This window comes from Sphingomonas sp. (assembly GCF_025362505.1).
In the GTDB taxonomy this organism is placed as follows: domain Bacteria; phylum Pseudomonadota; class Alphaproteobacteria; order Sphingomonadales; family Sphingomonadaceae; genus Sphingomicrobium.
Genome location: NZ_JANYGG010000138.1, coordinates 1 through 81,199 on the forward strand (window position 1 = coordinate 1; position 81,199 = coordinate 81,199).

An 81,199-nucleotide genomic window follows, 5' to 3' on the forward strand; every position below is an offset into this window, starting at 1 on the left:
GGCACGACCGGCAGCCGGGTGCTCAACGGCACTTACGCTGGCCACCGCGCGTGCGAGGACGCGTTGAAAGACTTCTACGCGATGGACCATGCGATGGTCTTCTCGACCGGCTACCAGGCCAATCTCGGGATCATCTCGACCGTCGCCGGCAAGGATGATTATGTCGTCCTCGACATCGACAGCCACGCCTCGATCTATGACGGCTGCGCGCTCGGCAATGCCCAGATCGTGACCTTCCGCCACAATGACGTCGAGGCGTTGGAGAAGCGCCTCAAGCGGATCCCCGAGGGCGCCGGCGTGCTGGTCGTGCTCGAGGGCGTCTATTCGATGCTCGGCGATGTTGCGCCGCTCAAGGAAATGGTCGCTGTGGCAAAGGCGGCCGGCGCGATGGTGCTGGTCGACGAGGCGCATTCGATGGGCTTCATCGGCGAGAACGGACGCGGCGTCGCCGAGGCCGAGGGCGTTATCGGCGACGTCGACTTCATCGTTGGCACCTTCTCCAAATCGGTCGGCACAGTCGGCGGCTTCTGCGTCTCGAACCATCCCAAGTTCGAGATTCTCCGCCTCGTCTGCCGTCCTTATGTTTTCACCGCCTCGCTCCCGCCGAGCGTCGTCGCGTGCGCCGCAACGTCAATCCGCAAGCTGATGCACGGCGGCAACAAGCGCGCGCACCTGCTCGAAAATTCGAAGAAGCTCCACGCCGGGCTCAAGAACCTCGGCTTTCAGCTTGGCACCGACGAGCCACAGTCGGCGATCATCGCAGTGATCATGCCCGATCTCCAAAAGGGCGCGATGATGTGGGAGGCGCTGCTCAACGAGGGGCTTTACGTCAACCTCGCCCGCCCGCCCGCGACCCCGGGCAACATGACCCTGCTGCGCTGCTCGCTGTGCGCTGAGCATAGCGTCGAGCAGGTCGACCAGATCCTCGGCATGTTTGAAACAGCCGGCCGTGCGACGGGCTGCATCGCGGCGTCGGCGAGCTGACTCTTTAACTCCCGCCTGCAACAGGGTAGGTTCACGGCATGACATTGGGGGAAGAACGAACGTTCGACTGGGGACGTGGCTGGGCCGCCGCCGGCGCGTTCCTCGCGACGCTGATCCTGCTCGGCATGGTCGTCCTCGTCGCGATGTCGAACAAGGCACGCGACGCTGCGCTCGAGAGCGAACGCCACGCCTATGACGTGAACCTGCTCACTCGCAACGTCGATGCCACGCTGCAACGGTCGCAAAATGCACTCGGCACCTTCGTACTCGACGAAAAAGCGGCGACGAGCGGGAACATCTATTACAGCCAGTGGCGCCTCGCCGGCGAGCAGATCATCCAGCTCGACAAGCTCGTCGCCAACGATCGTCAGCAGAGCCGCCGTGTCGACCAGCTCGAATATCTTTACCGCCAGCGCGGAACCGAGTTCGCCACCGCCGCCCGCTCCGTCTCGGGCAAGAACGGCACCATCGCGATCAATTTCTACTATGCCGCGACCCAGTCGCCGGTCGGCCCGACGCTCGCCGCCAAGCTGACCGAAATCGCCGACAGCGAACGGGCGGCGCTTGAAACGCACATGGCGCAGACCCAGTTTTTCTCCGCCCGCGCCGACCGCCTGACCGATTACTTGAGCTGGCTCGGAATGCTCGCCGGGGTCGGCGGGATTATTCTCGGCTCGGTCGCGATCCAGGCGCTACGCCAGAATGCCGCCGCACGGAGCGAGGCTGACAGCGAATATGAGCGCTCGCTCGCGCTCGAGCAGGCGGTCGCCGAGCGCACCCGCGAACTCAGCGTCGCCAATGAATCGCTCAAGGCCGAGGCGATCGAGCGACAGGCCGCCGAGGCGCAACTCCGTCAGGTCCAGAAGATGGAAGCGGTCGGACAGCTCACCGGCGGCATCGCGCACGACTTCAACAACATGCTCGCGGTCGTCGTCGGCGGCATCGACCTCGCCCGCCGCCGCCTCAACGGTCCGCGTCGCGAAGTGATGGTCCACCTCAATAACGCGATGGAAGGCGCCACTCGCGCCGCTGCGCTGACCCGCCGTTTGCTATCGTTTGCCCGCTCCGAACCGCTCCTTCCCGAGCGGGTCGAAAGCTCGACCCTCGTCGCCGGCATGTCAGACCTGCTCGACCGCACGCTCGGCGAGCGGATCACCATCCGCAACCGCCTCGCCGCCGACGCCTGGCCGACCTTCGTTGACCCGCACCAGCTCGAAAACGCGATCGTCAACCTCGCGGTCAACGCGCGCGACGCGATGGACGGCTTCGGGACGCTGGTCATCGAAACCGCCAACGTCACGCTCGGCGCCAATGCGGTCGGCGACATCCAGCCCGGCGATTACATCCGCTTCGCCGTCAGCGACACTGGCTGTGGGATGACCCAGGAGACGCTCGACCGCGCCTTCGAACCCTTCTTCACGACCAAGCCGGTGGGCAAGGGCACCGGGCTCGGCCTCAGCCAGATCTTCGGTTTCGCCCACCAGTCAGGCGGCGAAGTCGGCATCGAAAGCGTGCTCGGCGAGGGCACCACCGTCTCGATCTTCCTCCCCCGCACCGACGCCCCGGCTTCGACCGTCCGCCTCCACCCGTCGATGCAGCAGCGCGGCGAGGTCGAGGCGACCGTCCCCGGCGCGCGCATTCTGCTGGTCGAGGACGACCCCCGCGTCCGCGCCGCGACGATGGGCGCGCTCGAGGACCTCGATTACGAACCGATCGCCTGTTCGAGCGGCGAGGAAGCAATCACGCTGTTCGACAGCCAGACGTTTGACCTCGTCATTTCCGACGTCATCATGCCCGAGATGACCGGCCCCGAACTGATCCGCATCCTCAAGGCCCGCCGCGATGACGTCGCGATCCTGTTCGTCACCGGCTATGTCGGCGAGGGCGAGACCGACGACCTCGCCGGTTATGAGTTGCTCAGGAAGCCCTTCACCGTCGGTGCGCTGGCGAGCGCAGTTGCATCGGCCCTGATGCGCACAGTCAGCGAATCGCGCCCGAGCGGAGGAGCCGCGGCAGCAGGCTGACCGCGGCGAGCAATGGATATTTGCGCTGCCACGGCTTGACCGCGATGTCGGTCCCGGCGTGGCGGTTGATCTTCCAAACGATGTAATCGACTCCGCCGGCGAAGGTCGCGCTGGCCTTGGCAAGCCGCACCAACGACAGCGTCTTCCCCTCGATCCGCCGCCGCGTCCAGCCGCTCGTCCCGGGTATCGCAGCCGCGAGCGCCGGGGCTGTGAACCGCCGATAGCGCTCGGGGTCGGCGTCGACCACCGACCCGCTGCGCCCCTTGCGCTCGGCGCGAAGCTCGGCGGAGTAAGTAAGCGCGAATGCCTGCCGCCACAGGTCGAGATCGTCGCGTAGCGGACCCGCGTTGGGGATCGCCGCACCGAGCAGGGTCGGTGCCGCCCGCGCGACCGCCGCGATCGCCCGCTCCCGCGCCGCGTCGTCCTTGGCCCACACCAGCCGTGACGGCTGCGCGAACCGCGCCCACACCGACACGTTGCGCGTCTCCGGCCCGTTCAACCGGTAAAAATCCGCCTCGCTCAGCACGGCATACTTGGCCACCAGCCCGCCATGCTCGAACGGGAAAACGTTGGGCGGGATCAGGCGGTTGGCGGCGCGCAGCCACCGCTGCTTATAGGCGGCGCTATAGTCCGACACGATCAGGTAGAAATCGAGCATCAGCCCGTCGAGCTGCGCCTCGCGCAGGCATGATCCGTAAAACAGCACCGCCCTGCTCGCGTCGCCGTACTCGGCGGCGATTGCTCCTGCCATTGCACTGACACGCAAATCGACCGGCACCGCCAGTTCGGCGCGGACCAGCTCTTCGAGTATCATGCGCTCAGGCTGCGAGGCGCACGAACGACAGCGGCGTGGCGGTGGTCAGGCGGATCGGCTGACCGATTTCGGCGCGGAACGTCTCGCCATCGAGGATCACGTCCGACGCCTCGCCCTCGATCGAGATCTCATCGGCTCCCTCGAGGTGGACCCCCGCCATCTTGGTCCGTCCAAGCTTGCCGAACAGGCTGGCGGTGAAGGCGCGCAACAACAGGAATGGCCGCTGCTCGACCGCGAGCAATTTCAGCCGCCCCTTCGTCGGCCCGCCATAGTCCGAGGTGAGCAGCAATTTCTCGAGCGTCGTCACGAGCAGCAGCGCGAACCGCCCGGTCAGCTCACCGTCGCGCCGTACCGACACGCTCAAATGGCTCGGCGCGGGCGGCAGGAAACTCATCTTGAGCCCCGACAAGTGGCGCACCATCAACGCGATCGCGGCGAGCACGTGGCTGACCCCGTTGGGCAGGCCGAGAGGGTAGATCTTGTGGCGGCAATAAAGCATCGTGTCCGCCAGCCCCGCGCCGCCGAGGAACATGCCGATCACCGGCTTGCCTCCCGCCGCGCCCCAGCGCAGCGCGATCAGTTCGCGCGCCACCAGGTGCTGCGACAGATCACCCTGCGCGAGCCGCACCAAATGCTCGAGCGATTCGATCACGTCGCCATGCGCCCCCAGATCAAGCGCAATGAGGTTGGTCTTGCCGTTGGGCAGCACCGCCACCGGCGGCGGCGTCGTGCCGAAATGACCGCCATTATAGAGCTCGGTCAGCGCCGCTTGGACGGTGCCGTCGCCGCCGTTGATGACGAGCATCGCCGGCTTGACCCGGGCAATCGTCTTGAGCGCCTCGCCGATCTGCTCGACGCGCTCGACCTCGTAATGGAAGATATCGGGATGCTCAGCACAATAAGCGCGGATGCGCGGCAGCTGCGCGACATTGCCGGTCGACTTGGGGTTCGACAGCAAGGCAATGCGCGCGCGCACCATCAGCTCCTCACCGGCCCGATCGAGAGGCCGCGGACATATTGCAACGTGATCGCGGTGCGCGTCGGTCCGTCACCGACCCGGAAACCGGTCCTGTTGAAGCCCGGCTTCAGGTTGAAGATGCTGAGCTTCGGATTGCGCGAATAGCCACCCCCGTCGGCGCGGTCCTTTTCGTCATTGCCGTTGAGGTCGTGATGCAGCGCGATCGCGTACAGCCCCGGCGCCGGCACCCCGATGCAGATCTCGATCGGGGCGGTCGAATGAACCGGCACAATTACGTTGTGCAGCTTGCCGCGTTTGACGAGGTAGCGCTTGGGATCGCCGTCGTAGAGCGTCACCTTGATCGTGCCCGCTGGCTGCTTGAAGCCGCTGACGACAACCTCGACCGACGGCTTGCCGGCCACGCAGGCGGCCGCATCGGACCCGACCACGCTGGCGGGGGCGGCGCTGCCCGGCGCCACGACGGTGGCCAGGGCGAAAAAGGAAGCAACAAATTTCCGCATGATTTTCCGAACCGCTTCGCTATGAACATAAGGAGGCAGCACCCACAACGGGGACAGACTGCCCCGTTACGCTCTATCGGCCAAGTTTGCGGCCAAATCATGGTGTTGGGACGACAATATCTTGCCGGCAATGATCGACCGATACCTGGCGCGCTCGATCGCCGTCCCGCTGATCGGTACGCTGGTCCTCGCGTCGATGCTGTTCGTGCTCGACAAGATGTTGCGACTGTTCAGCTTCGTCATCGACGCGGGCGGACCCGTCAGCGTCGTGTGGCAGATGCTCGCGAACCTCCTGCCCGAATATTTCGCGCTCGGTATCCCGATCGGCCTGCTGCTCGGGATACTTCTCGCTTTCCGCAAGCTGGCGACCACTTCCGAACTCGACGCGATGCGCGGCATCGGCATCGGCTTTGGGCGGCTGCTCCGTGTGCCTTATATTTATGCCATCGCGCTGACCCTGCTCAACCTGGGGATCGTTGGCTACATCGAACCGTGGGCGCGTTATCGTTACGAACGGCTCCGCTTCGACCTCCAGTCGGGGGCGCTCGGCGCGGCCATCAAGGTCGGCGAATTCAACCGGCTCGGCAAGCGAATGATCCTGCGCATCGAAGGCAGCGAAAAGGACGGTACCAAGCTCCGCGGCATCTTCCTCCAGGTCGACGAGAAGCCCGGATCGACCGTCGCCGCGACTGCCGAGGAGGGCCGCTTCCTTGCCACCGACGACCCCAACACGATCCTGTTTCGCCTGAAAAAAGGCCGCCTCGTCCAGCAGATGGACAAGTTCGCCGCGCCGCGCAGCCTCGCCTTCGACAGCTATGACCTACCGATCAACCTCCCCGCGATCGACAAATTCCGCGGCCGTGGCAAGAATGAGGACGAGCTCACCCTGATCGAGGTATTTCGGCGCGGCTACAGCCACCGCCTCGCCGCCGACGACCGCAACCGGGCGCAGGCCAATACCAACTACCGGCTGGTCGAAGCGCTGATGATGCTGATGCTGCCCCTACTGGCGATCGCGCTGGCCGTGCCGCCCAAACGAAGCACCTCGTCGCTCGGCATCTTCGTCGCGATCGTGATGGTCGTGACTTACCACAAGATCAACCAGTACGGCGAACAGATGGGCGCGCAGGGGCGGATTGATCCGTTGATCGCGCTGTGGGGCCCGTTCCTCGCGCTCTTGGCGCTGATCGCGTGGATGTATCACGTCGTCGCCCACCGCCCGGGCGGCCAGCCGATCGGCGCGCTTGAGCGCTTCTTCGCCAAGGCCGGCAAGCTGCTGAAGCACTTCGCCAAGCGCCGTCCGCCGACCCCCGCGCCATGATCAACTTCAACTTCATGCCGTCGGGCCCGATCGCGCGCTACACCGTGCGGCTGTTCGTGACGCGGACGCTCGCGGTGCTGGTCAGCCTGGTGATGATCCTGATGACGCTCGACCTGCTCGGCGAAAGTGGCAAGATTCTCGCCGCGCCGGGCAATGGGCAGGCGCAACTGCTTCACTATGTCGTGCTGCGCGTGCCGATGCTCGTCGCCCGCTTCCTACCCTTTTCGGCGCTGCTCGGCACGCTGATTGCCTTCGCCGGGCTCAACCAGCATAGCGAGGTCATCGCGATGAAGGCTGCGGGCATTTCCGCGCACCAGATCCTGGCGCCGCTGATTCTCGCCAGCATCGCCATGGCAGGCGTCAATTTTGTCTTCAACGAGACCATCGTGGTCAACTCGACGCGCGCGGTGAATGCCTGGAGCGACGCCGATTACCGCACCGTGCCGCCTGATTCTGGCCTCCTCAGCAACGTCTGGATCCTCGACGGCGACGACCTCGTCCGCGCACGCCATGTCGGCGGCGCGGGTTCACGGCTGCACCTCGAGCGGGTGACGATTTACGAGCGCGACAAGGGCGTGCTCCAGCGCGTCATCGACGTCGCCCGCGCCGACCAGCTCCCCGGCGGCGGGGAGCAGGGCTGGGCGCTCAGCAACCTCACCACTTATGATTCGGCGATGGGGGTGGTCAGCCGCAGCGACCGCGCGATCGGACTGCGCGGGATCAGCCCGCTGCGCTTCACCCTCGCCAAGGTCGCGCCGACCGAACAGGATTTCTGGCAGTTGCGCCACTCGATCGCCGAGCTCGAGGCGGCCGGCCGCCAGACCGACGAGGCCCGCTCCGGGCTGTGGCACAAGCTCGCCGCGCCGGTCTCGACCATCCTCATGCCGCTGCTCGCCGCGATCGCCGCCTTCGGCCTCGCCCGCTCGGGCCAGGTCCTCCTCCGCGCCACCGTCGGCATGGCACTCGGCTTCACTTACTTCGTGGTCGACAATTTCAGCCTGTCGATGGGCAATGTCGGTATTTACCCGCCATTCCTCGCCGCGTGGGCGCCGGTGCTGCTCTTCTTCTTGATCGGCGAAACGGTCCTGATCCGCAGCGAAGAGTAGCTCAGGCGAGTTGAAACCAAATCGGCGCGGAGCCTAACGCGGCTTCTGACCACGCCACGTACTGGCCGCGAGCCGCGCGACCAGTGGCACCAGTCCGCTATGGCTAGACGCGTGATAGACGCTGTCCTCGCCTAGCTCGGCGCACAGCCGGCGGTGCGCCTCGCCCAGCGCGTGATAGGGCACGCTCGGCAGCAGGTGGTGCAACCCGTGATAGCGCAGCCCGACCGGAGCCCACAGCGCCGGCAGCGCCCCCGGCGGCGGGACATTGACGCTGTCGAGATATTGCGCGGTGACGGTCATCGCCTCACCCTCATTCTCCCACAGGTGCGCGACCAGCGTCCGCACTTGGTTGAGCAACATCACCCCCGCCGCGACGGCGAGGAAGATCGCGAACGCGCGCAGCGGCACGACCCCGGTGATGACCAGCGCGAGCAGCGTGATCGCCCACAGGCTCGCTGCCCCCTCCTGCCAGCGCCAGTATCGCGCGAGGTCGCGCTCGGCCGGGCGGCGGCGGAAGGCGGGGTTGATCTGCAGTCCCGAATAACGTTCGGTCACGATCGTCCGCAGGCGCTTCGACAGCAATGACAGCGGCGTCAGTACGGCAAAGCGGAACATCAGCGCGACCGGCGCCAGCACCGACGCGACGACGAACAGCGGTAGCGTCCACGGCTTCATCCGCGCGAGCGGGAGATATTCGGGATCCTCGATCGTGCCGTAACGCGTCTTGGCGTGGTGGAGCGTGTGAACCCCCTCGTAGAGAAAGCTTGGCAACAGCAGCGGAATGCCGACCAAAGCATTCCACGCAAAGCGGAACCCGGGCAGCGCGTTGGGGCGAATGTGTGTCAGCTCGTGGATGAAGCTCCCGGCGCGATAGAGCGCGAGTATCGCGATCGCGCTGGCCAACAGCGCCAACCCGGTCGGATGAAGCAGCATCGCTCCCGCGAGCGCGGCATAGCCGACCAGCGCAGAGGCGAGCATGTCGGCCCAGTAAATCCGTGGGTTGGCCTTGGCGAGGTCCCGCGCAGCCTCGGCGGCGGCGCGCAGCAGCGCCTTGTCGTCAACGGCCCGACGCGACGCAGCGGGTCCCGCCACCGGTCCGGCTTGCGCCTCGTGGCGCTCGAGGATTGCTGTCTTGGTCATAAGCTGCTGTCCCTGCTCGCAATTGCAGCAAATAATGGCGCGAAGATGGCGTGACAAGTGCAGGTCCGTAACGACAGCCACTTCAAAGCCGGTCGAGAAAGTGCAGCACAAGGCCAACGAGCCCGCCGACCAGCGTCCCGTTGATCCGGATATATTGCAGGTCGCGCCCGACCGCGCTCTCGAGCCGGTCGGTTACCGTCCGCGCATCCCACCCGCGCACCGTCTCGCTGACCAGCTTGACGATCGAACTCCCATAACTCGCCGCCATCCCGGCCACCGCCCGCCGCGCGAACTGGTTGATCGCACCGCGCATCTTGGGGTCATGCTCGAGGCTCTGGCCCATCGACTTCAGCACCTCGCCGAGCTTGCCCGCCATCGCCGTATCCGGGTTGCGCGCCGCCGCAATGATCGCCGCGCGGCCCTTCTGCCACAGCGTGTCGAGCCACAGCCCGACCGACTTGTTGGCGACCAATTCGTCCTTCATCGCCTCGACCCGCTCGCGGGTTTCGGGCCGCGTCTGCAGATCGTTGGCTAGCTGCGCCAGCGCCCCCTCGATCTTGACCCGGACCGGGTGCGCCGGATCGGTCCCCATTTCGACCGTCAGCTTCTTCAGCCCGTCGATCACCGCGTCGGCGATGCGGCTGTCGATCCCGGCGAGCTTGAGCACCCAGTTGGCCCGCTTGTGGACCATCTCGCGGATCAATTCCTCGTTGGCGTCGAGTGCCCGCGCCATCCAGCGGATCGTGCCCTCGAGCATGGGCACATGGCGATCCTCGTTGATCGCACTCGCCAGCGCATGGCCGAGCAACGGCGCTACCTCCATCGCCTTCAGCCGCGCCGAGATCGCTCCCTTGACCAGCCCGCCCAGCCGCTCGTCGTCAAGGCTCTCGGCGAGGTCGGCAATCAGCCGCGACGCGCCCTTGCGAATCCGCGTCTCCTGCCCCGCCGGCGCCTGCAGGAACCGCCCCGCCGCGCCGGCCAGGTCGATATGGCGCATCCGCCGCGCCACCACCGGCGCGATCAGGAAATTCTCCTTGAGGAAGTGAGCCAGCGCCGCGCCGATGCGATCCTTGTTGCGCGGGATGATCGCGGTGTGCGGGATCGGCAGGCCAAGCGGGTGGCGGAACAACGCTGTCACCGCAAACCAGTCGGCCATCCCACCGACCACCCCGGCCTCGGCGAACGCCTTGACCCAGCTCGCCGCGGGATAAGTCGGCTCGACCGCGCGTGCGACAATGAACACGATCGCCATCACCACCAGCAAACCGGTGGCGGCAGCCTTCATCCCCGCCGCGCCGGGCTGCGCGGGGTTGAAGCGGGAAAGCGGACGTCGGGTCATCGCTCCCTTTTAGGAGAGGCTTCGCCCGCTTGTCACTCCGCCGGAAGCGGCGTGCTACGCGGCCCGTCGCCCGTCGGCGCCCCCATCGTATGCGGCTCACCATTGTCGATCAGCCGTCCGAACTTGCGCGCCACCCACGCTTCCATATCGATTGCGATCGAGAAGAAGGCCGGCACCAGCAGCAGCGTCAGCATCGTCGAGAAGATCAGCCCGCCCATCACGGTGATACCCATCGGCGCGCGCCAGCTGCCATCACCGCTCAGCGACAGCGACACCGGCACCATCCCCGCGACCATCGCCACCGACGTCATCACGATCGGCTGGGCGCGCTTGTGACCGGCCTCCGCGATTGCCTCGTCCTTGGGCATACCATGCCCGATCATCTCGACCGCAAAATCGATCAGCAGGATCGAATTCTTCGCGACGATCCCGAACAGCATGAGGATGCCGATGAACACCGGCAGCGACAGCGGCTGCCCCGCGATATGAAGCGCGATCCCCGCCCCGAGCGGCGCCAGCAACAGCGCGCCCATATTGACGAACGGCGACAGGAAACGGCGGTACAGCAGCACGAGCACAGCGAACACGAGCAGCACGCCGGACGCCAGCGCGATGATGAAGTAGTAAACGAGCTCCGCCTGCCACTTCTGCGAGCCCAGATTGAGCCGGGTGACGCCGTGCGGCAGGTTCTTGACCGTCGGCAGCTTGTCGATCTGCTTCCATGCGTCGCCCGACACAGCTCCCGCGACAAGGTCGGCGCCGATCGCGATGCGGCGCACCTGATCGGTCCGCTGGACGTTCGCGGGCCCCGCCCCGAAGCCAATCGCGGCGACCGACTTCAGCGGAACGGAGCCGCCGCTGGTGGTCGGCACGGGCAAATTCTCCAGCGTCGTAAGATCGCGCCGGTCGTTGGGGGACAACGAGACGGTGATCGGCACCTGGCGGTCCGACAGCGAGAATTTGGCGCTGTTCTGCGCAATGTCCCCGATCGTAGCGATACGGATCGTCTGCGACAGCGCGCTGGTCGTGACCCCGAGGTCGGCGGCGAGGTCGAAGTGCGGCTTGATCGTGATTTCGGGCCGCACCAGGTCACCCGCCACGCGCGGCGCGCGGATCAGCGGAACACGCTGCATTTCCTCCTGGATCTTGTTCGCCGCCTGTTTGAGCAGCGCCGGATCCTCGCTGCCGAGGAACAGCATAATGTCACGCGACGCCCCACCGGGACCGCCGCCGTCCATCGACAACACCGTCACCTGCGCATCGGGGATGGCTGCCAGCTTCGGCGCCAGGCGCCGCTCGATCTCGTAACTCGGCACCTTGCGATCATGCTTCAGCACGATGTTGAGATAGGCAGACCCGACATAAATGCGCTCGAACACGCGATCGACGTCGGGATCGCGCTGGACAACCGCCGCGGTGCGGTCTGCCACGTCTTCAGTCTCGGCGAGCGTCGCGCCCGGCGCCAACCTGATCTGGACGTTCGAGAAATTGACATTGGTCTTGGGCTGAAACGTCATCGGCAAGGTGAACAGCAACGCCAGCGTCACCACCAGCGCGACCTGGCCGGCGCCGACCATCCACACTCGGTGGTCTAAGAACCACGCCATCGCCCGCCCGCGGGGACCGGGATGCCCGGCGCGAAAACGGTCGGCCCGGCGCGTGTCCAGCGTCCATCGCAGCAGGCCGAGGTAGCGCTCCATCGCCTTGCCCGACGCATGCGCCTGATGGCCGTGCGACTTGAGGAAATAGGCCGCGATCAACGGCGTTATCATCCGCGCGACGAACAGGCTCAATGTCACCGAGATTACGACGGTGTAGCCGAAGCTCTTGAAGAACTGCCCCGAAATGCCCGGCATCAGCGCCACCGGCAGGAACACCGCAACGATCGCCATGGTTGTCGCCAGCACCGCGAGGCCGATTTCGTCGGCCGCGTCCATCGACGCCTCGTAGGCGCTCTTGCCCATCCGCATGTGCCGTACGATATTCTCGATCTCGACTATCGCGTCATCGACCAGGACACCCGCGACGAGGCTCATCGCGAGCAGCGACAGGCTGTTGAGGTTGATGCCGAGCAGGCTCATCACCCAGAAGCTCGGAATTGCCGACAGCGGGATCGCCAGGGCCGAAATCGCCGTCGCGCGGCCGTCGCGCAGGAACAGGTACACGACCAGCACCGCGAGTGCCGCGCCCTCGAGCAGCGCCTCGATCGACGATCGATACTGCGACCTGGTGTAGTCGACGGAATTCGAGATTTCGCTGAAATGAATCCGCGGATCCGCTTTCTCGATCTTGTGCATTTCCTTCCAGGCGTCGTCATAGACGCTGAGATCGGAGCTTCCCTTCGACCGCTGGACGTTGAAGCTGATCACCTGCCGGCCCTTGAGCTTGGCGAGCGTCCGCTGCTCCGAATAGCTGTCTTCGACCCGCGCGATGTCGGACAGCCGGACCGTCCTTCCGCCACTGACTGCGATCTGGGTCTGCGACAGCGCGAAGGCGGTCTTGGCATTGCCAATGACCCGGACTGATTGCTCGGAACCGGCGATCTCGGCGCGGCCGCCGGTGGCGTTGAGGTTGACCTGGCGCAGCTGGGTATTAACCGCGGCCGCGGTAATTCCCTGCGCCTGAAGCGCCCCCGGGTCGAGCACCACCCTGATCTGCCGGTCGACCCCGCCCTCGCGTGAGACCGCCGCGACACCGCTAATGCCGCGCAGTTGGCGGGCGACGTCATTGTCAATCGCCCACGACAATTGCTCAAGCGTCATGTCGCTGGTTTCGGCGGCGACATAGACGATCGGGTCGCCCGCGATGTCGATCCGCTGGACCTGCGGTTCGAGAATGCCCTCGGGCAAATCGCCGCGCACCTGCGACACCGCATCGCGCAGGTCATTGATTGCGCGATCGGTTGGCGTCCCGATCTTGAACTGGACGAAGGTCTGGCTGTTGCCTTCACGGATCGAGCTGTCGATCTCCTCGACACCCGTGACGCCGCGCGCCGCCGCCTCGATCTTCTGGGTGATCTGGTTTTCCATCTCGGCCGGAGCCGCGCCGGGCTGCGAGATGACGATCACGGCACCCGGAAAATCAATGTCCGGGTTGTTGGTCACGGTCATGCCCATGAAGGCGATGATGCCCGCCAGCATCAGGCCGATGAACAACACGATCGGCGGCACCGGATTCTTGATGCACCATGACGAGATATTGCGGAAACTCATGACATTCGCTTCCCGGTGAGGGCTCGGCCTAAAGGCTTGGCGCGGCGGCGCGGACGGGCAGAACTTTCTGCCCCGAATTAAGGAACGGCCCGGCCGACTGGACGACCGCTTCCTGCCCGCTCAACCCGGCCATGATCGTCACTCCGGCTTCGTTGATCGACCCGATCTTCACCGCCCGCCTTTCGATTTGCTTGCGGGCATTGACGATGAACACGTAATTGCCCTTGTCGTCGCTCAGCACCGCGCTTTGCGGAAGCATCGGCGCGGTGGTCGATCCGGCGGTGATCTTTGCCTCGGCGAAGCCACCCGGGCGGATCGCCGCCGAATAGGGAATCGCGATGCGCACCTCGCCCTGGCGCGACTGCGGGTCGATCACCGGGGCAACCTGCCACACCGATCCGGCGACGTTGCGGTCGAGCCCGAGTGGGGTGACCGTCGCAGGCATCCCAACACGGACCATCGCGAGATCCTGCTGCGACATCACCGCGCGCATCTCCATCTCCCCGCCGAGCGCCAGCCGGAACAGCGCGCCCGACGCCGGGCTGACGATCTGTCCAACCTCGATGCTGCGCGACAGGATCAGGCCAGAGGTCGGCGCGCGAATATCGAGCTGGCCGATCTGCGCACTTGCCGCGCCGAGCTGGGCCTGCGCGACCCGCACCTGCGCGGCCGCCGCGTCCCGCGCGGCGCGCTTGGCGTCGAGGTCAGCCTTCGACACGAATCCTCCAGCGATGAGCGCTTGCGCCCGCGCGAGGTTAGACTGGGCGAGCGCCGCATTGGCCTGCGCCGCCTGAACCTGAGCCGCCAGTTGCGCCGCCTGTTGCGCCTGGACCGAGCGGTCGACCGTCGCCAGCACCTGCCCCGCCTTGACCCAGCTGCCTGCATCGACCAGCACCCGCGTCACCCGGCCGCCTTGGCCAGCGACGCCGACCGGCTGGTCGCGCCGCGCCGCCAGCGCGCCCGAGGCGGTGATCACCCGCCCGACCGAGCTCTGGCCGGGAACGATCACGCTCACCGTGGGAACCTGGCCGGTCGTGCCGCCGGCGCCCATCGCGGTCGCCATACCCGGCGCATCAGCACTTTTTCCGCGTTTCATTATCATCGCCAGCGCCAGCGCGACCGCGATCGCACCGATCACCACTGCGGCGATCAGCATCGTCCGCCGCCTGCTGGAGCGATCGATGACAATCAACCTGTCGGATGTTTCAAAACTGGTTTCCCGGTTCATGTCCGCCATTCTCTCAAGAACCCGTGACAAGGTTCACCACCTCGGCAACCATCGCCCACTGTATTATCCGAATAAGTCACTCGCGGCAACTGCCCATGGCTTTAGCTTTTCAAAAGCATTTTTCGATCAACGGCGGCACCTGTGATACGAACCAACGTTGACGCAATGCAACCGGGCCCGCGATGGGCGCCTGCAAGAGGAAGAAACTATGCTTGGTGCTCATGGAATCCTTGGCTGGATCATTATCGGCGGGCTGGCCGGCGCCATCGCCAAGGCGCTCATGCCGGGCCGCGACCCTGGCGGGTGCATCATCACGATCATCCTCGGCATCGCCGGAGCGGTCTTCGCGGGCTACCTCGGCCAAATGCTCAATTTCTACGGCCCGAACGACGCGGTCGGGTTCATCGGAGCGATCGTTGGCGCGTTCATTATCCTGTTCATCTACCGGCTGATCGCTCGCCGCCGCTGAATGTAAACGCACACGATACGCCGACGTAACGTTCAGGCGCGAGCCATCGCGCCGCGCCCAGTGTGGCGGGATGTCGGCATTCAAGGAGACCAATAAATGAGACTGATCGTCAGCGCATTGCTTGCCGGAGCGATGTTCGTCCCGGCCGCGACGGCCTCCGCGCAGGTGACCACCACGCTCGCCACCCCGATCAGCGGCACGCGACTCGACATCAGCGCAACGGGCGAGGCGACCCGCGGCCCCGACATCGCGATCATCTCGGCCGGCGTGACCACGCAAGCCGCGACCGCGACCGACGCGCTCGGCCAGAACGCGACCCGCATGGAGCGCGTCCGTACCGCCTTGAAGCGCGCCGGCGTCGCCGACCGCGACATCCAGACCGCCTCGATCAGCCTCCAGCCGCAGTATAAATATGTCGAGAACCAGGCGCCGATCCTGACTGGCTACCAGGCGTCGAACCAGCTCAGCGTCAAGTTCCGGGATATCCGCGCCTCGGGCAAGATCCTTGACGCGTTAGTCGGCGAGGGCGCCAACCAGATCAATGGGCCCAATCTGACGATCGACCACCCCGAAGCCGCGCTCGACGAGGCCCGCGGCAAGGCGATCGCCACCGGCCGCGCGCGCGCCGATCTCTATGCCCGCGCTCTGGGCATGCGCGTTATCCGCGTGATCTCGGTGAGTGAGAGCGGCGGCTACTCCTCGCCGCCGCCGCAGCCGATGATGGCCCGCGCGCAAGTGGCCGAGGCCAAGACTTCGATCGACCCGGGCGAACAGCAACTCCAGATCAGCGTTGCGATGGCCTTCGAGCTTCAGTAGAGCCTGATCATATGTTCACTGCGAACGAAAAAGGGGCCGCCCGGTCATCCCGCGCGGCCCCTTTCTGTCTTGGTGATACGCTGGTCTAACGGACCGAACCGCGGCGAACCAGGTTGACGATCGCGAGCAGGATCACGGCGCCGAGCAGCGACCACAGGAACGCAGTGACGCTGAGCGGAGCACCGTTGAGGCCCTCACGATTGAAGATGAAATTGGCAATCACGGACCCGACAATGCCGACGATGACATTGAGGATGATTCCCTGCTGACCGTCGGTGCGCATGATCAGGCTTGCGAGCCAGCCGCAGATACCGCCAATTACCAGCCAGATGATGAGTCCCATGGTGAGTTCCCTCCTGTTCATGACCGCCGCTGGGGCGACCTTCCGGCATCAAGACGCGTGATGCCCGCATCTTGTTCCGCATGGGGAACGCTCTGTCTAGTGTCGGTTACGAAACGACCGGCAAATGGTCCGCACCAAGCTTCGATTCTGCCCTGATCGAAGATCAATAACGCTGCTGTCGCTCGTACTGGTCGCGATAATGCTTGATGCGCGTGACGCGCAGGCCCGGCATGCCGCTGCGATCGACTGCGCGCTGCCAGCTGGTGAACTCTTCGAGGCTCAGCGTGTAGCGCTGGCACGCCTCGTCGACGGTCAGCAATCCCCCGGAAACGGCCGCTACGACTTCGGCCTTGCGGCGTACGACCCAGCGCGTGGTACCGGCGGGCGGCAGCGAGTCGAGCGTCAGCGGTTCGCCGAGCGGCCCGATTACCTGCGCAGGTCGAAATTTCTGATTCTCGAGCATTGGCGTCCTTAAACCTGATTTACTCTGTGTCTGGGACCCTGATTAACCCGTCGGCTTCAACAAATATGTAATGCCGCTGGTAAATGGTTCCGTCATGCTTCCTTAGTTTCGCTTAACTCTGTTCTCCGGCCCTTGCGCCGCTGCGTTTCCCCCTCGTGACTCGCCGGCAAAGGCGCCGCCGAGCAACAGTCCGGCATCGCGCCATCCCTCGCTCGCCGACAGGTAGCAGGCGATCGCCGCCTGCCGCCGTTCCTCGGGAACCACGGCATCGCCAATCATCCGCAGCAGCTCCGAAAGCTCTAGCGCACCGTCGCCGGCCGCTTGAAACCCACCCTCGAACTGCGACAAATGCCTGTCCCCGCAACGTTACCGATTGGTCATGAGCTAGACCAACAGGGTGAACATCGGGTAAAGGCGCCGCCTAATGTCCCCTGACACCATGATCGACTTCGGCCTCGCCCGACCGGCCAGCGCGGCGCGCATCGTCGTTGCCATGTCGGGCGGGGTTGATTCATCGGTCGTCGCCGTGCTCGCCGCGCAGACCGGCGCCGAGGTGATCGGCGTGACGTTACAGCTCTACGATCATGGCGAAGCGGTGAAGCGCTCGGGCTCATGCTGCGCGGGACAGGACATCTACGACGCCAAGACCGTCTGCGACCGGCTCGGCATCGCTCATTATGTGCTCGACTACGAAAGTCGCTTCCGCACCGGCGTGATCGATCGCTTCGCCGACGAATATGCCGCCGGGCGCACCCCGGTCCCCTGTTCGCTGTGCAACCAGGGGGTCAAATTCACCGACCTGATCGGTTTCGCCCGCGAGCTTGGCGCCGACTGCCTCGCCACCGGCCATTATGTCCGCCGCGTGATCGGCGCCGATGGCCGTGCCCAGTTATGGAAGGGGCGCGACCCCGCGCGAGACCAGAGCTATTTCCTCTATGGCACGACCGCTGAGCAACTCGATTTCCTCCGCTTCCCGCTCGGCGACCTGCCCAAGAGCGAGGTCCGCCGGCTGGCCGAGGAGGCTGGCCTGACCGTCGCCGCCAAGCCCGACAGCCAAGATATCTGTTTCGTCCCCGACGGCGACTATGCCGGCCTCGTCAAGCGTCTCCGCCCCGAGACGGCCGCGCCCGGAGACATCGTCGACCTTGCCGGCCGCACGCTCGGCCGCCACGACGGCGTCGTCCACTTCACCATCGGCCAGCGCCGCGGGATCGAGATCGGCGGCCAGCCCGTGCCGCTCTACGTCGTCCGGATCGAGCCCGAGTCGCGCCGTCTCGTCGTCGGTCCGCGGGCGGCGTTGGCCGTCTCGGCGGCACGCGTCGAAGGCGTCAACTGGCTTGGTGAAGGCCAGCGCAATGTTAAAGCCAAAGTTCGCTCGCTTGCCCGCACGGTCGAGGCCGAATGGGACGGCGAGTGGCTAAGCTTTCTGGTAAACGAATTTGGCGTGGCACCCGGCCAGTCGGCGGTCCTTTACGATGAGGAGAGATTGATCGGCGGCGGGACGATCGGTGAAACTCGCGGAACCTTTGCCCGGGCGGCCTGACCGCAAGTCTTTCTTAACCCTGCTGGCGGCAATTTCCGGTGGCCGAGTGGAGGGCCTAGAAATGTACCAGCTTGCCCGACTGCTGCGCGACCAAAAGGGTGCCAACGCAATCGAATATGCGCTGATCGCTGGCCTGATCGCCACCGCCGCGGTATTCGCCATGTCGAACCTCGGCTCCGGTGTGAACAACCTGTATGGCAACGTTTCGAGCAAACTCGGCTGATCCGGCGGCGAAAGCCTATTCCCTTGTCGACGTCTTCGGCACCGAGCCGTTCTCGGGCAATCCCCTCCCGGTTATTGCCGACGCCGATGACCTTGCGACCGAGGACATGCAGCGCATCACCCGCTGGTTCGGTTATTCCGAAACCGCTTTCCTGCTGACACCGACCGATCCCGCCGCCGACTATCGCGTTCGCATCTTCACCCTCGACCGCGAACTGCCCTTCGCCGGCCACCCGACGCTCGGTTCATGTCACGCCTGGCTGGCGAGCGGCGGCTTGCCCCGCGACAGCGCCACCGTCGTCCAGCAATGCGGCGCCGGCCTCGTCTCGCTGCGCCGGTCTGGTGGCACCCTCGCCTTCGCCGCTCCGCCGCTGCTTCGCTCGGGCGCGGTCGCCGAGGAGGACATCACCGAGATTGTCGATTTCCTGCGCATCGCCCGCAGCGACATCGTCGACGCGCAATGGGTCGACAACGGTCCCGGCTGGGTCGCGGTCCTGCTCTCCTCGGCCGATGCCGTGCTCGCCCTCGAACCGCCACCGACCTCGTCGCGCCGCATCGAGCTCGGCGTCGTCGGCCCTCATGCGCCGGGCGGACCGGCGGCGTACGAGGTTCGCTCCTTCTTCAGCGGCCAGCACGGAGCGATCATCGAGGACCCGATCACCGGCAGCCTCAACGCTTCGCTCGCCCAGTGGCTCACCCGAAGTGGTCGCTTCACCCCGCCCTACACTGCGCGGCAAGGCACCGCGATCGGACGCAACGGCCGGGTCAGCATCGATCAGGACGCCGACGGCACCATTTGGGTCGGCGGCCGCACACTCACGATCGCCTCGGGAAAAATGGCCTAGCGCGTCTCGGTGAGATGCGACGACAGCATCGTCTCGCGGTCGGTATGCCCCTCGGGGTCGAGGTGCATCAGTATCTCGGTGTTGGGAAAGCGCCGCTGGAGCTGCTCCTCGGCCGCATCGATCCGGTCATGTGCCTCGCGCACCGTCCACTCACCCGGCACCCACACGTGGAACTGGACGAAGCGGTGCGTTCCGCTGCTCCGCGTACGCAGATCGTGCAGACCCGCCAGTTCCGGAAACTCGGCGGCGGCGGCAAGGAATTCGGCGCGTTCGGCCTCGGGCCACTCCTGGTCCATCAGTTGCGACAAGGCATGCCTCGAGCTCGACCACGCCCCCCACGCCAGCCACGCCGCCAGCAGCAGTCCGAACAGCGCATCGGTCCCGCTGAGGTGCAGATACTGGTCGAGCACCAGCGCGATGATCACCGTGCCGTTGAGCAGCATGTCCGACTGGTAATGGAGATGGTCGGTAGCAATCGCGACCGATCCAGTCCGCCGCACGACATGCTTCTGGTACATCGTCAGCGCAAGGGTAACGAGGATCGCGACCAACGACACGCCGATGCCGAGTTCGGCATGCGACGTCTCGGTGCGATGCAGCAGCCGTTCGACCGATTGCAAGGCGATCGCCACCGCCGACCCGGTAATGATCATGACCTGCGCCAGCGCGACCAGCGCCTCGGCCTTGCCATGCCCGAAGCGATGGTCGTGATCGGCCGGCTGCGCCGCGATCCGCACCCCGAACAGCGTCACCATGCTGGCGAGCAGGTCGAGCCCGGTGTCGGCCAGGCTGCCGAGCATCGCCATCGACCCCGTCTCGACCGCCGCCCAGCCCTTCAGTCCGAGCAGCAGCAGCGCCGTCGCCACGCTCGCGAGCGCGGCGCGGGTCGATAGCGACGACCGCTCGTCATGCGCCAGGTGATGATGGCGATGGCCGGGGCCATTTCCGTGACCGCCGCTCACGGGTAAAGCATTCCTTCGCTCCAGCCCTCGCCGGAACGCGTGAACAGTCGCCGTTCGTGCAGTCGATGTGCGCGGTCGTTCCAAAATTCGATCCGCTCTGGCGTCACCCGGAATCCCGACCAACGCGGCGGGCGAGGCACGTCCTGGCCCTCGAACCGCTGCTCGACCTCAGCGAACCGCGCTTCGAACGTCGCCCGATCGGCCAGCGGGCGCGACTGATCGCTCGCCCAGGCGCCAAGCTTCGACGCGCGGCCACGGCTCGCGAAATAGGCGTCCGCCTCCTCCTCGCCGACCGCGCCGATCGCGCCCTCGATCCGCACCTGCCGGCGCTGCGACTTCCAGTGGAACAGCAACGCCACATGTGGGTTCGCCGCCAGCTCCCCGCCCTTGCGGCTGTCGAGATTGGTGTAGAACACGAATCCGTCCGGCCCATGCCCCTTGAGCAGCACCATCCGTACCGACGGTCGCCCCTCGGCATCCGCCGTCGCCAGCGCCATCGCGTCCGGATCATTGGGCTCGCTCGCCCGTGCCTCGGCGAACCACGCGTCGAACAGGGCGAAGGGGTCATTGGCCATCCTCCAGCCTTACTCGCCCGCCATGCCGCACCGCAACACGCTTGTCGCCGCGCCCGCGCTGCCCCATCTGGCAGCCGCTGTATTCTCCGCCTAAGGAACCGCATGGACCTATATCAACGCCTGGGGATAAAGCGCGGCGCGACCGAGGCCGAGATCAAGAAGGCTTATCGCAGCCTCGCCAAGCAGCTCCACCCCGACCGCAACAAGGACAACCCGAAAGCCAACGAGCGCTTCAGCCAGGTGACGCACGCCTACGACCTGCTGTCCGACAAGGACAAGCGCGCCCGCTATGACCGTGGCGAGATCGACGAGGACGGCAATCCCAAGATGCCGTTCGGTGGCGGCGGCTTCGGCGGCGGCGGCCCGCGCCCCGGCCCCGGCGGCGGCTTTGCCGGAGGTGGCCCCGAGGGTTTCGACACCGCCCAGGCGGCCGATTTGTCGGACCTGTTCGAGGGCCTGTTCGGCGGTGCCCAGCCCGGCGGCGCGCGCGCCGGCGGCGGCTTCTCGGGTTTCGGCCGCCGCAGCGCCCCTCCGCCCAAGGGCGCCGACGTCGCCTATCGCCTCAAGGTTCCGTTCGTCGATGCGGCCGCGCTCAAACCGCAACGCGTCACCCTCGCCGGAGGCAAGACTCTCGATCTAAAGCTTCCCGCCGGGGTCGAGGACGGCGCCAAGATCCGCCTGTCGGGCCAGGGACAGGACGGCGCGGGCGGCAAGGGCGACGCGATCGTCCAGGTCGAGATCGCCGCCCACCCCTTCTACACCCGCGACGGCGGCAATATCCGTTTGACCCTCCCAGTTACCCTCCCAGAGGCGGTGCTCGGCGCCAAGGTCAAGGTGCCGACCCCCGACGGCCCGGTGATCCTCTCGATCCCCAAGGGCTCGACCTCGGGCAAGGTCATGCGGCTCAAGGAACGCGGCTTCACCGACAAGGCCGGCAAGCGCGGCGACGTGCTGATTACGCTGGCGGTCGACCTTCCCGCCGGAGACGCCGCGCTCGAAGCTTTCGCTGCCGACTGGACGGCGGCAAGCAACCCACGGGCATCGCTCGGAGTTTGACGATCGTATGAAGAGCGTATCTCCCCAGTCGCCCGAGGAACGGCGCAAGCGTCTGGCGGAACTCAAGGCCAAGTTCGGTAGCGAGGTCGCCGACAAGTTCCGCCCGACCACCACCCCGTGGATCATCACCAAGCGCGTCGCTGTCGGCGTCTATTCGGACGGCTTCATCCACGCCGGCAACCTCGCCTATCTCGCTGTCCTCGCGCTATTCCCCTTCTTCATCCTCGCTGCTGCGGTCGCCCATCTGCTCGGCCAGGGCCAGGACGCGATCCTCACCGTCAACAACGTGCTCCAGCGCCTGCCCCCCAACGTTGCCGACCTGATGCGCGACCCGATCCGCGAAGTGTTGACCGTGCGCACCGGCCCGCTGCTGTGGTTCGGCGGGTTTGTCGGCCTGTGGACCGCGGCGAGCTTCGTCGAAACCATCCGCGACATCCTGCGCCGCTCCTACGGCGTCCAGTATAGCGCGCCTTTCTGGACCTACCGCCTCGGCTCGCTCGCGCTGATCATGGGCGCCGTCCTCCTGATGATGATTGCGCTCGGTGCCTCGGTAGTGCTCGCCTCGCTCAATCAGGCGGTCGTCGCCTGGTTCCCGTTCGCCAGCGGTCTCGCCAGCAAGCTCGGCTTCTACCGCCTCGCCCCCGCGGTTACGCTCTACGGCACTTTCTACTTCCTGTTCCTCGCCCTAACCCCGTCCCGCTACCGCAAGAAAAGCTGCCGCAAATGGCCGGGCGCCCTGTTCGTCACCGTGTGGTGGCTGGTCGTGGTCGAGCTGCTGCCGCGGATCATCGCCTGGTTCGGCGGCTACCAGAAAACCTACGGCAGCCTCGCCGGAGTCATGGTCGCGCTGATCTTCTTCTTTTTCGCCGGCCTTGGCGTCACCATCGCCGCCGAGTTGAACGCGGCGCTGGCGGACGCGGGCAGCAAAGCGCTAAGGGGCGAAGTCTATTCGGGACCTTTCAGCAACGAACTGGAGGTCGAGGAGCCCCAACCTGGGGAGGACATGGCGCCTGAACCGGTGTCGGTCAAATCGGGCGGGGCGGGGTTGAAGGGGAGCGAAGTATGAGCGGATTGATGGCGGGCGGCCTGATGAGCGGCAGGCGCGGGCTGATCATGGGCCTCGCCAACGACCGGTCGCTCGCCTGGGGGATTGCCAAGCACCTTAGCCAGCATGGCGCCGAGCTCGCCTTCGCTTACCAGGGCGAGGCGATCGAGAAGCGCGTCCGCCCGCTCGCCGCCGAGCTCGGCTCCCACCTGCTGATCGATTGCGACGTGTCCGACATGGCCGCGCTCGACCGCGCGTTCGCCGAATTGAAGACGAAATGGGACAGCCTCGACTTCGTCGTCCACGCCATCGGCTTCTCCGACAAAAACGAGCTTCGCGGCAAATATGTCGAGACCAGCCTCGACAATTTCCTGATGACGATGAACATCTCGGTCTACAGCTTTGTCGCCGTCGCCGAGCGCGCCCGCGCGATGATGAAGCCCGGCGGGTCGCTGCTCACCTTGTCCTACTACGGCGCCGAAAAGGTCATTCCCCACTATAACGTGATGGGTGTCGCCAAGGCCGCGCTCGAAGCCTCGGTCAAATATCTCGCCGCCGACCTTGGTCCCGGCGGCCTGCGCGTCAACGCGATCAGCGCCGGCCCGATCAAGACGCTCGCCGCCAGCGGCATCGGTGACTTCCGCTACATCATGAAGTGGAACGAGTATAACAGCCCGCTGCGCCGCAACGTCACCATCGAGGATGTCGGTGGGGCGGCGCTATACCTGCTCAGCGACCTTGCCAGCGGCGTCACCGGCGAAATCCACCACGTCGATGCGGGGTACAACGTCATCGGCATGAAAGCCGAGGACGCCCCGGATATCTCGACGGTGTAACTTTCTCCTCTTCCGCCAGAGCGGGAGGGACTCAACTCGCGAACGGATCCCTTACCAAAATCGTGTCATCACGCTCTGGCGACGTGCTCACCAGCGCCACCGGGCAGCGGATCAGCTCCTCGATCCGCCGCACATATTTGATCGCCTGGGCCGGCAAGTCGGCCCACGACCGCGCGCCCGCCGTGATGCCTTCCCAGCCGTCCATTTCCTCATAGATCGGCTCGACCCGCGCCTGGTCCGCCGCGTGCGCCGGGAAATAATCGTACACAGTGTCGCCGATCCGATACCCCGTGCAGATCTTCACAGTCTCGAACCCGTCGAGCACGTCGATCTTGGTTAGCGCGATACCGGTAATCCCCGACACCGCCGCCGACTGCCGCACCAGCACCGCATCGAACCAGCCGCAGCGCCGCTTGCGCCCGGTCACGGTCCCGAACTCATGCCCCCGCTCACCAAGCCGCTGCCCGGTCTCGTCCTCGAGCTCGGTCGGGAACGGCCCGCTGCCGACTCGCGTCGTATAGGCCTTGACGATCCCCAGCACGAAGCCCGCCGCCGACGGCCCCATCCCGCTCCCCGGCCCAGTCGTCCCGGCAACCGTGTTCGACGAAGTCACGAACGGGTACGTCCCGTGATCGACATCGAGCAATACGCCCTGCGCACCCTCGAACAGGATCCGCTTGCCGCTGCGCTGTGCCGCGTCGAGGTCGCGCCATACCGGGCGGGCGAATTGCAGGACGAAATCGGCGATGTCGGCGAGGTCGCACTTCAAGCGCGCGCGATCGATCGGCGGCTCGTTGAACCCGGCGCGCAAGGCATCGTGGTGGGCGCACAGCCGGTCGAGCAGCGGGTCGAGCTGATCGAGATGCGCGAGGTCGCACACCCGGATCGCGCGGCGCCCGACCTTGTCTTCGTAAGCCGGTCCGATCCCGCGCCGCGTCGTCCCGATCTTCCCCGCCCCGCTCGCGTCCTCGCGCAACGCGTCGAGGTCGCGATGAATCGGCAGGATGAGCGGGCAGGTTTCCGCGACCATCAGCACTTGCGGGGTGATCTCGACCCCCTGCGCCGCCAGCCGCTCGACCTCGGCCTTGAGCGCCCACGGGTCGAGCACCACGCCATTGCCGATCACCGATGGCGTGCCGCGCACGATCCCCGACGGCAGCAGCGACAGCTTGTAAACCTGGTTGCCGACGACCAGCGTATGCCCGGCATTATGCCCGCCCTGGAAGCGCACCACGACATCGGCCCGGCTGGCGAGCCAGTCGACGATCTTGCCCTTCCCCTCGTCGCCCCACTGCGCGCCGATGACGGTAACATTTCCCACGAAAATTCCTTTGATTGCGACGGCGCTCTAGGGGAGCGGGGGGCTGGGGTCAAAGATGGGAAAGCCGCTCAGAATTTCAGCGGGCGGACCAGCCTGACGCCGGGCAGCGTCTCGACCTTGCGCACCACCTCGGGCCCGACCGGCTCGTCGAGCGACAGCAGCAGCACCGCGTCGCCGCCCGCAGCCAGCCGGCCGAGGTGGAACGTGCCGATGTTGATGTTCGCTTCGCCGAGCAGCGTGCCCAGCCGGCCGATGAACCCGGGTCGATCCTCGTTGACGATGTACAGCATGTCGCCGACCAGATCGGCTTCGACCTTGACCCCGAACAGTTCGACCAGCCGCGGCGCCGAATTGCCGAACAGCGTCCCCGCGACCGTCCGCTCTCCCGCCTGGGTGCGCGCCGAAACGCGCAGCAGGGTGTGGTAATCGCCCTCGCGGTCATGGCGCACCTCTCGCACGTCGAGCCCGCGCTCCTTGGCCAGCACCGGAGCATTGACCATGTTTACGCTGTCCGAATGGACCCGCATGAACCCGGCGAGCACTGCCCCGGTGATCGGCTTCGCATTGAGCGCCGCGGCGGCCCCCTCGGTCTCGATTGACAGGCAACCGATGGAGCCATGCGCAAGTTGCCCGACCAGGCTGCCGAGCCTCTCGGCCAGCGCCATGTATGGCTTCAGCCGCGGCGCCTCCTCGGCCGACAGCGAGGGCATGTTCAGCGCGTTGGTCACCCCGCCGAGCAGCAGATAATCGCTCATCTGCTCGGCAACCTGGATCGCGACATTGACCTGGGCTTCGCTAGTCGAGGCGCCGAGGTGCGGGGTCGAGATGAAATTCGGAGTTCCGAACAACGGCGAGGCCTTGGCTGGCTCGCTCTCGAACACGTCGAGCGCCGCGCCACCGACCTGCCCGCTGTCGAGCGCGTCCTTGAGCGCCGCCTCGTCGATCAGCCCGCCACGCGCACAATTGATGATACGAACACCCTTTTTCGTCTTCGCAATGTTTTCGCGCGACAAGATGTTGCGGGTTTGATCGGTCAACGGCGTGTGCAGCGTGATGAAGTCGGCGCGGGCGAGCAGCTGGTCGAGTTCGACCTTTTCGACACCAATCTCGATCGCCCGCTCCGGTGTCAGGAACGGGTCGAACGCGACGACCTTCATCTTCAGCCCAAGTGCGCGTGAAGCGACGTTCGAACCGATATTGCCCGCCCCGATCAGCCCGAGCGTCTTGCCCGTCACCTCGACCCCCATGAAGCGGTTCTTCTCCCACTTGCCGGCCTGGGTCGAGGCGTCGGCCTCGGGCAGCTGGCGGGCGAGCGCGAACATCAGCGCGATGGCGTGTTCGGCGGTGGTGATCGAATTGCCGAACGGCGTGTTCATTACCACCACGCCGCGCGCGGTCGCAGCCGGAATGTCGATATTGTCGACCCCGATGCCGGCCCGGCCGACGACCTTGAGATTGGTCGCTGCCTCGAGAATTTTCGAGGTCACCTTGGTCGACGAGCGGATCGCGAGCCCGTCATACTCACCGATGATCGCGGCCAGTTCCTCGGGCGTCTTGCCGGTGATTTCGTCGACATGGATGCCGCGCTCGCGAAAGATCGATGCGGCGCGCGGGTCCATGGAATCGGAGATGAGAACTTTGGGGGTGGTCATGATGTGTTCCTTTGCCGCTCTTCCCTTGCGGGAGAGGGAGGGCCCGCGCCGAATGCGTGGGAGGATGAGGGGTCGCCGCAGCGCGTTAGTTGGACACTTCGGCCCAGGCCCAATCGAGCCACGGCCCGAGCGCCTCGATATCCGAGGTATCGACGGTCGCCCCGCACCAGATGCGCAAGCCCGGCGGCGCATCGCGATACCCAGCGATGTCATACGCCACCCCCTCGGCCTCGAGCAGCCCGGCGAATTTCTTGATCAGCGCTTCGTCAGCGCCCTCGACCGTCAGGCATACGCTGGTCGTCGACCGGGTCGCCGGATCCGCCGCGAGATGCCCCAGCCACGACCGCTCGGCCACGATCTGGCCGAGCGCCGCCGCATTGGCATCGCTCCGCGCGATCAGCCCGTCCGCGCCGCCGACCGACCTCGCCCATTCAAGCGCGCAGATCGCATCCTCGACCGCCAGCATCGACGGCGTGTTGATCGTCTCGCCCTTGAATACGCCTTCGGTCAGTTTGCCTTTCGACACGAGCCGGAACAGCTTGGGCAGGGGCCACGCGGGCGTGTAGGTTTCCAGCCGCTCGACCGCCCGCGGCCCGAGGATCAGCACGCCATGCGCGCCCTCTCCGCCGAGCACCTTCTGCCACGAGAAGGTCGCAACATCGATCTTGTCCCACGGGATCGGGTAAGCGAACACCGCGCTGGTCGCGTCGGCGAAGCTCAGCCCCTCGCGGTTATCCGCAATCCAATCGCCATCGGGTACCCGCACCCCCGACGTCGTCCCGTTCCAGGTGAACAGCACATCGTTCGCCCAGTCGATCTGGCCCAGGTCCGGCAACTGCCCGTAATCGGCGCGAATCACGGTCGGGTCGAGCTTCAATTGTTTGACCGCATCGGTCACCCAGCCATCGCCGAAGCTCTCCCACGCAAGCGTCGTCACCGGCCGCGCACCGAGCATCGTCCACATCGCCATTTCAAAGGCGCCAGTGTCCGATCCGGGCACGATCCCGATGCGATGCGTGTCGGGCAGCCGCAGCAATTCGCGCATCAAATCGATGCTGTATTGCAGGCGCGCCTTGCCGATCTTCGACCGGTGCGACCGGCCGAGGCTTTCGGTAGCGAGTTTGGAAGCATCCCAGCCGGGCGGCTTGGCGCATGGCCCGGACGAGAAATAAGGACGCGCGGGGCGCGTGGCAGGTTTCGTCACTTTCAGTCTCTCCTCACAGAGAGCTCGCGCCGCGTTGGGACGGCGTGGCCCGTCGCCGCTAATAGCGGTCAAATGCTGCAGTGCAAGCCAATGCTGCACTGCAAAGACGCACCCTGGCGACAGGGATTCGCACATCGCTTTCACGCCAACCGACTAACCTCGCGCAACCCGTTGAAACGGTTCACCGCAGGGTGCGGACGGTTCGTCCCGTGCAGCGGAACTAGCTGTTGAATTGCTTAACCATTCGCGGTCTCAAGTCCCGGCCACCGCTCGAAGGGCATTCGAACGGCACGGCGACGGGGCTGGGGAGCTCCTTTGCAATTGGGACGAAGCGGCAAAGCGATTCGCCGCGACGGACGAGTTTGGAGCACCGATGACCGCAGTTTTCGCCGTATCGAAATCGCTCATTCGCGACCGTGATTTCTTCGTCCATGACGGATCCAGTCTCCGCCGCCTGCGCCTGTCGGCCCCGGTCCAGCTGCTGTTCCTTGCCATCCTCACCGCACTGATCGCTTTCTCGGGCTATTCCGCTGCCCGCCTGTTAGCCGGCCCCGCCGCGCGGCCCGCCACCATCTCCCCCGCCATTGCCGCTTCGACCGAAGCCCGCACGCGCAAGATCGAGCAGCGCCAGGCGCTGATCGAAGCCGCACTGACCGGCCGCCGCCTCGCTCCCGCGAACGTCGCCGGCAAAGACGCCCTCGCCCGCGTCGAAACCGCTCAGCTGCAGCAGGCCGCGCTCGTCGCCAGCGCGCTCGACGTCCGCTACCGGGTCACTACCGCAGAGCTGAAGCGCCTCGGCCTGACCCCCGCCCGCCTCGGCCAGACCGGCGAGGGCGGCCCGTTCGAAAGCGTGTCGATTAACTCTGTGCGGGCCGACCCGACCTTCAAGGCGCTGTTCGCCAGCTGGAAGAAGCTCGACAGCCTGCAGGACAGCGCGATCGCCGTCCCGTCGGAAAAGCCGGTCAGGACCGCCTCCTTCACCTCGGGCTTCGGCGTCCGCTCTGACCCATTCCAGGCACGCGCCGCGATGCACCCGGGGATCGACCTCGCCGGCGCGATGGGTACCCCGATCTACGCCACCGCCGATGGCACCGTGCTTCGCGCGGGCTGGAACGGTGGCGGCTACGGCAACCTCGTCGAGCTCGATCATGGCAAGGGCATTGCCACCCGTTACGGCCACATGTCGGCGGTGCTCGTCTCGGCCGGACAGCATGTAACGCGTGGCCAGCAGATAGGCCGCATGGGCTCGACCGGCCGCTCGACCGGCAGCCACCTTCACTATGAAGTTCGCATCGACGGCCGACCGGTCAATCCGATCCCGTTCATGAAGTCGACCGACTACCTCCTCGCGATGCGTGCCGGCTCGGGCGCCGCGCTCGACCAGATCGCGATGGGTGGGCCGAAACGCTAACGGCTCGCCGTCAGCTACAATCGCCTGATAAGCTTGCTGATAGCGTTCGCGACCCCTATCTCCATCTTATGACTGACGTTCAGCTCACCGCCAGCGCCGCCAAGCGCGTCGCCGCTATCGCGGCCAAGCAGGACAAGCCCGCCGTGCTCCGCCTCGCGGTCGAGGGCGGCGGTTGCGCCGGTTTCAGCTACAAGTTCGCGCTGGGCGAACCCGAGGCCGATGATATGCTCGTCGAAACCGACGGCGTCTGCCTCGTTGTCGACCCGATGACCCTCGACCTCGTCCGCGGCTCGGCGGTCGATTTCGTCGAGGACATGGGCGGATCGGCGTTCAAGGTGACCAACCCCAACGCGGCGTCGGGCTGCGGTTGCGGGTCGAGCTTTTCGATCTGACCCCGCGCCGCTAGACCGGCGATCATGAAAATCGCCACCTACAACGTCAACGGCATCCGCGCCCGCCTCCCCCGCCTGCTCGAATGGCTCGACCGCGCGGCGCCCGACGTCGTCTGCCTGCAAGAACTCAAATGCGCCGACGAAGCACTCCCGATCGGCGACATCGAAGCGGCGGGCTACGGCGCCGTCTGGCATGGCCAGAAAGGCTTCAACGGCGTCGCGATATTGGCGAAAGGCGACGCTCCCATGCTCCGCCACATCGGCCTTCCCGGCGACCCCGACGACAGCCATTCGCGCTACATCGAGGCTGAGGTCGGCGACTTCGTCGTCGCCTCGCTTTACCTCCCCAACGGCAATCCGGTCGGCACCGACAAATTCGCCTACAAGCTCGCCTGGATGGAGCGCCTCCGTGCCCATGCCGCCACGCTCCTCGCCGAGGAAAAGCCGACCATCCTCGCCGGCGACTGGAACGTCATCCCCGAAGACCGCGACGTCTTCTCCGCGAAGGCGGTCGCGGGGGACGCGCTGATTCAGCCCGAAACGCGCGCTGCGTACCGCACCATCCTCTACCAGGGCTGGACCGACGCGCTGCGCGTCCTCAACCCCGACGACCCCAAGCTGTGGACCTTCTGGGACTATACGATGGGCGCATGGCAGCGCGACTTGGGCTTCCGCATCGACCATCTCCTGTGCAGCCCGCAAGCCGTCGACCGCCTGCGCGCCGCCGGCGTCGACCGCTGGCCGCGCGGCGAGGAGAAAGCCAGCGACCATACCCCGGTGTGGGTCGACCTCGCCTAAAGCGTCTTCTCGTAAATCCGGTAGGTATGATTGACCTTTGCACCGGGCAGTTCGGCAATCGACATCATCCCTTGGTTGTCCTCAAGGATCCAACCGAACTCGCCATGAGTCGCGCCGAAATCTGCGACGATCGCGCGGCGGATATGCTCGATCAGCATAAACGCCAGCTGCCCCGCCATCCGCGTCCCGTGGAGCTTCTTCGCTACCCCCATCAGCGGCACCCGCACCCGCGCCGTCCTCGGCTTGCGTAACCGCCACAGCAGCTTGATAAAATTGAACGGGAACAGCTCGCCGTTCAAATCCTTGGTCAAATCATTGATGTCGGGAATGGTCAGCATGAACGCCACCGGCTCCCCGTCCAGTTCGGCGATCAGCACCATTTCGGGGAAGATGATCGGCTTCAATTTCTTGCCGGCATAGGCAATCTCGTCGGGGGTCAGCGGCACATAACCCCAATTGTCGGACCAGGCATCGTTGAGCAGGTTCAAAATGATCGCCGAATCGCGCTCGAACTTGGACTTGTCGACCGGGCGAAGCACGATCCGCGGGTTCTTGTCCCCCGCCGCGACCAGCCGCGCCATCACCCCCTCAGCCGGCGGCCGAATATCGACCTCATAGGTCAGCAAATCCTTTGCCTTGGCGTAGCCCGCGCCGTCGATCCACCCTTGGTAGGCGGCAAGATGATGCCCCATCATGACCATCGGCGGCTGCTCGAAACCTGAGATCAGCAGCCCCGGCTCGTCCCAGATCGACAGGCTGATCGGTCCCATTGACCGCGTCATCCCCTCGCCCCGTAACCACTCCTCGGCCTGCGCGATCAGCGCCGCAGCCGCCACGCCGTCGAGCGCCTCGAACATCCCCCAGTGGCCGATCCCCGGCCCCATATGCTCGAGCACCAGCTGGTCGACCTGCGCACTGATCCGGCCGACGACCTTGCCGCCCCGCTCCGCCAGCCACAGCTGCGCCCTGGCGTGCCCGAACCACGGGTTCTTCTTCGGATCGATCAGCCCGTGGACCTCGTCCTTGAGCGGGGGGACCCAGGCGGGATCGTCCTTGTAGACCTCCCATGCGAGGTCGACGAACTGCTTGCGATCGGCCTTGGTGACAACCGGACGGATGGTGACGGGTGCGTTGCTCATCGGTGAGGCGTAGCGGCTGCCTGCTTGCCTGTCACTTACCCGCCAGGTTCAGCTCCCGCGCCGTTCGATGTTCGCGCCGACCGCCGACAATTTCTCCTCGAGCCGCTCGTAACCGCGATCGAGGTGGTAGACCCGCAGCACTTCGGTTTCGCCCTCGGCCGCGAGGCCCGCCAGCACCAGACTCATCGACGCGCGCAGGTCGGTCGCCATCACCTTCGCCCCGGTCAGCCCGGCAACCCCATGGACGATCGCCGACCGCCCGCGGACGTCGATGCTCGCTCCCATCCGGCGCAGTTCCGGAACGTGCATGTATCGGTTTTCGAAAATCGTCTCCTCGAGGAAGCTTTCGCCCTGCGCGAGGCACATCATCGCCATGAACTGCGCCTGCATGTCGGTCGGGAAGCCGGGGTAAGGCGCGGTCGAGATGGCGAGCGGCCGCAGCGGCTTGTCGGCGGTGACGCGGATCCCCTTGCCGCTGAATTCAACGATCAGCCCGGCCGCGGCGAGCGCGTTGGTGATCGCCAGCATGTCGTGCGGCCGCGCCCCGACGAGCTCAATCGACCCACCGGTGATCCCAACCGCGCAGGCATAGCTGCCCGCCTCGATCCGGTCGGGCATGACCTCATATTCGCAGCCGTGCAGCCCCTCGACCCCGCGGATGATCAGGTGCGACGAGCCGATTCCGTCGATCCTCCCGCCCATCGCCACCAGCAAATTGCACAGGTCGACGATCTCCGGCTCGCGCGCGGCGTTGAACAGCTGGGTCTTCCCCTTGGCCAGCACCGCCGCCATCAGCGCATTCTCGGTCGCGCCGACCGACACCACCGGAAAGCTGTAGTCGCCGCCCGGCAGCCGGCCCTTGGGCGCGGTCGCCTTCACATAACCGGCGGCAAGCTCGATCTCGGCGCCCATCGCCTCAAGCGCGCGCAGGTGCAGGTCGATCGGCCGGTCGCCGATCGCGCAGCCGCCCGGTAGCGAGACGGTCGCCTCTCCCGCCCGCGCCAGCATCGGGCCGAGCACGAGGATCGACGCGCGCATCTTGCGCACCATGTCGTAGGGCGCGACGGTCGAGGCGAGATCCTTCGCCTGCAACGTCATCCGCCGTCCGATCTCGCCCGGCTTGACCCCGTCAACCTTGGTCGACGCGCCGAGCCCGTTGAGCAGGTGCGAGAAATTGTCGACATCGGCCAGCCGTGGCAGGTTGGCGAGGGTCAGCTTCTCATTGGTCAGCAACGCGCACGGCAACAGCGCCAGCGCACTGTTCTTCGCCCCCGAGATCGGAATCTGCCCTTCGAGCCGCTGCCCGCCGACGATGTGAATGCTGTCCATCGAAGCGCGGTAAATTCAAACCTTCCTCGCTGCAAGGGAGGGAAAAAGTCTACGCCTTCTCCAGCGTGCACTGCAGCGGGTGCTGGTTTTCCCGCGCGAAGTCGATCACCTGGCTGACCTTGGTCTCGGCGACCTCGTAAGTGAACACCCCGCACACCGCGAGGCCCTGCTGGTGGACCTGGAGCATGACCCGCGTCGCATCCTCGATCCCCATCGAGAAGAAGCGCTGCAGGCACAGCACGACAAATTCCATCGGCGTATAATCGTCGTTGAGCATCAGCACCTTGTAGTTGCTCGGTTTCTTGGTGCGCGGACGGGTCCGGGTGACGACTCCGGTCTCGCCGTCCTCGCGCCCGCCGCCACCGCCGCCGCGGCCGTCATCGATCCCCTGGTCGCCGCCGCGTCCCGGCTCATCGCCCGCCATGCTGGTTCTGCTCATCATCACGACGAATATGGCAATGGTTGATCCTGCTGCAAGGCGAGAGTGACGCGCGCACCCCTTTAAACGGAAAACCATTGCCACAGTGCCAAAAAAACGGAAACGGCCGCTCCCCAGATACAGGGGGAGCGGCCGCTGATGACTGACCGAGGAGAGAAGGTCAGCCAATCTTGGTATTCGACGAGACCGTCATTCACGCTCTCGACAGGAGCGCGACGCGCTTCTGCCTCGAACGATCAGGCTCTTGTTACGCCGTCAGCTCGCTGAACTTCTCGGCGTTGACGCTGGCGCGGCTCGACAGCGGCTGCACCGCTTCACCGGTAAGCTTGACCAGCTGCTCGGTGAACTTCGAACCGTCGGCGACCATGCGGTCGAACGAGGCGCGGACCATTTCCGACTGCAGCTGGAAAAACTCGGTCGGCGACTTGGCTTCGGTCAGCGTCTTTACCGCGGCGGTGGTCTGCTCGACGCTCGACTTGGTCGTGGCGACGATCTCGGTGCCGAGGTCACGCGCGCCGGCGGTGGCGATGCGGCTCGCCTCGACGACCGCTTCCAGGTTGGCCTTGGCGGCTTCGGTCAGCTGCCCGGCGAATGCCTGGCTCTTGCGAACGGCTTCCTGGCTCTTCTCGCCGGCATCGGCGAACAGGGTCTGAAATTGATCGGCGCCCGGCAACTGGGTGAAACCGGCGAAGAAGTTGGTGGCATCGGTCATGGTCTTGGTTCCTTGAAAATAAGTGTTCGAAGTGGGGGCCGCGAGCGGCTTGACGGCGGCGGCGTTGATCGGCGACGCAACCTTGCGAACATATTTGCGCTTGGCGACGGTTGCGCTCGCCTTGCGATTGACCTTGCGGACTGCCTCGACGACCGCAGTCGCCGGGGTCTTGATGCGGGCAATGCGCGGCTTGGCGGCGGCCTTTACCGCCAGCGGGGCCGACTTCGCCGCAATCGGCTTGGTGACAAGAGCGGCCGTCGTGTCGGCCTTGATGGGGGCCGTCGCGTTGGCGGCTACTGCATCGGTAACATTCCTGGTCGCCGTATCGACTGCGCCTTCGACGGCGGTTGAAACTTCACTCATTAGTCAACTCCTATGTTGCGGTGCACAATACGCGAGTCGTCAAAGGGTTGCAAGAAAATTGTTGCACTGCAGCAAAAGCCTTCTTGACGTGCTGACACGGGCGCGGCAACAGCGGTCATGGACCTCGACCAGAATCAGGCGATCGGCCGCAAGCGACGCGGCCTGCTGATCGTCCTGTCATCGCCCTCCGGAGCGGGCAAATCGACCATCAGCCGGATGCTGCTCGACGCCGACCGCGACGTGACCATGTCGGTTTCTGCTACCACCCGCCCGATTCGCCCCGGCGAAGTCGAGGGCCGCGACTATCATTTTGTCAGCGAAGTCGATTTCAAGCGCATGGTCGAAGAGGGCGAATTCGCCGAATGGGCGCCGGTGTTCGACCACCATTACGGCTCGCCCCAGACCCCGATCAAGGCCGCGCTGAAGGCCGGCCGCGACGTCCTCTTCGACATCGACTGGCAGGGCACCCAGCAACTTCACGCGGCGATGGGCGAGGACCTCGTCCGCGTCTTCATCCTCCCTCCGTCGATGGTCGAACTCGAGCGCCGCCTGCGCGACCGCGGCACCGACAGCGCCGAGATCATCGCCAGCCGGATGAGCCGCGCCGCGGGCGAGATCAGCCACTGGGCCGAATATGATTATGTCCTGGTCAACGAGGATCCGGCGACCTGCCTCGCCGACGTCCGCGCGATCCTTGCCGCCGAGCGATTGAAGCGCTGGCGCCAGGCTGGCCTCGTCGCCTTCGTCCGCGATCTCGTCGCCCAGCGCTAACCCAGCAGCGACAGAAACCGCGCCGCGGCCTCGAAATCCGTCCGGCGATTGGCGAGCGATGCCACCGCCTCGTCATCGTCGCCCCACTGCTCGATCTGCCACCGTTCGTCGAGACTGACCGCTTCCCAGATCGTGTCCAGCGGCATCGCCTCCTCGACCACCGCCAGCGCCGCAACCAGCGAACCGCCGATCGTCACCAGCGGCGACAGCGCCGCCAGCCGATAGGCATCGAGCGCCGCCACCGCCTGGCCGAGACGCGCCACCGTCGCCGCCGGCTGCCCGATATGGACGATTGCGTCGGTCACCACGAAGTCGGCCTCAAACCGCCGCCGCGCCCACGCCAGCAGCGGGTCCCACTGTGCCGCCTGCCGCTGGACGAGCTTCGCCGGCCCCGCCGCGCGATAGCAGAACAGGTCCGCCTCGGCATATTTCGCCAGCCCTCCCGAGAACGTCACGGGATCGGGCGCAACCCGGTCGACCGCCGCATTGGCGAGCCCGGTCAGCGGCATCGCGCGCGGATCGACCGCCTCCCCCGCTCCCGACCATTCCGCCGCAATCGCCTCGGCCAAATCCCGCATCGGCACCACCAGCGCCACCCGCGACGGCGTCTTGAGCGGGCGTCCGTCGAGTTCGACTCCCCAGCCGTCTTCCGCCTCGACCGCCCGCGCCGCCGTCCAGAACCGCTTCATTCGCGCTCCCACCGCTTGCGCACCAGCCGCGGCAGGAAGATCGCCTCGACTACCCCGACCAATCCAAGCACGGCGCCAAGCGCGGGCATCCCGCCCGGCCGGACCAGCCCGGTCAACGCCACGGCAATGCCAAGCATCACCGTCGCCACGCCGCCCAACCGGACCAGCGCGAACAGCGCGAACCGCCGCTTCCACTCCGCTTCGCTGACTTTGCTCATGCCGCCCTCCTCACCAACGTTCGCGCCAGCCCGAGCACATCGGCCGGCTCCTCGGCGACGACCTGCGCGCCCCCGGCGAGCAATTCGTCCGCTTCATGATAGCCCCAGCCGACCCCGATCGCGCCGATCCCCGCGCCGCGCGCACAGCCCATGTCCCATGCCGTATCGCCGATCATCACCGTCTGCGCCGCCTCGGCCCCGGCCTCCGCCATCGCCGCCAGCGCCATCGCCGGATGCGGCTTCGACGGGTGGCTATCGGCGGTCTGCAGCGAAACGAACCGCCCATGCAGTCCGTGGGTTTCAAGGCAATGGCGCAAGCCCCGATCCGACTTCCCCGTCGCCACCGCCAGCGCCCAGCCGTCACCCGCCAGCGCCTCGATCAGTTCGGCGATTCCATCGAACAACGGCTCCTCGACCTCGCCCGCCAAGCGCAGCCGCTGGAACGCCAGTCGATAGGTCTCCGCCAACGCTTCGAGCTCGTTCCCGGCCGCATCCGGGACCAGCATCGCCATCGCCTCGAACAGGCTCAGCCCAACCACCCGCCGCGCCTCGCGGGCAGGCGGCGCCGCGCGGCCATGCGCCTCAAGGCTGGTCTTCAGCGCCGTATAAATCGTCGCCCCGCTATCGACCAATGTTCCGTCGCAATCGAAGATCGCCAGCCGGGTCATTGCGCGCCCCGCATCAGCGCCGCCAGCTCGCCTGCCCCGCTCCGCTCGACCCCGGCGGCCAGCATCGCCGGCTCATGGTCCCAGCGGAACACGCGATCGGGATGCATTTAGCGCGGCTTCCGGGCCGGCTTGCGGGCGACCGGCTTACCGCCCTTGCTCGGCGGCTTTCCTGATGGCTTGCCGACGGGCGCGGCACCACGGGAGCGCCGCTCGCCCTTACGGGCCTTGCGCGCGGTTTTCGCCGCCGCCGCGACGCGCTTCATCTTGACCTCGGTCGACTTCGCCGGGTCGGGCGTATCGATCGGCATCATGTCGCCCGCCATTGCCTCGAACCCGAGCATGCCCAGGCTCTCGGCGAAATGCGCCGGCAGTTCGGCGGTCACGTCGATCGGCTTGCCGTCGAGCCCGTCGACCCGCAGCCGCCGCGCGTGCAAGTGCATCTTGCGGCTGACCCCGCCGGTCAGGAATGCGTCCGCCCCGCCATATTTCGCATCGCCGACAATCGGATGCCCGATCGCCGCCATGTGCGCGCGCAGCTGGTGGGTCCGCCCGGTCAACGGCTGCAATTCGACCCACGCCGCGCGATTGCCGGCGATGTCGATCGTCCGGAAACGGGTCTTCGACGCCTGGCCATTTTCCTCGTCGACATGCATCTTCTCGCCGCCCGACCCCGGCTGCTTGGCCAGCGGCGCGTCGATCATCCCTTCTTCCGGCGAAGGCACCCCGATCACCAGCGCCCAATAGACCTTGCGCGCCGTCCGGCTTGAAAAGGTCTTGGCGAAATGCCCCGCCGCCCGCGCCGACCGCGCCACCAGCAGCACCCCCGACGTATCCTTGTCGAGGCGATGGACCAGCTTGGGCCGCTGCCCCTCCTCGTTGGCCAGCCCGTCGAGCAGCCGGTCGAGATGCTGGTGGGTCTTGGTCCCGCCCTGCGTCGCCAGCCCCGGCGGCTTGTTCAGCACATAGGCGTCGCGCGTCTTCTCGATCACCATCTCGCGGACGAAGCTTTCCTCCTCCTCGGTCAGCAGCACCACCGGCCGCGCGACGCGCTTGCCCTCGGCCGGCGCGGCTTCGGGCGGCGGCACGCGCAAGACTTGCCCGGTCTCGACGCGGTCGCCCGGCGCCGCGCGCTTGCCGTCCACGCGCAATTGCCCGGTCCGCGCCCAGCGCGACACGGTATTGAAACTCGTGTCGGGCAAGTGCCGTTTGAACCAGCGGTCGAGGCGGATGCCGTCGTCATCCTCGGCGACGGTGAATGTGCGTTCGGTCATCCCCGGGCGCTTAGCCGAGGTCGCCCGTCAAGGCGAGCGCCCGGCCCAATAGGCGAACGCCACGCGCTGCAGCCGCTCGACCAGCGCCGCCGCCCGCGGCCCTTCCCACGGCCCGACATAATCATGATCGCTCGCCCCGCCGGCTACCCACCAGCCCTGCCCCGGCAGCCCGTCCGACTGGCGCACGACCAGCACCGCCAGTGCGGGCTCGCCCCGTTCCGCCGACGCTCGATCGACCACGCCGAGCGTCACGCACAGCGCCCGCATCCTGGGTCGCGAAAAGCCATGGCCGAGCAGCTCGAGCAGCTCCGAATAGGTCAGCGCATGCCCCGCCGACGCCGCCGCGACGAGGTGCGCCCTGACCTCGTGCGGATCGCCTATGCTAGCCGTCACTTGGCTAACCGTCACTTGGGCTGTTCGGTCACCGGCGTCAGCTCGAACACGTCGAGCTTCGCTCCATTTCGCGGATACGGGATGACCAGCCGCCACACGAATGGCGCGACCCGCTCGACTACCCCCGCCATATCGCGTGCGGGATCCTCGCCATAGGCCTTGGGCTGGTCCTCTTCGCCCAGTGCAAGACTCCCGAGATAGACCAGCCGGCTGGCGACATCGTCCTCCCACAGCCGCCCCGCCGGACGCTGGCTGCCGGTCTGCTTGACGATCGTCAGAAGCTCGCCCTCGACCTCGACATAACAGAAGAACGGCTTGAACCGCTCGAACGCGACTTTCTTCTTCGGCGTGCTGCCGATCTCGACCATGCGACACGAATAGCTTCCCGGAGTCGGCGCTGGTCGCGCCAACGCCGCGCCGGACCTGAGCAGCAGTGCTTCCTTCTTAACCTCATCGCCAAATCCGCGGCTTCGCGCCTCAGCCAGCCCCTCGCTCCACGCCGACCCGATCCGCGCGATCCGTGCCGCGTCGGCGGCGCTGGCAACGCGTTGCCATACATCGGCCTTGCTCGGCGGCGCGACGGTGACGGTCGCCCCGAGGTGGCTCGGTGGCCTGGGCTTAGTCACGCAACCGGCCAGCGCCAGTGCGATCAGGGACACGGCAAGAAAGGAACGCGGCACGAATGATTCCTTCCGGGTAGACGGCACCTGCCTACACCGTGTCAGGCACCGATGACAGTTTCAACAAACACGCCGGTCACCACAAGGATTGACTTCGCCTTGTCCCGCCTTAGCGCCCCACCGGGTGAACACACCCTCGTCCCAGACCCGTATCGATCATCCCGAACGCCTCGGCTTCCTGCTCGGCATCGGCGCCTATTCCTATTGGGGCTTCCTCCCGATCTACTTCAAGCTGGTGAAGTCGGTCGAGCCGATCGCAATCGTCGCCCAGCGCGTCGTCTGGTCCGTGCTCGTTCTCGCCGTCCTCGTCAGCGCGGTGCGCGGCTGGCCGGCCGTGCGCACGGCGCTCGCCAACCCGCGCGTGCGCGGCCTGCTCGCGCTCAGTGCGCTACTCATCGCAGTCAACTGGCTGTTCTACGTCTACGCTGTCAACAACGGTCACATCCTCGCCGGCAGCCTCGGCTATTACCTCAATCCGCTCGCCAACATCCTGCTCGGCCGCTTCTTCCTCAAGGAAAAAGTCTCGCGACTGCAGTGGGTCGCGGTCGCCATCGCCGCGGCAGGGATCGCGGTCCTCGCCGCCGGCGCGCTCGGCCAATTGTGGATCAGCCTCACCCTCTGCGCGAGCTTCGCAAGCTACGGCCTCGTCCGCAAGATCGTCGCCGCCGACGCGCTCACCGGCCTCGCTATCGAGACCGGCTTCCTGCTCCCCGCCGCCCTCACCTTTCTGCTCCTGACTCACGTCCCCGGTGCCCCACTGCTGGCGCCAACTTCCCACGTCAGCCTGCTCATCGGTTTGAGCGGCATTATTTCGACCATCCCGCTGCTGCTCTTCGCCGGGGCCGCCCGGCGCCTGCCCTATTCGACGCTCGGTATGCTCCAGTTCCTCGCCCCGACGCTCCAGTTCCTGCTCGCCGTCTTCCTCTACGGAGAACCGTTCACCCGCGCCCATGCCATCGCCTTCGCCGCGATCTGGACCGCGCTCGTGCTCTACGTCATCGCGCTGGTCACCGCTGCGCGCCGCGACCGCTTGCCGAAGGAAGGCGAAGCGGTCATGCTCGGCGAATGCTGAACCTCGTCTCGCTGATCATCGGGCTCGTCGCCTTCCTGTTCGCGCTAGTCGCCTTCATTCCGCTGCTCGGCTGGATGAACTGGCTGATCATCCCGCTCGCGCTCGTCGGCACGATTGTCGGCGCGGCGAGCGCATCGAAGACCGGCCGCAACCTCAACCTGTTCGTGATCGTCGTCGGCATCCTCCGCCTGATGCTCGGCGGCGGGATCATTTAAGCAGAAATCCCGGGCTAGCGCGACTTCACGTAGCGCCCCGGCGCATCCTCGATCGCCTTGTATTTGCCCGCGCCGGGCACACGCGCGCCGTCGGCCTTGACCGTCCCCGCCGCCCGCCCGCGCAGCCACTCGATCCAGTCGGGCCACCAACTGCCCTTATGCTCGGTCGCCCCGGCGACATACTCGTCAAAGCTCGCCGGCGACGCGTCGTTGATCCAGTACTGATACTTCCCGGCGGCAGGCGGATTGACCACGCCGGCGATATGCCCCGACCCGGCGAGCACGAACCGCTTCGGTCCGGCGAGCAGGCCCATCATCCGCCACACGCTCTCGGGCGGCGCGATATGGTCCTCGCGTCCGGCCTGAATATAGGCCGGGGTCTCGATTTTCTTGAGGTCTATCGGCGTCCCGTCGACGACGATCACGCCCGGCTTTACCAGCAAATTCTGCCGATAAAGCGTCTCGAGATAATTGCGGTGCCACCCCGCCGGCAAATTGGTCGTGTCGCCGTTCCAGTGGAGCAGGTCGAACGGCGTCGGCTCCTGCCCCATCAGGTAATTATTGACGACATAGTTCCAGATCAGGTCGCGCCCGCGCAGCAGGTTGAACGTCGCAGCCATGTAGCGCCCGTCGAGCACCCCGCTTTCGGTCGTCAGCTGGCCAAGCAGTTCCATCACCTCGTCGCCAAGGAACAAAGTCAGGTCGCCGGCCTTCTCGAAATCGACCTGCGCGGTGAAGAAAGTGGCCGACGCGACCTTGTCCGCCTCGCCCCGCGCCGCCAGCAGCGCCAGCGTCGCCGCCAGCGTCGTCCCCGCCACGCAATAGCCGATGGTGTGAACCTTGCTCACGCCAAGCTGCTCGCGGATCACGTCGACCACCTCGGTCTGCGCTGCGACATAATCGTCGAGGGTCACGTCGGCGATGCTCTCGTCGGCCGATTTCCAGCTGACCATGAACAGCGAAACGCCCTGCTCGACGGTCCACCGCACGAAACTTTTCTCGGGCGTAAGGTCGAGGATGTAGAAGCGGTTGATCCACGGCGGGAACACGACCAGCGGCGTCTCGAGCACCTTCTCGGTCGTCGGCGCATAATGGATCAGCTGGAACAATCGTGTCTCGTAGATCACCTTGCCTGGCGTCATCGCCAGATTGCGTCCGACCTCGAATGCCCCGGCCTTGCTCTGGCTCATTTGCCCGGCCTTGATGTCGCCAAGCATGTTGCTGAGCCCGTTGAGAAGATTGTCGCCGCGGGTCTCGATCGTGCGGTGCATCACCTCGGGGTTGGTCAGCGCGAAGTTGGCCGGGCTCATCGCCTCGACGAAGCTCTTCGTCGCGAACCGCAGCCGGTGCCGCGCCGCCTCGTCGAGCCCCTCGATCTTGTCGACTGACCCGAGCAGCTGGTCCGAAATCGCCAGATACGACTGGCGAATCGTGTCGAACAGCGGATTGTCACGCCACTCCGCCGCCCCGAACCGCCGGTCCTTCGCCTCGCCCGCCTCGGCGAACCCGGTCAGCATCTGGCCCCACACCTCAAGCCCCTTCGACCACGCCTCGGCCCCCGCGGTCAGCATCGGCAGCGGGTCGGCCAGCGGCTTGGCGATCCCGCCCTCCTTGACCAGCCCGTCGGCCCACGCCTCCATCAGCATCTGCTGTGCGCGGCCCGTGACCAAGGTCCAGTGCTGCCAGTCCTCGAGACCCGGAATCGTTCCCGGCGAAGCATCGGCCGCAGTCGTCGAATCGGCTTTATCGGTCATCGGCTCACCTCTTGGTCGAACTCTAGCATGGATCGCGCTACGGTGAGTCATGACCCCGGTGCTCCCGACCCCGTCGCTGCCTGACGCGCTCTACCTGCTCGACTATTTCGGGCTGGCGGTGTTCGCCATTTCGGGCGCGCTGCTCGCCGCCGAGAAGCGCCAGACGCTCGTCACCTTCCTGTTCTTCGCGGTCGTCACCGGGGTCGGCGGCGGCACCGTGCGTGACCTGCTGATCGGCGCCCCGGTGTTTTGGGTCCACAGGCCTCGTCACACCTAAAAGAAGAAAAAGTATCGTTTCTAGACACTTATCTAGCGCACCGCTCTAATGATCCAGCGCCCCGATTTGATGGACTGTGGGTGGCAGGAAGCGCGATCGTTCAAGATGACGTGTGCAGATGAAGGCCCTGAACTAAAGCGGCAACGCCCTCTTTAATCGGTAGATTGGTCGCCCTTCTTGCGTCGCCGATTTATAGAAGCAGTGATCGCACCAAACAGGCCACCTCCTACAGCTGAACCAATGGTCGCGAAGGTAATCTGGCCATCTTTATTAAAGGGCGGGAGGCTTTGCACGACCGCAAAGGCCGCGCATGCTGCTATCCATAGCCATTGTAATGGAGTGAAACGTTTCCACATCTTCAGGTCCCCCAGCAAGCACATTCTATCTTTGGTACTAGGCTTAAGTCTTACCTGATTGAACGGCCAGCAGTCGTTTTTCAGCAACCGCAGCAGCCAAGTCCAGTTTTTCACGGATGCGCTCAACCGCTATTCTGATTTCAGTTGGTGTTGCCAGACAGGCGGTTTCGCCCATTGCTTCCAGTACCACCCCATCCTGAGAACGGCTAACCTCGAAGTTCATCAGCATACCAAGTCCTCCTCGGCTCACATACCGCAAAAAAACGGAACGAACCACGGCTCCACACAAAGTTAGGCGTTCCGCAAACGTAGGGGCCAGCCGGCAACAAAAACCTCAGAAAACTGCGGATGCAACTGTCAGGATGGTGTGTTCACCGCAACGCGACGCTCGGCATCTGCCTCGCCGCCGGGTTCGCGGTTTGGTTCACCGCGCGCCATCGCTGGAATGAGCGCGCGATCCTGTGGTTCGACGCACTCGGCCTCGCGGCTTACTCGACCTACGGCGCGTCGAAGGCGCTGGCGTTCGAGGTCGCGCCGGTCCCCGCCTTTGCGATGGGCGTGCTGACCGCCTGCGCCGGCGGCATCATTCGCGACGTGCTCGCCGGCGACCCGTCGATCCTGATGCGCCCCGAAATTTACGTCACCGCCGCCGCTTTATCCTCGGCGCTGTTCGTCCTGCTCCACGTCGTCGGCCTCCCCGCCCTCCCGGCCGCCGCGATCGCCTTCATCGCGGCGTTCGCGCTCCGGGCACTCGCCATTACCACGGGCCTCAAGCTCCCCGGCTATTCGGAACGCTGACCATCGCTCTTTCGCAGCGCAGCAAAATCCGCCAAACAGGATCCCATGGACGAATTCTACCGCATCCGCCGCCTCCCTCCCTATGTCTTCGCCGAAGTCAACGCGATGAAGGCGGCGGAGCGCGCGCGCGGCGAGGACATCGTCGACCTCGGCATGGGCAACCCCGATGGCGCCCCGCCCAAGCACGTTATCGACAAGCTGTGCGAAGTCGCGTCGAAGCCGACCGCCCACCGCTACTCCGCCTCGAAAGGCATTCCCGGCCTGCGCAAGGCCCAGGCCGCCTATTACAAGCGCCGCTGGAACGTCGATCTCGACCCTGACAGCGAGGTCATCGTCACGCTGGGCAGCAAGGAAGGCCTCGCCAACCTCGCGCAGGCGATCACCGCGCCGGGCGACGTCGTCCTCGCCCCCAACCCGTCCTACCCGATCCACACTTTCGGCTTCATCATCGCCGGCGCCGCGATCCGCTCGATACCCGCCGCGCCCGGCCCCGACTTCTTCGTCCGGCTCGAGATGGCGATGCGCTACACCGTGCCGCGGCCTAAGGTGCTCGTCGTTGGCTACCCGTCAAACCCGACCGCTTACGTCGCCGACCTGCCGTTCTACGAAAAGCTCGTCGCCTTTGCCCGCGCGCATGAACTCGTCGTCATTTCCGACCTCGCCTACGCCGAAATCTACTTCGGCGACGAGCCGACCCCGTCGATCCTCCAGGTCGACGGCGCCAGGGAAGTCGCGGTCGAGTTCACGTCGATGTCGAAAACCTACAGCATGGCCGGCTGGCGGATCGGCTTCGCGGTCGGCAACGCCCGGCTCATCGGTGCGCTCGCCCGGGTCAAATCCTACCTCGACTATGGCGCCTTCACCCCGATTCAGGCCGCCGCGACCGCCGCATTGAACGGCCCGCAGGACATCATCGCCGAAAATCGCGCGCTGTACAAAAAGCGCCGCGACGTGCTCGTCAAAAGCTTTGCCAGCGCCGGCTGGGACATCCCCGTTCCCCAGGCCAGCATGTTCGCCTGGGCCCCGATCCCCGAACAATATCGCGCGCTCGGCAGCATGGAATTCTCGAAGCGCCTGCTGACCGAAGCCAAGGTCGCCGTCGCGCCGGGCGTGGGCTTCGGCGAGGAAGGCGAAGGGTTCGTCCGCATCGCGCTCGTCGAAAACGAACAGCGCCTCCGCCAGGCCGCGCGCGGCATCAAGAAACTGCTGGCGAAAGGCTGATGCTCCCCGGCCTCACCGACCTAACGACCAGCAACGCCGAGGTCGCGCAGGTCATCCAGTCGGCGGTCGCACCGGTGTTCCTGCTCGCCGGCATCGGCGCCTTCCTCAATGTCTGCGTCGGCCGCCTCGCCCGCATCGTCGATCGCGCCCGCGCGCTCGAGCCCAGGCTGCTCGTCAGCCGCGGCAAGGAACATGATCGGATCATCGCCGAACTCCACATTCTCGACCGCCGCATCCGTGTAGTGAACACCGCCGTCTTCCTTTCGGTCAGCGCGGCGGTGTTGATCTGCCTCGTCGTCATCCTGCTGTTCGGCAGCCAGCTCACTGGTCTGCATTTCGGCAAGGCAGTCGCGCTGCTGTTCATCGCCGCGATGATTTCGACCGGGCTCGGGTTCGCCACCTTCCTCCACGAAACCCAGCTCGGCATCCGCGCCGTCCGCGTCCGCGCCCACATCCTCGAACATCAGCCCGAGGACGCCGACTGACGACGCACAGCCTCTCGTGCAGAGTCTCGACAAGGTCATAGCCCGCTCCTATCCCGACCACGAATACCGGGAGAGAACATGACCAATAACAGTAGCGTTACGGCCAGTACCGTCCTCGACCGCGTCCTCGTCCTCGAGATGGTTCGCGTCACCGAAGCCGCTGCGATCGCCGCCTCGCGTCTAGTCGGCCGCGGCGATGAAAAAGCCGCCGACGCCGCCGCCGTCGAAGCGATGCGCGCCGCACTCAACGAACTACCGATGGACGGCACCGTCGTCATTGGCGAGGGCGAACGCGACGAAGCCCCGATGCTCTACATCGGCGAAAAAGTCGGTTCGGCCCAGGGCACTGGCCCCAAGATCGACATCGCGCTCGACCCGCTCGAAGGCACCACCATCACCGCCAAGGCCGGCCCCAACGCGCTCGCCGTCCTCGCCATCGCCGAACATGGCCATTTGCTCAACGCGCCCGATACTTACATGGACAAGATCGCGATCGGCGCCGGCTATGAGCCCGGCCTCGTCGGCCTCGCCCGCTCGGCGACCGAAAACGTCACTGCGCTCGCGGCCGCGAAGGGCGTGCCCGTTGGCGAGATCATGGCCTGCGTCCTCGACCGCCCGCGCCACTCGGGCATCATCGCCGAGCTTCGCTCGCTGGGCTGCGGCATCATGCTAATCCCCGACGGAGACGTCGCCGGAGTTATCGCCACCTCCAACCCCGATAGCGGCGTCGACATCTACCTCGGCCAGGGTGGCGCCCCCGAAGGCGTCCTCGCCGCCGCCGCCTTGCGCTGCATCGGCGGCCAGATGGAAGGCCGGCTGTTCTTCCGCAACGACGACGAGCGCGCCCGCGCCCGCCGCTGGGGGATCGAGGACCTCGACCGCATCTACCGCCTCGAGGAAATGGCGAGCGGCGACTGCATCTTCGCCGCCACCGGCGTTACCGACGGCTCGCTCCTGTCCGGTGTCAAGCGCCTCCGCGGCGGCCTGCTCAAGACCGAAAGCATCGTCATGCGCGCCAGCTCGGGCACCGTCCGCCGCATCACCGGCGAACACCACAAGGGCCATGCCTGATCCCGCCTCATGCCACCTTCCGCCGGGCCAGTCCCTGCCCCATAAGGCCGCATGAGCCGCGATGATCATGCCTGTGGCGTAAGCTCTTCCGTCCTTTCCCAACCGTGGCGCTGGCGGCGCCAGGGGGGCCCGGATGCGGGCGGCGACGACCTCGGCCTCGACCTCGTCGATCAGCTGCTCCTTGCGCGCGGTATTGCCGCCGACGATCTCGCCCGCCACCGCGACCCGCGGATCCGCGATTTCCTCCCCGACCCGTCGCACTTCGCTGACATGGACAAGGCCGCCCGCCGCCTCGCCGACGCGGTCGAGGGCGGCGAGACGACCGCCATCTTCGGCGACTACGACGTGGATGGCGCGACCTCCGCCGCGCTGCTCACCCTCGTCCTGCGCCGCCTCGGGAATGAGCCGATCGTCTACATCCCAGACCGGCTGATGGAGGGCTACGGCCCGTCGGGTAAAGCCCTCGTCGAGCTTCACGCGCGCGGAGCGACCCTCGCCGTCACTGTCGATTGCGGCGCCCAGGCATTCGACGCGCTTGCCGAGGCCGCCGCCGCCGGGCTCGAGGTGATCGTCTGTGATCACCACCAGTGCGCCTCCGCGCTCCCCACCGCGCACGCCCTGATCAACCCCAATCGCCTCGACGAGAGCGAGATCGGCGCCGCCCACGGCCATGTCGCCGCGGTCGGGATGGCGTTCCTGCTCGGTACCGCGCTGCTCCGCGAATTGCGCCAGCGCGGCCGCTTCGCCGCCACCCCCGAGCCGAAGATCATCGACTTGCTCGACCTCGTCGCGCTCGGCACTGTCGCCGATGTCGCGCGCCTCAAAACCCTCAACCGTGCATTCGTCACGCAGGGACTAAAGGTCATGGCCGGCCGCCAGAACATCGGCCTCGCCGCACTCGCCGACGCCGCCCGCCTGACCCGTGCCCCAACCAGCCGCGATTTAGGCTTCGCGCTCGGTCCACGGATCAACGCCGGCGGCCGCGTCGGCAAGTCCGACCTGGGCGTGCGCCTGCTCACCACCACTGACCCGGCCGAGGCCGAGGCGCTCGCCGCCGAACTCGACCGCCTCAACGAGGAGCGCCGTGCGATCGAACTGATCGTCATCGAACAGGCCACCGCCGCCGCCGAGCGCCAAGCCGACGCGCCGCTTATCCTCGTCGCCGGCACCGGCTGGCATCCCGGCGTGATCGGCATCGTCGCCAGCCGCCTCAAGGAACGCTTCAACCGACCGGCGATCGTCGTCGCCATCGAACAGGACGGCACCGGCAAGGGCTCGGGTCGCTCGATCTCGGGGGTCGATCTCGGCGCCGCGATCCTCGCCGCGAAGGACAGCGGCCTGCTCGTCGCCGGCGGCGGCCACGCGATGGCCGCGGGACTTACCGTCCGCCCAGATGGCGTCGAGGCCCTGCGCGCCTTCCTCCACGACCGCCTCGCCGCCGATCTCGAGGTCGCCCGCGGCACCCGCTCGCTCCTCCTCGACGCCCTGCTCTCCCCCGGCGGGGTAGCGGCGTCCCTGTGCGACCAGCTCGACGCCGGCGGTCCCTATGGCGCCGGCTGGCCGAGTCCGCGCGTCGCCGCCGGCCCCGCCCGCCTGCTGCGCGTCGCCACCGTCGGCAACAGCCACGTCCGCGGCATCGCGTCCGGCGACGACGGCAAGAGCTTCAAGTGGATCGCCTTTCGCGCCGCCGACACCCCGCTCGGCCACGCCCTCCTCGCCAGCGGCCCCGACCGCCGCTGGTGGCTGGCGGGCTCGATAAAGCGCGACGAATGGACCGGCGGCAACGCGGCCGAAATGCACCTCGATGATGCGGCGTTTGTGTGAAGTCTGGTTCTTCCCACAAAAACTCGCTCCGGCTTGACCCTCGCCGCCCCCTCGCCTAATCGCCCGCCCACGCCTCACGGCCCCTTCGTCTAGCGGTTAGGACGCGGCCTTTTCACGGCTGAAGCACGGGTTCGATTCCCGTAGGGGTCACCAGCCTGTTAAGCTACTGAAAACAAACATTAAATTTTCACGACGCGGCCCTTTCCGATCAGTCAGTTCGGGGTTACACCGGGGTTACAAAGGGGTGCTGGTGCGCTCCAATGCGCTGATTGCGAGCTGTCGCAGTGCTAAGTAGACTTCCGAAAATGGCGGATTACCGGGACTTTTCTGAGGCCGTTTACGCGTGCAAAAAACAATTTCTAGCGGACGCGGCCCTTTCAGCCCGAAAGGCCGGGTTCGGGCGTAGCAGAGTGCGTCAGCGAGGAGCTTCAAGCTCCCTTGTGGAGTGTGCGTTACCCACTACGATTAGCCGTTACCACGCAGCCGTAGGGGTCTCCATTGAACAAGCTTTTCTACGGCGACAATCTCGGCGTGCTGCGCGACCATATCGCCAGCGACAGTGTCGACCTGATTTACCTCGATCCCCCGTTCAACTCGAACGCCAATTACAATATACTGTTCAAGTCTAAGACTGGCGACGGATCGGACGCGCAGATCGAGGCGTTTGAGGACACTTGGCACTGGAATGAGCATGCCGAGCAAGCCTTCGACGAGGTCGCGCGCAGCGGCAATACCAAGGCGTTCGACCTGTTGAACGCGATGCGTGGCTTCCTCGGCGACAATGACATGATGGCCTATCTGGCGATGATGGCGGTGCGCCTGATTGTGGATTGGCGATGACGCTGGACCCCCGTCGATTCAGGTCTACGACCATGAATTAGCAACGAAAACTGTCACCATGCCGGGGTCCCCGTCGGCGCCGATGGGGACCCCGGCCTTGGGCCGATTTAGAAAGAGAAATCAATTCAGTAAGCAAGGCTCTGGCAGGTTCCAGTTTCACCGCCGATCCACACGCTCGGATTTAACCTGACAACGCCCTAAATATGTCGCAGGGGTTTGATCTTGTATTAAAAGCCTCTCACCTTGGATTAAAGCGTTCCGGATCATCATTCAAAATGGCTCGTTCACAAACGAGGGCAGCGATACCAAATCAACGGCGATACGATAGGTGTGCAATTCGAAATTTGGCGATCGCTTGCTTTCAAGAAGGCACGCCGCGAACGGAATTATAGGAAAAGGGCGAGTTGCTGCCCTTCGACCGGCAACGACAAATCCGAGAAAAGCATGACGACGCACTCGGCGACCATACGAGGTCCAACAAATGATCATTGCGTGGGAACATCTGAAAGCCAGCGCCAGATGACATTTAAATACACCTTCCCCGTCCGCTTTGCGCACTGCGACCCGGCTGGGATTGGGTATTTCCCGCGTTTGCTGGAAATGCTCGACGGCGCGGTTGAGGATTTCATGGCCGAAGTGACCGGAGCAGATCGGGCGCAAACGCATTTGCGCGAGCGGCTGGGCATTCCGACCATCGACCTCCAGGTCCATTTCGCTCAGCCCAGCCGCTTGGGCGAATTGCTGACGTTCGAGATCAAACCGGTAAAACTCGGACGAACCTCGTTGACGTTCCAAACCGAAGTAACACGCGATGGCGAGCCACGCTTCTCCGTGAGTCAGACCGTGGTGCAGATAAATGTCGATACCGGCCGTCCTCATCCCTGGGCTGACGTAACACGGGTTTTGCCAGTGTTCGCTTCGGTCGCCGGGGGCAAGGCATCGTGACCGTGCATCGCACGCTCCTACCCTCCCCCCGGTTGGCCCGCCAGAAAGGATATTCCAATGGCATCGTCGCGCGCGGCACAATGATATGGACTGGCGGCGTTGTCGGCTGGAATATTGCCGAAGCACGTCCTGACGGCCTGACGGAACATTTGCGCCACTGTCGTGAAGCACCGTAAACGTGCGGGCGGAGAAAAGTGCTACGCCGACACATATTGTCCGGATGACCTGGCCCAGCGACATGCCGGCTTGCCCGGAGAGCATTCCCCCAATCGGCACAAATCGACGCGACAACATCGGCAAATTTTATGGCAAAGGCGGTCGTCGGCGTAACTCACCTCGTTGGAGCCGATTCAAGGCATTGTCAGATTGGCCATTTCTCATTCGCTTCCGGCTGATTGCCATATAAATATCCGAGCCCCTCGGTCCAATCTCGCCTGCCCTTAAGACTGGTGCCTTTGCTCTGTTAATTCCGCACCGCTCGTCGCAACTCGGACTTGCTAGCGGCTTGGGCGAAGCACGCCGTCGGTCCCGCGGACGAGCGGTGCCGACTGGCGCGGTAGTGGTGCACCAGGGGCGGCATCGATCGTCGTCCCATAAGGCCAGGATGGGGGAGCGATCGCCACGAACCGTGCAAGCCCGCCCGTACCGCCCTCGGGTCGGGCAAAGCCGATCGAGATCAGCGCACCGGCTTCGGGCACGTGGTCGAGGTTGGTGACCCCCTCGGCCTGAGCGAAGTCGTGGCCGAGCAGCCAGCGCTCGGCCACGAAATCGTCGGTCGTGTCGGTGTCAAGTGGTTCGTGGCCATGGAACAGGATGTGGCGGTCAAGGTGAAGCAGCTTGAGCGCATCGAGCGAAATGCCCGGGAACGGCCGGCGAGTGAAGCGCTCGGGGTCGTTCCATCGCTTCGACCAGTCGGTCCGGAACATGACCACCGATCCCGCCGGGATCCGGCCGTGGCGCTGCTCCCAGCCAAGCACGTCGGCGACGCTTGCGACATGACCAGGATCGGCGCGGGTCGCGGCCGAGAGGTCAATGACGACCAGCGGGCGGACGGCGATCGTCGCGGGAAAATCGCTGATCGTGGCGCCAAGGGGATTGCCGTGGGCCGGGGGATCAAGCTGAGTTCCGACCTGGTCCGTCGGCAGCTGGTAGGCGGTAATTCCGGCGCCGTGGCGGGCGTAGCCGAAAGGCTCTCCCCTGCCGATGAACCCGGGGACGTCGATCGCCGCGCGTGCCGCCGACACCGACAACCGGCCGAAGCCCGCCCACTTTGGATCGCCCGGTGCGAAGGCGTGGGTGAGGTCGATATATTTGGCGTGGGCGAAGTTCGCTTCATAAGCCGGCCAAAGACTTGCGGGGCGCGATGTCACGCACCCCGCCAGCGCGAGCAAGGCGAGCGGGACGAGCCGGCGCATCGTCAGAGCATCAGCGCGCGGTGGCACCCGATCGCGTGGAACACTCGCTCGACATCGCCCTCCTCGTTGTAGAAGTGCGGCGAGAGGCGGACATTGCCGTCACGCGAGGAGGTAACGATGTTCGCCTCGTGCAGCGCAGCCACCATTGCCGGAGCATCGTGCGAGCGCAGGGCGACCATCGCCCCGCGCCGCGTCGGCTCATCGGGCGTCGCCATCGGGATTCCGGCGGCGTGAGCGTGGTTGGCGATCGAGGCCGTTAGGCCGGCAATCCGTTCGCCAATCGCGGCAAGCCCGATCTCCTCGACGATTGCAAGGCCGGCGCGGGCGGCATAGACATTGGGGATCGGCGGGGTTCCGCCCTCGAATCGCCGCGCGCTGGCAGCAGGATGATGCGCGCGGGCATCCATTGCGCCGATGTCCTCCTGCGCGAACCAGCCGGTGGCGGTCGGCTGGAGCGCTGCAGTGGTGGCGCTGCGCGCGTAGAGAAAGGCGACGCCGGCCGAGGAGAGGAGATATTTGAGCGTCCCGCCGACGTAAAAATCGCAGTCCAGGGTAGTCATGTCGATTGGCATGGTACCGATAGCCTGGAACCCGTCGATCAGAACATGAGCGCCCTTCGCCCGGGCAAGCTGCGCGATCGCGGCGACGTCGAGCTTCTCGCCGTTGCGGTAACAGACGTGGGTCACGGCGACGATCCGCGTGCGTTCGTCGATGACGTCCGCGAGCCGCTCGAGCAAGCTGGTGTTGCCGTTGGCGACGACCCGTTCAACCGTCGCTCCGCGCGCTTCCTGCGCATACCAGATTTGCGCGTTGGTCGGAAACTCGAGGTCGGTGATGACGACCTTGTCGCGGTCCTGGTCGAAGGTCATCGCCGAGGCGACGGCGTTGATCCCGGCCGAGGCCGAACCGGTCACGGCAATTTCATCGGCGGTGCATCCGAGCAGTCGCGCGACATCGCCGCGCAGGGCTTCATAGCGACCGATCCATGCGTCCCAATGGCTACCATGGGCGTGGCGATCGGCGAGATATTCAAGATAGGCGGCCTCGACCGAGTCCGACAGCAAGCCATAGGAACAGCTGTTCATGAAGCATTGACGGCGAAGCAGCGGGAAGCGCGCGCGCAGGGCGTTCCAGTCGGGGGCGATGGCAACGGTTGAGTCGGTCATGGTTCCTGCCTTGCATTGAGAATAGAGCATTGAACTACGTCGGAATTCACGTGAATATGTGATCTAAAAGCAACAGGCCGTCGCAGTTTCACGAATATAGCAGTCGTCCGCGTTCCCGCTAGATGTTTTAGGTTGAAAATAAATTTCATCCAGTCATGTTTTGCCATGACGATCGTCGGCACTGGCCTGCGATCGTTCAACGGCCGACGGCATGGCGTCATGCTTGTCGGGGGATCGAGCCAATGTTCGACAAGGGGGACTTATGACCGACCTGCGCAAGGGACTATTCGCAACGACCGCAGGGCTGGTGCTCGCGGCACTTACCCAGCCGGCGCTGGCTCAGCCCGCGTCGGGTCCCGAAGTCCCGGCACCCGCCCGCCCGGCGCCGGGCGACCAAGCGACCGGTGCCCCGGTCACCTCGACCTCCAAGCCCGACGAGAATTCAATTCCCGACATCATCGTCACGGCAACCAAGCGTGGCGACGAGGCGTTGCGCAACGTGCCGATCGCGATCCAGGCGTTGACCGGCGACACGCTCGCCAAGGCCGGCATTACTCAGTTTAGCGAATATGCCGGGCGCGTGCCGAGCCTGTCGTTCCAGGACCTCGGGCCTGGCGACAAGAAATATGTCATCCGCGGTGTTAACTCGACCGGCGCTGCGACCGTCGGCGCCTATTACGACGAAGCGGTGATCAGCGCCGATAATCGCAACGACGGCGGCGGTCGCAACGTCGATCTCAAGCTGTACGACATCGCCCGCATTGAAGTCCTCAAGGGGCCGCAGGGAACACTTTATGGCGCCTCGTCGGAATCGGGCACGATCCGCATCATCACCAACAAGCCCAACAGCCGCGAGTTCAGCGGCTATCTCGCCGGCGAACTGTCGCAGACCCGCAAGGGCGGCACCAACTATAACCTCAACGGCATGGTCAACCTGCCGCTGGCAACCGACAAGCTGGCGCTGCGGCTGGTCGGCTGGCGAGTCGACGACAGCGGTTATATTGACCAGATCCGCCTCCCCGCAGGGCGCAGGAACGACGTCAACAATGACGACACCTGGGGCGGCCGCGCGAGCCTGCGCTTCACGCCGACCAACCAATTGTCGGTTACTGCTTCGGCGACGTACCAGAAGACCCATTCCAACGGCTCGTCGCGCTACACGCCCGCTGGGACCCAGAGCTTTTCGACCGTCGGCTATCCGCCGGTGGCGGGTGGCGACCTGCTCAACACCGACCTGTCGCGCAGTCCGCTCGACGACAAGGTCAAGATCTTCAGTCTGACCGGCGAATATAATTTCGATCACGGCAGCATCGTCGCGACAACCAACTATTTCGACCGCAGCTTCCTTTTCAATTTCGACAGCTCGCCGATTCTGTTTTATTTTGGCGTGCCGATCTCAGGCATCACCATCCAACCGCAGTCGCGCAAGATCTGGTCGAACGAGCTGCGCTATGCGTCCAAGTTCGACGGCCCGCTGAACTTCGTGGTCGGCGGCTTCTACAGCAAGGAAAAATCGAACTTCGACGTTCAGGTTGTCAAGATCAACGCGTTCGGCGACCCCGCTGGACCGTTTAGTGGCCTCAACGCCGACGACGCTCTGTCGAACCCCAACGGCAACACTTTCTTTGGCCGCTACGACAACAACCGCCTCAACCAGTATGCCGCGTTCGGCGAGGCGACCTTTGCCTTTACCCCGACCGTCAAGGCGACCATCGGCGCTCGCTATTTCCACTCGAAGCTCAGTTCGGTTCAGGAGACAACTCACCCGTTCGGCGGTTTTGGGCCCAACCCGCCTGGGGTGCTGCGCAATGAGGCAAGCGACCATAAGACGACCTTCAAGGGGAACGTTAGCTGGAAGCCGAGTGAGCAGATATTGCTCTATGTGACCGCCGCGCAGGGTTTTCGTACTGGCGGTCTGAATCAGGCCGACTTGCCCTTCTCGTCGTTCATCCCACGCAGCTACGGCTCGGATTCGCTGTGGAATTACGAAGTCGGGACCAAGCTGACGCTGCTCGGCGGCAAGCTGCGGCTTGACGCTGCGGCATATCGCATTGACTGGTCGAACATCCAGGTCGGCGCGGTCGATGCCACCGGCGCCTTCCCCTTTACAACTAATGCCGGGACCGCGAAGGTCGACGGCGTCGAGGCCGACCTGAACGCGCTGCTGGCGCGCGGCGTGACGCTGGAAGTGGGCGGTTCATACCAGAACGCCCGGCTCACCTCGGACCAGCCAGGAGCGACGCCACGACCGATCACCCTTGGCTTAAGCGGCGACCGGCTGCCCAACGTGCCGCGCTTCAACAGCAGCGTGAACCTCGACGTCGACCGGCCGATTAGCGAGCGCTGGAACTACCAGCTCCACGGCGATGTCACCTATCGCGGAAGTTCCGACACCAAGCTGCGCCGCAGCATCGACCCGAACAATGTCCATCTGGCGAGCTATAGCTTGGTCAACCTGCGCGCGGGCGTCAGCGACCGGGTGTGGACCGTCACCGCGTTCGTCCGTAACCTGTTCGACAAACGGGCGCAGGTCGATGCCATCTTCTCGTCGCAGGACCCGCTCGCCTATATCACTGTCCGACCGCGGACGATTGGTATCGGCGCCGCTCGCAAATTCTGACGAGGACAAGATGGACGAGCCCGCAGTTGCCGCCACCAAGCCATGCCTCGTCGCCCTCGTCGAGGGACGGCGCTATTCGTGGTGCAGCTGCGGGCTGAGCAAGAACCAACCGTTCTGCGATAACTCGCACGTCGGCACCGGGTTCAAGCCGATCCTTTTCAAGGCGCAGGAGACCGACGAGGAATTGTTGTGCGCGTGTAAGCGCACCAAGTCGCCGCCTTATTGTGACGGATCGCATAACAGCCTGACTGCGAGCTACGGCGCGCCGATGGACGAAATCGCCTCCGACGCGGCGATGGTCGAGCCGAGCGACCTCGGCAATGGCGCGAGTCGCGCCGCGCTCGATGCCAACTGTTTCGTCATCACCCCGCGTGGCGCCGCCGAAATCTATGCCGGCGGGCTCGCGCTGTATCAGGTGATTGGGCCGCGTGATGGGGCGAGGCGATTGAGCCAGTTCGCTGGATCGCTCGCCCAGGGCGCCGGGCCGATCGTCCGTTTCGCTGACGCCGATGCGGTAATTTACGTCATCTCGGGCAGCGGCACGATCGAGATTGGATCGCGGCACTTCGCGCTTCCGGCGGAGAGCGGCGCTTATGTTCGAAAGGGCGAAGCGTTTCGGATCCACGCCGACGATGCGATCGCGCTCAACATCACCGTCTGCCCACTGGGACCGCTTCCCGAAACACTCGACACGATGCCGCAGATCTTCGACGATGCCGTCGAGAAGAGGGTCGAACCGGTCGACGCTTCGGAGCGTTCGGCGATGGCTGATCGATATTATCAGGTACTCGTCGACGGTGAAAAGCAGGGCACCGAAGTGACCCAATTCATCGGCCACATCCCCTTCTCGCGTGCCGCCCACCACCGCCACCTTTACGAAGAAACGCTGACCGTGCTGTCGGGCCAAGGGGTGATGTGGACCGACACGACCAAGACGGTGATCCGACCGGGCGACACCATATTCCTACCGCGCAAGCAGTCGCATTCGGTCGAATGCACGAGCGCCGAGGGGATGATGATCGTCGGGGTATTTTACCCGACGATGTCGCCCGCCATTAATTACTAGTGCCTGATCGTTTGAGGTGGAAGCGCTTCGCGCTTCCGGCGAGAGCGTAAATCAGGCTCTAATTATCTATCAGTCCTGATCAGGCTGCACGCGGCACCGCGGCCTGGCCAAGATCGGCGATGGCGCGGGTTAGTGCACGGCCCTCGTCGTCCTTGAGCGCGGCCTCGCGCAGGGTCTGCACGAGCGCCGCCGAACCGGGCCGTTCAACAAGTTGGGGCAGGCTGCGCATGATCATTGCGAAGTTATGGAGTCCGCGCGCGTGGGTGTCGCCATAGCCTTTGACCAGCCGCTGGCAGCGGATGATCTCAACCGCCAGCTGATGATCCGTCCGGCACGCGTTCAGGGCCGAGGTGAGCCACCCGATGATACGATCCTGTTCAAGCCGGTAGCGAAGCGTTCCACGACGCCAGCGGCGCAGCCGGGCAATGCCGTGGAGCAGGAGAAATCCACTAATGCGCGAGGTGGTGATAGTCCGGTCGCGTTCGAGCAGCGGCGCGATCAGACGCCGGCTGCGATCCGAGGCAAGTAACCGTTCGCCGACCCGCCACGGCAGCGTGTCGCATAGTTCCTCAAAACGAGGGTGCATATATTCGGTGACGTCGACGATGTGTTCGGGTTGCCCGCGGGCCTCGACCAACACGCGCGCCAGGCGGCTGCCGCGGGTCTTGAGGTCGGCAACGCGGATGACGTCTTCATAGGACATCCACAAGGCCAGGTAGCGGGCGGCTTCGCGGGTCAGGGTCCAGTCAGGATCGGGCGACAGCTGGCGCTCGGCATCAGCGACGGCCGACAGTCGGTCGAGATAAAGCGAGGCATAGGCGGCATCCTGGTAATCAGCGAGCCGCTCGATGCCGATCGTCGCGGTCGGCCAGGCCGCCTCTGGCAGGCGCTGGGCAAGGATGGTGCGCAGGTGCGAAAGCCCGGTCAGCACTACCGGCGGCGGTGCCGCATCCTCCCGCTCGACCGGGGCAAGCGCTCGGTCGAAGGCGGCGGCGAAGGTTCGCAAGCTTGAATTGACCCCAACCCCGCCGGCGCGAATGGCATCCTCGAACGCCGCGCGCGGAAATGGCAGCGCGCCCGATCCGGCGAGGGCACCGAACAGCGCCGCGCTGATCACGCTGCCATCACGCTCGGCGAGCGCCTGATAGTCGGCGAGGACCAGCCGCCGCGCCGCCATCCGGCAAGCGTCGAGAATCCTCACCGGACTGGTGATGCCGTCGCCCATTGCCGATTTCTCGGCGATGGCGAAGATGCGGTGGCTCGACGCGATCAACGTGGTCCGGTCGGGCGTCACGAGGCCACGGGCGATCGCCCGACCGGCTTCCATCAGTTCGGCGGCGACGACGATGTCGACATCGCCCGGGACCGGCATCAGTGCCTGGACCGGCAAGCGGCCGGCGGCGTCGGGCGGGCAGAATTCTAGATAATAGACGGTCGCCCCGGTGCGCTGGGCAACCCCCGGAACTGAGGTCGCCTGAACGAGCCAACCGCAGGAATCGGCGGTGGCGACGAGCCAGTCGGCGAGCACGCCTCCTCCCTGCCCGCCGAGCGCGTTGATCGACAGGCGGATCGGCGACGCCTCGCTCATGCCATCCTCGCCTGCCGACGCCGCTCGCTGCCAGTCTGGAGCCAGCTGATGAGCCTCGCTGAAGTGCGGTGGCGAAGCCGGTCGAACCGCGAGGGATTGTGGACGATGTCGGCGCGGAAGAAGCTCGGGCAGAGCACCGCGGCGTGCGCGATCTCCCCGCACACGCCGCATCCAACGCAATCATTGTTGACCGCTGCGACCGGGTCCTCGCGCAATGGGTCGGGGTTGGGCTTGACGGTCAGCGACGGACAACCCGACAGTCGGATGCAGCTATGGTCGCCCGTGCACAAATCCTCGTCGACTCCGAAGCGCTGCTTGACCATCCGCTTGCCCTGCTTGACTGCCTTGGCGAATAACGGCTTTTCGCGGCGTTGGCGGTTGAGCATGCATTCCGACTGGGCGATGATCACCTTGGGCCCAAAATGCTTGGTCAGCATCGCTTCCTTGAGCGTGCCTTTCATCTTCTTGAGGTCGTAAGTACGGACGGTCCGCACCCAGTCGACCCCGACCCCGCGCACCGCCCGCTCGATCTCGTGGCCGGTGCTGCGGACAGTGTTCTCGGCCCGCGATGAAAGCAGGTCCTGCCCGCCGGTTGCGGCCGAATAATCATTGTCGACGATGACCAGCACATTGTCGTTCTTGTTGAACACCGCATTGCCGACGCCACTGGTCAGACCGTTGTGCCAGAACCCACCGTCGCCCATCACGCTGATTGTCCGCCGCGCCGAATCCTTGACGTTGAACGCCGACGCGCCGGCCCAGCCAAGGCCGTAGCCCATGGTCGTATTGCCGATGTTGAACGGCGGCAGGATCGAGAAAAGGTGGCAGCCGATGTCGCATGACACGTGGATCGGCCCGAGCTCCTGCTGCAGCAGTTTCATCGCGGTGAACACCGGCCGTTCGGGACAGCCGGTGCAGAAGCCCGCCGGGCGCTGGGGGACGTCGGCAATGGCGATCGACGCGGGCGGGCGCGAAGATGGCGGCACACGACCGATCGCGTGGCTAAGGAAATCGGCCAGAGCATCGCCGATCACCTGCCCGGTGTATTCTCCCGCGCGCGGGAAGGCATCCTTACCCGACAGCTTCGCCGCGACTCCGCGCTGGCGCAGGATGAAGGCGATCGCCTGCTCGATATATTCCGGCTGGCCTTCCTCGATCACCAGCACCGCGCGCTTGTCGTTGCAAAATGCGGCAATCTCGTCGTCGACCAGCGGATAGGTCACGTTAAGCACGTGGATCGGGATCTGGGTTTCGCCATAGCGGTCGGCCAGTCCGGCAAGTTCCAGCGCACGGATAAGGCCGTTGTACATCCCGCCCTGAACGATGATGCCAAGGTCGGGATGCAGTGCGCCGGGAAAGGTCTCGTTGAGCCCATGCCTGACGATATAGTCGATCGCAGCGGGCCAGCGGGTGGCAATCTTCTCCTGCTCATGGGCGAAATTGGCGGGCGGCAGGACGATCCGGTTGGTATCACGAACCGGTGCATCCATCGCCTCCTTGAGCGACATCGCCGAGCGGCGGTTGTCCTTGGCCTCGAACCGGCCGTGGAGGTGGCAGGCCCGAATGCGCAGTTCGAGCATCACCGGCGTGTTCGACGCTTCGGACAGGGCGAAGCCATGCTCGACCATGTCGACGATCATCGGCAGATTGGGCCGCGGATCGAGCAGCCAGATTTGCGACTTCATCGCGAAGGCGTGGCTTCGCTCCTGCATGATCGACGAGCCTTCGCCATAATCCTCGCCGACGATGATCAGCGCGCCACCGGTCACCCCGCCACTGGCGACATTGGCGAGCGCATCGGATGCGACATTGGTGCCGACGGTCGATTTCCACGTTACCGCGCCGCGCAGTGGATAGTTGACCGACGCCGCGAGCATTGCTGCGGCGGACGCTTCCGACGCCGACTGCTCGAAGTGGACGCCAAGTTCCATCAGCAGCGGGTTAGCGTCTGCGAAGACGTCCATCAGATGGCTGATTGGGGCCCCTTGATAACCGCCGACATAGGCCACGCCCGACTGCAGCAAGGCTTTGGTGACAGCAAGGATCCCTTCACCGTGAAAGGTCTCGCCCGCACCAAGGCGAAGCGACTCGACCTCTTTCGCGAAGGAGCGCTCGGCCATGTCAGGCGGGGACCAGCGCCAGCACGCGCAGCGGACTGCCAGAGCCGCGTACGATTTTGAGCGGCGGGGCGATAACGATCGCGCCCGTCGGCGGAAGCTGGTCGAGATTGGTAAGGCTGGCCAGTCCGAACTTGTTAGCGCCATGCATCAGCGTGTGGCAGGGATAGGCAGGATCGAGAGCGAACGCCTGGCCGGCGTCGGTGCCCACTGTCTCGACCCCAACCCCGCGCACCTTGCGTTGTTCGGCGAGGAACGGGATGGTCGCCGGGTGCCAGCCGGGGGTGTGGGCACCGTCCTCGGCAAAATTGAGAAACTCCTTGGGGTCTGTGCGCTTCGACCAGTCGGTCCGGAACAGCACCCAAGCGCCCTCGGGGATCTGGCCGTGGCGCTTCTCCCACTGCTCGACATAATCGACGGTCACGAGGAAATCGGGATTCGCGGCTGCCTCGGCCGAGGCATCAATCACGCAGGCCGGACCGATGAAGCGCTCGACCGGGATCGTATCGGTCGCGTTGTTCTCGTGATCCTTGCCGGTGATGAAGTGAATCGGCGCATCGAAATGGGTCCCGGTATGCTCGCCGCACTTGAACCAGTTCCAGTACCAGGCAGGTCCGCGCTCGTCATATTCGGACAGGACCTCGATCTCGAACGGCGGGTTCTGGACGAATTCGGCGGGCAACTGGAGCACCGGCGTGGCGGGCTCGAGGGGCTGGGTGAGATCGACCACCTTGATCGCGCCGGAGACGAGCGCGAGCGCCAGTCCATTGAGTAGATCGCCGCCGTCGGTCACACGCCATTCTCCTTTAAATGATGTCTCGCCAAGCTGCCCGAATTACGTGAATTGTCAAGTGATGACAGCGGCTGCACGGAGGACTAGATGGAAGCGATGCCCTCCAAGCGCGACGCCCTTCATCGAGCCGACCCGGCCGGTCCGAACTTCAAGCTGGCCGACTCGCCGCTATATTGGCTCGCGCGGGTAGCGGGGCGCTACCGGCTCGACATGGACATGGTATTGAAGCCGATCGGGATGGATGTGCCGCGCTGGCGTGTTCTCGCGATCCTGACCGAGCATGAGCCGGCAAGCGTGACCGAACTGTGTGACCACGCCGTCATTCGCCTGTCGACGATGACCCGGATCGTCCAGCGCCTGGCCGACAGCGGGCTGGTCAGCACTCGACCGCGCGACTCGGACGGGCGGGTGACCGAGGTCAGGCTAACCGTCGCCGGACGCGACGCTGCCGTGAGCGTCCATGCGCAGGCGAGTAGGATCTTTTACCACGGCTTCGACGGCTTCTCCGCGGCAGAAGTTGCAGCCCTTAACGGCATGCTGCAGCGATTGTTTACGAATTTCGGACTGCCGCCACGCTGACCGCATCCGTGTGCTTATGGCGTGGGGATTTAGCCTTCTGCTGGAGGTCCGCCTGCTTCGCGCGCGTCTTGGCGGTTTCGCGCATCAATTGCGCGGCGCCCGACAGATAGGGTTTTGGCACGGCGACGGCGCGGGTGGCGTACCAGGCCGCGGCGCGCAGCGCGAAATTGGGGTCGGTCAGGTGGACGCGACCGAGCGCCACCAGATCAGCGCGGCGACAGGCGATGATCGTGTTGACTTGGCCTGGCTCGGTGATCGCGCCGACGCACAGGGTGCGAATGCCGACCTCGTTGCGGACGGTCTCGGAGAAGGGCACCTGATACATCCGGCCATAGACCGGCGACTGGTCGGGAACGGTCTGGCCCGATGACAGGCTGATAAGGTCGCAGCCGGCGTCCTTGAAGGCGCGCGCGATGGCGACGAGGTCGTCCTCGCCAAGCCCGCCCTCCCGCCAGTCGGTGGCAGACAGGCGGACCGACATCGGCTTGGCCTGTGGCCAAACGGCGCGCATCGCGGCAAACAACTCAAGCGGAAACCGCAAGCGGTTGTCGATCGATCCGCCAAATTCGTCCGATCGCTGATTGGTCAGCGGCGATAGGAAGCTGGCGACGAGATAGCCGTGCGCGGCGTGAAGCTCGAGCAAATCGAAGCCGGCACAATCGGCGCGTCGCGTTGCCGCCACGAAGTCGGCGACGATGGCGTTCATCCCCGCCCGGTCCAGTTCGGCTGGCGCCTGGCTTTCACCCGGCAGCCATGGCAAGTTTGAAGCAGATACGATCGGCCAGTTAAGTGCGGGGTCGGCGATCGGATGGTCCGCGGCCTCCCAGCCGAGCTGGGTCGACGCCTTGCGCCCGGCGTGACCGAGCTGAACCGCGAGCTTCGCGCCGCTGTTGGCCTTGGCGAAATCGACAATCCGTTTCCACGCCGCTTCCTGCGTTTCGTTCCACAGCCCGGGACAACCCAGCGTGATCCGCGCTTCGGGCGACGTGCAGGTCATTTCGACATACAACAAGCCCGCGCCGCCCACGGCACGGGCGCCATAATGCATCAGGTGCCAATCGCCCGGCACGCCGTCGGTCGCGAGATATTGCGCCATTGGCGCGACGACGACGCGGTTAGGGATGGTCAGACCGCGCAGCTTCAATGGCGTGAACATCGGTGTCGGACGCTCGGCGGCAACGTCGATCCCGGTCTCGGCGGCATAATTTCGGTAAAAATCATCCTCGACCGCGGCGAGAAAGGCCGGGTCGCGCAGCTCTAGATTGTCCCAAGTGATCGACTTAGCGCGCGACATGACCATCATCGCGAACTGCTGCGGCGGCATGTCCCACGAACACGCGACATGCTCGAACCAAGCGAGCGACACGGCGGCGTTGTGCTGGGTGATCTCGATCGCAGTCGCACGGTTCTCCCGATAGGCATCAAACGCAGCCGGCACGTCGTGCTCATGCTCGACCAGGGCATCGGCCAGCGCGATCGCGCTTTCCATCGCCAGCTTGGTGCCCGACCCGATCGAGAAATGAGCAGTCGCCATAGCATCACCGAGCAGCACGATACGGCCGTGGGTCCAGCGCCGGCAGCTAATCCGCGGAAAGTTTCGCCACAGCGATCGGTTGACGAGCAATGGATGACCTTCGAGATCCTCAGCGAAGATCGCCTCGAGCGCTCGCGCCGCCTGCCGCTCGTCCATCGTGTCGAAGCCATTACCGGCCCAACACTCGGGCGTTGTCTCGATCACCCAGGTCGAATGATCGCGGTCATACTGATAGCAGTGGGCGACGATGATGCCGTGCGGCGTCTCGCGGAAGAAATAGGTGAAGTCGCTCAAAGGACGGGTCGAACCCATCCAGGTGAACTTATTGCGGGTCGGGCTTATCACCGGCTCGAACGCCGCGGCGTAGGCGTCACGGATGCGGCTGTTGGTGCCGTCGGCGGCAACGATCACGTCGGACTGGGCAAAACGCTGTTCGATCGTCGCCGGGTCGATCGATACTCCATAGTGGCTTTCGACCCCGACCGCATCGGCGCGGGCCTGCAGGATTTGAAGTAACTTCAGCCGGGCGCAACCAGCGAAACCATTACCGCCGCAATGGATGTCGTGGCCCTTGTAGCGGATGCGGATGTCGTCCCAATAGGCGAAGGCATCGGCGATCATCGCGTAGGATTCTGGATCTCGGCTGAGGAATTCGCCCAGCGTCTCGTCCGAGAAGACGACACCGAAGCCGAACGTGTCGTCGGCCTGATTCTGCTCGAACAGCTCGACCTGCCAATCGGGCCGCACCTTCTTGACGAGGATGCCGAGGTAGAGACCCCCGGGGCCGCTGCCGATGATGCTGATCCGCAAGACTGGTTCCTCGAAACGTTCGCCGCGAGTATAGCCCAAACGGCAAGATGCTTCAAACCTAAAAGACTTCGTGCTCGATCAGAAGTCGACGCTCTGGCCGATGCCTCGTTCCCGCGCGCGCTGGTTGACGAGATAGGCTGCAGCGAGGTCTTGCGCGGCAATGCCGAGCGATTTGTAGAGCGTGATGTCATGCGGCGACGTGCGGCCCGCGAGGCTGCCGTTGGCGACCTCGCCAATCTCACCGAGCAAATGGTCCGAGCCGATCGCGCCGGCGTCGAGCGCGCGGCGGAACTCGCCCGCCTCATTGATCGTCGACAGCCTGAAGTCGACGAAATAGCGTGCCTTGGCAACGAGCGCGACATCCGCCTCGGCAGTGGTGACAATGCTCGACCCGACGAGATTGACGTGCGCGCCCGGGGCGACGTCATCGCCGAACAGGATCGGGTCGCGGGCTTTGCTGACGGTGCAAATGAGGTCGGCGCCGGCGACGCAGTCGCGGGCATCGGCGACCGGCTCGATCGTAAGTCCCATGTGGGCAGACTGCTTAGCGGCGAAGCGTTCCGCGCTTGCCAAATTCGGCGACCAGACGCGGACCCGGCGCAGCGGCCGTACGCATTTCATGGCCTCGAGGTGACTTGCGGCCTGTTCACCGGCGCCAAGGATGGCAAGATCGCCGGCGTCGGGGCGCGCCAGCAGGTCGGTTGCGAACGCACTGGTAGCGGCGGTGCGAATCGCGGTGATCTCGCCGGCGTCGAGCACCGCCACCGGGCGGCCGTGGGCAGTTTCGAACAGCAAGACGATCCCCAAGTGTGAGGAGAAGTTGGTTCCAACGTTGCGCGGGCTGAGGCTTACGATCTTGACACCATAGCATTCGGGATCGGCTAGAAAGCCGCCCATATTGCCCATCATGCCGATGTCGCCCGGCATCTTGACCACCGAACGGAGCGGGATTTCGGCGCGGCCTTCGGCAACCGCGATCATGGTCGTGCGCATCAGCACGATGCAGTCGGCCATCGGGAGAAGCGCGCGGACGTCGGGCCCGCGCAGGATGCGAATGTCCATCGTGGGCCGGTCGGTCACTGTGCGAAGACCTCCTTCAGCTCGCGCATTGCCGCGATGAAGGCGGCGATATCGCTTTCGTCATTATAGAAGTGGAAGGCCGCGCGCAGGTTCGAATCGCGGTGCGAGACGACGATGCCGCGCGCGGCCAGCGCGGCGTCGAGCCCTTCACTGTCGCGCGAGGGAATGGCAATCATCGCGCCGCGGCGGGCGTCGTCGCGCGGCGTGATCGCGGGCCAGCCGATCGCAGCGAGCTGATCCATGCAGGCACCAGACAGGCGGCGAACACGCTCCTCGATCGCGTCGGTGCCTACCTCGGCGATGATCGCCAGCGCAGCTTCGGCAGCATAGCAGGCGACCACCGGCGGCGAGCCCGCCTCAAACCGGCGGGCGGAAGGCGACGGGCAGTTGCTGGCGATGTTCATCGCGCCAATGTCGGCCTGGGCAAACCAGCCCGACACGGTCGGCAGCATCTGCGGCACCAGCGACCCGCGCACGTAAAGAAAGCCGATGCCGGCGGTGGCGAGCAGATATTTGTAGAGGCCACCGACCGCGAAATCGACGTCGAGCGCCTTCACGTCGACGGTCATCGAGCCAACCGACTGGTAGCAATCGAGCAGCATGAATGCGCCGCGCGAATGCGCGATGCGGGCGATCGCCGCGGCGTCGAGCCTGGCACCGTTTCGAAACCCGACGTGGGTCACCGCAACCAGTCGGGTGCGCTCGTCGATGGCGGCGGCGAAGCGCTCGGGCGAGATCCAGCCGTCGGCGTCGAGCGGCATGTGGACGACGCGCGCCCCGCGCGGTTCCTGCGCGTGCCAGATCTGCGCGTTGGTCGGGAACTCGAGATCGCTGGTAACGACCGTGTCGCGCTCGCCGCTGAAGTCGAGCGCGCTGGCGATGGCGTTGATCCCGGCGGTGGTCGAGGTCGTCACGGCAACCTCGTCGGGGTCGGCGCGCAAGATGGTCGCGAGGCCGCGCCGCACCACCTCGTTCTTGGTCACCCAAACGTCCCAGTTCGCGCCTACAGCCAGCCGGTCGTCGAGGTAGGCGGCAAAGGCAGCGCGAACGCTGTCCGCCAACGCGGCATAGGAACCGCTGTTGAGATAAGTCTTTTGGGCGAGCAGCGGAAAGCGACTGCGCAGCTCTTCAAAATCGGCCATGATCAGTCGTCCCATCACCCAAGCCGGAGCGTTTCATGTTCGCCGACGTCGAGCCGATCAGCCTTGCCGACATCCGCGTCGCGCAGCAGCGACTCGGCGGGGTTGCGGTGCGCACCCCGGTGCTGCGCTGCGACGCCGCGCCCGCCGGCCGCGAATTGTGGCTCAAACTGGAGAATCTGCAGCCGATCGGATCGTTCAAGGTGCGCCCGATCGGCAATGCCGTGCTGTCGCGCAAGCCGGCGCTGCTCGACCGCGGCATCTATACGTCGAGCTCGGGCAATAGCGCGCTCGGGGTGGCATGGATGGCGCGGCGACTGGGGATCGGGGCGACGGCCGTGGTTCCGGACAATGCGCCCGAGGCCAAGCTGGCTGGGCTTCGCCACCTTGGCGCTCACATCATCGTGCTGCCCTATGCGCAATGGTGGCAGGTGATCGAGACGGGTCATCATGAGGGCCTCGATGGTCTTTATGTCGACGCGGTGCGCGATCCCGCTGCGCTTGCCGGAGACGGGACGATCGGGCTCGAGATCGCCGAGGATGCGGGCGAACTCGACGCGGTCTTCATCCCGTTCGGCGGCGGCGGGCTGGCGAGCGGGATCGCGTGCGCGCTCAAGGCGTTGCGGCCGTCGGTCAGGATCGTGGTGTGCGAACTGGCCAGCGCACAGCCGCTCAAGGCCGCGATGGCCGCCGGGCATCCGGTGACCGTGCCAGCCGCGCCGGGCTTCGTGAGTGGGGTCGGTTATGGCGCGGTCCTGCCCGAAATGTGGCCGCTGGTGTCGGGTCTGGTCGATGAGGTGGTGACGGTGACTCTCGACCAGGTCGAGGCAGCGATCCGCGCGATGGTCAGCGCCAATCATGTTATCGCCGAAGGCGCCGGCGCGGTATCGGTCGCCGCAGCGCTGTACGGCGCGCACCGTCACCGGCGGGTCTGCGCGGTGGTATCGGGCGGCAACCTCGACCCGGCGCTGCTGGCGCGGATCGTCACGTCAGGCGGCGCGGTCGGCTGACACGGCGAGTGGCACTGCATCACGATGACGACGCTTCCACGCGAAATAAGCGAGCGTGACGACGCCGAGCCACGGCACGCCAACGATCCACGAGATGTTCCAGAATTCGGTATCGAGCCCCATCGTCACGAGGATCGCACCGAGCAACAACAGCCCCGCGATTTGCATGTAGGGGAACAGTGGCATGCGCACCGGCAACGCCGCCTTGCCATGGTGGCGACGGAAGCTCAGATGGCTGACGAGGATCGTGATCCACACGATGATCGCTCCGAACAGCGCCACGCCGAACAGATAATTATAGGCGAGCGGCGTCACGACCGAGAGCGCGGCCGCAGCGAGGATGCTTCCGCCCGAGACGAGGATCGCCGCGACGGGCGTCCCGTTGCTGCTCAACCGCCCGAGGAAAGCCGGGGCGTAAGTTCCGCGCGACAGCGAAAAGAGCATCCGCGAGCAGAGGTAAACGTTGGTATTCATGCTCGACAAAGCGGCGGTGATGACGACGAAGTTCATCATGCCGGCGGCGTGGCGAATGCCGCTATGTTCGAACACTTTGACGAACGGACTCTGGGTGATGACCTTGGCGCCGGTCTCGGTCCACGGCACGAAACTGACCACGATCGCCAACGCCAATATGTAGAACAGGAACAGGCGGAAGGCCATCGTGCGGAGTGCCGCGGGGATGGCGGTTACAGGATCCTTCGTCTCGCCCGAGGTCACCGCGATAACCTCAATCCCGTTGAACGAGAAGATGCCGATGATCACCCCCATCCACACCCCGCCAAGGCCATGGGGGAGGAAGCCGCCGGGGAGGCCGGTGAGATTTGCCGCACCGGTCGCCGGCTGGCCGATGCCGAAGATGGTCGATGCGCCGACGATGATGAACACGACGATCGCGGCGACCTTGATGAAGGCAAACCAATATTCGATCGTCCCGAAATTGCCGACCGAGCGCGAGTTAAAATAAAGCAGGATGCTGGCGAAGCCGATCGACCACATCCACACCGGTACTTCGGGAAACCAGAAGCTCATGTAGAGGCCGACGGCGACTGCCTCCCCGCCCACCGCGATGACCTGCGCCAGCCAGTAGGTGTAGCGGACCATGAAGCCGGCCCACGGGTTGAGATAAGTTTCGGCGTAGATGCCGAACGAGCCCGCGGTCGGATGGACTACCGCCATTTCCGACAGGCTGAACACCATCACCACCGCGATGAACCCGGCAATAACGTAACTTAGCAGAACGCCCGGTCCAGCATATCCGATCGCCAACCCACTCCCGAGAAACAGTCCCGTGCCGATAGCACCGCCGAGCCCGATCATCGTGATCTGGGCCTTGCTCAGCGCCTGCTGAAGGCCCTGCTCTCGATTCGTGACAGGGTCCATGTCCATCCGTTGATCTCCCCCCGGTCGGGCATTTCCCCGGGCTAATGATTTTGCTTTAAGCATAGACTTTTGCGGCATACAAAGTGATTGGCCTGGACGGCCAATGGCGTGTCAAGGCGAGGCCCATCTTGCATTCGCACCGCCAATACTTCAAGCTTAAAGTTGTTAGGAAGAGGCATGAGTTCGATCGACGGCACAGGGACGCCGCAGGCGGAGCGATCGAAACTGGCTGACGGCGCGCGCCATGCGGTCATCACCGGCGGAGGCAGCGGGATTGGTGCGGCAATTGCACGTGCGCTTGGCAGCGACGGCAATCGGGTGAGCCTCGTTGGCCGGCGCCCCGAGCCCATCGCCGACGTAGCGCGCGCAATCGGTGGCTTTGCGTTTGCCGCCGATGTCACCGACCGGCCCTCGGTCGATGCGGCGTTCGATGCCGCACGCGACGCCCACGGTCCCATCGAGATACTGATCAACTGCGCCGGTGACGCGCCTAGCGGAAAGTTTGCGAACGTCTCGATCGAGCAATGGCGCGCGACCCTGGCGGTCAATCTCGACGCGCTGTTCCATTGCACTCAGGCCGCGCTGCCCGATCTGCTAGCGGCGGCGGTCGGGCGGGTCGTGACCGTCGCCTCGACCGCCGGGCTAAAAGGCTATGGCTATGTTGCGCCCTATGTCGCCGCCAAGCATGGCGCGATCGGACTGACGCGCGCGTTGGCGGCGGAATATGCCAAGACGGCGCTGACCTTCAACGCCGTCTGCCCGGGTTTTACCGACACTGATCTCGTCACCCGCGCGGTCGCGACGATCCGCGCCTCGACCGGGCGCGACGAGGACGCGGCCCGCACCGAACTCACGCGTTACAACCCCCAACTACGACTGATCGCGCCCGAGGAGGTCGCGGCTGCGGTATTGTGGCTGTGCCGGCGTGACAGCCAGTCGATTACCGGTCAGGCCATCGCCGTGGCTGGTGGAGAAGTGATGTGAGTAAGGCTGAGTTTCGCGAGAAGCTTGACGGGGATATCAGCGGCGGGCCGGCCGATATCCGGCTGTGGCTGCGCCTGCTGAGCTGTTCGACGATCATCGAGAAGCGCCTGCGGCGCAAGCTCGCTGAGCGATCCTCGACCCTGCCTCGGTTCGACGTAATGGCGGCGCTCGTACGTTATCCCGAAGGACTGACCATGTCCGCCTTGTCGCGCCAGCTGTTCGTGTCCAACGGCAATATCACGCACCTCGTACGCTGGCTCGTCAAGGAGGACCTCGTCGCGATCGAGCAGTGCAGTCGCGACGGCCGTTCCACCATCACTCGCCTGACGCCCAAGGGTGCCGACACGTTCGCGGTCCTGTCGCGCGAGCATCATCAGTGGGTCGAAGCGATGTTCGCCGGCCTCGGCACCGACGACAAGGAGGGACTTTTCGTCTCGCTGGGCAAGCTGCGCGCTTCCGTCGAAGAATCGAGCGAGGAGAATGTTCGTGCAGCCTGAAGCTTTCTCGCCGAACCACTTTGGCTGGACGTTTTGCGACGGCGTGGCGACGGTCACGCTTGATCGACCGGAGCGCAAGAATCCGCTGACCTTCGACAGCTATGGAGAGCTTCGGGACCTGTTTCGCGCACTTGCCTTCACTTCGTCGGTCAAGGCGGTAGTCATCTCCGGGGCGGGCGGAAACTTTAGTTCGGGCGGCGACGTGCACGAGATTATCGGCCCGCTGACGCGCATGGCCATGCCCGAACTGATCGCGTTCACCCGCATGACCGGCGACGTCGTCAAGGCGATGCGCGCCTGCCCGCAGCCGATCGTCGCGGCGATCGACGGGGTCTGCGCCGGCGCCGGAGCGATCCTCGCCATGGCCTCGGACCTGCGCCTCGCCACCCCGCGCGCGCGAACGGCCTTCCTGTTCACTCGAGTCGGGCTTGCCGGCTGCGATATGGGGGCGTGCGCGATCCTGCCGCGGCTGATCGGGCAGGGCCGCGCCGCGGACCTGCTATTCACTGGCCGCGTGATGACCGCCGACGAAGGCGAGCGGTGGGGCTTCCACAATCGCCTCGTAGAGCCCGACGCGCTCGACGGTGAGGCGCTGGCTTTGGCTCGATCGCTTGCCGCCGGACCGACCTTCGCACACGGCATGACCAAGACGATGCTCAACACAGAGTGGAACGTCAGCCTGGAAACCGCGATCGAAATGGAGGCGCAGGCCCAGGCGATCTGCATGGCAACCAATGATTTCCGCCGGGCGTTTGAGGCATTCGCCGCCAAGCGCTCGCCGGTATTCGAGGGTAATTGATGGCCGACACCAGCTTCCTCGAGTGGCCGTTCCTCGACAATCGCCACCGCGCTCTGGGCCGCGAGCTCGATGCGTGGTGTGCAAGCGAGCTCGACCATCACGAGGTCGACGACGTCGATGCCGCCTGCCGCGCGCTGGTCGCCAAGCTGGGCGCAGCGGGGTGGCTGCGCTACGCCGTGCCTGCCGAATATGGGGGGGTCGACGACATGCTCGACGTTCGCTCGCTGTCTCTGATTCGCGAGACGCTTGCGCGCCACTCGGGCCTCGCCGACTTCGTCTTCGCCATGCAGGGCCTCGGGTCGGGCACGATCAGCCTCTTCGGGAGTCCCGAGCAGAAGGAGCGCTACCTGCCGGCGGTCGCGCGCGGCGAGAAAATCGCCGCCTTTGCACTGACCGAGCCGAATGCTGGAAGCGACGTCGCGGCGTGCGAGACGAGCGCGACCGAAAGCGACGGCGGCTACCGCATTAAAGGCGCCAAGACCTACATCTCCAACGGCGGCATTGCCGATTATTACATTGTATTCGCGCGCACCGGCGAGGCGCCCGGGGCGCGCGGCCTGTCGAGCTTCATCGTCGATGCCGACACGCCCGGACTTTCGATCGCCGAGCGCCTGCGCGTGATTGCCCCGCACCCTCTTGCCCGGATCGAATTCGATGGCGCCCGGGTCGGCAGCGACGCGCTGCTCGGAACGCGCGGCGAGGGCTTTCGACAGGCGATGGCGACGCTCGACGTCTTCCGCACGACGGTTGGCGCGGCCGCGCTCGGCTTCGCCCGCCGGGCGCTCGACGAGGCAACCTCGCGCGTGCTCGGGCGAAAACTCAGTGGCACCCTGCTGTCCGACAATGCCGTCGTCCAGGCGCAACTCGCCGAGATGGTGCTGGCGGTCGATAGCGCGGCGCTGCTGATCTATCGCGCCGGTTGGGTACGCGACGTGCAGGGTCGCCGGAACACGCGCGAGGCGGCACTCGCCAAGCTTCACGCGACCGAGGGGGCGCAGCGAGTCATAGACCAGGCCGTGCAACTTTTTGGCGGGGCCGGCGTGACCCATGGCGTAATCGTCGAATCGCTCTACCGCGAAGTCCGCGCACTGCGCATCTACGAAGGAGCGTCCGAAGTGCAGCGTATGGTCATCGCCCGTCAGCATCTTGCCGAGGCACGATTATGAGCGTCCATCGCAGCCTCCTGCCGCCGGGTTGGCCACGGCCGCGCGGCTACGCGAACGGGGTGGCGGCGCGGGGCCTGACGGTGTTCACCGGCGGGCTCGTCGGCTGGAACCAGGCGGAGGAATTCGCTCCGGGCGGGATCGCCGGTCAGTTCCACCAGATTCTGATCAATCTCCTCGCTGTCCTCGCCGAAGCGGGCGCCGGGCCCGAGCATCTCGTGCGCATGACGTGGTACGTGGTCGACGTCGACGCCTATCGCGCCGAACTACCCGTGATCGGCGCCGCCTATCGTGAGCTCCTCGGCCGAAATTTTCCGGCGATGGCGGTCGTCCAGGTGGTCGCACTGGTCGAACCCGACGCATTGATTGAGATCGAGGCGACTGCGGTCGTCCCGGACGTCAACGAGTGATGTCCGGGCCGTACGACAGCTTCGTCCGCGACGCTCTTCCACCGGCCAGCCTGCAACCCGACTTTCTCTTCGATCTGCCCCAACATGCCTATCCCGAGCAGCTTAACGCCGCCGCCGAACTCGTCGACCGCGCGGTGGCCGAGGGCGACGGCGAGCGGATCGCGATACGAAATGCGCTGGGCGTGACTAGTTATGCCGAGCTTGCCGACCGCTCGGGCCGGATCGCACGGCTGCTTTCCGAGCGCGAAGGCCTGGTGCCGGGCAATCGAGTCCTGCTCTTCGGTGCTAATGGCGCGATGCTATTCGCCGCTTGGCTCGGCATCCTCAAGACGGGCGGGGTCGCGGTAACGCTGATGCCGCTGCTGCGCGCCGGTGAAATCGCAACGATCCTCGCCAAGGCCGAGGTCGACCATGCGATCGTCGACGCACGGTTTCGCGGCGAGGTCGAAGTGGCGGCGCGAGAGAGCGGCCGGCCGCTGCGCATCCTGACCTTCGATGGCGACCGCGGAGGCGGCGACATCGAACGGCAGATCGAAGCGCTCGCGCCGCTGGCGGCGGTCGAGACTGGCCGTGACGATCCGGCAATCATCGCCTTCACCTCAGGCACTACCGGCGCGCCGAAGGGCTGCATCCAATTCCACCGCGACATTCTCATCCCCGCCGACGGCTATGCCCGCCAGCTGCTTGGTCTCACGCGCGATGATGTCGTTGCCTCCTCGGCGCCGATCGCCTTCACCTTCGGGCTGGGCGCGCAGCTGATCTTTCCGTTGCGCGCCCGCGCAACCGCGCTGACGCTGGAGACTGGCTCGCCCGCGGCCCTGCTCGAGGCGATCGAGCGCGACCGGGTGACCGCCCTGTTCACCGCGCCGACCGCTTACAAGGAAATGCTGGCAACGCTCGAACCGGCGCGGCTGGCCTCGCTTCGCCTGTGCGTATCGGCGGGCGAGCACCTTCCCGCCGCGACGTGGCAACAGTGGCGCGATGCGACTGGCCTGGCGCTCGTCGACGGCATCGGCGCGACCGAGATGATGCACGTTTTCATCTCCGCCACCGGCGCCGACATACGCCCTGGCGCGACCGGGCGGATAGTCGCGGGCTATCACGGCTGCGTGCTCGATGCGGCTGGCGTGCCACAGTCGCACGGCATTGGGCGGCTGGCGATCAGGGGCCCGACCGGTTGCCGTTACCTCGCCGATCCGCGCCAGGCGGCTTATGTCCTTGATGGCTGGAACGTCACCGGAGACACTTATCGCCTCGATGAAGACGGCTATTACTGGTTCGTAGCGCGTTCCGACGACATGATCGTCTCGTCGGGCTATAATATTGGCCCGCCCGAGGTCGAAAATGCGCTTCTCACGCATCCTGCGGTTGTCGAATGTGCGGTGGTCGGTGCTCCCTGCCCCCGCCGCAACCAGCTGGTTAAGGCGTTCGTCGTAACGAACGCCGTGCCGGACGAGGCCCTTGCCACGGCTTTGAAGGAACATGTCAAGGCGACCATCGCGCCCTATAAATTCCCGCGCGAAATCGTCTTTGTCGACGCCCTGCCGAAAACCCTTACCGGGAAGCTACAGCGCCGGACGCTGCACGACTATGGCAACGACGTTGTGAACGCGCGTTGAGGTGGACTAAGCTTTGGGTTCCGACTGGCACCTCGCCCAGGCCAACGCCGGAAATCTGCCCGAATATTAGCGTGTTGGGAGGTGGCGCGATCGCTTCCGGTCAGGAGCATGCCTGCTGGGCACGAGCCGCATTGTCGTCCGATCGGACGATATGATTGGCGTGTCGGGGTGCAGGACGGAACGTCGACGGCTTCGGTGATGGTGATCAGGGCGCGCGGGATCGTTGCCCGAAGCGTAATGGTTCGGGCGGGTGACGAGGCTGGGCCATGCCCGGTCATGGCACGATCTCCCGGGTCGGAGATATGTCGGGCGGCGGGTGCGCAGGGCTGGCGCTATCGCTCGAACGTCTCGATAATGACCATGTGCCCGCCGCAGCACGGGCAAGGCGGACGGAGGTCGCCCGGTTCCTCCATCACATTGTCATCGGGCAGCGGAGCGACGCTCAGCAGTTTGCAGACGAGCGACAGACTGGCTTTGCGGGAGGAGCCGGCGAGCAGCCCATGATGGCGGATGCGGTGGAAGCCGCGCGGCAGGACGTGGGGCAGGAAGCGACGGATGAACTCGTCGGCGGCGAGCGTCATGAACTGCTGGCGCTCGGGGCCGCTACGGCGGTAATCCTTTTAACGGAAGGTGACGCCGTCCTCATCGAACCGGATGAGGCGGTGCTCCAGATCGTGCCCCGGTGGGTGTAGCGCGACTGATAGGCCAGCACGGCCTCGGGTCCGGCGAATGGTTGCTTGGCATAGACCACCCAGCGCCTCTTTCGGACCAGCGACAGGTGCCGCAGGAACGCGCGCCGGTCGGCCAGATGGGCAAGGCTTCCGAAAAAGGCGAGCCGTCCGGCCTCGTGCAGCGCGACCAGCCGAGTCGGGAACAGGTGGCGGAACAGCTTGCCCAGCACCCGGACGGGCAGCAGGAACGCCGGGCGCGACGATATCCAGCGGCTCCCGTCAGGCGCGATACCGCCGCCCGGCACGATCATGTGGACGTGCGGATGATGCGTCAGCGCCGAGCCCCATGTGTGCAGCACGGTGGTGATGCCGATCCGGACGCCGAGGTGCTTGCGATCGGCCGCGATCGTCAGCATCGTCTCCGACGCCGCGTTGAACAGCAGGTCATAGACCAGCACCTTGTTATGGAGGGCGATGTCGGCGACCTCTGCCGGCAGCGTGAAGACGACATGGAAGTAGCCGACTGGCAGCAGGTCGGCCTCGCGTGTCGCGAGCTAGGTGCCGCCTGCTGAAGGCGCATGACCTGATTACCAGTCCGGCCTATGTCGTGATCAAGTCGGCGGATCGCTTCCATACTCAGACCACCCGCCCAAACGAGATGTGGCAGACCGACTTCACCTACTTCAAGATCATCGGGTGGGGCTGGATGTATCTGTCGACCGTACTCGACGACTTCTCACGCTACATCATCGCCTGGAAGCTGTGCTCCACCATGCGGACCGAGGACGTCACCGATACGCTGGACCTGGCACCGGCGGCGTCGGGCTGCGACCATGCCCATGTCCACCACAGGCCCCGACTGCTCAACGACAATGACCCAAACTATATCGCGGGCGAACTGGCCGATTACATCGAAGCGAGAGCCATGAGCCATGTGCGCGGCGCGACTTATCATCCGCGGACTCAGGGCAAGATCGAGCGCTGGCACCAGACCCTGAAGAACCGAATCCTGCTCGAAAACTACTTCCTGCCCGGTGATCTCGAAGGCCAGATCGAGGCGTTCGTCGAGCATTACAACCACCGGCGGTATCACGAGAGCCTGAACAATGTGACGCCTGCCGACGCCTACTTCGGGAGAGCCCAGACCATCATAAAACAGCGCGAAAGGATCAAACGACAGACCATCGAACATCGGCGCTTGCAGCACCGCAAGCTCGCCGCCTAATATCAACCCCCAGACGAGGCCGACACTCCGCTAATCTACGCCGCCAGTTGCGCCAAATGTTCTGACGACGGATCCCTGTGTGTTGATTGTCGCTGAGAGTTGACCCGGGATTTTCATCGAGAGGTGAGGCATATCATGCTATCTGCTCGGCTTGGCAGTATTTGCGCACGTATTCATCGTGCGAGGGCATTATATCGACGCATCGGTCGATGGTCGCCGCGATGTTACTGAGGAACTGCTCGATCTGCGGGTCACTCTTGATCCCAACCAGCGGGTCATAGGCGCGCGGCACGATCCCTTGGCCGAGGAACACTTCGATCCAGCTTTCCTCGCTGAACAATTCGTCGTTCTCGCGGAAGATCCGGCCATTCGAGCACCACAGGTCGATCTTGGCCTTGAGCGTCGCTGGCAGCTCCATTTCACGGCAATGTTTCCATAAGTCGCCAGTGCGCTGGTTCGCCCAGTAATGGAGGATGATGAAGTCGCGCACGCGCTCCCACTCGAAGTCGGCCTGACGATTGTATTCGTCGATCGTCGATTGGTCGTTCGTGCCGTCGGGAAACAGCCGCACAAGCCGGATCGCCGCCGATTGAACGAGGTGAATGCTCGTGGATTCGAGCGGCTCAAGGAAACCTGCCGAAAGGCCGATCGCGACGCAATTGCGGTTCCACATCTTGCGCCGTTTGCCGGTGGTGAACCTCAGCTTGTTGGGATCGGCGAGCTGTTCGCCGTCGAGGTTGGCGAGAAGCAGCGCCTCGGCGGCGTCATCGTCGACATGCTTGCTGGAGTATACGAGGCCGTTACCGGTGCGGTGCTGGAGCGGGATCCGCCACTGCCAGCCAGCATCGCGGGCGGTCGCGCGGGTGTAGGGAGTCAGCGGCGCGACGCGCGTGCACGGGACCGCCATCGCGCGGTCGCACGGAAGCCAGTGCGTCCAGTCCTCATATTCAGTCTTGAGCGTCTGGCCGATAAGCAAGCCGCGGAAGCCGGAGCAGTCGATAAAGAAGTCGGCCTCGACTACGCGGTCGCCTTCGAGTGTAACGGCGGCAATATCGCCTGTCTCATGCAGGCCAACGTCGACGATCTTGCCTTCGGTGCGTCGGACACCGTGCTGCTCTGCGAGACTCCGCAGATATTTCGCGTAGAGCGCGGCGTCAAACTGGAAGGCGTGAGCGACCTGCCCAATCGGCGAATCCGCCATTTCGGCACGCGAATGCATGAACTTGTTGGCGAGCGCTGCAGCGGTATTGATCGAATAATTGGCAAAGTCCTTGGCTCGCCCGCGTTGGCTCGCGTGCAGCCAATAATGGTGGCAGCGCAGCCAATCCCAGTCCTGTCCGATGACTCCGAAACCGTGGATGTAGCTGTGGCCCGGCTTCCACCAATCGACGAACTGGACGCCGAGCTTGAAAGTGGCCTGGGTGCGCTTCATGAACTCGGCTTCGTCGAGCTGCACCAGCTCGTTGTATTTCTTGATCGCCGGGATGGTGGCTTCGCCGACGCCGACCGTGCCGATCGCTTCACTTTCGACCAACTCGATATCGTACAACCCTTGAAACAATTTCCCGAAAAGCGCCGCAGTCATCCAACCGGCAGTGCCACCGCCAACGATAAGAATCTTCTTCATGAAATCCGGTTACCGGCTTTCGGGCGGGCAGGTCAATTTAGGTACCGTTTCGGGCAATTGGCCAACCTTTGACGATCGGGACAGCGACAGGCCATACCCGCGGCGGAATTGAATTCCGCCGTGCTGCGGTAAGCAGTCGCCCGCAGGCCAATCGAACGACAGGCGTCCATGGAAATCGTAGCCCGCCCGGCCATCGTTACCGGCGAGAAGAACGTCGGTCAGACCCAATCCCTCAGTTCCCGGTAACCAGGCCGTGATAAACGCATCTGATCGATTGATCAGATCGTTCGCCGCAACCGGACGACCCGAATAGAGGACCGTCACGACAGGCACGCCCTTGCCTCTCACTCGCTCAAGCGTCGCGAGGTCTTGAGGATAACGGCTGGTGTGGCGCATCGACGCGGGAAAGCTGATGTCGCCCTTGCCCTCCGCATAGGGCTCCTCGGCGGCGACCATGACGACGGCGCTGTAGGCGCGCACATCGACACCCCTGCCGTCCAGACTGTAGTCGACTTTGCCAGCACCGAGTGTCTGTCGAAACGCCGACAAGAGCGTGTCGGCATAGGGATAGTCCGACGTGCTCGTCTGATCGCCTTGCCAGGTCAGCGACCAGCCCCCCGTCTGCATTGGAATGCTTTCCGCGCCCTTACCGACGACAAGGATTTTTCCCGAGCGACGGAGCGGAAGAACGCCATGGTTATTCTTAAAGAGAACCAGTGATTTTCGAACCGCATCGCGGGCAAGAGAGCGGATCTCGGGGGAATGGATTACCGCTGCATCCGGACGAGGGCCCGTGGCTGGCGACGCGTTAAAGAGACCCGCCGCAATCTTGACCCGGATAATCCTCGAGACGGCATCGTCCACACGGCTCATAGAGATTCGCCCCGCGCGGACATCCGCAATTGTCGCCACTATAAACTTCTTCCAGTCGTCGGGAACCATGAAGAGATCGATGCCGGCATTGACCGCCTGAAAACATTGCCAATTTGTGCAGCCCGGCACTTGGCCGACGGCGTTCCAGTCGCTGACGACAAGGCCGTTGAAGCCAAGGCGCTTCTTGAGCACGTCGCCGACCAGATGGGCGTTGCTGTGCATCTTGCCCCAGCTTTTGCCGCTCGTCGTGTCGGTAAAGCTTGAATAGCTGACCATCACCGTTTGGACATTGGCGCTGAGCGCTCCGTAATACCCCGCGGCGTGGGTGCGAGCGAGGTTCGCCTCGCTAGTGCGGGTCTCGCCCTGGTCTACACCGTGAAAAGTACCCCCGTCGCCAAGCCAGTGCTTGGCGGTCGCGAGCACCGAGGTTGACGTTCCGAGCTGCCCTTGAAGTCCGCTCACCATAGCGTGGGCATAAGCGCGCACTTGAGACGGATCAGAACTATAACTCTCGTAGGTCCGGCCCCAACGGGGGTTTTGGACAACCGCCAAAGTAGGAGCGAAAGCCCAAGTGATTCCCGTTGCGCGCACCTGGCTTGCGGTAGCTCGCCCGATCTTTTCTATCAGCTCGGGATCGTGCGCTGCGCCTAGCCCAATATTGTGCGGAAAGAGCGTTGCCCCGAAGACGTTGTTGTGTCCGTGAACGGCATCCGTTCCCCAGATTACAGGTACCTTAACCTTCATGTCGGTCGCCATCGAGGCGCGGTAAAAAGCGTCGGACAGCTTTAGCCAATCGGCGACGCTCGAATGCATATTCATCGATGGCCAGGCGCCGCCGCCATTCAGGATCGAACCGATATAATATTTGCGCACGTCGTCTGGACTAACCGAGCGGATGTCGGGTTGGGTCATCTGCCCGACCTTTTGCTCGAGCGTCATGCCGTCTACCATCGAGCGCACGCGGGCCTCCAGAGCCGCGTCCGGCGCGACTGCTAGAGCCGGCTTCCGCCAAATCTCCGCCGTCAGCGGGGTCGAGATAAGCACCGTGCTCGCAAGCCACAGGAAAGCCTTGGACCGGGGACACCGAACCGCTTTGATCACATCCATCTGAGCCTGCCTAGAAGTGATAACTAGCGCCGAGCAGCCACGATCGTCCGTATTTCTCGAAGGCCTCTAAAGTTTTCGTCCCGTTCACGTCATAGTAGGTCCGGTACGGCGAGTTCAGAACATTACCAGCTTGGAGCAACAGGCCGAGCCCGTTTAAACTGGAGCCGGGCTGGAAGGTGTACCCGACCTGTGCATCCATCTGGCTGTCCGGACCAATGAGCGGGAAGCCCAAGTTGGAGAACAGCGAGACGACTTCGCCCTTGAAGGCGGCCCGATGCCGGTACGATACGCGCGCCTGGAAGCCGTTCTTCTCATAATAACCGGTGGCGTCGTAGACCCATTTCGAGAAGCCTGGGAGCACGCTGCCGACACCGTTCGCCGCCGCCTGTTTGAGCTTGTAGGTCGTGTAGGACACGCTGCCTGTAGCGCCGAAACCGTCGAGAACATGGCTCAGCCTTCCGAACTCGAACGCGCCGCTAACCTCGGCCCCGCGGATATAGCCGCCTTGACCATTTGCGGGACCGGAGAGACTGCCGAGATTGCTTATCGTACAGCCGCCACATTCACTTTGAAGGGCGGCCAGATCACCTGGCGGGGGCGTTATACCAGTGAAGTCGACGGCAATCGGCTGCGTATAGATGTAATTGTCAAGCTTCATGTAGAATGCTTGGGCCGAGAAATAGCTCGCCTTGCCACCATACCATTCGTAGCCGACGTCCACTTCTTTGGCCCGCCACGGTTCAAGCTTAGGGTTGCCGCCGCTCGCCGAAAAGGGATTGACAGTGACGCCGGGCCCGCACGGTTGCAAAGGCGGCTGACGGTTGTGGCAAAGGCCGCCGTTATAGGAAGGAACCAGGTTGGCGCGCAGGTCGTCCATGCGCGGGCGCGCCATAACCTTGGCAGCAGCGAAGCGGATCCGGTTGTGGCTGTTGATGTCGTAAAATAGGTTCAGGCTTGGCAGGACGTCGGTATATTTTGCGCCATCGGTGACATCCAGCAGCTGGATTGGCGATACCGTCGTGTTGATGCGCAGGCCCGAGGATTCCTGCTTCTGGCGCACTACCTGGACGCCGATATTCCCGTGAAGGTCGCCGGCATGGATATTCGCCTTCGCCTTGAACGTGACGATGTCTTCCTTGATGTCGTAGGACTTGTCGAAATGGTTTGCATCCTGCAGCTGAATGACGTCATAATAACGGCCGCTGTCGACCAGTCCGGGGACGTTGACGCCCAGAACATCCATGTTGCCCGAGAAACCAAGTGATGTCGGGCCAGTGAGGAACTCCGGACCGATGAGACTTTGCAGGCGCCCGTCCTTCAGCTCGAGATCGAGCTCGGAAACCGTCTTGTCCTTGTGGCGGTGGGTATAGTCGACGCCCGCCTCGGCGCTGGTGAAGATGTTTCCGATCCCCGAGCCTTCGAAGTCCTGCCGAAGCGTGAGATCGCCGGAGGCCAGCCTCTCCTTGACGTGGGGCGATTTCATATGCCCGTCGTGACCATAACCGTTCCACGCCGCGCGGTCGCCAAGCGAGACTTTGCTCGCATCTGCATAATTGAGCGTGAAATTCGTATCGTGGAGGAAATCATTGAACGGAATACTCCGGTCGTAATTGTCGAACACCCGTCCGGTGGGAGTCCTTCCGTCTGACGAGCTCGGACGGCTGCAGCATCCGTAACCGCCGAAAATTTCGATGTCCGTTTCGTCGCGTTTGTTCGACGAATAGGACAGGTCGGCGAGCAAATGTGTATGCTCGGCGAGGCGGAAATCGTTGTTGAGGCCGACCGAAAAAAGATGAT

General features: G+C 64.9%; 75 protein-coding genes, 1 tRNA gene and 3 pseudogenes. 39 read left to right on the forward strand and 40 right to left on the reverse strand.

Annotated features, from left to right (window positions below):
• The coding region (locus tag Q0R27_RS13045) for an aminotransferase class I/II-fold pyridoxal phosphate-dependent enzyme (protein ID WP_293945661.1) at positions 1–984 on the forward strand (984 nt) is incomplete at its 5' end.
• A gap of 38 nt (positions 985–1,022) precedes the next feature.
• Positions 1,023–3,008: an ATP-binding protein gene (locus Q0R27_RS13050; RefSeq protein WP_293945663.1), complete on the forward strand. Its 1,986-nt coding sequence runs from the start codon at positions 1,023–1,025 to the stop codon at positions 3,006–3,008.
• Here Q0R27_RS13050 and Q0R27_RS13055 read toward each other — a convergent pair.
• The 3 genes from Q0R27_RS13055 to Q0R27_RS13065 are packed head-to-tail and all read right to left on the reverse strand — an operon-like array spanning position 2,965 to position 5,301.
• Positions 2,965–3,822 carry a hypothetical protein gene (locus tag Q0R27_RS13055; RefSeq protein ID WP_293945664.1) on the reverse strand — a complete coding sequence of 286 codons (858 nt, stop codon included), beginning with the start codon at positions 3,820–3,822 and terminating at the stop codon, positions 2,965–2,967. The two genes, Q0R27_RS13050 and Q0R27_RS13055, sit on opposite strands and share 44 nt — an antisense overlap.
• A gap of 4 nt (positions 3,823–3,826) precedes the next feature.
• Positions 3,827–4,798, reverse strand: a complete 972-nt coding sequence (locus tag Q0R27_RS13060) for an acylglycerol kinase family protein (RefSeq protein WP_293945665.1) — start codon at positions 4,796–4,798, stop codon at positions 3,827–3,829.
• Positions 4,799–4,800: 2 nt separating this feature from the next.
• Complete coding sequence (locus Q0R27_RS13065) at positions 4,801–5,301, reverse strand: DUF2141 domain-containing protein (protein ID WP_293945666.1); 501 nt, start codon at positions 5,299–5,301, stop codon at positions 4,801–4,803.
• A 130-nt stretch (positions 5,302–5,431) separates the two neighbouring features.
• Here Q0R27_RS13065 and lptF point away from each other — a divergent pair, with 130 nt between their 5' ends.
• Both lptF and lptG read left to right on the forward strand, forming a co-directional pair.
• Positions 5,432–6,622 carry an LPS export ABC transporter permease LptF gene (lptF, locus tag Q0R27_RS13070; protein WP_293945667.1) on the forward strand — a complete coding sequence of 397 codons (1,191 nt, stop codon included), beginning with the start codon at positions 5,432–5,434 and terminating at the stop codon, positions 6,620–6,622.
• Positions 6,619–7,728 carry an LPS export ABC transporter permease LptG gene (gene lptG, locus Q0R27_RS13075; protein WP_293945669.1) on the forward strand — a complete coding sequence of 370 codons (1,110 nt, stop codon included), beginning with the start codon at positions 6,619–6,621 and terminating at the stop codon, positions 7,726–7,728. The genes lptF and lptG overlap by 4 nt, the downstream gene beginning before the upstream one ends.
• A gap of 33 nt (positions 7,729–7,761) precedes the next feature.
• On the opposite strand, the gene Q0R27_RS13080 is transcribed toward lptG, so the two are convergent.
• The 4 genes from Q0R27_RS13080 to Q0R27_RS13095 all read right to left on the reverse strand — a co-directional run bounded on the left by Q0R27_RS13080 (position 7,762) and on the right by Q0R27_RS13095 (position 14,575).
• A complete protein-coding gene (locus Q0R27_RS13080; protein ID WP_293945671.1) occupies positions 7,762–8,868 on the reverse strand; it encodes a fatty acid desaturase in 1,107 nt (368 codons plus the stop codon).
• Between the two features lie 82 nt (positions 8,869–8,950).
• Positions 8,951–10,207 carry a DUF445 domain-containing protein gene (locus tag Q0R27_RS13085; RefSeq protein ID WP_293945673.1) on the reverse strand — a complete coding sequence of 419 codons (1,257 nt, stop codon included), beginning with the start codon at positions 10,205–10,207 and terminating at the stop codon, positions 8,951–8,953.
• A 32-nt stretch (positions 10,208–10,239) separates the two neighbouring features.
• Positions 10,240–13,419: an efflux RND transporter permease subunit gene (locus Q0R27_RS13090; RefSeq protein ID WP_293945675.1), complete on the reverse strand. Its 3,180-nt coding sequence runs from the start codon at positions 13,417–13,419 to the stop codon at positions 10,240–10,242.
• Positions 13,420–13,447: 28 nt separating this feature from the next.
• Positions 13,448–14,575, reverse strand: a complete 1,128-nt coding sequence (locus tag Q0R27_RS13095) for an efflux RND transporter periplasmic adaptor subunit (protein ID WP_293945677.1) — start codon at positions 14,573–14,575, stop codon at positions 13,448–13,450.
• Between the two features lie 25 nt (positions 14,576–14,600).
• Here Q0R27_RS13095 and Q0R27_RS13100 point away from each other — a divergent pair, with 25 nt between their 5' ends.
• The 3 genes from Q0R27_RS13100 (at position 14,601) to Q0R27_RS13110 (ending at position 15,932) form a co-directional block, all read left to right on the forward strand.
• A complete protein-coding gene (locus Q0R27_RS13100) occupies positions 14,601–14,792 on the forward strand; it encodes a hypothetical protein (protein WP_293945681.1) in 192 nt (63 codons plus the stop codon).
• 63 nt (positions 14,793–14,855) lie between these two features.
• Positions 14,856–15,116, forward strand: coding sequence for a GlsB/YeaQ/YmgE family stress response membrane protein (locus Q0R27_RS13105; RefSeq protein WP_293945684.1), 261 nt, complete (start codon positions 14,856–14,858; stop codon positions 15,114–15,116).
• Between the two features lie 96 nt (positions 15,117–15,212).
• A complete protein-coding gene (locus Q0R27_RS13110) occupies positions 15,213–15,932 on the forward strand; it encodes an SIMPL domain-containing protein (protein WP_293945686.1) in 720 nt (239 codons plus the stop codon).
• A gap of 85 nt (positions 15,933–16,017) precedes the next feature.
• Here the strand turns inward: Q0R27_RS13110 and Q0R27_RS13115 are convergent, their stop codons facing one another.
• The 3 genes from Q0R27_RS13115 to Q0R27_RS13125 all read right to left on the reverse strand — a co-directional run bounded on the left by Q0R27_RS13115 (position 16,018) and on the right by Q0R27_RS13125 (position 17,086).
• The gene (locus Q0R27_RS13115; RefSeq protein ID WP_293945688.1) at positions 16,018–16,275 is read right to left on the reverse strand and encodes a GlsB/YeaQ/YmgE family stress response membrane protein; all 258 of its coding nucleotides are present in this window, start codon (positions 16,273–16,275) and stop codon (positions 16,018–16,020) included.
• A 163-nt stretch (positions 16,276–16,438) separates the two neighbouring features.
• Complete coding sequence (locus Q0R27_RS13120) at positions 16,439–16,738, reverse strand: DUF1153 domain-containing protein (RefSeq protein ID WP_293945690.1); 300 nt, start codon at positions 16,736–16,738, stop codon at positions 16,439–16,441.
• Positions 16,739–16,840: 102 nt separating this feature from the next.
• Positions 16,841–17,086: a hypothetical protein gene (locus tag Q0R27_RS13125; RefSeq protein ID WP_293945692.1), complete on the reverse strand. Its 246-nt coding sequence runs from the start codon at positions 17,084–17,086 to the stop codon at positions 16,841–16,843.
• A gap of 76 nt (positions 17,087–17,162) precedes the next feature.
• On the opposite strand from Q0R27_RS13125, the gene mnmA reads away from it, so the two are divergent.
• The 3 genes from mnmA (at position 17,163) to Q0R27_RS13140 (ending at position 19,348) form a co-directional block, all read left to right on the forward strand.
• Entirely contained in the window at positions 17,163–18,281 is a 1,119-nt protein-coding gene (gene mnmA / locus Q0R27_RS13130) for a tRNA 2-thiouridine(34) synthase MnmA (RefSeq protein WP_293945694.1), read from the forward strand.
• Between the two features lie 61 nt (positions 18,282–18,342).
• On the forward strand, positions 18,343–18,504 hold the full coding sequence (locus tag Q0R27_RS13135; RefSeq protein ID WP_293945696.1) for a Flp family type IVb pilin: 162 nt from the start codon (positions 18,343–18,345) through the stop codon (positions 18,502–18,504).
• Positions 18,476–19,348, forward strand: a complete 873-nt coding sequence (locus Q0R27_RS13140) for a PhzF family phenazine biosynthesis protein (protein WP_293945698.1) — start codon at positions 18,476–18,478, stop codon at positions 19,346–19,348. Before Q0R27_RS13135 ends, Q0R27_RS13140 begins: the two co-directional genes overlap by 29 nt.
• Here Q0R27_RS13140 and Q0R27_RS13145 read toward each other — a convergent pair.
• Positions 19,345–20,265, reverse strand: coding sequence for a cation diffusion facilitator family transporter (locus tag Q0R27_RS13145; protein ID WP_293945788.1), 921 nt, complete (start codon positions 20,263–20,265; stop codon positions 19,345–19,347). The two genes, Q0R27_RS13140 and Q0R27_RS13145, sit on opposite strands and share 4 nt — an antisense overlap.
• Before the next feature lie 41 nt (positions 20,266–20,306).
• On the reverse strand, positions 20,307–20,885 hold the full coding sequence (gene pdxH / locus Q0R27_RS13150) for a pyridoxamine 5'-phosphate oxidase (RefSeq protein ID WP_293945702.1): 579 nt from the start codon (positions 20,883–20,885) through the stop codon (positions 20,307–20,309).
• Between the two features lie 102 nt (positions 20,886–20,987).
• Between pdxH and Q0R27_RS13155 the strand changes: the two genes are divergently transcribed.
• From Q0R27_RS13155 to fabI, 3 genes are read left to right on the forward strand one after another with little or no spacing between them, the layout of a single operon-like run.
• Entirely contained in the window at positions 20,988–21,941 is a 954-nt protein-coding gene (locus Q0R27_RS13155) for a DnaJ C-terminal domain-containing protein (RefSeq protein ID WP_293945704.1), read from the forward strand.
• Between the two features lie 7 nt (positions 21,942–21,948).
• Positions 21,949–23,007, forward strand: coding sequence for a YihY/virulence factor BrkB family protein (locus Q0R27_RS13160; protein WP_293945706.1), 1,059 nt, complete (start codon positions 21,949–21,951; stop codon positions 23,005–23,007).
• A gap of 23 nt (positions 23,008–23,030) precedes the next feature.
• Positions 23,031–23,822, forward strand: coding sequence for an enoyl-ACP reductase FabI (gene fabI / locus Q0R27_RS13165; RefSeq protein WP_293945790.1), 792 nt, complete (start codon positions 23,031–23,033; stop codon positions 23,820–23,822).
• 31 nt (positions 23,823–23,853) lie between these two features.
• On the opposite strand, the gene Q0R27_RS13170 is transcribed toward fabI, so the two are convergent.
• The 3 genes from Q0R27_RS13170 to Q0R27_RS13180 all read right to left on the reverse strand — a co-directional run bounded on the left by Q0R27_RS13170 (position 23,854) and on the right by Q0R27_RS13180 (position 28,005).
• Entirely contained in the window at positions 23,854–25,143 is a 1,290-nt protein-coding gene (locus Q0R27_RS13170; RefSeq protein WP_293945708.1) for an adenylosuccinate synthase, read from the reverse strand.
• A 68-nt stretch (positions 25,144–25,211) separates the two neighbouring features.
• Positions 25,212–26,795, reverse strand: a complete 1,584-nt coding sequence (gene serA / locus Q0R27_RS13175; protein ID WP_293945710.1) for a phosphoglycerate dehydrogenase — start codon at positions 26,793–26,795, stop codon at positions 25,212–25,214.
• An 85-nt stretch (positions 26,796–26,880) separates the two neighbouring features.
• On the reverse strand, positions 26,881–28,005 hold the full coding sequence (locus Q0R27_RS13180; RefSeq protein ID WP_293945791.1) for a phosphoserine transaminase: 1,125 nt from the start codon (positions 28,003–28,005) through the stop codon (positions 26,881–26,883).
• 367 nt (positions 28,006–28,372) lie between these two features.
• Between Q0R27_RS13180 and Q0R27_RS13185 the strand changes: the two genes are divergently transcribed.
• The 3 genes from Q0R27_RS13185 to xth all read left to right on the forward strand — a co-directional run bounded on the left by Q0R27_RS13185 (position 28,373) and on the right by xth (position 30,600).
• Positions 28,373–29,410: a M23 family metallopeptidase gene (locus tag Q0R27_RS13185; protein ID WP_293945712.1), complete on the forward strand. Its 1,038-nt coding sequence runs from the start codon at positions 28,373–28,375 to the stop codon at positions 29,408–29,410.
• A gap of 68 nt (positions 29,411–29,478) precedes the next feature.
• A complete protein-coding gene (locus tag Q0R27_RS13190; protein WP_293945714.1) occupies positions 29,479–29,802 on the forward strand; it encodes an iron-sulfur cluster assembly accessory protein in 324 nt (107 codons plus the stop codon).
• Between the two features lie 24 nt (positions 29,803–29,826).
• The gene (gene xth / locus Q0R27_RS13195; RefSeq protein WP_293945716.1) at positions 29,827–30,600 is read left to right on the forward strand and encodes an exodeoxyribonuclease III; all 774 of its coding nucleotides are present in this window, start codon (positions 29,827–29,829) and stop codon (positions 30,598–30,600) included.
• On the opposite strand, the gene Q0R27_RS13200 is transcribed toward xth, so the two are convergent.
• The 4 genes from Q0R27_RS13200 to phaP form a co-directional block, all read right to left on the reverse strand.
• Positions 30,597–31,739, reverse strand: a complete 1,143-nt coding sequence (locus Q0R27_RS13200; RefSeq protein WP_293945718.1) for an N-acetyltransferase — start codon at positions 31,737–31,739, stop codon at positions 30,597–30,599. The two genes, xth and Q0R27_RS13200, sit on opposite strands and share 4 nt — an antisense overlap.
• 48 nt (positions 31,740–31,787) lie before the next feature.
• A complete protein-coding gene (murA, locus tag Q0R27_RS13205; protein WP_293945720.1) occupies positions 31,788–33,068 on the reverse strand; it encodes a UDP-N-acetylglucosamine 1-carboxyvinyltransferase in 1,281 nt (426 codons plus the stop codon).
• A gap of 49 nt (positions 33,069–33,117) precedes the next feature.
• Positions 33,118–33,492, reverse strand: a complete 375-nt coding sequence (gene clpS, locus Q0R27_RS13210; RefSeq protein ID WP_293945722.1) for an ATP-dependent Clp protease adapter ClpS — start codon at positions 33,490–33,492, stop codon at positions 33,118–33,120.
• A gap of 262 nt (positions 33,493–33,754) precedes the next feature.
• On the reverse strand, positions 33,755–34,582 hold the full coding sequence (gene phaP, locus Q0R27_RS13215; RefSeq protein ID WP_293945725.1) for a TIGR01841 family phasin: 828 nt from the start codon (positions 34,580–34,582) through the stop codon (positions 33,755–33,757).
• Positions 34,583–34,699: 117 nt separating this feature from the next.
• Between phaP and gmk the strand changes: the two genes are divergently transcribed.
• Positions 34,700–35,353, forward strand: a complete 654-nt coding sequence (gene gmk / locus Q0R27_RS13220) for a guanylate kinase (protein ID WP_293945727.1) — start codon at positions 34,700–34,702, stop codon at positions 35,351–35,353.
• Here gmk and Q0R27_RS13225 read toward each other — a convergent pair.
• The 6 genes from Q0R27_RS13225 to Q0R27_RS13250 form a co-directional block, all read right to left on the reverse strand.
• A complete protein-coding gene (locus tag Q0R27_RS13225) occupies positions 35,350–36,042 on the reverse strand; it encodes an ATP12 family protein (RefSeq protein WP_293945729.1) in 693 nt (230 codons plus the stop codon). The two genes, gmk and Q0R27_RS13225, sit on opposite strands and share 4 nt — an antisense overlap.
• Positions 36,039–36,260, reverse strand: a complete 222-nt coding sequence (locus Q0R27_RS13230) for a hypothetical protein (protein ID WP_293945731.1) — start codon at positions 36,258–36,260, stop codon at positions 36,039–36,041. The genes Q0R27_RS13225 and Q0R27_RS13230 overlap by 4 nt, the downstream gene beginning before the upstream one ends.
• Positions 36,257–36,928 carry an HAD-IA family hydrolase gene (locus Q0R27_RS13235; RefSeq protein WP_293945732.1) on the reverse strand — a complete coding sequence of 224 codons (672 nt, stop codon included), beginning with the start codon at positions 36,926–36,928 and terminating at the stop codon, positions 36,257–36,259. Before Q0R27_RS13235 ends, Q0R27_RS13230 begins: the two co-directional genes overlap by 4 nt.
• A gap of 107 nt (positions 36,929–37,035) precedes the next feature.
• Positions 37,036–38,199 (reverse strand): RluA family pseudouridine synthase, encoded by a 1,164-nt coding sequence (locus Q0R27_RS13240; protein WP_293945733.1) that lies wholly within the window; start codon positions 38,197–38,199, stop codon positions 37,036–37,038.
• A 27-nt stretch (positions 38,200–38,226) separates the two neighbouring features.
• Positions 38,227–38,592, reverse strand: a complete 366-nt coding sequence (locus Q0R27_RS13245) for a ribose-phosphate pyrophosphokinase (protein WP_293945734.1) — start codon at positions 38,590–38,592, stop codon at positions 38,227–38,229.
• A gap of 11 nt (positions 38,593–38,603) precedes the next feature.
• Positions 38,604–39,272 (reverse strand): DUF4893 domain-containing protein, encoded by a 669-nt coding sequence (locus Q0R27_RS13250; protein ID WP_293945735.1) that lies wholly within the window; start codon positions 39,270–39,272, stop codon positions 38,604–38,606.
• A gap of 124 nt (positions 39,273–39,396) precedes the next feature.
• On the opposite strand from Q0R27_RS13250, the gene rarD reads away from it, so the two are divergent.
• Together rarD and Q0R27_RS13260 are read left to right on the forward strand one after the other, a co-directional pair.
• Positions 39,397–40,344: an EamA family transporter RarD gene (gene rarD, locus Q0R27_RS13255; RefSeq protein ID WP_293945736.1), complete on the forward strand. Its 948-nt coding sequence runs from the start codon at positions 39,397–39,399 to the stop codon at positions 40,342–40,344.
• Positions 40,338–40,559 carry a hypothetical protein gene (locus tag Q0R27_RS13260; protein ID WP_293945737.1) on the forward strand — a complete coding sequence of 74 codons (222 nt, stop codon included), beginning with the start codon at positions 40,338–40,340 and terminating at the stop codon, positions 40,557–40,559. The genes rarD and Q0R27_RS13260 overlap by 7 nt, the downstream gene beginning before the upstream one ends.
• A gap of 14 nt (positions 40,560–40,573) precedes the next feature.
• Here Q0R27_RS13260 and phaC read toward each other — a convergent pair whose 3' ends face one another.
• Positions 40,574–42,313: a class I poly(R)-hydroxyalkanoic acid synthase gene (gene phaC, locus Q0R27_RS13265; RefSeq protein ID WP_293945738.1), complete on the reverse strand. Its 1,740-nt coding sequence runs from the start codon at positions 42,311–42,313 to the stop codon at positions 40,574–40,576.
• A gap of 49 nt (positions 42,314–42,362) precedes the next feature.
• Here phaC and Q0R27_RS13270 point away from each other — a divergent pair.
• A pseudogene (locus Q0R27_RS13270) lies at positions 42,363–42,572 on the forward strand (TRIC cation channel family protein); the annotation flags it as partial.
• 417 nt (positions 42,573–42,989) lie between these two features.
• On the opposite strand, the gene Q0R27_RS13275 reads toward Q0R27_RS13270, so the two are convergent.
• Positions 42,990–43,175 (reverse strand): hypothetical protein, encoded by a 186-nt coding sequence (locus tag Q0R27_RS13275; RefSeq protein ID WP_293945739.1) that lies wholly within the window; start codon positions 43,173–43,175, stop codon positions 42,990–42,992.
• Between the two features lie 119 nt (positions 43,176–43,294).
• On the opposite strand from Q0R27_RS13275, the gene Q0R27_RS13280 reads away from it, so the two are divergent.
• The 8 genes from Q0R27_RS13280 (at position 43,295) to Q0R27_RS13315 (ending at position 50,130) form a co-directional block, all read left to right on the forward strand.
• Positions 43,295–43,744 (forward strand): TRIC cation channel family protein, encoded by a 450-nt coding sequence (locus Q0R27_RS13280; protein ID WP_366080396.1) that lies wholly within the window; start codon positions 43,295–43,297, stop codon positions 43,742–43,744.
• Between the two features lie 45 nt (positions 43,745–43,789).
• Positions 43,790–44,965, forward strand: coding sequence for an LL-diaminopimelate aminotransferase (locus Q0R27_RS13285; protein WP_293945740.1), 1,176 nt, complete (start codon positions 43,790–43,792; stop codon positions 44,963–44,965).
• The gene (locus Q0R27_RS13290) at positions 44,965–45,450 is read left to right on the forward strand and encodes a DUF2721 domain-containing protein (protein ID WP_293945741.1); all 486 of its coding nucleotides are present in this window, start codon (positions 44,965–44,967) and stop codon (positions 45,448–45,450) included. The genes Q0R27_RS13285 and Q0R27_RS13290 overlap by 1 nt, the downstream gene beginning before the upstream one ends.
• Before the next feature lie 78 nt (positions 45,451–45,528).
• On the forward strand, positions 45,529–46,521 hold the full coding sequence (glpX, locus tag Q0R27_RS13295) for a class II fructose-bisphosphatase (RefSeq protein ID WP_293945742.1): 993 nt from the start codon (positions 45,529–45,531) through the stop codon (positions 46,519–46,521).
• A 51-nt stretch (positions 46,522–46,572) separates the two neighbouring features.
• Positions 46,573–48,345 (forward strand): single-stranded-DNA-specific exonuclease RecJ, encoded by a 1,773-nt coding sequence (gene recJ / locus Q0R27_RS13300; protein WP_293945743.1) that lies wholly within the window; start codon positions 46,573–46,575, stop codon positions 48,343–48,345.
• 78 nt (positions 48,346–48,423) lie between these two features.
• A tRNA-Glu gene (locus Q0R27_RS13305) sits at positions 48,424–48,498 on the forward strand.
• A 345-nt stretch (positions 48,499–48,843) separates the two neighbouring features.
• A complete protein-coding gene (locus Q0R27_RS13310) occupies positions 48,844–49,185 on the forward strand; it encodes a hypothetical protein (protein WP_293945745.1) in 342 nt (113 codons plus the stop codon).
• A gap of 444 nt (positions 49,186–49,629) precedes the next feature.
• Positions 49,630–50,130 (forward strand): thioesterase family protein, encoded by a 501-nt coding sequence (locus tag Q0R27_RS13315; RefSeq protein WP_293945747.1) that lies wholly within the window; start codon positions 49,630–49,632, stop codon positions 50,128–50,130.
• A gap of 497 nt (positions 50,131–50,627) precedes the next feature.
• On the opposite strand, the gene Q0R27_RS13320 is transcribed toward Q0R27_RS13315, so the two are convergent.
• Together Q0R27_RS13320 and Q0R27_RS13325 are read right to left on the reverse strand one after the other, a co-directional pair.
• The gene (locus tag Q0R27_RS13320; RefSeq protein ID WP_293945749.1) at positions 50,628–51,545 is read right to left on the reverse strand and encodes a cyclase family protein; all 918 of its coding nucleotides are present in this window, start codon (positions 51,543–51,545) and stop codon (positions 50,628–50,630) included.
• Between the two features lie 2 nt (positions 51,546–51,547).
• Complete coding sequence (locus tag Q0R27_RS13325) at positions 51,548–52,711, reverse strand: aminotransferase class V-fold PLP-dependent enzyme (protein WP_293945750.1); 1,164 nt, start codon at positions 52,709–52,711, stop codon at positions 51,548–51,550.
• A gap of 262 nt (positions 52,712–52,973) precedes the next feature.
• Between Q0R27_RS13325 and Q0R27_RS13330 the strand changes: the two genes are divergently transcribed.
• Together Q0R27_RS13330 and Q0R27_RS13335 are read left to right on the forward strand one after the other, a co-directional pair.
• Positions 52,974–55,331, forward strand: coding sequence for a TonB-dependent receptor (locus tag Q0R27_RS13330; protein WP_293945752.1), 2,358 nt, complete (start codon positions 52,974–52,976; stop codon positions 55,329–55,331).
• 10 nt (positions 55,332–55,341) lie between these two features.
• Positions 55,342–56,397 (forward strand): cupin domain-containing protein, encoded by a 1,056-nt coding sequence (locus tag Q0R27_RS13335; RefSeq protein WP_293945754.1) that lies wholly within the window; start codon positions 55,342–55,344, stop codon positions 56,395–56,397.
• A gap of 79 nt (positions 56,398–56,476) precedes the next feature.
• On the opposite strand, the gene Q0R27_RS13340 is transcribed toward Q0R27_RS13335, so the two are convergent.
• The 3 genes from Q0R27_RS13340 to Q0R27_RS13350 are packed head-to-tail and all read right to left on the reverse strand — an operon-like array spanning position 56,477 to position 60,895.
• On the reverse strand, positions 56,477–57,985 hold the full coding sequence (locus Q0R27_RS13340) for an indolepyruvate oxidoreductase subunit beta family protein (RefSeq protein WP_293945756.1): 1,509 nt from the start codon (positions 57,983–57,985) through the stop codon (positions 56,477–56,479).
• Positions 57,982–60,105 carry an indolepyruvate ferredoxin oxidoreductase subunit alpha gene (locus Q0R27_RS13345; RefSeq protein WP_293945759.1) on the reverse strand — a complete coding sequence of 708 codons (2,124 nt, stop codon included), beginning with the start codon at positions 60,103–60,105 and terminating at the stop codon, positions 57,982–57,984. The genes Q0R27_RS13340 and Q0R27_RS13345 overlap by 4 nt, the downstream gene beginning before the upstream one ends.
• Position 60,106: 1 nt before the next feature.
• A complete protein-coding gene (locus Q0R27_RS13350; protein WP_293945761.1) occupies positions 60,107–60,895 on the reverse strand; it encodes a cyclase family protein in 789 nt (262 codons plus the stop codon).
• Positions 60,896–60,982: 87 nt separating this feature from the next.
• Between Q0R27_RS13350 and Q0R27_RS13355 the strand changes: the two genes are divergently transcribed.
• The gene (locus tag Q0R27_RS13355; protein WP_293945763.1) at positions 60,983–61,474 is read left to right on the forward strand and encodes a MarR family winged helix-turn-helix transcriptional regulator; all 492 of its coding nucleotides are present in this window, start codon (positions 60,983–60,985) and stop codon (positions 61,472–61,474) included.
• Here Q0R27_RS13355 and Q0R27_RS13360 read toward each other — a convergent pair.
• The 3 genes from Q0R27_RS13360 to Q0R27_RS13370 form a co-directional block, all read right to left on the reverse strand.
• Positions 61,446–63,818: an FAD-dependent monooxygenase gene (locus Q0R27_RS13360; protein WP_293945765.1), complete on the reverse strand. Its 2,373-nt coding sequence runs from the start codon at positions 63,816–63,818 to the stop codon at positions 61,446–61,448. The genes Q0R27_RS13355 and Q0R27_RS13360 overlap by 29 nt on opposite strands.
• A gap of 78 nt (positions 63,819–63,896) precedes the next feature.
• Positions 63,897–64,898: an ornithine cyclodeaminase family protein gene (locus Q0R27_RS13365; RefSeq protein WP_293945766.1), complete on the reverse strand. Its 1,002-nt coding sequence runs from the start codon at positions 64,896–64,898 to the stop codon at positions 63,897–63,899.
• The gene (locus Q0R27_RS13370; protein WP_293945767.1) at positions 64,895–66,040 is read right to left on the reverse strand and encodes an aminotransferase class V-fold PLP-dependent enzyme; all 1,146 of its coding nucleotides are present in this window, start codon (positions 66,038–66,040) and stop codon (positions 64,895–64,897) included. The genes Q0R27_RS13365 and Q0R27_RS13370 overlap by 4 nt, the downstream gene beginning before the upstream one ends.
• A 35-nt stretch (positions 66,041–66,075) precedes the next feature.
• Between Q0R27_RS13370 and Q0R27_RS13375 the strand changes: the two genes are divergently transcribed.
• Complete coding sequence (locus tag Q0R27_RS13375; protein ID WP_293945768.1) at positions 66,076–67,047, forward strand: pyridoxal-phosphate dependent enzyme; 972 nt, start codon at positions 66,076–66,078, stop codon at positions 67,045–67,047.
• On the opposite strand, the gene Q0R27_RS13380 is transcribed toward Q0R27_RS13375, so the two are convergent.
• Complete coding sequence (locus tag Q0R27_RS13380) at positions 67,027–68,427, reverse strand: amino acid permease (protein ID WP_293945770.1); 1,401 nt, start codon at positions 68,425–68,427, stop codon at positions 67,027–67,029. The genes Q0R27_RS13375 and Q0R27_RS13380 overlap by 21 nt on opposite strands.
• Positions 68,428–68,604: 177 nt before the next feature.
• Between Q0R27_RS13380 and Q0R27_RS13385 the strand changes: the two genes are divergently transcribed.
• From Q0R27_RS13385 to Q0R27_RS13410, 6 genes are read left to right on the forward strand one after another with little or no spacing between them, the layout of a single operon-like run.
• On the forward strand, positions 68,605–69,411 hold the full coding sequence (locus Q0R27_RS13385) for an SDR family NAD(P)-dependent oxidoreductase (RefSeq protein WP_293945771.1): 807 nt from the start codon (positions 68,605–68,607) through the stop codon (positions 69,409–69,411).
• Positions 69,408–69,908: a MarR family transcriptional regulator gene (locus Q0R27_RS13390; RefSeq protein WP_293945774.1), complete on the forward strand. Its 501-nt coding sequence runs from the start codon at positions 69,408–69,410 to the stop codon at positions 69,906–69,908. Before Q0R27_RS13385 ends, Q0R27_RS13390 begins: the two co-directional genes overlap by 4 nt.
• Complete coding sequence (locus tag Q0R27_RS13395; protein WP_293945775.1) at positions 69,892–70,707, forward strand: enoyl-CoA hydratase family protein; 816 nt, start codon at positions 69,892–69,894, stop codon at positions 70,705–70,707. Before Q0R27_RS13390 ends, Q0R27_RS13395 begins: the two co-directional genes overlap by 17 nt.
• Positions 70,707–71,873 carry an acyl-CoA dehydrogenase family protein gene (locus tag Q0R27_RS13400; protein WP_293945776.1) on the forward strand — a complete coding sequence of 389 codons (1,167 nt, stop codon included), beginning with the start codon at positions 70,707–70,709 and terminating at the stop codon, positions 71,871–71,873. Before Q0R27_RS13395 ends, Q0R27_RS13400 begins: the two co-directional genes overlap by 1 nt.
• A complete protein-coding gene (locus Q0R27_RS13405) occupies positions 71,870–72,280 on the forward strand; it encodes a RidA family protein (RefSeq protein ID WP_293945778.1) in 411 nt (136 codons plus the stop codon). The genes Q0R27_RS13400 and Q0R27_RS13405 overlap by 4 nt, the downstream gene beginning before the upstream one ends.
• A complete protein-coding gene (locus tag Q0R27_RS13410; RefSeq protein ID WP_293945793.1) occupies positions 72,280–73,899 on the forward strand; it encodes an AMP-binding protein in 1,620 nt (539 codons plus the stop codon). The genes Q0R27_RS13405 and Q0R27_RS13410 overlap by 1 nt, the downstream gene beginning before the upstream one ends.
• A gap of 332 nt (positions 73,900–74,231) precedes the next feature.
• Here Q0R27_RS13410 and Q0R27_RS13415 read toward each other — a convergent pair.
• Positions 74,232–75,115, reverse strand: a pseudogene (locus tag Q0R27_RS13415) (transposase); the annotation flags it as partial.
• 17 nt (positions 75,116–75,132) lie between these two features.
• On the opposite strand from Q0R27_RS13415, the pseudogene Q0R27_RS13420 reads away from it, so the two are divergent.
• Positions 75,133–75,795 (forward strand): annotated as a pseudogene (locus Q0R27_RS13420) (DDE-type integrase/transposase/recombinase); the annotation flags it as partial.
• 133 nt (positions 75,796–75,928) lie between these two features.
• Here Q0R27_RS13420 and Q0R27_RS13425 read toward each other — a convergent pair.
• From Q0R27_RS13425 to Q0R27_RS13435, 3 genes are all read right to left on the reverse strand, one after another.
• Complete coding sequence (locus Q0R27_RS13425) at positions 75,929–77,422, reverse strand: tryptophan halogenase family protein (RefSeq protein ID WP_293945782.1); 1,494 nt, start codon at positions 77,420–77,422, stop codon at positions 75,929–75,931.
• 9 nt (positions 77,423–77,431) lie between these two features.
• Positions 77,432–79,402, reverse strand: coding sequence for a glycoside hydrolase family 3 protein (locus Q0R27_RS13430; RefSeq protein ID WP_293945784.1), 1,971 nt, complete (start codon positions 79,400–79,402; stop codon positions 77,432–77,434).
• Between the two features lie 10 nt (positions 79,403–79,412).
• A partial coding sequence (locus Q0R27_RS13435) for a TonB-dependent receptor (protein ID WP_293945786.1) occupies positions 79,413–81,199 on the reverse strand: 1,787 nt, incomplete at its 5' end.

Excerpts from the sequence above, each read along its gene's own strand:
- Q0R27_RS13330 (WP_293945752.1), top strand. The coding sequence starts at position 52,974 with ATGACCGACCTGCGCAAGGGACTATTCGCAACGACCGCAGGGCTGGTG.
- Q0R27_RS13355 (WP_293945763.1), top strand. The coding sequence starts at position 60,983 with ATGGAAGCGATGCCCTCCAAGCGCGACGCCCTTCATCGAGCCGACCCG.
- Q0R27_RS13090 (WP_293945675.1), bottom strand. The coding sequence starts at position 13,419 with ATGAGTTTCCGCAATATCTCGTCATGGTGCATCAAGAATCCGGTGCCG.
- Q0R27_RS13410 (WP_293945793.1), top strand. The coding sequence starts at position 72,280 with ATGTCCGGGCCGTACGACAGCTTCGTCCGCGACGCTCTTCCACCGGCC.
- gmk (WP_293945727.1), top strand. The coding sequence starts at position 34,700 with ATGGACCTCGACCAGAATCAGGCGATCGGCCGCAAGCGACGCGGCCTG.
- Q0R27_RS13100 (WP_293945681.1), top strand. The coding sequence starts at position 14,601 with ATGACAATCAACCTGTCGGATGTTTCAAAACTGGTTTCCCGGTTCATG.
- Q0R27_RS13395 (WP_293945775.1), top strand. The coding sequence starts at position 69,892 with ATGTTCGTGCAGCCTGAAGCTTTCTCGCCGAACCACTTTGGCTGGACG.
- Q0R27_RS13190 (WP_293945714.1), top strand. The coding sequence starts at position 29,479 with ATGACTGACGTTCAGCTCACCGCCAGCGCCGCCAAGCGCGTCGCCGCT.
- recJ (WP_293945743.1), top strand. The coding sequence starts at position 46,573 with ATGAGCCGCGATGATCATGCCTGTGGCGTAAGCTCTTCCGTCCTTTCC.
- Q0R27_RS13155 (WP_293945704.1), top strand. The coding sequence starts at position 20,988 with ATGGACCTATATCAACGCCTGGGGATAAAGCGCGGCGCGACCGAGGCC.
- Q0R27_RS13280 (WP_366080396.1), top strand. The coding sequence starts at position 43,295 with ATGCAACTGTCAGGATGGTGTGTTCACCGCAACGCGACGCTCGGCATC.
- Q0R27_RS13285 (WP_293945740.1), top strand. The coding sequence starts at position 43,790 with ATGGACGAATTCTACCGCATCCGCCGCCTCCCTCCCTATGTCTTCGCC.
- mnmA (WP_293945694.1), top strand. The coding sequence starts at position 17,163 with ATGTCCCCTGACACCATGATCGACTTCGGCCTCGCCCGACCGGCCAGC.
- Q0R27_RS13235 (WP_293945732.1), bottom strand. The coding sequence starts at position 36,928 with ATGACCCGGCTGGCGATCTTCGATTGCGACGGAACATTGGTCGATAGC.
- Q0R27_RS13400 (WP_293945776.1), top strand. The coding sequence starts at position 70,707 with ATGGCCGACACCAGCTTCCTCGAGTGGCCGTTCCTCGACAATCGCCAC.
- fabI (WP_293945790.1), top strand. The coding sequence starts at position 23,031 with ATGAGCGGCAGGCGCGGGCTGATCATGGGCCTCGCCAACGACCGGTCG.
- Q0R27_RS13315 (WP_293945747.1), top strand. The coding sequence starts at position 49,630 with ATGACGACGCACTCGGCGACCATACGAGGTCCAACAAATGATCATTGC.
- murA (WP_293945720.1), bottom strand. The coding sequence starts at position 33,068 with ATGGACAGCATTCACATCGTCGGCGGGCAGCGGCTCGAAGGGCAGATT.
- lptG (WP_293945669.1), top strand. The coding sequence starts at position 6,619 with ATGATCAACTTCAACTTCATGCCGTCGGGCCCGATCGCGCGCTACACC.
- Q0R27_RS13385 (WP_293945771.1), top strand. The coding sequence starts at position 68,605 with ATGAGTTCGATCGACGGCACAGGGACGCCGCAGGCGGAGCGATCGAAA.
- Q0R27_RS13405 (WP_293945778.1), top strand. The coding sequence starts at position 71,870 with ATGAGCGTCCATCGCAGCCTCCTGCCGCCGGGTTGGCCACGGCCGCGC.
- Q0R27_RS13380 (WP_293945770.1), bottom strand. The coding sequence starts at position 68,427 with ATGGACCCTGTCACGAATCGAGAGCAGGGCCTTCAGCAGGCGCTGAGC.
- Q0R27_RS13260 (WP_293945737.1), top strand. The coding sequence starts at position 40,338 with ATGCTGAACCTCGTCTCGCTGATCATCGGGCTCGTCGCCTTCCTGTTC.
- Q0R27_RS13135 (WP_293945696.1), top strand. The coding sequence starts at position 18,343 with ATGTACCAGCTTGCCCGACTGCTGCGCGACCAAAAGGGTGCCAACGCA.
- Q0R27_RS13160 (WP_293945706.1), top strand. The coding sequence starts at position 21,949 with ATGAAGAGCGTATCTCCCCAGTCGCCCGAGGAACGGCGCAAGCGTCTG.
- Q0R27_RS13140 (WP_293945698.1), top strand. The coding sequence starts at position 18,476 with ATGGCAACGTTTCGAGCAAACTCGGCTGATCCGGCGGCGAAAGCCTAT.
- Q0R27_RS13225 (WP_293945729.1), bottom strand. The coding sequence starts at position 36,042 with ATGAAGCGGTTCTGGACGGCGGCGCGGGCGGTCGAGGCGGAAGACGGC.
- pdxH (WP_293945702.1), bottom strand. The coding sequence starts at position 20,885 with ATGGCCAATGACCCCTTCGCCCTGTTCGACGCGTGGTTCGCCGAGGCA.
- Q0R27_RS13055 (WP_293945664.1), bottom strand. The coding sequence starts at position 3,822 with ATGATACTCGAAGAGCTGGTCCGCGCCGAACTGGCGGTGCCGGTCGAT.
- Q0R27_RS13320 (WP_293945749.1), bottom strand. The coding sequence starts at position 51,545 with ATGCGCCGGCTCGTCCCGCTCGCCTTGCTCGCGCTGGCGGGGTGCGTG.
- phaP (WP_293945725.1), bottom strand. The coding sequence starts at position 34,582 with ATGAGTGAAGTTTCAACCGCCGTCGAAGGCGCAGTCGATACGGCGACC.
- Q0R27_RS13080 (WP_293945671.1), bottom strand. The coding sequence starts at position 8,868 with ATGACCAAGACAGCAATCCTCGAGCGCCACGAGGCGCAAGCCGGACCG.
- serA (WP_293945710.1), bottom strand. The coding sequence starts at position 26,795 with ATGACCACCCCCAAAGTTCTCATCTCCGATTCCATGGACCCGCGCGCC.
- Q0R27_RS13335 (WP_293945754.1), top strand. The coding sequence starts at position 55,342 with ATGGACGAGCCCGCAGTTGCCGCCACCAAGCCATGCCTCGTCGCCCTC.
- Q0R27_RS13275 (WP_293945739.1), bottom strand. The coding sequence starts at position 43,175 with ATGCTGATGAACTTCGAGGTTAGCCGTTCTCAGGATGGGGTGGTACTG.
- Q0R27_RS13375 (WP_293945768.1), top strand. The coding sequence starts at position 66,076 with ATGTTCGCCGACGTCGAGCCGATCAGCCTTGCCGACATCCGCGTCGCG.
- xth (WP_293945716.1), top strand. The coding sequence starts at position 29,827 with ATGAAAATCGCCACCTACAACGTCAACGGCATCCGCGCCCGCCTCCCC.
- Q0R27_RS13240 (WP_293945733.1), bottom strand. The coding sequence starts at position 38,199 with ATGACCGAACGCACATTCACCGTCGCCGAGGATGACGACGGCATCCGC.
- Q0R27_RS13425 (WP_293945782.1), bottom strand. The coding sequence starts at position 77,422 with ATGAAGAAGATTCTTATCGTTGGCGGTGGCACTGCCGGTTGGATGACT.
- Q0R27_RS13345 (WP_293945759.1), bottom strand. The coding sequence starts at position 60,105 with ATGGCCGAGCGCTCCTTCGCGAAAGAGGTCGAGTCGCTTCGCCTTGGT.
- Q0R27_RS13110 (WP_293945686.1), top strand. The coding sequence starts at position 15,213 with ATGAGACTGATCGTCAGCGCATTGCTTGCCGGAGCGATGTTCGTCCCG.
- Q0R27_RS13115 (WP_293945688.1), bottom strand. The coding sequence starts at position 16,275 with ATGGGACTCATCATCTGGCTGGTAATTGGCGGTATCTGCGGCTGGCTC.
- Q0R27_RS13085 (WP_293945673.1), bottom strand. The coding sequence starts at position 10,207 with ATGACCCGACGTCCGCTTTCCCGCTTCAACCCCGCGCAGCCCGGCGCG.
- Q0R27_RS13325 (WP_293945750.1), bottom strand. The coding sequence starts at position 52,711 with ATGACCGACTCAACCGTTGCCATCGCCCCCGACTGGAACGCCCTGCGC.
- Q0R27_RS13120 (WP_293945690.1), bottom strand. The coding sequence starts at position 16,738 with ATGCTCGAGAATCAGAAATTTCGACCTGCGCAGGTAATCGGGCCGCTC.
- Q0R27_RS13105 (WP_293945684.1), top strand. The coding sequence starts at position 14,856 with ATGCTTGGTGCTCATGGAATCCTTGGCTGGATCATTATCGGCGGGCTG.
- clpS (WP_293945722.1), bottom strand. The coding sequence starts at position 33,492 with ATGGCGGGCGATGAGCCGGGACGCGGCGGCGACCAGGGGATCGATGAC.
- Q0R27_RS13230 (WP_293945731.1), bottom strand. The coding sequence starts at position 36,260 with ATGAGCAAAGTCAGCGAAGCGGAGTGGAAGCGGCGGTTCGCGCTGTTC.
- Q0R27_RS13340 (WP_293945756.1), bottom strand. The coding sequence starts at position 57,985 with ATGAGCGAGGCGTCGCCGATCCGCCTGTCGATCAACGCGCTCGGCGGG.
- glpX (WP_293945742.1), top strand. The coding sequence starts at position 45,529 with ATGACCAATAACAGTAGCGTTACGGCCAGTACCGTCCTCGACCGCGTC.
- Q0R27_RS13290 (WP_293945741.1), top strand. The coding sequence starts at position 44,965 with ATGCTCCCCGGCCTCACCGACCTAACGACCAGCAACGCCGAGGTCGCG.
- Q0R27_RS13370 (WP_293945767.1), bottom strand. The coding sequence starts at position 66,040 with ATGGCCGATTTTGAAGAGCTGCGCAGTCGCTTTCCGCTGCTCGCCCAA.
- Q0R27_RS13200 (WP_293945718.1), bottom strand. The coding sequence starts at position 31,739 with ATGAGCAACGCACCCGTCACCATCCGTCCGGTTGTCACCAAGGCCGAT.
- Q0R27_RS13065 (WP_293945666.1), bottom strand. The coding sequence starts at position 5,301 with ATGCGGAAATTTGTTGCTTCCTTTTTCGCCCTGGCCACCGTCGTGGCG.
- lptF (WP_293945667.1), top strand. The coding sequence starts at position 5,432 with ATGATCGACCGATACCTGGCGCGCTCGATCGCCGTCCCGCTGATCGGT.
- Q0R27_RS13050 (WP_293945663.1), top strand. The coding sequence starts at position 1,023 with ATGACATTGGGGGAAGAACGAACGTTCGACTGGGGACGTGGCTGGGCC.
- phaC (WP_293945738.1), bottom strand. The coding sequence starts at position 42,313 with ATGACCGATAAAGCCGATTCGACGACTGCGGCCGATGCTTCGCCGGGA.
- Q0R27_RS13430 (WP_293945784.1), bottom strand. The coding sequence starts at position 79,402 with ATGGATGTGATCAAAGCGGTTCGGTGTCCCCGGTCCAAGGCTTTCCTG.
- Q0R27_RS13095 (WP_293945677.1), bottom strand. The coding sequence starts at position 14,575 with ATGCTGATCGCCGCAGTGGTGATCGGTGCGATCGCGGTCGCGCTGGCG.
- Q0R27_RS13185 (WP_293945712.1), top strand. The coding sequence starts at position 28,373 with ATGACCGCAGTTTTCGCCGTATCGAAATCGCTCATTCGCGACCGTGAT.